At 67.2% G+C, this 112702-nt stretch carries 102 protein-coding genes, 5 tRNA genes and 5 pseudogenes (2 of these 112 only partly in view); 48 read left to right on the forward strand and 64 right to left on the reverse strand.

The features are described from left to right. The 3 genes from ACAD63_RS15150 to ACAD63_RS15160 all read left to right on the forward strand — a co-directional run. Nucleotides 1–1747 carry the 3' portion of a M3 family metallopeptidase gene (locus tag ACAD63_RS15150; RefSeq protein ID WP_434032917.1) on the forward strand. 347 nt of this gene lie to the left of the window's left edge, so 1747 of the gene's 2094 nt are visible here — the last part of the coding sequence; its start codon lies off the left edge, out of view; it ends in the stop codon at nt 1745–1747. Continuing rightward, nucleotides 1744–2574 (forward strand): exodeoxyribonuclease III, encoded by an 831-nt coding sequence (gene xth, locus ACAD63_RS15155; protein ID WP_434032918.1) that lies wholly within the window; start codon nt 1744–1746, stop codon nt 2572–2574. Before ACAD63_RS15150 ends, xth begins: the two co-directional genes overlap by 4 nt. 174 nt (nt 2575–2748) lie before the next feature. Next, entirely contained in the window at nt 2749–4593 is a 1845-nt protein-coding gene (locus ACAD63_RS15160) for a SulP family inorganic anion transporter (protein ID WP_434032919.1), read from the forward strand. 207 nt (nt 4594–4800) lie between these two features. Here ACAD63_RS15160 and ACAD63_RS15165 read toward each other — a convergent pair whose 3' ends face one another. After that, the gene (locus ACAD63_RS15165) at nt 4801–5064 is read right to left on the reverse strand and encodes a DUF1488 domain-containing protein (RefSeq protein ID WP_029047712.1); all 264 of its coding nucleotides are present in this window, start codon (nt 5062–5064) and stop codon (nt 4801–4803) included. Between the two features lie 226 nt (nt 5065–5290). On the opposite strand from ACAD63_RS15165, the gene ACAD63_RS15170 reads away from it, so the two are divergent. Beyond that, nucleotides 5291–5366 (forward strand) — tRNA-Lys (locus ACAD63_RS15170). A 128-nt stretch (nt 5367–5494) separates the two neighbouring features. Here the strand turns inward: ACAD63_RS15170 and ACAD63_RS15175 are convergent. Together ACAD63_RS15175 and ACAD63_RS15180 are read right to left on the reverse strand one after the other, a co-directional pair. Next, on the reverse strand, nt 5495–6883 hold the full coding sequence (locus ACAD63_RS15175) for an 8-oxoguanine deaminase (protein ID WP_434032920.1): 1389 nt from the start codon (nt 6881–6883) through the stop codon (nt 5495–5497). A gap of 121 nt (nt 6884–7004) precedes the next feature. Further along, entirely contained in the window at nt 7005–7913 is a 909-nt protein-coding gene (locus ACAD63_RS15180; protein ID WP_133097430.1) for a LysR substrate-binding domain-containing protein, read from the reverse strand. A 138-nt stretch (nt 7914–8051) separates the two neighbouring features. On the opposite strand from ACAD63_RS15180, the gene ACAD63_RS15185 reads away from it, so the two are divergent. The 3 genes from ACAD63_RS15185 (at nt 8052) to ACAD63_RS15195 (ending at nt 10212) form a co-directional block, all read left to right on the forward strand. Next, a tRNA-Lys gene (locus ACAD63_RS15185) sits at nt 8052–8127 on the forward strand. A 385-nt stretch (nt 8128–8512) separates the two neighbouring features. Next, nucleotides 8513–9493 carry a tripartite tricarboxylate transporter substrate binding protein BugE gene (locus tag ACAD63_RS15190; protein ID WP_135704996.1) on the forward strand — a complete coding sequence of 327 codons (981 nt, stop codon included), beginning with the start codon at nt 8513–8515 and terminating at the stop codon, nt 9491–9493. 320 nt (nt 9494–9813) lie between these two features. Continuing rightward, entirely contained in the window at nt 9814–10212 is a 399-nt protein-coding gene (locus tag ACAD63_RS15195) for a hypothetical protein (protein ID WP_133097432.1), read from the forward strand. Nucleotides 10213–10275: 63 nt separating this feature from the next. Here the strand turns inward: ACAD63_RS15195 and ACAD63_RS15200 are convergent, their stop codons facing one another. Beyond that, nucleotides 10276–11793 carry an acetyl-CoA hydrolase/transferase family protein gene (locus ACAD63_RS15200; protein WP_135704995.1) on the reverse strand — a complete coding sequence of 506 codons (1518 nt, stop codon included), beginning with the start codon at nt 11791–11793 and terminating at the stop codon, nt 10276–10278. A gap of 410 nt (nt 11794–12203) precedes the next feature. Here ACAD63_RS15200 and ACAD63_RS15205 point away from each other — a divergent pair, with 410 nt between their 5' ends. Both ACAD63_RS15205 and ACAD63_RS15210 read left to right on the forward strand, forming a co-directional pair. After that, nucleotides 12204–12818 carry a MarR family transcriptional regulator gene (locus ACAD63_RS15205; protein ID WP_195429548.1) on the forward strand — a complete coding sequence of 205 codons (615 nt, stop codon included), beginning with the start codon at nt 12204–12206 and terminating at the stop codon, nt 12816–12818. Between the two features lie 206 nt (nt 12819–13024). Beyond that, a complete protein-coding gene (locus ACAD63_RS15210) occupies nt 13025–17893 on the forward strand; it encodes an NAD-glutamate dehydrogenase (protein ID WP_434032921.1) in 4869 nt (1622 codons plus the stop codon). A 30-nt stretch (nt 17894–17923) separates the two neighbouring features. On the opposite strand, the gene ACAD63_RS15215 is transcribed toward ACAD63_RS15210, so the two are convergent. From ACAD63_RS15215 to ACAD63_RS15225, 3 genes are all read right to left on the reverse strand, one after another. After that, nucleotides 17924–18295, reverse strand: a complete 372-nt coding sequence (locus ACAD63_RS15215) for a hypothetical protein (RefSeq protein ID WP_133097436.1) — start codon at nt 18293–18295, stop codon at nt 17924–17926. Between the two features lie 101 nt (nt 18296–18396). Then, nucleotides 18397–18585 (reverse strand): hypothetical protein, encoded by a 189-nt coding sequence (locus tag ACAD63_RS15220; RefSeq protein ID WP_133097437.1) that lies wholly within the window; start codon nt 18583–18585, stop codon nt 18397–18399. 45 nt (nt 18586–18630) lie between these two features. Further along, nucleotides 18631–19020, reverse strand: a complete 390-nt coding sequence (locus tag ACAD63_RS15225; protein WP_434032922.1) for a hypothetical protein — start codon at nt 19018–19020, stop codon at nt 18631–18633. A 229-nt stretch (nt 19021–19249) separates the two neighbouring features. Here ACAD63_RS15225 and ACAD63_RS15230 point away from each other — a divergent pair, with 229 nt between their 5' ends. The 4 genes from ACAD63_RS15230 to ACAD63_RS15245 all read left to right on the forward strand — a co-directional run bounded on the left by ACAD63_RS15230 (nt 19250) and on the right by ACAD63_RS15245 (nt 20792). Next, a complete protein-coding gene (locus ACAD63_RS15230) occupies nt 19250–19525 on the forward strand; it encodes a hypothetical protein (RefSeq protein WP_434032923.1) in 276 nt (91 codons plus the stop codon). Between the two features lie 38 nt (nt 19526–19563). Next, nucleotides 19564–20070, forward strand: coding sequence for a cupin domain-containing protein (locus ACAD63_RS15235; RefSeq protein WP_135704992.1), 507 nt, complete (start codon nt 19564–19566; stop codon nt 20068–20070). A gap of 185 nt (nt 20071–20255) precedes the next feature. Next, the gene (locus ACAD63_RS15240) at nt 20256–20504 is read left to right on the forward strand and encodes a hypothetical protein (protein ID WP_133097440.1); all 249 of its coding nucleotides are present in this window, start codon (nt 20256–20258) and stop codon (nt 20502–20504) included. 3 nt (nt 20505–20507) lie between these two features. Continuing rightward, the gene (locus ACAD63_RS15245) at nt 20508–20792 is read left to right on the forward strand and encodes a hypothetical protein (RefSeq protein ID WP_133097441.1); all 285 of its coding nucleotides are present in this window, start codon (nt 20508–20510) and stop codon (nt 20790–20792) included. 195 nt (nt 20793–20987) lie between these two features. On the opposite strand, the gene ACAD63_RS15250 is transcribed toward ACAD63_RS15245, so the two are convergent. From ACAD63_RS15250 to ACAD63_RS15315, 14 genes are all read right to left on the reverse strand, one after another. Then, nucleotides 20988–21269 (reverse strand): hypothetical protein, encoded by a 282-nt coding sequence (locus tag ACAD63_RS15250; protein WP_243737041.1) that lies wholly within the window; start codon nt 21267–21269, stop codon nt 20988–20990. Between the two features lie 206 nt (nt 21270–21475). Next, nucleotides 21476–21552: transfer RNA gene (locus ACAD63_RS15255), tRNA-Pro, on the reverse strand. A 56-nt stretch (nt 21553–21608) separates the two neighbouring features. Further along, a complete protein-coding gene (locus ACAD63_RS15260; RefSeq protein WP_133097442.1) occupies nt 21609–22031 on the reverse strand; it encodes a MerR family transcriptional regulator in 423 nt (140 codons plus the stop codon). Between the two features lie 132 nt (nt 22032–22163). Further along, complete coding sequence (locus ACAD63_RS15265; RefSeq protein WP_063238522.1) at nt 22164–22574, reverse strand: integration host factor subunit alpha; 411 nt, start codon at nt 22572–22574, stop codon at nt 22164–22166. Between the two features lie 89 nt (nt 22575–22663). Next, entirely contained in the window at nt 22664–25111 is a 2448-nt protein-coding gene (pheT, locus tag ACAD63_RS15270) for a phenylalanine--tRNA ligase subunit beta (RefSeq protein ID WP_434032924.1), read from the reverse strand. Between the two features lie 70 nt (nt 25112–25181). Next, on the reverse strand, nt 25182–26213 hold the full coding sequence (gene pheS / locus ACAD63_RS15275; RefSeq protein ID WP_029047729.1) for a phenylalanine--tRNA ligase subunit alpha: 1032 nt from the start codon (nt 26211–26213) through the stop codon (nt 25182–25184). 250 nt (nt 26214–26463) lie between these two features. Beyond that, nucleotides 26464–26820, reverse strand: a complete 357-nt coding sequence (gene rplT, locus ACAD63_RS15280) for a 50S ribosomal protein L20 (RefSeq protein ID WP_008650487.1) — start codon at nt 26818–26820, stop codon at nt 26464–26466. 28 nt (nt 26821–26848) lie between these two features. Next, on the reverse strand, nt 26849–27046 hold the full coding sequence (rpmI, locus tag ACAD63_RS15285; RefSeq protein WP_006575466.1) for a 50S ribosomal protein L35: 198 nt from the start codon (nt 27044–27046) through the stop codon (nt 26849–26851). A gap of 166 nt (nt 27047–27212) precedes the next feature. After that, the gene (gene infC, locus ACAD63_RS15290) at nt 27213–27734 is read right to left on the reverse strand and encodes a translation initiation factor IF-3 (protein WP_081479471.1); all 522 of its coding nucleotides are present in this window, start codon (nt 27732–27734) and stop codon (nt 27213–27215) included. Between the two features lie 47 nt (nt 27735–27781). Next, nucleotides 27782–29689: a threonine--tRNA ligase gene (gene thrS / locus ACAD63_RS15295; RefSeq protein WP_434032925.1), complete on the reverse strand. Its 1908-nt coding sequence runs from the start codon at nt 29687–29689 to the stop codon at nt 27782–27784. Nucleotides 29690–30056: 367 nt separating this feature from the next. Then, nucleotides 30057–30133: transfer RNA gene (locus ACAD63_RS15300), tRNA-Val, on the reverse strand. A 21-nt stretch (nt 30134–30154) separates the two neighbouring features. Then, the gene (locus ACAD63_RS15305; RefSeq protein ID WP_195429552.1) at nt 30155–32380 is read right to left on the reverse strand and encodes a RelA/SpoT family protein; all 2226 of its coding nucleotides are present in this window, start codon (nt 32378–32380) and stop codon (nt 30155–30157) included. Nucleotides 32381–32395: 15 nt separating this feature from the next. Continuing rightward, a complete protein-coding gene (locus ACAD63_RS15310) occupies nt 32396–32758 on the reverse strand; it encodes a RidA family protein (protein WP_135704988.1) in 363 nt (120 codons plus the stop codon). A gap of 52 nt (nt 32759–32810) precedes the next feature. Beyond that, nucleotides 32811–33689 carry an alpha/beta fold hydrolase gene (locus tag ACAD63_RS15315; RefSeq protein ID WP_133097447.1) on the reverse strand — a complete coding sequence of 293 codons (879 nt, stop codon included), beginning with the start codon at nt 33687–33689 and terminating at the stop codon, nt 32811–32813. A 229-nt stretch (nt 33690–33918) separates the two neighbouring features. On the opposite strand from ACAD63_RS15315, the gene ACAD63_RS15320 reads away from it, so the two are divergent. Both ACAD63_RS15320 and ACAD63_RS15325 read left to right on the forward strand, forming a co-directional pair. Then, entirely contained in the window at nt 33919–34695 is a 777-nt protein-coding gene (locus ACAD63_RS15320) for a 3-hydroxybutyrate dehydrogenase (RefSeq protein ID WP_133097448.1), read from the forward strand. A 9-nt stretch (nt 34696–34704) separates the two neighbouring features. After that, a complete protein-coding gene (locus ACAD63_RS15325; RefSeq protein ID WP_135704987.1) occupies nt 34705–35193 on the forward strand; it encodes a DUF411 domain-containing protein in 489 nt (162 codons plus the stop codon). Between the two features lie 51 nt (nt 35194–35244). Here the strand turns inward: ACAD63_RS15325 and ACAD63_RS15330 are convergent, their stop codons facing one another. From ACAD63_RS15330 to ACAD63_RS15340, 3 genes are all read right to left on the reverse strand, one after another. Then, nucleotides 35245–35625: a putative zinc-binding protein gene (locus ACAD63_RS15330; protein ID WP_133097450.1), complete on the reverse strand. Its 381-nt coding sequence runs from the start codon at nt 35623–35625 to the stop codon at nt 35245–35247. A 199-nt stretch (nt 35626–35824) separates the two neighbouring features. Further along, complete coding sequence (locus ACAD63_RS15335; RefSeq protein WP_133097451.1) at nt 35825–36463, reverse strand: CoA transferase subunit B; 639 nt, start codon at nt 36461–36463, stop codon at nt 35825–35827. An 11-nt stretch (nt 36464–36474) separates the two neighbouring features. Continuing rightward, a complete protein-coding gene (locus ACAD63_RS15340; protein ID WP_063238512.1) occupies nt 36475–37176 on the reverse strand; it encodes a CoA transferase subunit A in 702 nt (233 codons plus the stop codon). 189 nt (nt 37177–37365) lie between these two features. Between ACAD63_RS15340 and ACAD63_RS15345 the strand changes: the two genes are divergently transcribed. Then, nucleotides 37366–37911 (forward strand): PAS and helix-turn-helix domain-containing protein, encoded by a 546-nt coding sequence (locus tag ACAD63_RS15345; RefSeq protein ID WP_133097452.1) that lies wholly within the window; start codon nt 37366–37368, stop codon nt 37909–37911. Nucleotides 37912–37914: 3 nt separating this feature from the next. On the opposite strand, the gene ACAD63_RS15350 is transcribed toward ACAD63_RS15345, so the two are convergent. The 5 genes from ACAD63_RS15350 to ACAD63_RS15370 all read right to left on the reverse strand — a co-directional run bounded on the left by ACAD63_RS15350 (nt 37915) and on the right by ACAD63_RS15370 (nt 42416). Then, nucleotides 37915–38316: an acyl-CoA thioesterase gene (locus ACAD63_RS15350; RefSeq protein ID WP_133097453.1), complete on the reverse strand. Its 402-nt coding sequence runs from the start codon at nt 38314–38316 to the stop codon at nt 37915–37917. A 52-nt stretch (nt 38317–38368) separates the two neighbouring features. Beyond that, nucleotides 38369–39397: a DctP family TRAP transporter solute-binding subunit gene (locus tag ACAD63_RS15355; protein ID WP_434032926.1), complete on the reverse strand. Its 1029-nt coding sequence runs from the start codon at nt 39395–39397 to the stop codon at nt 38369–38371. Between the two features lie 61 nt (nt 39398–39458). Next, nucleotides 39459–40763 carry a TRAP transporter large permease gene (locus ACAD63_RS15360; protein WP_434032927.1) on the reverse strand — a complete coding sequence of 435 codons (1305 nt, stop codon included), beginning with the start codon at nt 40761–40763 and terminating at the stop codon, nt 39459–39461. Beyond that, nucleotides 40760–41362 carry a TRAP transporter small permease gene (locus tag ACAD63_RS15365; RefSeq protein ID WP_434032928.1) on the reverse strand — a complete coding sequence of 201 codons (603 nt, stop codon included), beginning with the start codon at nt 41360–41362 and terminating at the stop codon, nt 40760–40762. Before ACAD63_RS15365 ends, ACAD63_RS15360 begins: the two co-directional genes overlap by 4 nt. A gap of 268 nt (nt 41363–41630) precedes the next feature. After that, complete coding sequence (locus ACAD63_RS15370; protein WP_133097456.1) at nt 41631–42416, reverse strand: SDR family oxidoreductase; 786 nt, start codon at nt 42414–42416, stop codon at nt 41631–41633. A gap of 302 nt (nt 42417–42718) precedes the next feature. Between ACAD63_RS15370 and ACAD63_RS15375 the strand changes: the two genes are divergently transcribed. Further along, nucleotides 42719–44407 (forward strand): electron transfer flavoprotein-ubiquinone oxidoreductase, encoded by a 1689-nt coding sequence (locus ACAD63_RS15375; protein WP_434032929.1) that lies wholly within the window; start codon nt 42719–42721, stop codon nt 44405–44407. 82 nt (nt 44408–44489) lie between these two features. On the opposite strand, the gene ACAD63_RS15380 is transcribed toward ACAD63_RS15375, so the two are convergent. Further along, nucleotides 44490–45401: a flagellar brake protein gene (locus ACAD63_RS15380; protein WP_135704984.1), complete on the reverse strand. Its 912-nt coding sequence runs from the start codon at nt 45399–45401 to the stop codon at nt 44490–44492. A gap of 244 nt (nt 45402–45645) precedes the next feature. Here ACAD63_RS15380 and ACAD63_RS15385 point away from each other — a divergent pair, with 244 nt between their 5' ends. Continuing rightward, the gene (locus ACAD63_RS15385) at nt 45646–46356 is read left to right on the forward strand and encodes a FadR/GntR family transcriptional regulator (protein WP_135704983.1); all 711 of its coding nucleotides are present in this window, start codon (nt 45646–45648) and stop codon (nt 46354–46356) included. Between the two features lie 55 nt (nt 46357–46411). Then, nucleotides 46412–47518 (forward strand): NAD(P)/FAD-dependent oxidoreductase, encoded by a 1107-nt coding sequence (locus ACAD63_RS15390; protein ID WP_195429560.1) that lies wholly within the window; start codon nt 46412–46414, stop codon nt 47516–47518. On the opposite strand, the gene ACAD63_RS15395 is transcribed toward ACAD63_RS15390, so the two are convergent. The 5 genes from ACAD63_RS15395 to ACAD63_RS15415 form a co-directional block, all read right to left on the reverse strand. Beyond that, nucleotides 47440–48723: an MFS transporter gene (locus tag ACAD63_RS15395; protein ID WP_434032930.1), complete on the reverse strand. Its 1284-nt coding sequence runs from the start codon at nt 48721–48723 to the stop codon at nt 47440–47442. The two genes, ACAD63_RS15390 and ACAD63_RS15395, sit on opposite strands and share 79 nt — an antisense overlap. 10 nt (nt 48724–48733) lie before the next feature. Beyond that, nucleotides 48734–49843 carry a chorismate synthase gene (gene aroC, locus ACAD63_RS15400; RefSeq protein WP_135704980.1) on the reverse strand — a complete coding sequence of 370 codons (1110 nt, stop codon included), beginning with the start codon at nt 49841–49843 and terminating at the stop codon, nt 48734–48736. A gap of 74 nt (nt 49844–49917) precedes the next feature. Next, nucleotides 49918–50640: a glutathione S-transferase C-terminal domain-containing protein gene (locus ACAD63_RS15405; protein ID WP_135704979.1), complete on the reverse strand. Its 723-nt coding sequence runs from the start codon at nt 50638–50640 to the stop codon at nt 49918–49920. A 33-nt stretch (nt 50641–50673) separates the two neighbouring features. Further along, complete coding sequence (locus tag ACAD63_RS15410; protein WP_135704978.1) at nt 50674–52572, reverse strand: MFS transporter; 1899 nt, start codon at nt 52570–52572, stop codon at nt 50674–50676. 184 nt (nt 52573–52756) lie between these two features. Then, a complete protein-coding gene (locus tag ACAD63_RS15415) occupies nt 52757–53200 on the reverse strand; it encodes a CBS domain-containing protein (protein ID WP_133097465.1) in 444 nt (147 codons plus the stop codon). 236 nt (nt 53201–53436) lie between these two features. On the opposite strand from ACAD63_RS15415, the gene ACAD63_RS15420 reads away from it, so the two are divergent. The 3 genes from ACAD63_RS15420 (at nt 53437) to ACAD63_RS15430 (ending at nt 55990) form a co-directional block, all read left to right on the forward strand. Continuing rightward, nucleotides 53437–54744: an O-acetylhomoserine aminocarboxypropyltransferase gene (locus ACAD63_RS15420; RefSeq protein WP_133097466.1), complete on the forward strand. Its 1308-nt coding sequence runs from the start codon at nt 53437–53439 to the stop codon at nt 54742–54744. Next, nucleotides 54744–55568, forward strand: coding sequence for an alpha/beta fold hydrolase (locus ACAD63_RS15425; protein ID WP_133097467.1), 825 nt, complete (start codon nt 54744–54746; stop codon nt 55566–55568). The genes ACAD63_RS15420 and ACAD63_RS15425 overlap by 1 nt, the downstream gene beginning before the upstream one ends. A gap of 104 nt (nt 55569–55672) precedes the next feature. Next, entirely contained in the window at nt 55673–55990 is a 318-nt protein-coding gene (locus tag ACAD63_RS15430) for an Mpo1-like protein (protein ID WP_133097468.1), read from the forward strand. A gap of 19 nt (nt 55991–56009) precedes the next feature. Here the strand turns inward: ACAD63_RS15430 and ACAD63_RS15435 are convergent, their stop codons facing one another. Next, entirely contained in the window at nt 56010–57350 is a 1341-nt protein-coding gene (locus ACAD63_RS15435) for a YihY family inner membrane protein (RefSeq protein ID WP_135704976.1), read from the reverse strand. Between the two features lie 187 nt (nt 57351–57537). Between ACAD63_RS15435 and wrbA the strand changes: the two genes are divergently transcribed. From wrbA to ACAD63_RS15450, 3 genes are read left to right on the forward strand one after another with little or no spacing between them, the layout of a single operon-like run. Further along, a complete protein-coding gene (gene wrbA, locus ACAD63_RS15440; protein WP_135704975.1) occupies nt 57538–58140 on the forward strand; it encodes an NAD(P)H:quinone oxidoreductase in 603 nt (200 codons plus the stop codon). Beyond that, a complete protein-coding gene (locus ACAD63_RS15445) occupies nt 58137–58544 on the forward strand; it encodes a DUF2069 domain-containing protein (RefSeq protein WP_135704974.1) in 408 nt (135 codons plus the stop codon). The genes wrbA and ACAD63_RS15445 overlap by 4 nt, the downstream gene beginning before the upstream one ends. Before the next feature lie 32 nt (nt 58545–58576). Continuing rightward, nucleotides 58577–59995 (forward strand): FAD-binding oxidoreductase, encoded by a 1419-nt coding sequence (locus ACAD63_RS15450; protein ID WP_135704973.1) that lies wholly within the window; start codon nt 58577–58579, stop codon nt 59993–59995. 18 nt (nt 59996–60013) lie between these two features. Here the strand turns inward: ACAD63_RS15450 and ACAD63_RS15455 are convergent, their stop codons facing one another. From ACAD63_RS15455 to ACAD63_RS15490, 8 genes are all read right to left on the reverse strand, one after another. After that, entirely contained in the window at nt 60014–60880 is an 867-nt protein-coding gene (locus ACAD63_RS15455; RefSeq protein ID WP_135704972.1) for an N-formylglutamate amidohydrolase, read from the reverse strand. 2 nt (nt 60881–60882) lie between these two features. Continuing rightward, complete coding sequence (locus tag ACAD63_RS15460) at nt 60883–61923, reverse strand: porin (RefSeq protein ID WP_434032931.1); 1041 nt, start codon at nt 61921–61923, stop codon at nt 60883–60885. Between the two features lie 167 nt (nt 61924–62090). Beyond that, complete coding sequence (locus ACAD63_RS15465) at nt 62091–63050, reverse strand: ABC transporter ATP-binding protein (protein ID WP_135704971.1); 960 nt, start codon at nt 63048–63050, stop codon at nt 62091–62093. Further along, nucleotides 63047–64015 carry an ABC transporter ATP-binding protein gene (locus ACAD63_RS15470; RefSeq protein ID WP_434032932.1) on the reverse strand — a complete coding sequence of 323 codons (969 nt, stop codon included), beginning with the start codon at nt 64013–64015 and terminating at the stop codon, nt 63047–63049. The genes ACAD63_RS15465 and ACAD63_RS15470 overlap by 4 nt, the downstream gene beginning before the upstream one ends. A gap of 16 nt (nt 64016–64031) precedes the next feature. After that, on the reverse strand, nt 64032–64979 hold the full coding sequence (locus ACAD63_RS15475) for an ABC transporter permease (protein WP_434032933.1): 948 nt from the start codon (nt 64977–64979) through the stop codon (nt 64032–64034). Nucleotides 64980–65034: 55 nt separating this feature from the next. Beyond that, complete coding sequence (locus ACAD63_RS15480; RefSeq protein WP_434032934.1) at nt 65035–66006, reverse strand: ABC transporter permease; 972 nt, start codon at nt 66004–66006, stop codon at nt 65035–65037. 29 nt (nt 66007–66035) lie between these two features. Further along, nucleotides 66036–67670: an ABC transporter substrate-binding protein gene (locus ACAD63_RS15485; RefSeq protein ID WP_434032935.1), complete on the reverse strand. Its 1635-nt coding sequence runs from the start codon at nt 67668–67670 to the stop codon at nt 66036–66038. A 150-nt stretch (nt 67671–67820) separates the two neighbouring features. After that, the gene (locus tag ACAD63_RS15490) at nt 67821–68579 is read right to left on the reverse strand and encodes an IclR family transcriptional regulator (protein WP_133097480.1); all 759 of its coding nucleotides are present in this window, start codon (nt 68577–68579) and stop codon (nt 67821–67823) included. Nucleotides 68580–68782: 203 nt separating this feature from the next. On the opposite strand from ACAD63_RS15490, the gene ACAD63_RS15495 reads away from it, so the two are divergent. The 8 genes and pseudogenes from ACAD63_RS15495 to ACAD63_RS15530 all read left to right on the forward strand — a co-directional run bounded on the left by ACAD63_RS15495 (nt 68783) and on the right by ACAD63_RS15530 (nt 78988). Then, nucleotides 68783–70342, forward strand: a complete 1560-nt coding sequence (locus tag ACAD63_RS15495) for a long-chain-fatty-acid--CoA ligase (protein WP_434032936.1) — start codon at nt 68783–68785, stop codon at nt 70340–70342. 327 nt (nt 70343–70669) lie between these two features. Next, nucleotides 70670–71403: pseudogene (locus tag ACAD63_RS15500) on the forward strand (CoA transferase); the annotation flags it as partial. A 308-nt stretch (nt 71404–71711) separates the two neighbouring features. After that, nucleotides 71712–74592, forward strand: a pseudogene (locus ACAD63_RS15505) (LuxR C-terminal-related transcriptional regulator). Between the two features lie 257 nt (nt 74593–74849). Beyond that, nucleotides 74850–75988 (forward strand): annotated as a pseudogene (locus tag ACAD63_RS15510) (acyl-CoA dehydrogenase family protein). A 39-nt stretch (nt 75989–76027) separates the two neighbouring features. Then, the gene (locus tag ACAD63_RS15515; protein ID WP_434032937.1) at nt 76028–77215 is read left to right on the forward strand and encodes a lipid-transfer protein; all 1188 of its coding nucleotides are present in this window, start codon (nt 76028–76030) and stop codon (nt 77213–77215) included. A gap of 26 nt (nt 77216–77241) precedes the next feature. Further along, complete coding sequence (locus ACAD63_RS15520; RefSeq protein WP_135704964.1) at nt 77242–77682, forward strand: MaoC family dehydratase N-terminal domain-containing protein; 441 nt, start codon at nt 77242–77244, stop codon at nt 77680–77682. A gap of 13 nt (nt 77683–77695) precedes the next feature. After that, entirely contained in the window at nt 77696–78124 is a 429-nt protein-coding gene (locus ACAD63_RS15525) for a MaoC family dehydratase (protein WP_133097484.1), read from the forward strand. 39 nt (nt 78125–78163) lie between these two features. Then, nucleotides 78164–78988: an SDR family NAD(P)-dependent oxidoreductase gene (locus ACAD63_RS15530; protein WP_135704963.1), complete on the forward strand. Its 825-nt coding sequence runs from the start codon at nt 78164–78166 to the stop codon at nt 78986–78988. Nucleotides 78989–79027: 39 nt separating this feature from the next. On the opposite strand, the pseudogene ACAD63_RS15535 reads toward ACAD63_RS15530, so the two are convergent. Both ACAD63_RS15535 and ACAD63_RS15540 read right to left on the reverse strand, forming a co-directional pair. Then, nucleotides 79028–79285 (reverse strand): annotated as a pseudogene (locus ACAD63_RS15535) (pirin family protein); the annotation flags it as partial. A gap of 198 nt (nt 79286–79483) precedes the next feature. Further along, nucleotides 79484–79918, reverse strand: a complete 435-nt coding sequence (locus ACAD63_RS15540; protein ID WP_133097486.1) for a VOC family protein — start codon at nt 79916–79918, stop codon at nt 79484–79486. A 178-nt stretch (nt 79919–80096) separates the two neighbouring features. Between ACAD63_RS15540 and ACAD63_RS15545 the strand changes: the two genes are divergently transcribed. After that, a complete protein-coding gene (locus tag ACAD63_RS15545; RefSeq protein WP_434032938.1) occupies nt 80097–80978 on the forward strand; it encodes a LysR family transcriptional regulator in 882 nt (293 codons plus the stop codon). 27 nt (nt 80979–81005) lie between these two features. Here ACAD63_RS15545 and ACAD63_RS15550 read toward each other — a convergent pair. Next, nucleotides 81006–84514: pseudogene (locus ACAD63_RS15550) on the reverse strand (pyruvate carboxylase). Nucleotides 84515–84617: 103 nt separating this feature from the next. Beyond that, complete coding sequence (locus ACAD63_RS15555) at nt 84618–85040, reverse strand: hypothetical protein (protein WP_243737042.1); 423 nt, start codon at nt 85038–85040, stop codon at nt 84618–84620. 199 nt (nt 85041–85239) lie between these two features. On the opposite strand from ACAD63_RS15555, the gene ACAD63_RS15560 reads away from it, so the two are divergent. Next, nucleotides 85240–86010, forward strand: a complete 771-nt coding sequence (locus tag ACAD63_RS15560; protein WP_029049770.1) for a ferredoxin--NADP reductase — start codon at nt 85240–85242, stop codon at nt 86008–86010. Nucleotides 86011–86075: 65 nt separating this feature from the next. Here the strand turns inward: ACAD63_RS15560 and ACAD63_RS15565 are convergent, their stop codons facing one another. Further along, nucleotides 86076–86330: an RNA-binding protein gene (locus tag ACAD63_RS15565; RefSeq protein ID WP_135704961.1), complete on the reverse strand. Its 255-nt coding sequence runs from the start codon at nt 86328–86330 to the stop codon at nt 86076–86078. 234 nt (nt 86331–86564) lie between these two features. Between ACAD63_RS15565 and ACAD63_RS15570 the strand changes: the two genes are divergently transcribed. After that, nucleotides 86565–86918, forward strand: coding sequence for a hypothetical protein (locus tag ACAD63_RS15570; protein WP_434032939.1), 354 nt, complete (start codon nt 86565–86567; stop codon nt 86916–86918). Between the two features lie 159 nt (nt 86919–87077). On the opposite strand, the gene ACAD63_RS15575 is transcribed toward ACAD63_RS15570, so the two are convergent. The 6 genes from ACAD63_RS15575 to cysS all read right to left on the reverse strand — a co-directional run bounded on the left by ACAD63_RS15575 (nt 87078) and on the right by cysS (nt 93405). After that, nucleotides 87078–87171: transfer RNA gene (locus tag ACAD63_RS15575), tRNA-Ser, on the reverse strand. Nucleotides 87172–87301: 130 nt separating this feature from the next. After that, the gene (locus tag ACAD63_RS15580) at nt 87302–88552 is read right to left on the reverse strand and encodes an aspartate kinase (RefSeq protein ID WP_063238703.1); all 1251 of its coding nucleotides are present in this window, start codon (nt 88550–88552) and stop codon (nt 87302–87304) included. Between the two features lie 133 nt (nt 88553–88685). Next, nucleotides 88686–90125 (reverse strand): tRNA lysidine(34) synthetase TilS, encoded by a 1440-nt coding sequence (gene tilS, locus ACAD63_RS15585; RefSeq protein WP_434032940.1) that lies wholly within the window; start codon nt 90123–90125, stop codon nt 88686–88688. Beyond that, nucleotides 90091–91062, reverse strand: a complete 972-nt coding sequence (locus ACAD63_RS15590) for an acetyl-CoA carboxylase carboxyltransferase subunit alpha (protein ID WP_029046926.1) — start codon at nt 91060–91062, stop codon at nt 90091–90093. The genes tilS and ACAD63_RS15590 overlap by 35 nt, the downstream gene beginning before the upstream one ends. A gap of 115 nt (nt 91063–91177) precedes the next feature. Next, nucleotides 91178–92032: a DNA-3-methyladenine glycosylase family protein gene (locus ACAD63_RS15595; protein ID WP_371704857.1), complete on the reverse strand. Its 855-nt coding sequence runs from the start codon at nt 92030–92032 to the stop codon at nt 91178–91180. Next, nucleotides 92017–93405, reverse strand: a complete 1389-nt coding sequence (gene cysS / locus ACAD63_RS15600) for a cysteine--tRNA ligase (RefSeq protein WP_133097493.1) — start codon at nt 93403–93405, stop codon at nt 92017–92019. The genes ACAD63_RS15595 and cysS overlap by 16 nt, the downstream gene beginning before the upstream one ends. A 213-nt stretch (nt 93406–93618) precedes the next feature. Between cysS and ACAD63_RS15605 the strand changes: the two genes are divergently transcribed. From ACAD63_RS15605 to ACAD63_RS15620, 4 genes are all read left to right on the forward strand, one after another. Further along, nucleotides 93619–94350 carry a tetratricopeptide repeat protein gene (locus ACAD63_RS15605; protein WP_135704959.1) on the forward strand — a complete coding sequence of 244 codons (732 nt, stop codon included), beginning with the start codon at nt 93619–93621 and terminating at the stop codon, nt 94348–94350. Nucleotides 94351–94422: 72 nt separating this feature from the next. Beyond that, a complete protein-coding gene (locus ACAD63_RS15610) occupies nt 94423–95007 on the forward strand; it encodes a peptidylprolyl isomerase (protein WP_133097495.1) in 585 nt (194 codons plus the stop codon). Between the two features lie 20 nt (nt 95008–95027). After that, a complete protein-coding gene (locus ACAD63_RS15615; protein ID WP_133097496.1) occupies nt 95028–95528 on the forward strand; it encodes a peptidylprolyl isomerase in 501 nt (166 codons plus the stop codon). 99 nt (nt 95529–95627) lie between these two features. After that, a complete protein-coding gene (locus ACAD63_RS15620; protein ID WP_133097497.1) occupies nt 95628–96425 on the forward strand; it encodes a UDP-2,3-diacylglucosamine diphosphatase in 798 nt (265 codons plus the stop codon). Nucleotides 96426–96479: 54 nt separating this feature from the next. On the opposite strand, the gene cysE is transcribed toward ACAD63_RS15620, so the two are convergent. Continuing rightward, the gene (gene cysE, locus ACAD63_RS15625) at nt 96480–97223 is read right to left on the reverse strand and encodes a serine O-acetyltransferase (RefSeq protein WP_133097498.1); all 744 of its coding nucleotides are present in this window, start codon (nt 97221–97223) and stop codon (nt 96480–96482) included. Nucleotides 97224–97532: 309 nt separating this feature from the next. After that, complete coding sequence (locus tag ACAD63_RS15630) at nt 97533–98381, reverse strand: RNA methyltransferase (RefSeq protein ID WP_133097499.1); 849 nt, start codon at nt 98379–98381, stop codon at nt 97533–97535. Nucleotides 98382–98573: 192 nt separating this feature from the next. Here ACAD63_RS15630 and ACAD63_RS15635 point away from each other — a divergent pair, with 192 nt between their 5' ends. The 6 genes from ACAD63_RS15635 to ACAD63_RS15660 all read left to right on the forward strand — a co-directional run bounded on the left by ACAD63_RS15635 (nt 98574) and on the right by ACAD63_RS15660 (nt 105442). Continuing rightward, nucleotides 98574–99395: an inositol monophosphatase family protein gene (locus ACAD63_RS15635; RefSeq protein WP_133097500.1), complete on the forward strand. Its 822-nt coding sequence runs from the start codon at nt 98574–98576 to the stop codon at nt 99393–99395. A 228-nt stretch (nt 99396–99623) separates the two neighbouring features. Then, on the forward strand, nt 99624–99839 hold the full coding sequence (locus tag ACAD63_RS15640) for a YdcH family protein (protein WP_133097501.1): 216 nt from the start codon (nt 99624–99626) through the stop codon (nt 99837–99839). A 14-nt stretch (nt 99840–99853) separates the two neighbouring features. Continuing rightward, nucleotides 99854–100993, forward strand: a complete 1140-nt coding sequence (gene ppk2, locus ACAD63_RS15645) for a polyphosphate kinase 2 (RefSeq protein ID WP_434032941.1) — start codon at nt 99854–99856, stop codon at nt 100991–100993. 64 nt (nt 100994–101057) lie between these two features. Beyond that, on the forward strand, nt 101058–101492 hold the full coding sequence (locus tag ACAD63_RS15650) for a universal stress protein (protein WP_133097503.1): 435 nt from the start codon (nt 101058–101060) through the stop codon (nt 101490–101492). 216 nt (nt 101493–101708) lie between these two features. Next, entirely contained in the window at nt 101709–104411 is a 2703-nt protein-coding gene (gene mutS, locus ACAD63_RS15655) for a DNA mismatch repair protein MutS (protein WP_434034000.1), read from the forward strand. After that, a complete protein-coding gene (locus tag ACAD63_RS15660; protein WP_135704956.1) occupies nt 104408–105442 on the forward strand; it encodes a metallophosphoesterase family protein in 1035 nt (344 codons plus the stop codon). The genes mutS and ACAD63_RS15660 overlap by 4 nt, the downstream gene beginning before the upstream one ends. 83 nt (nt 105443–105525) lie before the next feature. On the opposite strand, the gene ACAD63_RS15665 is transcribed toward ACAD63_RS15660, so the two are convergent. Beyond that, on the reverse strand, nt 105526–106053 hold the full coding sequence (locus tag ACAD63_RS15665; RefSeq protein ID WP_029046911.1) for an FKBP-type peptidyl-prolyl cis-trans isomerase: 528 nt from the start codon (nt 106051–106053) through the stop codon (nt 105526–105528). Nucleotides 106054–106064: 11 nt separating this feature from the next. On the opposite strand from ACAD63_RS15665, the gene ACAD63_RS15670 reads away from it, so the two are divergent. Next, nucleotides 106065–107270, forward strand: a complete 1206-nt coding sequence (locus ACAD63_RS15670) for a cupin domain-containing protein (protein ID WP_195429607.1) — start codon at nt 106065–106067, stop codon at nt 107268–107270. 199 nt (nt 107271–107469) lie between these two features. Next, nucleotides 107470–107712, forward strand: coding sequence for a hypothetical protein (locus ACAD63_RS15675; protein ID WP_084402413.1), 243 nt, complete (start codon nt 107470–107472; stop codon nt 107710–107712). A gap of 77 nt (nt 107713–107789) precedes the next feature. On the opposite strand, the gene ACAD63_RS15680 is transcribed toward ACAD63_RS15675, so the two are convergent. The 6 genes from ACAD63_RS15680 to ACAD63_RS15705 form a co-directional block, all read right to left on the reverse strand. Continuing rightward, nucleotides 107790–108578 carry an MBL fold metallo-hydrolase gene (locus ACAD63_RS15680; RefSeq protein WP_133097505.1) on the reverse strand — a complete coding sequence of 263 codons (789 nt, stop codon included), beginning with the start codon at nt 108576–108578 and terminating at the stop codon, nt 107790–107792. Between the two features lie 72 nt (nt 108579–108650). After that, on the reverse strand, nt 108651–109883 hold the full coding sequence (gene bamC / locus ACAD63_RS15685) for an outer membrane protein assembly factor BamC (protein WP_133097506.1): 1233 nt from the start codon (nt 109881–109883) through the stop codon (nt 108651–108653). Nucleotides 109884–109931: 48 nt separating this feature from the next. Further along, complete coding sequence (gene dapA, locus ACAD63_RS15690; RefSeq protein ID WP_133097507.1) at nt 109932–110816, reverse strand: 4-hydroxy-tetrahydrodipicolinate synthase; 885 nt, start codon at nt 110814–110816, stop codon at nt 109932–109934. A gap of 148 nt (nt 110817–110964) precedes the next feature. Beyond that, the gene (locus ACAD63_RS15695) at nt 110965–111552 is read right to left on the reverse strand and encodes a class I SAM-dependent methyltransferase (protein WP_434032942.1); all 588 of its coding nucleotides are present in this window, start codon (nt 111550–111552) and stop codon (nt 110965–110967) included. A gap of 10 nt (nt 111553–111562) precedes the next feature. Further along, nucleotides 111563–112228, reverse strand: coding sequence for a site-2 protease family protein (locus ACAD63_RS15700; RefSeq protein WP_133097509.1), 666 nt, complete (start codon nt 112226–112228; stop codon nt 111563–111565). A gap of 113 nt (nt 112229–112341) precedes the next feature. Beyond that, nucleotides 112342–112702: the 3' portion of an L-threonylcarbamoyladenylate synthase gene (locus tag ACAD63_RS15705; RefSeq protein WP_133097510.1), read on the reverse strand. Its footprint extends 263 nt past the window's final position; only the last 361 of its 624 coding nucleotides appear in the window; the start codon falls outside the window, past its right edge; it ends in the stop codon at nt 112342–112344.

Consider the following 112702-nt stretch of genomic DNA (forward strand, 5'->3'; position numbering starts at 1 on the left):
TGAAAAGTACAAGGCGCTGGCCGCCAGCCCCGAGTTCGCCGGCATGAGCGCGGCCCGCCACCAGCTGATCGAGAACGAGCTGCGCGGCTTCCGCCTGGGCGGCGCCGAGCTGCCCGAAGACCGGAAACCGCGCTTCGCCGAGATCCAGGAGCAGCAGGCGCAGCTGTCCAAGGCCTTCTCCGACCATGTGCTGGACGCCACCAACACCTACGCGCTGATCGTCGAGGACGAGGCACGCCTGGCCGGCCTGCCCGACGATGCGCGGGAAGCCGCCCGCCACGCCGCTGAGAAAGACGGCAAGGCCGGCTGGAAATTCACGCTGCACTTCCCCTCGTACTTCCCGGTGCTGCAGTACGCCGACGACCGCGCGCTGCGCCAGACGTTGTACGAGGCCAATGTCACGCGCGCCTCGGAACTGGGCGCGCAATACGGCCAGGGCCAGGGCGAGTGGGACAACACCGCCAACATGCGCGACCAGCTGGCGCTGCGCCGCGAAGAAGCGCAGATGCTCGGCTACCAGTGCTACGGTGAAGTCTCGCTGGTACCTAAGATGGCCGAGTCGCCGGCCGAAGTGCTGAAGTTCCTCGACGAGCTGGCCATCAAGGCAAGGCCCTACGCCGAGAAGGACTGGGCCGAGCTGAAGGCCTTCGCCGCCGCCGAACTCGGCCTGTCCGACCTGCAGCCGTGGGACGTGGCCTATGCCTCGGAAAAGCTGCGCCAGCAGCGCTATGCGTTCTCCGAGCACGAGGTCAAGCAGTACTTCCCGGAACCCAAGGTGCTGGAAGGCCTGTTCGGCGTGGTGCAGAAGCTGTTCTCGGTGCGCATCGAGGCCGAGCCGGCGCAGACCTGGCACAAGGACGTGCGCTTCTTCCGCGTGACCACTGCGGACGGCACGCTGCTGGCCCAGTTCTACATCGACCTGTACGCGCGCGAAGGCAAGCGCGGCGGCGCCTGGATGGACGACGCGCGCGGCCGCAAGGTGCTGGAGCAAGGCGGCGTGCAGACGCCGGTTGCGTACCTGACCTGCAACTTTTCCGCGCCGGTGGGCAACAAGCCCGCGCTGTTCACGCACGACGAAGTGATCACGCTGTTCCATGAGTTCGGCCATGGCCTGCACCACATGCTGACGCAGGTGGGCGAGCTGGGCGTGTCCGGCATCAACGGCGTGGAATGGGATGCGGTGGAACTGCCGTCGCAGTTCATGGAAAACTTTTGCTGGGAATACGAAGTGCTGACCGGCATGACGCAGCACGTCGACACCGGCGCGCCGCTGCCGCGCGCATTGTTCGACCGCATGCTGGCCGCCAAGAACTTCCAGAACGGCATGATGACGCTGCGCCAGATCGTGTTCTCGTCGTTCGACATGCACCTGCATACGGACTTCGACCCGGCCGGCGCCGCCTCGGTGCTGGAGCTCTCGCGCCAGATCAATGACCGCGTGCACGTGGTGCCGCAGCATCCGCTGTCGCGCTGGCCGAACACCTTCAGCCATATCTTTGCCGGCGGCTACGCGGCGGGCTACTACAGCTACAAGTGGGCGGAGGTGCTGTCGGCCGACGTCTATGCGGCGTTCGAGGAAGCGGCACAGCTGTCGGGCACCGTGCTCGACAGCGAGACCGGCGCGCGCTACCAGCGCGAGATCCTGTCGGTGGGCGGCAGCCGCCCGGCGATGGAATCCTTCGTCGCCTTCCGCGGCCGCGCGCCGCAGATCGATGCGCTGCTGCGCCACGGCGGGATGGCGGCATGAGCGCGGTTGCACTGCCCACCAGCGGTCCGCTGCGGATCGCGAGCTGGAACGTCAATTCGCTGAAGGTGCGCCTGCCGCAGGTGCTGCAATGGCTGGCCGAGCAGGACCAGGCCGGCGCGCCGATCGACGCGCTGTGCCTGCAGGAACTGAAGCTGCCGGACGACAAGTACCCGCTGGCCGAACTGGAGAATGCGGGCTTCCACAGCATCTACACCGGCCAGAAAACGTACAACGGCGTGGCCATTCTCGCGCGCGACGCCAGCATGCCCGGGCCGGTCGACGTAGTGCGCAATATTCCCGGCTTCGAGGATGCGCAGCAGCGCGTGATCGCCGCCACCTACGGCGACCTGCGCCTGGTCTGCGCCTACTTCCCCAACGGCCAGTCGCCCGAGTCGGAGAAGTTCACGTACAAGCTCAAGTGGCTGGAAGCGATGACGGCGTGGCTGCGCGACGAAATGCAGCGCCATCCGCGCCTGGCGCTGCTGGGCGACTTCAATATCGCGCCCGAAGACCGTGACGTGCACGATCCGGCCAAGTGGGTCGGCCAGAACCTCGTGTCGCCGCCGGAGCGCGCCGCCTTTGCCGCACTGGTGGAACTGGGCCTGGCCGATGCCTTCCGCAGGTTCGAGCAGCCGGAGAAAAGCTTCTCCTGGTGGGACTACCGCATGCTGGCGTTCCGCCGCAATGCCGGGCTGCGCATCGACCATATCCTGCTGTCGCCGGAGCTGGTCGAGCAATGCTCCGCCTGCGTGATCGACCGCGTGCCGCGCACCTGGGAACAGCCCTCGGATCACACTCCGGTGGTCGCCACGCTGCACTGCGGCTGAGGCCCGCCACGGGCTGCGGCCGCCACGGCATGCGCCGCCAGTCCACGCATTCACGCAAGCCCGGGCATGCCCGGCTCGCCCCGCGGCGGCCTGCCCGCTACACTGCCGGCATGAACCCCGCATGAACCCCTGAACGCGGCAAGACCGCGGACAGGGGCGCCGAGGCCTGTTCCCATGTCCGTATCCACGCAAGGCTCATTCCTGCATCGCATGTTCCCGTGGCGCCAGCGCGTCGACCGCGCCACGCTGCGCGCCGACCTGGTCGCCGGCCTGCTCGGCGCGGTGCTGGTGCTGCCGCAGGGCGTGGCCTTCGCCACGCTGGCCGGACTGCCGCCGCAGTACGGCATCTACAGCGCGGTGGTGCCCTGCATCGTCGCGGCGCTGTTCGGTTCGAGCTGGCATGTGATGTCGGGGCCGACCAATGCCAATTCGCTGGCGTTGTTCGCCATGCTGAGCCCGCTCGCGTTCGCCGGCAGCCCCGCGTATATCGGGCTGGCGCTGGCGGTGACCATCGTGGTCGGCGTGATGCAGCTCGCGGTCGGCACGCTGCGGCTCGGTTCTCTCGCCAACTTTATCTCGCCGTCGGTGCTGCTCGGCTTTACCTGCGGCGCGGCGACGCTGATCGGGTTGTACGCGCTGAAGGATGTGTTCGGACTGCAGGTGCCGACCGGCACCAGTGCCTTCGGCGTGCTGCGCCACCTGGCCGAGCATGCCGAGACCATCAACTGGTCCGCAGCGGCAGTCGCCGCCGTGACGCTGGCGGTGACGCTGCTGTGCAAGCGGCTGTGGCGCAAGCTGCCGTTCATGCTGCTGGGGCTGCTCGCCGGCTATGGCGTGGCGCTGCTGCTGAACCAGGCCGGCGCCTTCGCCCAGCATGTGAACGTGGTCGGGCCGATCCCTTTGGCGCTGCCGCATTTCCATGTGCCCGACGTCGACTGGCGCAAGCTGCCCGACCTGCTCGGCATCGCCTCGGCGCTGACCATCGTCGCGCTGGGCCAGTCGATCTCGATCGCCAAGGCGGTGGCGCTGCGCTCCGGGCAGCATATCGACGCCAACCGCGAATTCATCGGCCAGGGCCTGTCCAATATCGCCGGCGGCTTTTTCTCCGGCTATATCTCGTGCGGCTCGCTCAACCGCTCGATGCCCAACTTTGAAGCCGGGGCGCGCACACCGCTGGCCAGCGTGTTCTCGGCGTTGTGGCTGGTGGCGCTGGTTGCGCTCAGCGCGCCGCTGCTGGCGCAGATCCCGATGGCGGCGATCGGCGCCATGCTGCTGCTGGTGGCGTGGGGACTGCTCGATCTCGCCCGGCTGCGGCGCATCTTCACGCTCAGCCGTACCGAGTTCGCGATTGCCATCGGCACCTTCGCCGCGACGCTGGTGATCCGGCTCGAAATGGCGGTGCTGCTCGGCACCGTGCTGTCGCTGGTGGCCTACCTGTACCGCACCTCGAGGCCTGCAGTGCGCAGCCTGGTGCCGGATGCCGACGACCCGGGCCGGCGCTTCACGCCGCTGGACGAACTGCACCGCCCGCAGCCGGAATGCCCGCAACTCAAATTGCTGCGCATGGAAGGCGCGATCTACTTCGGCGCCGTCCAGTACGTGACCGACCGCCTGCACTGGCTGCGTGAGGTCAATGCCGGCCAGACGCACTTGCTGGCGATGACCAAGAGCATGAATTTCATCGACCTGGCCGGCGCGGAAATGTGGGAAAACGAGCTGGCCGAGCGCCGCGCGATGGGCGGCGATCTCTACTTCCACCGCCCGCGCACGCAGGTGCTGCAGACGTGGGAGCAGACCGGCTTCAGCAACAAGCTGGGGCCGGACCATATTTTCCCGACCAAGCGGCAGGCGCTGCACACGATCATCGGCAAGCTGTCGCCCGAGATCTGCGCGCAGTGCCGCGCCAGGATCTTTGAAGAATGCGCGTCGCGGCCGGGGGCATCAGGGCACGACGCCGTCGATGCCGATGCGGCCAGCGCACCGCGGCCGCAGGCATGCGCCACCGCGGCGGCACGCTGACGCGTCGCGCACAAGATGCCGTCAGCAAGAAAAAGCCTGCCGAGGACAGCGTTAGACGACCGGAAATTGAAACAGCGGGGAAGACGTTGGTGCCTGCGCCGGCGTTGCGGGGCCGGGTACGCAAGGCCGGACGGCCCTACGCGGTGATGCCTGATGGTGGATGGGCGCCCGCGGCATGCCGACGGCTGGCCGGGGCATCCATCCTCATCAGATCGGCGCCACGTGGGCGCGCTTGACGACGATTGGCTGGGGCGCGCCCTGCTCGATCAGCACCACGGCGGCGCGTTCGATGGTTTCGCGTCCGGCACGGAATGCCTCTTCCAGCGACAGCACCTGGTCGGCGCTGAAGCCTTCCCACAGTGCTTCGCGTGTCACTACGCAAGTCACTTTCTCGCCATTGACGATCGCCTGGAAGAGCAAGCCTTCATTATTGATGTCGTAGCGTTCTTGCTCTTGGAATTTGATATCCATCGGTGCAGCCCTCCATATGCAAGTGGAGAAGAATCCTAACATGGCTCCGACCATATCGTGCGGATCCGCCTTGTGCGATTGCGCTCAATCCGATGACCGGCAAGGCTGGCGTTCGGTTCCGTTCACCTGATCGTCACTGGCATCGGCATGCGCGAAAGGCGTTGCACACGGTTGTTTGCAAACTGTTGACAGCGCCGGAAATCATGCTAGAATCTCGTTCTTCGTTGGGGCGTTAGCTCAGTTGGTAGAGCAGCGGACTCTTAATCCGTAGGTCGAGTGTTCGAGTCACTCACGCCCCACCAGCGAATACAGAAGGGCCGGAAGCAGCGATGCTTCCGGCCTTTTGCTTTTTCCGCTGCTGCTTTCCGTTCCGGGTTTTCTCGAAAATGCCGCAGGCAGTGCACGCCTGCGGCAGTTCACCTCCCCGCGCTCACGCGCCGACGCTGGCGCGCTCGAACAGCGTGTGCGCCAGTGCGCGATGCCGCGTCAGCACGTTGGCCAGGTCCGCCGTCAGCAGCACGCCGTCGCGCACCACTTCGCGCCCGTTGATCACGCTCGCCGCGACATTGGCCGGCGTGCAGAACACCAGCGACGCAACCAGGTCGTGGCCGCCGCCGGCGAAGCCCACCCCCGACATATCGAAGGCAACAAAGTCCGCCGACATGCCCGGCGCGAGCGCGCCGATATCGTCGCGGTTGAGCACGCGTGCGCCGCCCAGCGTGGCGATCTCCAGCGCCTCGCGCGCGCTCATCGCGGCCGGGCCGTAGCCGACACGCTGCAGCAGCATGGCCTGGCGCGCTTCACCCAGCATGTGCGCGCCGTCGTTCGACGCGCTGCCGTCGACACCCAGCCCGACCGGCACGCCCGCATCGCGCATCGCCCGCACCGGCGCGATGCCGGATGCCAGCCGCATGTTCGAGCACGGGCAATGCGCCACGCCGGTGCCGGTACGCGCGAACAGCGCAATGCCTTCGTCGTCGAGCTTCACGCAGTGCGCATGCCAGACATCGTGACCGATCCAGCCCAGGTCTTCGGCATACTGCGCCGGCGTCAGGCCGAATTTCTCGCGCGAGTATGCGATGTCGTTGTCATTCTCGGCCAGGTGGGTGTGCAGCGACACGCCATAGTGGCGCGCCATCACGGCCGACTCGCGCATCAGGTCGCGCGACACCGAGAACGGCGAGCAAGGCGCCAGCACCACGCGCAGCATCGCGTGGCGCGCGCTGTCGTGGTACTGCTCGACCAGCCGCTGGCTGTCGCGCAGGATCGCGGCTTCATCTTCGACCACCACGTCGGGCGGCAGGCCGCCCTTGCTGCGGCCCACGCTCATCGAGCCGCGCGCGGCGTGGAAGCGCATGCCCATCTCCTGCGCGGCGGCGATCGAATCGTCCAGGCGCGAGCCGTTGGGAAACAGGTAGAGGTGATCGCTGGTGGTGGTGCAGCCGGACTGCATCAGCTCGGCCATCGCGGTCCTGGTCGACACGGCAATCATTTCCGGCGTCAGGTGCGACCACAGCATGTACAGGTTGGTCAGCCACGAGAACAGCTCGGCATCCTGCGCGGCGGGCACGGCGCGCGTCAGGCTCTGGTACATGTGGTGGTGCGTGTTGACCAGGCCCGGTGTCACCACGCGGCCGCGCATATCGAGCACCTGCGCGCTGCCATCGTCGACCATGCGGCGGTATTGCGGCGGCAGCCCGGCGGTCGGACCGACCCATTGCACCGCCGGGCCTTCGGCGACCAGCGCGCCGTCGCGGATCTCGCGGCGCTGCGCGTCCATGGTGACGAGTACGTCGGCGTTCAGGGCAATCAGGGTCATGGCGGCATTCCTTAGGTTCTCGGGGACGGATGCCGCCAGTCTAAGGCGAAGGCGTGCTCGCGCCTAAGCATTGAATTCCGAGCACTGTGTCCACAAAAAGTGGACATCCACCCTACCCCGCCTAGCGGGCCTGGGCGAACAACGTGGCCAGTGCATCGCCGATGCGTTCGGCCATCAGCTCCGCGGCCGCGCTGAGGGTGCCGCGGGCACGCGCCACCAGCGTTAGCGTCTGCCCCTGCAGGTGGCGGTCGCGCAGCGGCACGTACACCAGCGCCTGCCGCGCGCGCTCTTCCATCACGTCGAGCGGGTTCAGCAGCGCCACGCCAGTGCCCAGCATGACCAGCTGGCGGATCAGCACGGTCGAGGTCGATTCCGCCACCGGCGAAACTTCGATGGCATTGCGCGAGAAGGCCGCGTCCAGCAGGGCGCGGATCGATAGCGACGGCGCCGGCAGGATCAGCGGATAGCCGACGCATTCGCTCAGCAGCACGGACGGCTGCGCCGCCAGCGCATGGCCCGGCGGCACCACCGCGCCGATCTGCCAGTCGCTGCTGGCCAGCGTGCGAAAGGCGGGCAGCTCCGGCAGATCGTAGCCAAGCCCGAGATCGGCATCGCCTTGCTCGACCGCCGCGACGATATCGGCAACCGGCAGGTCATTCACCCGCACCACGATGCCCGGATAGCGCTGGCGGAAGTCATGCACCAGCGACGGCATCAGCGAGCCGGCCAGTCCCGCGGTGACCGCCACGGTGACCTCGCCGCGGCGAGCGCCCTTGAATTCCTCGATACGTTCGCGCAGCGCGTCATGCTCGCGCAGCGTCTGGCGGACGTGGGCCAGCACCATCTCGCCCAGCGGCGTCAGGCGCAGCCGCTTGTTGATGCGCTCGAACAGCGGCGCGCCCAGCTCGGCTTCCAGGTCAAGGATCTGCCGGTTCACGGCCGTCGGCGCCACGTGCAGGTGCTCGGCCGCCTTGCGGATCGAACCGCGGCGGACAACCTCGTCGAGATAGCGCAGGACTCTGGCGTGCATGGGCTGGCCGTGTCAGGGTGTATCGGGGGGTGCCGAATTGTAGCGGCGGGCGCGAGCCCCGCGGCCGTCCCCTTCGCGGAAAATGGCGAAAGGGTATTGCGCAGTATCCGATACCTTGCTACAATCTTCTTCTTCGTTGGGGCGTTAGCTCAGTTGGTAGAGCAGCGGACTCTTAATCCGTAGGTCGAGTGTTCGAGTCACTCACGCCCCACCAGCGAATTCAGGAAAAGCCGGAAGCTTGCTTCCGGCTTTTTTCATTTCCGCCTTCGTTTCCGTTCTCATTCCCGCTCGCCCTTCCCTCGCTCCCCTCTCCTGCGCAAGCCGCTGCCAGGCAGCACGGCACGACCGCCGTTTTCTTGATACGCGGGTTGTCACCAATTCCTTTCCACGCGCTTTCCCGGTTGAATCGCTTCCGCGCACAGTGTGGAACTTGGTTCCGTATCGCGGAACCGCAACGCGCAGGCCGCTGCCGCACCCCGGCGCGGCCGGGTCAGCCGGCGCGGGAAGACTGACGGCGCGGGGCGCACGATGGTGGCGCCCGATAGAAACGCCTGCAGCCCGCCTGGCAAGCAATCAGTGAAAGAAGAACGGAGGCATCCTTGAAAGCAGTCAACAATGCAGGCGCAGCCGCCTGCCTCGCAGCCATCGGCCTGGCCTGTGCCGGCTTTGCCCAGGCGCAGTCCTACCCCACCAAGCCGATCCGCCTGATCGTCCCGTTCGCGGCCGGCGGCACCACCGATATCGTCGCGCGCGCGGTCTCCGACGGCCTGGGCCGCGAGCTGGGCCAGCCGGTGGTGGTGGAAAACCGCGGCGGCGGCGGTGGCGCGATCGGCGCCGACGCGCTGGCCAAGTCCGCGCCGGATGGCTACACCCTGGGCATCGCCACGGTCAGTACCATGGCGACCAACCCAGCCACCAATCCCAAGAATCCGTACGACCCGCTCAAGGATTTCGCGCCGATTACCAACCTGGTCAACGTGCCCAACGTGCTGACGGTGAACCCGAAGGTGCCGGCCAAGACGCTGAAGGAATTCGTCGCACTGCTGAAGGCCAACCCGGGCAAGTACAGCTACGCGTCCGCCGGCAAGGGCAGCATCTCGCATCTGGATGGCGAGCTGTTCAAGGACATCACCAAGACCGACATGGTCCATATCCCCTACCGCGGATCGGGCCCGGCGCTGAACGACACGCTGGCCGGCCAGGTCAACGCGCAGTTTGACAACCTGCCGTCGTCGATGCCGCATATCCAGGCCGGCAAGCTGCGTGCGCTGGCAGTGGCGGCACCCAAGCGCGTCGAGGGCCTGCCCGATGTGCCGACCTTTGCCGAAGCCGGCATGAAGGACATGAACAACATGGCCTGGTATGGCCTGGTCGCCCCGACCGGCACGCCCGCTGCCATCATCACGCGCGTGCACGATGCCGCGGTCAAGGCACTGCAGGACCCGAACGTCAAGCGCCGCCTGGCTGAAAGCGGCGCCTACACCGACGGCAACACCTCGGCCCAGTACGCCGCGCAGATCAAGCGCGAACTGGACCTGCGCAAGAAGATTGCGCATGACCAGAACATCACGCTGGAATAACCGGCCTTAGTGTCAAAGAGGACATCGAACGGCTGCCACATGGCAGCCGTTTTTTCGTCTGGACGCCACAAAACGTGCCGATTACATCACTCTCCCATGGGAAATTTCTGTTCTCGGAGCCGAATCTTGATCCTGGACAGGACGCAACCTCCGCCCAAGCGTTTCAATATCCATAGAAGAAACTTTCACTTTGCGGACACGCGCCAACTCGGTACATTAGCTGGGTGATCCGCCACACGGCCGGCCGCATGCCGGACCACGCTCGGCCCCAACCCGTCATCGCGCAGGCGCTGCGATGCCGATATCGCGAGGATAAAGAGATGCTGAAGAAGACCGTTTCGACCCTGATCGTTGCAGCATTCGCCGCTGTGGGTGCGACGCAGGTTTATGCGCAGAAGAACTACACCGAGGGCGGCGACCTCTACGGCGGCAGCCACACCAAGAAGCAGGCCAGCCCGAACCAGAACCCGGCGAAGTCGGGCAAGTTCGATCCCTACACCGATGGCGCCAAGCAGTCGACGCGCTCCGACCTGACCAACTCGGGCAAGAAGTTCGACCCGAACACCGACGGCGCCAAGGCCGGCAAGTACGATCCGTACACCGACGGTGCCAAGGCTGGCAAGCCCGATCCGTACACCGACGGTGCCAAGACCGGCAAGTACGATCCGTACACCGATGGCGCCAAGGCGCCCGCCAGCCAGGGCGACAAGGCCCAATAAGCCCGCACCGCCCAGGCAAGACAGCCCGCTTCGGCGGGCTGTTTGCATTGTTGCGTACGCGTTTCAGGCAGCCAGCGCCTGCGCCGGCTGTGGGGGCTGCATCGTGCCGCGATCGCGGAAGCCGACGTGCCAGGACAGCGCCTCTTCCAGCAAGTGAGGCGTGTGGCCACCGTGGGCGCCGGCGCGGCGGAAATAATCGCCCAGCAATTCGCGGTATTGCGGGTCGGCGCAATTGGCGATGACGGTGTGCGCGCGCTCGCGCGGCGCCAGGCCGCGCAGGTCGGCCAGGCCATGCTCGGTGACGATGATGTCGACGTCGTGCTCGGTGTGGTCCACGTGCGCCACCATCGGCACGATGCTGGAGACATCGCCGCCCTTGGCCACCGACTTGGTCACGAACACCGACAGGTGCGCATTGCGCGCAAAGTCGCCGGAGCCACCGATGCCGTTCATCATGTGCGTGCCGCCCACGTGCGTGGAATTGACGTTGCCGTAGATGTCGCACTCCAGCGCGGTGTTGATGGTGATCAGCCCCAGCCGGCGCAGGATCTCTGGATGGTTGCTGATCTCCTGCGGGCGCAGCAGCAGCCGCGAGCGGTAGCGGTCCAGGTTCGACAGAAAGCGCTGGTAGACCTCGCGCGTCAGCGTCACCGACGATGCCGAGGCGAACGACAGCCGGCCCGCATCGAGCAACTCGATGGTGCTGTCCTGCAGCACCTCGGAATACATCTTCAGGTCGCGGAACGGCGAGTCGACCAGCCCGTGCAGCACGGCGTTGGCAATGGTGCCGATGCCGGCCTGCAGCGGCTGCAGCGACGGCGACAGCTTGCCCGCGCGCACTTCGCGCAGCAGGAAGTCATTGAGGTGGCCGGCGATGCTGCGCGTCTCGTCGTCCGGAGGCAGCGCATTGGAGGGGCTGTCGTCCTTGGCGGTGATGACGATGGCGGCAATCTTTGCCGGATCGATCGGGATATACGGCAGTCCGATGCGCTGTTCCGGCGCGATCAGCGGGATCGGCTGCCGGTACGGGCGGTGGACCGGGAAATAGATGTCGTGCAGCCCCTCCAGCTCCAGCGGCATGTTCATGTTGATTTCGACAATCACCTTGCGCGCCAGCATGGCAAAGCTGGCCGAATTGCCCACCGAGGTGCTGGGGATGATGCCGCCCTGCTCGGTGATCGCGACAGCCTCGACCACCGCCACGTCCACCGGCGCGATCTGGCCGGAACGCAGCTGCTCGACGGTTTCGGACAGGTGCTGGTCGATGAACATCACTTCGCCGGCGTTGATCTTGCGGCGCAGCGTGGCATCGGACTGGAACGGCAGCCGGCGCGCGATCACGTCGGCCTCGGCCAGCACGCGGTCGATGTCGTTGCCGAGCGAGGCGCCGGTCATCAGGGTAATGCGCAGTGGCTCGGTCGCCGCACGCCGCGCCAGCGCGAACGGGACTTCCTTGCAGTCGCCCGCGCGGGTGAAACCGCTCATGCCTACGGTCATGCCGTCGCGGATCAGCGCGGCGGCTTCGTCGGCCGAGACTACCTTGTCATGCAGCCTGGCCAGGCGAATGCGTTCCTTGTACATCCATATCTCCGGTCTGGCGGCGCAGGCCCTTGCCCATGCCGCTCGCCCCGCGCCTTGTTTGCCGAAGGCTGGCGTTGTGGGGTCTCCGGCTCGCAGTGTAGCCAGCCGCCCCCATTCCGGCTGTGATTTAAAGTCATGGGCAGCAGTCGCTTTCCTCATAGGCGGCGGCAGTGCCAGCGACCTTCGCTCCACTAACGGCAGCCAGAGTCTCAGGGCATACCCGCAATGTCACAAAAATGGCAAAAGTTTCTGGTACTGTCTCGCCCTATCGGTTGAAGGGGCCCGCCAGAGAGGTCCAGCAACCGTGCCGCCCGGGCCGGCCATGCTCGGCCCATCAACCCGTTGCACCAGCGTGACGGGTGCCTGCAGCATCGTAGTGGCGGCAAATTTAAAATCAGGAGACGCCATTCATGCAGCCCAGACCTCTCGAACCCAACGAGCCGGTCGTCCTTGCACTGGTCGACGCCGTCACCGCCTGGCAAGACGCCCTGGAACAGACCCTCTCCGCCTCTGGCCTGACTTACGCCAAATGGCTGTTGCTGCGCGCGATCAAGCGCGGCGACTTCGTGCGCGGCGCCCCGTTGCCGGGCGCCATGCCGATCGACGTTCCGCAGTCCGAACTGCTGCTGCATGAACTGCGTCGCGACGGCTGGATCGAGCATGCCGAAGCCACCACGCCGTCCATCGCCGACACCGCCGCGAGCCGCCTCGAACGCGTTTCGCAGGCGCTCAGCGCGCTGCACAGCGTGTCGGTGGCACCGTTCAACCCCCAGGAGCGCGTGGCGCTGGGCAGCCTGCTGGAACGGATGAAGCTCCGGCTGAACGACCACACCATGCGCCAGATCCGGGTGGGCGGCGAAGCCGCTCGCCAGGACAGGCTGGCGAGTGCAGGCGGTACCGGCGCTACTGCCGGCGGGATTGCCCCGCAGGGCGGCGCGCCGGCGCCCTGCGCCTCCTGCACGGGACTGCCCCCGGTCGCGCATCGCCCGGCCTCTTGTCCCACCCTCGCCAGCGCGCGCTTCTGAGGCGCGTAGCCAGGCCGGTTGCCGCCCCTTCTGCAGGCGGGCCGGCCGCACTGTCCGGATCGTTCGCTTTCTTCGCGACTTTATCCCGCCAGGTGCGCTGATTTTTCCTAAAGTATGAGCATGCCCCGGCACATGCCCGACCGGGCGGCGAATTGCCGCGCGGGCCGCGCGAGCCGCGTCGTCTATCGATACCGCGAGGAGAGATCATGCCGCAGGAGAACGAAGACAAAGTCGCGCACCTGCTGGACGAACTGCTTGCCTTTGCGCGGGAGCGGCTGCCGGCGGCCACCTTCAGCGCCGCCGAGCCCTTCCTGCGGCACTACTACGACCAGGCTGACCTCGACGACCTGCTGCACTGCGAAGTCGCCGACCTGTATGGCGCCGTGATGGCGCACTGGCAGACCGCGCAGAAGTTCGTCCCCGGCAGCGCGCGCATCCGCATCTACAACCCCACGCTGGAAGAGCATGGCTGGCACTCCGACCATACCGTGGTCGAGATCGTCAACGACGACATGCCCTTCCTGGTCGACTCAGTGACCATGGAGATCAACCGGCAAGGATTGGCGTTGCATTCGGCCATCCACCCGGTGTTCCGCGTCTGGCGCAGCGCCGCCGGCGGGATCGAGCGCATCGCACTGGGCGGCGCCGGCGAGCCCGGCGACAATTCGCGCCTGGAATCCTTCATCCACTTCGAGGTCGACCGCAGCGGCGAGGCCGCGCGGCTGGAAGCGCTGCGCAGCGGCATCGCGCGCGTGCTGGGCGACGTGCGCGCCGCGGTCGAAGACTGGCCGGCGATGTGCGACATCACCCAGGCCACCATCGCCGCACTGGCGCAGGCGCCTGACGCCGCCTCCCCTGACAGCACCGAGGCCCGCGCCTTCCTGGAATGGATGATGGACGACCATTTCACCTTCCTCGGCCAGCGCGACTACCAGCTGGTGGCGCAGGAAGGGCGCTATTTCCTGCGCGGCGTACCGGGCTCGGGCGCGGGCATCCTGCGCGAGAGCCTGCGCGAGCCGGACGCCGATGACCTGACGCCACTGCCCGCCGCGGCCACCGCCATCATCGAAGGCCCCTCGCCGATCTTCGTCACCAAGGCCAACTCGCGCGCCAGCGTGCACCGGCCGGGCTATCTCGACTATATCGGTGTCAAGCTGCTGGATGCACAGGGCCAGCTATTTGGCGAGCGCCGCTTCGTGGGCCTGTACACCTCGACCGCGTACACGGCGCCGATCGCCGAGATCCCGCTGGTGCGGCGCAAGTGCGCCAATATCCTGGCGCGCGCCGGCTTCCTCACCAAGGGTCACCTGTACAAGTCGCTGGTCACGATCCTCGAGCAATATCCGCGCGACGAACTGTTCCAGGCGAGCGAAGACGAACTGTTCAGCATTACCACCGGCATCCTGCGGCTGCAGGAGCACCAGCGCACGCGGCTGTTCGTGCGGCGCGACCGTTTCGACCGCTTTGTCTCGTGCCTGGTGTTCGTGCCGCGCGACAAGTACAACACCGACCTGCGCCAGAAGATCCAGAAGCTTCTGACCGCGGCCTTCCACGGCACCAGTTGCGAATTCACGCCGCTGCTGTCGGAATCGCCGCTGGCACGCATCCAGCTGACCGTGCGCGGCGAGCCGGGCACGATGCCGCATGTCGATACCGCCGAACTGGAACAGCGCATCGTCCATGCCAGCCGCCGCTGGCAGGACGACCTTGCCGAAGCGCTGCACGAGAGCCACGGCGAAGAACAAGGCAACCGGCTGCTGCAGCGCTACGGCGGCTCGTTCCCCGCGGGCTACCGCGAAGACTACCCCGCCCGGACCGCGGTGCGCGACATCGAGCTGATGGAGCACGCGCTGCGCGCCCACCACAGCGCGCGCGGCATGGCCATGAACCTGTACCGGCCGATCGAGGCCGCGCCGGGCGCGTTCCGCTTCAAGGTCTACCGCGCCGGCGAGCCGATCGCGCTGTCGCACAGCCTGCCCATGCTCGAACACCTGGGCGTGCGGGTGGACGAAGAGCGCCCCTACCTGATCGAGCCCGACAGCGGCGCGCCGGTGTGGGTGCATGATTTCGGGCTGGAGATCGCCGACAGCGGCGGCGCGGCGGACTTCGATATCGCGCGCGTCAAGGCGCTGTTCGAAGACGCCTTTGCGCGCGCCTGGCATGGCGAGATCGAGAACGACGACCTCAACCGGCTGGTGCTGCGCGCCGAGATGGCCGCGCGCGACGTCACCATCCTGCGGGCCTATGCACGCTATTTGCGCCAGGTGGGCTCGACCTTCAGCGATGCCTATATCGAACGCGCGCTGACCGGCAATGCGGGCATCGCGGCGATGCTGGTCGCGCTGTTCATCGCGCGCTTCGACACCGTGAGCCAGGTGGCTGCCGATACCGCGCGCCAGGCACGCTGCGACAAGCTGCTGGCCGAGATCGAGGCCGCGCTCGACAAGGTGCCCAACCTCGACGAGGACCGCATCCTGCGGCTCTTCCTGGGCGTGATCCAGGCCACGGTGCGCACCAACTACTTCCACCGCAGCGACGACGGCCAGCCGCGTCCCTACGTGTCGTTCAAGTTCAACCCGGCGCTGGTGCCGGGGCTGCCCGAGCCGCGGCCGATGTTCGAGATCTGGGTCTATTCGCCGCGGGTCGAGGGTGTGCACCTGCGCGGCGGCCGCGTGGCGCGCGGCGGGCTGCGCTGGTCCGACCGCCGCGAAGACTTCCGCACCGAGGTGCTGGGGCTGATGAAGGCGCAGATGGTGAAGAACACGGTGATCGTGCCGGTAGGCTCCAAGGGCGGCTTCGTGGTCAAGCGCCCGCCGCCGCCGACCGACCGCGATGCCTTCCTGCAGGAAGGCATCGCCTGCTACCAGACTTTCCTGCGCGGGCTGCTGGACCTGACCGACAACCTTGTCGGCGGGCAGCTGGTGCCGCCGCCCGACGTGGTGCGGCACGACGACAACGATCCCTACCTGGTGGTGGCGGCCGACAAGGGCACCGCCACGTTCTCCGACTTCGCCAATGCGATTTCCGCCGAGTATGGCTTCTGGCTCGACGATGCCTTTGCCTCCGGCGGCTCGGTCGGTTACGACCACAAGAAGATGGGCATCACCGCGCGCGGAGCGTGGGAATCGGTCAAGCGGCATTTCCGCGAGATGGGCGTCGATATCCAGACCACCGACTTCACCGTCGCCGGCGTCGGCGACATGTCGGGCGACGTGTTCGGCAACGGCATGCTGCTGTCGCCGCATATCAAGCTGGTAGCCGCCTTCGACCACCGTCACATCTTCCTTGACCCCGACCCGGATCCCGCGCGCACGCTGGAGGAACGCACGCGGCTGTTCAGTCTGCCGCGCTCGAGCTGGGCCGACTACGACGCCACGCTGATCTCCGCCGGCGGCGGCATCTTCCCGCGCACCGCCAAGACCATCGCGCTGACGCCGCAGGTGCAGGCGGTGCTCGGCGTCACGGCCAGCGCGCTGTCGCCGGCCGAGCTGATCCACGCCATCCTGATGGCGCCGGTCGACCTGCTCTACAACGGCGGCATTGGCACTTACGTCAAGTCGAGCCAGGAAACGCATCTGCAGGCCGGCGACCGTACCAACGACGCGGTGCGCGTCAATGGCAATGAACTGCGCTGCAAGGTGGTCGGCGAAGGCGGCAACCTGGGTTTCACCCAGCTGGGCCGCATCGAGTTCGCGCGCAAGGGCGGCCGCATCAACACCGATGCCATCGACAACTCCGCCGGCGTGGACTGCTCCGACCATGAGGTCAATATCAAGATCCTGCTGGGCCTGGTGATGGCCGACGGCGAGATGACCGAGAAGCAGCGCAACAAGCTGCTCGCCGAGATGACCGACGAGGTCGGCCTGCTGGTGCTGCAGGACAACTACTACCAGACCCAGGCGCTGTCGGTGGCCGGGCGCCACGCCACGGCGCTGCTCGACGGCGAGGCGCGGCTGGTGCGCTGGCTGGAGCGCGCCGGCCGGCTGAACCGGGCGCTGGAATTCCTGCCTTCGGACGAAGAGATCGCCGAGCGCAAGCTGGCGGGCGAAGGGCTCACGTCGCCCGAGCGCGCGGTGCTGCTGGCCTACAGCAAGATGTGGCTGTACGACGCGCTGCTCGATTCCGACGTGCCCGAAGACCCGCTGGTCGGCGGCCTGCTGGCCGATTACTTCCCGGTGCCGCTGCGCCAGCGCCATGGCGATACCATGCATCGCCACCCGCTGCGGCGCGAGATCCTGTCGACGCACCTGACCAACATGCTGGTCAACCGCATCGGCGCTACCTTCGTGCACCGGATCATGGAAGAAACCGACGCGCGCCCCGCCGACATCGTGCGCGCCTGCCTGATTGCGCGCGACGTGTTCGGGCTGACCGCGCTGTGGCAGGAGATCGATGCGCTGGACAACCGCGTGCCCGATGCCGAGCAGGCACGCATGTTCGGCCAGGTGGCGGTGCTGCTGGAGCGGGCCTGCCTGTGGTTTATCCGCTATCTACGCAGCGGCGGCCAGGCCAGCGCCGAGCTGGCGCGCTTTACGCAGGCGGCGCAGTGGCTGGTGCCGCAGTTGCCCCAGCTGCTGCCGCCCGCCGATGCGGCGGCGCTGGCGGAGCATGCCAGGACCTTTTCCGATGCAGGTGTCGACGAGGCGCTCGCCTTGCGCGTTGCCGGCAGCGAGATCTCGGCGGCGGCGTTGGATATCGCCGAAGTGGCCAACGCGTGCGAGCGCAGCCTCGACCTGGTTGCGGGCGTGTATTTCGCGCTGGACAGCCACCTGAGCTTCAGCTGGCTGCGCGAGCGTGCGCTGGCGCTGCCTTCTGACACGCACTGGGACCTGCTGGCGCGCACCTCCACGCTCGAAGACCTGGGCCGGCTCAAGCGTGCGCTGACGGTCAGCGTGCTGTCGCAGCAGGGAGAACTGGAATCGCCGGAAGCGATGATCGATGCCTGGCGTGCCAGCCGCCATGGCGCGCTGGAACGCTTTACGCGCATGCTGGCCGACCAGCGCGCATCGGGTGCGGCGGGACTGTCGATGCTGTCGGTCGCGGTGCGCGAGATCGGGATGCTCGAGCGCGGCTAGCGCGCCATGCGTGGCGCGGGCGAGGCGCGCTTATTCGTCCGCGCTGCCTTCGTCGCCGCTGTCGTCATCGCCGTCGAGGTCGGTGTCGAGACCGTCATCGTCCCGGCGGGCGCGCAGCTCCAGCCCGAGCAGCACCAGCAGCTCGAAGGCATCTGACAACAGGTGCTTCTGCCGGGGCAGCAGGCTGGCGTAAGGCATGTCGTAGATCGACTGGTGCGCGGCGCGCTGCCCCTTCAGGCCGCGGTCGCGCGCAATATCCGACAGCAGCGCGGCAAACCCGGACAGGTCCTGCGCCGCCAGCGCCGAATTCAATACCTTGGCGATGACTTCCGGGGAAGCGTTCGCCCAGCCCATGCGTTCAGCATTGGAAGCGGAATCTTGAGGGAAGTCGGCAAAGTCCATTTTGTGTTTAACGGTCTCGCCCAATGGAGCTTAAGTCGGCAGCCATGTGAATTTGACCCCACATGCGTGGGGTTCTGCACAGGCTCGCCGCGCCGATACGGCTAGCGCGCTGCCGGCTTCGCGGCTACCTGCCGATAGACCGTGGTGCCGTCACGCGCGGTGCGGGCTTCGACATAGTTGCGGGCGCCGCATTGCGGGCAGCGGAATACCGGCCCCTGCCCTTCGTTGCGGATCTGCACCTCGTCCGGCTCCCAGCGCGCGCCGCAAGCCTGGTTCCCACAAACAAACATGAACTCTCCTGAAAATTGAAAATTAAGGGCCCAATAGCGGCCCGCTCAACCATTGCGTTGCACCCACTGCCGCGCCCATGAAATCGCCGCGGCGCGGGCATCCTCCGGCGTGGCGTGCGTGGTCGGCGGCGCGCCGCCTTCCAGCACGACGGCGCCGGACTCCCAAATATCGCACAACGCCTTGAAACGTCCCGGCCCCAGCGCGTGGCAGAACACGTGGATGACAAAGCCGCGATACTCGACCACGTCGGTCGCGTCATCGGTCAGCGCGCGCTCGGCGGTGGCATTGGATGGCACCACCGGCGCGTCCACACGCGGCTCCGGCCTGCCTCGCGCCGGACTTGCCCGCAGCAACGCCGCGCAGGCACCGCCCAGCGCCGCACCGATGGCCACGCCCAGGCCAAACCAGCAAGCCCTGCTTTTACACTGCGCCATCGGCATTCCCTGTCAGCGGCCTCCTGCCGGTCATCCTGTCACCCGCGCAAGACCGCCGGCAGCGTGCGCGGTATTGCTTTCAGAAGGTTATACCAATCCGGAAGAAGGCCAGTGGCGGCGCGCGGCGCGCTGAAATAAGAATTCGGAACGTGACCAGACCGCGGGCGGCGACTATACTGTATATTCATACAGTAATCAGCAGGCGTCCTGCATCTGGCCGCGCTGCCGCATGGTCCTTGCCATAATGCCCCTGTACCAGTCCGATTCCATCCTGCTCGAGGCCTTTTATTTCGGCGACGATGCCGAATCCCTGCGCCTGCCCTGCGGCAGCGTCAGCATTGACGCCGGCGCCATCATCGTCCACGGCATCGAGCCCAACCTGCTGCGGTCGCTGCGCTGGACGCCCGATTTTCTCTCGTTCGAAGCGCACGGCACGCATCACCGCTATCCGGTCAGCCGCCCTGCGCTGGTCGGCCCCGCGCAGGCACGCTTCGCCCTGCTTTAAGCTATCGCTTCCGCCCGCCATGCCCTGCCGACACCGACATGCCAGACCGCAGCCTTGCCGCCAACGAACTGATCCGCACGCTTGAACTAAAGCCGCACCCGGAAGGCGGCTTCTACCGCGAAACCTACCGCAGCGAAAAACGCGTCGTGTGCGCCGACCAGCGTACGCGCGAAGCCAGCACCGCGATCTACTACATGCTGTGCGGCAACGACTTTTCCGCATGGCACCGCATCTGTTCCGACGAGTTGTGGCATTTCCACGCCGGGTCGCCGGTAGACGTGCACAGCATCGCCGACGGCGGCATCGTCACGCAGCGTCTCGGCGATCCGTTGCGCCACGACGGTGCGTCATTCCAGGCGATGGTGCCCGCGGGCCGATGGTTCGCCGCGGAACGCGTGGACCTTGGCGACGGCGTCGACTTTGCGCTGGTCGGTTGCACCGTGGCGCCGGCCTTCCAGTTCAGCGAGTTCGAACTGGCCGATGCAGCCGCGCTTGCGGGCCTGGCAAGCGGGCACGACGCCCTGCTGCGCCGGCTCTCGCGATAGCGCGCGGCAAAAAAACAGCCCACCGCGGCGGGGTGCGGGCGGGCCGTCAGCACTGCGGCGCCAGTCTACGCCGTCACCGCGCGCGCCCATCGGCAAAGAACCCGGGTAGCCCACCGCTTTTTCCTCCGACAGTCCGCACAGAGCGCTATACTGTATATCCATACAGTACTTCTTCTGTGCGCCCTATGTCACCCGAACCCGCCAACTGCCCCGTCTGCGGCGCCGCTGCCGAGCGCCTGCGTGCCGCGCCGCGCAGCTACCGCTACACCTGCCCCAGCTGCGGCATTTTCCAGATCAGCTCACGCGCGCTGACCTGCCGCCCCGGCCTGCCGGCCTCGGCGCGCGAGGATATCCGCCGGCTGCGCGCCTACGGCCACCTGCCGCTGCTGGACCTGACCCGGGACGGCGTCAGCATCAGTCCTGGCAGGCCCTGACCGATGGGCAACAACAAGCGCGCGTCCCGCTGCCACGTGCCGGCAGCGGCACCCGACAGCTACCCCGTCCCCGGGGCCAACGGCATCCTGGGCCGCATCCCCGGCCACTACATTGCCGCCGCGCTGGGTACGCTTGGCCCCGCCACGCGCGACGGTCCCGCCCACCGCGAAGTGCTGCTCGAAGCCGGCCATGCCGGCACCGTGCGGCTGTTTATCGAAAGGAAGCAGGCACGCCATGGCCGGTACACGCATTACTACTGGTCCGCATACCGCGCCGAGCCCGAGTGAGCAAGCGAATCGGAAGGCGGCACCGGCGGGCGCCAGCGGTTTGCGTCGCAAGAAGACGCGATCCGTCCTCCGTCGTAATCAGGACTAAAAACGGGACTAAAAACAGGAAGGACGCCATCGTCCGGTCATGCCATGGCCGCAGCCAGAACATTCACTACACGCGTAATGCGGAAACGGTTGCGGCGAAGGTCGCGTTCATGAACGCTTGCATTCAACCTTCTCTTCATACTCTCCGTCCTCATCCCATTTACGCTCGATCAGGCACGGACCGTCGCGATACTTTTCCTTGTGCTCATAGCCGCGCGGACCGCCCTTGCACTTGCGCTCTTCCTTGTATTCGCCATCCCGCTTGACCTCGCGCTCGATCTTGCAGGGGCCGCTGCGGAATTTCTCCTTGTACTCGCCGCCGGCATGGGAAACCGGTGAGCCAATCAGGCAGGAGAAGATGACGATAGGGGTAAGGTGTTTGCGTACCATGGGAACGACCTGCGCAGGGGATGACCGAGCATAACAACAGCCGCTGCCAGCGGCTGTGTCAAAGCGTTACGCCTCGTCACATCCGTGTGCCCCGATGCGGACGCACGGCGATGCGATGCAAGCCATGGCAAACGAAATCGCCCATTGCGGGCAATGGCGCGCCAAGAAAAAACCCGCTTGGCTTTCACCAAGCGGGTTTCTTGTTCTGGTCGGGGCGAGAGGATTTGAACCTCCGACCACCTGCACCCCATGCAGGTACGCTACCAGGCTGCGCTACGCCCCGAAAGAAGAAGATTATATCAGAAGCATTTCCCGTATGACTAGCTCCGGAAGCACAAATTATCCGGGCTTCGCGATCTCGCGCAGCTGCGCGAGCAGGTGCTGCACCTCGACCAGTTCGTTGCGCAGACCGGCTACATCGATCGACAAGGCTGCCGGGCTTTCCTCGCGGCGTTCGTCAGCGGGTTCCGCCGCGGCGGCAGTGTGATGACGGCCTTCGTCGAGCCGGTTGCGCGCGCCGTTGATGGTGAAGCCTTGCTCGTACAGCAGCTCGCGGATGCGCCGGATCAGCAGCACCTCATGGTGCTGGTAGTAGCGGCGGTTGCCGCGGCGCTTGACCGGCTTGAGCTGCGTGAACTCCTGCTCCCAGTAGCGCAGGACATGCGGCTTGACGGCGCAAAGCTCGCTCACCTCACCGATGGTGAAGTAGCGCTTGGCCGGGATCGGCGGCAACGCGATGCGTTCGCTGGATTTGTCCGACATGCAGTGTGTAGACGAGCGTCAGGCCATGCCGGCCATGAGGTTGGCGCGCAGGGTTTTGCGCGCCCAGAAGGATACCGATGCAGGCCTGCGGAGGCAATCCGCCTTTCGGGTGATGCGTGACGTGGCGAAGCGTCAGCCGGCGATGTCCGCGCGCTCTTCCACCAGGCCCTTGAGCTTCTGGCTGGCGTGGAACGTCACGACCCGGCGCGCGGTGATCGGAATCACTTCACCGGTCTTGGGATTGCGGCCGGGACGCTGCGGCTTGTCACGCAACTGGAAATTGCCGAAGCCGGACAGCTTGACGCTGTCGCCCTGCTCCAGCGCTTCGCGGATGACGTCGAAGAAAGCTTCGACCATGTCCTTCGATTCGCGCTTGTTCAGGCCGACCTGGTCGAACAGCATCTCGGCAAGTTCGGCCTTGGTCAGCGTGGGAACTTCGGGCGCGCGGGTATCCGGCGTCGCGTCGTCAAGGGTGGAAGCCTGCCGGTCGCTCATGTCACCCAGTGCTGCAGCGGTCATGGAATTCGCGTCTCGATCATTCATGTCGATCGCTCTAGTGTCTGTCTGGCGATCCGCCCGGGGCAAGGCCCGGGCGCCCTTGTTTATCGTAAGCCGTCGCTAGTAGCGTCAGTCTAGCCACGCAGCCGGGCCTGGAAGGCCTCTGTCAGCGCGTCGACCATGGAGCGCACTGCGCTGTCGACGGTTTCGTCCTGGAGGGTCGACCCAGTATCTTGCAAGGTCACCCGGAACGCAAGGCTTTTCTCGTCCGCGCCGATGGCGGCCGAAGCGGCCTTGGGACGGAACTCGTCGAACAGCGCGAGGCTCTGGCAGAAGCGGCCATAGCCCTGCTTTTCCAGCGCCGCGCGCATGGTGTCGAGCATGTCCTGCACGCGTACCGATTGCTTCACCACCACGGCCAGGTCGCGCACGGCGGCCGGGAACTTGGAGATTTCGGTGTACGTGGGCAGGCCGGTCTCGCGCAGTGCGTCGAGCTCCAGTTCGAACAGCACCGGCGCGTGCTGCAGCTCGTATTCCTGCAACCAGCGCGGATGCAGTTCACCGACCACGCCAACCGGCTTGCCATCGACCAGCACGCGCGCGGCGCGGCCGGGATGCAGCGCCGGGTACGACACCGGCTCGAAGCGCGGCACGCGCGGATGGAACAGTGCCTCGACATCGCCCTTGACGTCGAAGAAGTCGACGTTGCGCGTGGCGATGCCCCACTGCTCTTCAAACGCCGGGCCGTAGGCGATGCCCGCGGCCATCATCGGCTGGTGGTAGCCGGCCACCGTCAGGCCGCCGTCCTGCACGTTCTCGTCGCGATGGAACACACGGCCCACCTCGAACATGCGCACGCGCGCGGCCTTGCGGTTCAGGTTGTAGCGCACCTTGTCGACCAGGCCGCCGACCAGCGACGAACGCATCACGGCCAGCTGGCTGGCGATCGGGTTGAGCAGGCGGATCGGCTTGTCGTTGGCGGCGAAGTCGCGTTCCCATTTCTCTTCGACGAAGGCGAAGTTGATGACTTCCTGGTAGTCGCGCGCAGCCAGCGCGTGGCGCACCACATGCGTCGAGCGGCGGGCTTCGTTGGTCGGGCGCATTTCGCTTTCGGCGATCGGCGGACGCGCCGGGATGCGCTCGAAGCCGTAGATACGCGCGACTTCCTCGATCAGGTCCTCCTCGATCTCGACGTCGAAGCGGTAGCTCGGCGGCGTGACCTCGAACACGTCGCCTTCGGCGCCTTGCACGCGCGTGAACGGCAGCTGCAGGCGCTGGAACACGTCGGCGATGGCGGCCGGCGACAGCTCGATGCCGAGCACGCGCTCGGCGCGCGCCACGCGCAGGCTGACCGGCTTGCGCACGGGCAGTTTGACCACGTGGTCGTCCACCGGGCCGGCCTGGCCGCCGCAGATCTCGAGGATCAGCGCGGTGATGCGCTCGATATGCTCGACCGTGGTGGCGTAGTCCACGCCGCGCTCGAAGCGATGGCCGGCGTCGGTCGAGAAGTTGTAGCGGCGGCTGCGGCCCTGGATCGCGGCCGGCCACCAGAATGCGGCTTCGAGGTAGATGTCGGTGGTGTCCAGCGTGACGGCGGTGCTGTCGCCGCCCATGATGCCGGCCAGGCTCTCGATCTCCTTCTCGTCGGCGATCACGCCGACCTGTTCGTCGACCTCGATGGTGTTGCCGTTCAGCAGCTTGATCTGCTCGCCCTTGCGGCCCCAGCGCACGTCCAGGCCACCGTGGATCTTGTGCAGGTCGAACACGTGCGACGGACGGCCCAGCTCCAGCATCACGTAGTTCGAGATATCGACCAGCGCGGACACGCTGCGCTGGCCCGAGCGCTCCAGGCGCTGCACCATCCACAGCGGCGTGACGGCACGCGCATTGACGCCGCGGATGACGCGGCCGGAGAAACGGCCGCACAGGTCGGGCGCCGACACCTTTACCGGCAGCTTGTCCTGGATCGTCACCGGCACCGGCTTCATGTCGGGCAGGTTCAGCGCGGCACCGGTCAGCGCCGACACTTCGCGCGCGACGCCGTGGATCGACAGGCAGTCCGCCTTGTTGGGCGTCAGCTTGATGACGAAGACCTGGTCATCCAGGTCCAGGTACTCGCGGATGTTCTGGCCGACTGGCGCGTCTTCCGGCAGCACCAGCAGGCCGCCGTGCTCCTCGGACAGCTTCAGTTCGCGCGCCGAGCACAGCATGCCGTAGCTCTCCACGCCACGCAGCTTGCCGACCTTGATCTCGAACGGCTGGCCGCCGTCCTCTGCCGGCGGCAGCACCGCGCCGACCAGTGCGCACGGCACCTTGATGCCGGGCTTGACGTTGGGCGCACCGCAGACGATCTGCAGGGTCTCGCCGGTGCCGGCATCGACCTGGCACACGTTGAGGCGGTCGGCATTGGGATGGCGCTCGGTCGACAGCACGTGCGCGACCACCACCTTGTCGAACGGCGGCGCGACCGGGCCCACCTCTTCCACTTCCAGCCCGGCCATAGTCAGGCTGTGCGACAGCGCGTCGGTGGAGATCTTTTCAGGGTTGGCGAAGGTGCGAAGCCAGGATTCCGAGAATTGCATGGCGCTTCTGATCCGGTAAGTATTCTGTGTAGTCGGTGACGAGTGATGCGGCGGCTGAATCAGTCCCGCGTCAAGCGAACTGGCGCAGGAAGCGCACGTCGCCCTCGAAGAACAGGCGCAGGTCGTTGATGCCGTAGCGCAGCATGGTCAGGCGCTCGAGGCCGGAGCCGAACGCGAAACCGATATAGCGCTCGGGATCGAGGCCCATGTTGCGCAGCACGTTCGGGTGCACCTGGCCCGAACCGGATATTTCCAGCCATTTCCCATTGCCAAAGGCCATGTCGATTTCCGCCGACGGCTCGGTGAACGGGAAGTACGACGGGCGGAAGCGCACCTGGATGTCATCGCGCTCGAAGAACTTGCGCAGGAAATCGGTGTACACGCCCTTCAGGTCGGCAAAGCTGACGTCCTCGCCGATCCACAGGCCTTCGACCTGGTTGAACATCGGCGAGTGCGTGGCATCGCTGTCGACGCGGTAGGTACGGCCCGGGCAGATCACCTTGATCGGCGGCATCGCCTTGCCCGCGTACTTCTCCACGTGCATCTTGGCGTAGCGCACCTGCATCGGGCTGGTGTGCGTGCGCAGCAGCAGGAGCTTGTCGTCGCTGTCGCGGCCATCGACGTAGAAGGTGTCCTGCATCGAACGCGCCGGATGGTTGTCCGGGTTGTTCAGCGCGGTGAAGTTCATCCAGTCGGTTTCGATCTCGGGGCCGTCGGCCACGTCGAAGCCGATCGAGCCGAAGATCTGCTCGACACGCTCCCACGTGCGCATCACCGGATGCAGGCTGCCGCGGGCGACCGCGCGGCCCGGCAGCGTGACGTCGATGGCTTCGGCGGCCAGGCGCGCGTTCATCAGCGCGTCGGCCAGCGCCTGGCGTCGCGCCTGCAGCGCGGCTTCCACCTGCTGCTTGACCTGGTTGATGCGCGCGCCCTCGCTCTTGCGGGTCTCCGGGTCGAGCTTGCCGAGGCCCTTGAGCAGTTCGGTCAGCGCGCCGGTCTTGCCCAGGAAGCGGGCCTTTTCGTTTTCCAGCGTGGCGTTGTCATTGGCGGCGGCGAAAGCGGCCTGGGCGTCAGCGACGATTTGGTCCAGATCCTGAGACATGGCGGCGGTCGTGGAGTGTTCTGACGTCGGCGGAACAATGTCAAAAAACAAAGCCGGCGCGACGTGGGTTGGCACTGCGTGCGGTATGCGTTTCCGGATGCCGTCTCGATAACAAACGCAAGACGGCATCCGGAACTGCAAATAAAAACGGGGCTCGGTGAGGAGCCCCGTTTCAGCGGACCTTGCGGTCGGCGGTCGACCTTGCGGTCGGTGCTTGCCCGGCGGCGCTTACGCGCCGCCGCAGCCGGCATCAGGCAACGGTGGCTTTCACCTGGTTGACGATGGCGGCAAAGGCAGGCTTGTCGTGAATAGCCATGTCCGACAGCACCTTGCGGTCCAGTTCAATCGAGGCCTTCTTCAGACCGTTCATGAACACGCTGTAGGTCATGCCATGCTCACGCGTCGCGGCATTGATACGCGCAATCCACAGGGCGCGGAACACGCGCTTCTTGTTGCGGCGATCGCGGTACGCGTACTGGCCAGCACGCATGACCGCCTGCTTGGCGATGCGATAGACATTATTGCGACGGCCGCGGTAACCCTTGGCAGCGTCGATGACTTTCTTGTGACGGGCCCGTGCAGTGACCCCACGCTTTACTCGAGGCATGTAATTCTCCTTTCGTTATCGTCAGGGGTTATGCGTAAGGCATCATCGCGCGCACCGACTTCAGGTTCGTCTCATGGACGTCCTGAGTACCGCGCAGTTGACGCTTGTTCTTGGTGGTCTTCTTGGTCAGGATGTGACGCTTGAAGGCCTGGCCACGCTTGAACGAACCGTTCGGACGGGCAGTAAAGCGCTTGGAAGCGCTTTTCTTCGTCTTCATCTTCGGCATGAAAAACTCCAGCTCATATGACATGCATGCAGGTGGCCGGCTCACGCCGACGCTTGCAAGACCCGCATCCACTTGTTGTTGCACGACGCCCTTGCGGGCGCGCGCGACTTCCGCACGAAGCAACGCCGGAATGCGCTGGCATCCCGGCCGCTGCACCGCGCAAGAATTACTTCTTCTTCTTGGGGGCGAGCACCATCACCATCTGGCGCCCTTCCATCTTCGGCATCTGCTCGACCTGGCCGATCTCTTCCAGATCCGCCTTCAGGCGTTCGAGCATGCGCGCGCCGATTTCCTGGTGGGCCATCTCGCGACCACGGAACCGCAGCGTGATCTTGGTCTTGTCGCCATCTTCCAGGAAGCGCTTCAGGTTGCGCAGCTTGACGTTGTAGTCGCCATCATCCGTACCCGGCCGGAACTTGACTTCCTTGACCTGGATGATTTTCTGCTTCAGCTTGGCCTCGTGGGCGCGCTTGGCTTCCTCGTACTTGAACTTCCCGTAATCCATGATCCGGGCGACGGGCGGAGTCGCGTTGGGCGCGATCTCCACCAGGTCCAAGTCCTTGTCCTCAGCCAGCCGCAGAGCGTCCATGAACTTGACGATGCCGAGCTGCTCGTTATCAACCCCTACCAGGCGCAATTCAGGCGCGCTGATTTCCCGGTTGATGCGATGACCTTTGTCCGTAGCGATGTTGCGTTACCTCAAGAAGACAAAAAAACAAGCCGTGCTCACCACCCTCAGGCTTTGCTGGCGACGTCGTGTTGCAGACGCTCAACAAACGCGGAGACGGGCATCACACCCAGATCCACGTTGCCACGGGCACGCACGGCCACTTGATTGGCATCCCGTTCCTTGTCGCCCACCACTAGCAGGTAGGGAACCTTCTGAAGGGAATGCTCGCGGATTTTATACGTAATTTTCTCGTTGCGCAAATCGGCCTTGGCCCTAAACCCTTGTTTTTGCAGCAATTGCACGACGTTTTCGGCGTATTCTGCCTGCGAATCCGCAATATTCATGACCACGACCTGGTCCGGGGCCAGCCAGGCGGGCAGCGCGCCGGCATGGTTTTCCAGCAGGATGCCCAGGAAGCGCTCGAAGGAGCCCAGGATCGCACGATGCAGCATGACCGGGCGCTTGCGCGAGTTGTCCTCGGAGACGTACTCGGCACCCAGGCGCTCCGGCAGCACCAGGTCGAGCTGCAACGTGCCGCATTGCCACGAGCGGCCGATTGCGTCCTTGATGTGGTACTCGACCTTCGGGCCATAGAATGCGCCCTCGCCCGGCAGCTCCTCCCATTCCACGCCGCAGGCGCGCAGCGCCAGGCGCAGGCCTTCCTCGGCGTGGTCCCAGACCTCGTCCGAGCCGGCGCGCTGGTCGGGGCGCAGCGACAGCTTCACCGAAACGTTCTTGAAGCCGAAGTCGTCGTAGACCGAGAACGCCAGTTCATTGAAGGCCTTCGCTTCCGCGACGATCTGCTCTTCCGTGCAGAAGATGTGGGCATCGTCCTGCACAAAGCCGCGCACGCGCATCAGGCCATGCAGCGCGCCCGAAGGCTCGTTGCGATGGCAGGCGCCGAACTCGGCCAGGCGCAGCGGCAGGTCGCGGTACGAACGCAGGCCGTGATTGAAGATCTGCACGTGGCCCGGGCAGTTCATCGGCTTGATCGCGTAGTCGTGTTTTTCCGACTCCGTGACAAACATGTTCTCTTTGTAGTTCTGCCAGTGGCCGGACTTTTCCCAGAGCGAACGGTCCATCACCTGCGGCGTGCGTACTTCGTCATAGCCGGCGTCGCCCAGGCGGCCGCGCATGTATTGCTCGACGGCCTGCCACACCTGCCAGCCCTTCGGGTGCCAGAACACCATGCCGGGCGCCTCTTCCTGCAGGTGGAACAGGTCGAGCGTCTTGCCCAGCTTGCGGTGGTCGCGCTTCTCGGCCTCTTCCAGCATGTGCAGGTAGGCTTCCTGGTCTTCCTTCTTGGCCCAGGCCGTACCGTAGACACGCTGCAGCATCTCGTTGCTGGAGTCGCCGCGCCAGTAGGCGCCGGCCACCTTCATCAGCTTGAAGACCTTGAGCTTGCCCGTCGACGGCACGTGCGGGCCGCGGCACAGGTCGACGAAATTGCCTTCGCGGTACAGGCCGATTTCCTGGTCGGCCGGGATCGAGGCGATGATCTCTGCCTTGTACTTCTCGCCCATCGACTCGAACAGCGCCACTGCCTCATCGCGGTTCCACACCTCGCGCGTGACCTTCTCGTCCTTGCGGGAGAGTTCCGTCATCTTCTTCTCGATGGCCGCGAGGTCTTCCGGCGTGAAGGGACGCTTGTAGGCGAAGTCGTAGTAGAAGCCGTTCTCGATCACCGGCCCGATCGTAACCTGCGCTTCCGGATACAGTTCCTTGACGGCATAGGCCAGCAAGTGCGCCGTGGAGTGGCGGATGACGTCGACGCCGTCGGCGTCCTTGTCCGTGACGATGGCCAGCTGGGCGTCGTCTTCGATCTTGTAGCTCGTGTCGACCAGCTTGCCGTCCACCTTGCCGGCCAGCGCGGCCTTGGCCAGGCCGGAGCCGATGCTCTGCGCCACTTCGGCAACCGTCACCGGGCCCGGAAACTCGCGGCGGGACCCATCCGGCAGCGTGATTACGATCATTTGGACTCTCCAGGATTCCGCCGGCGGCGCGCTGCGCATGGGCCGGGCGGATCAAACTGCATCTTGCGGGCACCGGTCCGCGGCTGCGCGACCCGGCGATTGTTCGATTGCTTTTTGCCGCACACATCGCTCCGCCGAAGCGCGCGAGAGCGGCAGCTTATCAGGCTGCTGGCAGGCGACAGGCGAAAAAAAACGCGGCCAAGGCCGCGTTTCTCTTTGTCAAACCCGTTTCAACCGGGTCGGAAGGCGCACCTCGACTACTGTCGCTTGCCAGCGGTAGTAGTTCGCGGTGTCATGAACATGATGCCTTTCCGTTCCATTTCAGGTTGAATCGGACTTGCCGCACTTCGTTGTTACTGCAATTCGTTGGTAGGCTCGATTGGACTCGAACCAACGACCCCCACCATGTCAAGGTGGTGCTCTAACCAGCTGAGCTACGAGCCTAGCGAAGACGCAAGTATAGCATCACTTTCTTTTTGCCTGCAATACCCCCTGCACCTCTTCGATCAGCGACAGCGCGCGCTGCAACTGCGTGGCCTCCGATACCTCCGCGGTGAACTGCATGCGTGCCACGCCCTTGCTCGACAACGTCTTTACGCCGGTGACGTTGATCTTCTCGCGCGACAGCACTTCCGAGATATCGCGCAGCAGCCCTTGCCGGTCGATGGCTTCGACATGGATGTCGACCGGATAGACCGCGGCATGGCTCTTCTTGCCCCACTCGGTCTGGATGACCCGCTCCGGCGCGCGCGCCGACAGCTGCTGGAAGGTATGGCAGTTGCGCCGATGGATCGACACCCCGCGTCCGCGCGTGACAAAGCCGACGATATCGTCCGGCGGCGCCGGCTTGCAGCAGCGCGACATCTGCGTCATCAGCGAATCCACGCCCACCACCAGCACGCCGCTCTTGGCGCCGCGCGCCACGCTGGTGGCGCGGCTCTTCTTGGTGACGGCGTCTTCCTCGCTGAGCGGTGCCTGGATTTCGCCTTCCGGGTGGCGCAGCGCATGCTCGACATGGCGCAGGCTGAACTCGTCCTTGGCCACCGCGGCGAACAGGTCGTCGGGCGTCTTGAAGTTCAGCCGCGCGGCCAGATCTTCCAGCTTGACCGCGGTCTTGCCCTCGCGCTGCAGGGTCTTGTCGATCAGCGCGCGGCCCTGCGCGATGGTCTCCTGCGAATCGAGCGCGTTGAACCACGCCCGCACCTTGGCGCGCGCACGGCTGCTGGCCAGGTAGCCAAGCTCCGCATTGAGCCAGTCGCGCGACGGCCCGCCCTGCTTGACCGCGATGATCTCGACGGTCTGGCCGTTCTTCAGCGTGGTATTCAGCGGCACCATGGTGCCGTCCACGCGCGCGCCGCGGCAGCGGTGGCCGAGGTCGCTGTGCAGGTAATAGGCAAAGTCCAGCGGCGTGGCGCCCTGCGGCAGCGCCACCACGCGCGCCTGCGGCGTCAGCACATAGATGTGGTCGTCGATCGCCGCGTGCTTGATCTGCTCCCACTCGTCATGCGCCACGCTGTGGTCGGCATCGTCCTTCCATGCCAGCAGCTGGCGCAGCCAGGCGATCTTCTCGTCGTAGCGTTCGCTGGCGGAGAACTGCCCACCGTAGCCCTTGCTGCCCGCTTCCTTGTAGCGCCAGTGGGCCGCGACGCCGTATTCGGCGAAGTGGTGCATCTCGTGCGTGCGGATCTGCACCTCGAAGGCGCGGCCGTCATCGCCGATCACCACCGTGTGCAGCGACTTGTAGCCGTTGGCCTTGGGCCGCGAGATGTAGTCGTCGAACTCGCGCGGGATCGGCTGCCAGATATGGTGGACGATACCCAGCACCGTATAGCAGTCCTTGATATCGTCGACGATCACGCGGAAGGCGCGCACATCGTACAGGTCGGCAAAATCCAGCTCCTTGCCGCGCATCTTCTTCCAGATGCTGTAGATGTGCTTGGGCCGGCCGCTCACTTCGGCACGGATGCCCGCGGCCGTCAGCTCGGACTGCAGCCGCGCGATGGCGCCGGCGATATAGCCTTCGCGCTCGATGCGCTTTTCGTCCAGCAGCCTGGCGATGCGCTTGTAGGTGTCGGGCTGCTCGAAGCGGAACGCCAGGTCTTCCAGCTCCCACTTCATCTGCCAGATACCGAGGCGGTTGGCCAGCGGCGCGTAGATGTCGAGCGTTTCGCGCGCCACGCCGGCGGTCGGCGTGTGCTTGGTCTCGGCCAGCCAGCGCAGCGTCTGCAGACGCGAGGCCAGCCGCACCAGCACCACGCGGATGTCCTGCGCGAATGCGAGCAGCATTTTGCGCAGCGCCTCGACCTGCTCGTGGCGCGCCTGCGCCTCGTTCTTCGACGGCGTGGCCGCTTCCACATCGGGGCGATTGCCGGCGATGGCACCGATGCGCAGCAGCTGCCGCACACCGTTGACCAGCCGCGCCACTTCTTCGCCGAAGCGCGGCTCGATCTCGGCTTCGGTGTCGGGCACGAATGCCGCCAGCCCGAACAGGCAGGCGGCCGCGCGCGCGGCATCGTCCACGCGCAGGCCATCGAGGATGCGCAGCATCCCCTCAGCGTGCGACTGCACCGTCTCGCCCGTAGGCAGCGCCACGCCGGCGCCGTGCTCGCGCACGTACGCCAGCGCACGGCCCACCAGTTCAGCATCCGGAATGCCTGCGATCCGGCCAGCCAGGTCGGTCGACGTCACCATGTCCCTACGCCTGCATCAGTTGAGCGCAGCGGTCACCACCACTTCGATCAGGTAATCGGGATTGGCCAGGCGGGCTTCCACCGTGGCGCGCGGGGGCGTGTTGCCTTGCGGCACCCAGGCGTCCCAGACCTCGTTCATCTCGCCGATCAGGTCGACGTTGGCGAGGAAGATCTGGCACGACAGGATGCGGGTCTTGTCGCTGCCGGCCTCGGCCAGCAGGCGGTCGATATGGCCGAGCACCTCGCGCGTCTGGCCGCGGATATCGGCCTTAGGGTCGACCTCGGGCACCTGCCCGGCCAGGTAGACCACGCCGTTGTAGACCGCATATTCGGACAAACGCTTGCCCACGTGGGCGCGCTTCAGTTCAAGGTTACTCATGACAATGCGTTGATCGATAAAAATACAGGTCCGCCGCGCGATGCGCGCCAACTCACCCGACAAAAAACTGCCGGGCGATCGCGATCTGCGCCGGATCGACAAAGGTTGGTGCATGCCCCACTTCAGGGACTTCCACCGAGCTCACATGCTTGCCGCGTGCCACCATCTCGGCGACGGTCTCGCGCAGCAGCAGGTCGGACTGCGCGCCGCGCACCACCAGCACCGAGGCTTCGATGGCCTCGAAGCTGCGCCACAGCGAGGCCTCGCCCGCCGCCACCGCTTCCGGCGTGGACTTGCGGAAGGGCACGGCCAGTTGCGGGTCGTAATGCAAGCCCCATTCCAGGCCGTCGCCGCCCTGCACCGGCTTCAGGATGGCGGCGTTCAGCTCGCGCCACTGCTCCGGCGTGTGGCGGCCGAACGACGCGCTGATGGTCTGCAGGTATGCCAGCCCTTCCTCAAAGGTCTTGAAGCGTACCGGCAGGCCCAGGTAGGCACCGATGCGCTCGACCGCCGACGGCGCGATCCTGGGGCCGACGTCGTTCAGCAGCAGCTTGCGCACCGGCGACTTGGGCAGCCCCGCCAGTCCCATGCCGATCAGCCCGCCCATCGAGGTGCCGAACCAGTCCACCTGCTCGACATTGAGCCGGGCGATCAGCGTGACCATGTCGGACACGTACTGCGGCACGATGTAGCTGTCCGGATTGGCCAGCCATTCCGAGCGGCCGCGCCCGACCACGTCGGGGCATACCACGCGATAGTCGCCGCACAGCGCGCTGGCGACGGCATCGAAGTCGCGGCCGGTGCGCGTCAGCCCGTGCGCGCATACCAGCACGCGCGGATTCGCGGGATCCCCCCATTCGTGGTAGGCCATGCGGTGCAGGCCCGCCGGACTGATGCACTGGACAAAACCGAGGCGCGGACTGGCAGACATCTGGACTCCCTGACGGACCCGGCCGGGACCGCGAAAAAGCGGCGCTGCCGGTGGTTGAGCAAAACTGGATTGTACGCCGCACCGGGTACAATGCCACAGCACACTGTCTGCGCCACCGCACGCGCCCGCGCGCCGATGCATGCCGGTGCGTGGCGGTGCCAGACCAGGCGGACCGGGCCACCCGGGCCGCCCTTTCCTTCCTGTGGAATCTCTCTCGACGGAGGCTTACATGCTCAAAGGCAAGACTGCTCTGGTGACTGGCTCGACCAGCGGCATCGGGCTCGGCATCGCAAAGGCACTGGCGGCCCAGGGCGCCAACATCATCGTCAATGGCTTTGGTGACGCGGACGCCGCAAAGAACGAGATCGCGCAGGCCGGCCAGGGCATCCAGGTCGGCTACCACGGCGCGGACATGAGCAAGGCGTCAGAGATCGAGGACATGATGCGCTATGCGCAGGCCGACTTCGGCGGCGCCGACATCCTGGTCAACAACGCCGGCATCCAGCACGTCGCCCCCATCGAGGACTTTCCCACCGAGCGCTGGGACGCCATCATCGCCATCAACCTGACCTCGGCCTTCCACACCACGCGCCTGGCGCTGCCCGGCATGCGCCAGAAGAACTGGGGCCGCATCATCAACGTGGCGTCGACGCACGGGCTGGTCGCGTCGGCACAGAAATCGGCCTACGTGGCTGCCAAGCACGGCATCGTTGGCTTCACCAAGGTGACCGCGCTGGAAACCGCGCAGACCGGCGTGACCGCCAACGCGATCTGCCCGGGCTGGGTGCTGACCCCGCTGGTGCAGAAGCAGGTCGAAGCCCGCGCGCAGAAGGAAGGCATCCCGGTCGAGCAGGCCAAGCGCGAGCTGGTGCTGGAGAAGCAGCCCTCGGGCGAGTTCGTGACGCCCGACGAGCTGGGCGCGCTGGCAGTGTTCCTGTCGTCCGACGCGGCACGCCAGGTTCGCGGCGCGATCTGGAACATGGATGGCGGCTGGGTGGCGCAGTAAGGATCTACGATGCAACGACGACGTTTTCTCGGCACCCTGGGCGCGCTGGCGCTCGGCACGATCGCGGTGGGCGCGCTGGGGCCTGCGGCCGATGCCTTCGCGCAGGCCAGGCCTCTTGCCATCGACGTCTACAAGAGCCCGCTGTGCGGCTGCTGCGAGGAATGGGTCAAGCACCTGCGCACCAATGGCTTCACGGTGACGGTGCATGATGTCGAGGATACCGGCGATTACCGCAAGCGCTTCGGCATGCCGGAGCGCTTCGGCTCCTGCCATACCGGCTACATCGGCGGCTACGCGATCGAGGGGCATGTGCCGGCCGCCGATATCCGCAAGCTGCTGGCCGCCAAACCCAAGGCAGTCGGGCTGGCGGTGCCGGGCATGCCGGTCGGCTCGCCGGGCATGGAACAGGGGCCGCGCAAGGATCCGTTCGACGTGCTGCTGGTCAAGGCCGACGGCGCGGCCTCGGTGTTCACCCGCTACAACAAGCCGGCGGCCTAAGGCGTCCGCCCCGCCGCCCTGCCGGATGCGCCGCCGCGCGTCCGGCCTTCCCTAAACCCCCGCAAGGCTTTCCAAAGCCGCTTCGACTTCCCGCCACACCGCCTCGGTCTCGCCCTCGGTGCATTCACCGTGCTGCCGCTTGACCGCCCCCAGCCGGTTCAGCACCAGGTGCTGGTCCGGCACCACGCCCACGTTTGCCAGGCAAGCCTGCACGCAAGCCAGCGGGCAGCCATCCAGCGCCAGGATCGGCCGGCCCGATTGCGCCACGCGCGTCAGCGCCGGCACGCCGCCGCCCACGCCGCTGATGCACGACATTTCGGCGCGGCCGCTGCGGTCCAGCCGCACCGCGCACGCATTGGCCAGTTGCGCCACGCTGGAGCAGCCAGAGCAGGCATACACCAGTGGCAGGGATCGGGTGGGAGAAGCCGGCATCGCGTACCTTCCGTCAGGACTTTGGTTGGCAGGACCACGCCTGCCGGGAAGCGGCCAGCATAGTGACTTGTGCGGCGGCGGGCCATTCGCCGATAGAGCTAGCCCGCACGGCCGATCGGCGTGGTCGGCAACACCAAATGAAAAAAGCCCTGTGGCGCAGTGCGCCACAGGGCCCGTCAGGCAATGGCCGAAGGCTTGCTTACAGCAACGGCGCCCCGGTCTTCGCCTGGATTTCCTCGCGGCTGACGCCCGGTGCGGTTTCGACCAGCTTCAGGCCTTCCGCAGTCACGTCCATCACGCCCAGGTCGGTGATGATGCGATTGACCACGCCCACGCCGGTCAGCGGCAGGTTGCACTGCTTCAGGATCTTGATGTCCTCGGTGCCGTCCTTCTTCTTGGCGGTGTGTTCCATCAGCACCACCACGCGGCCGACGCCGGCGACCAGGTCCATCGCGCCGCCCATGCCCTTGACCATCTTGCCCGGGATCATCCAGTTGGCCAGGTCGCCCTTCTCGCTGACCTGCATCGCGCCCAGGATGGCCAGGTCGATGTGGCCGCCGCGGATCATCGCGAAGGAATCGGCCGAGGAGAAGATCGACGAGCCCGGCAGCGTCGTCACGGTCTGCTTGCCGGCATTGATCATGTCGGCGTCGACTTCTTCCTCGGTCGGGAACGGGCCGATGCCGAGCAGGCCATTTTCCGACTGCAGCCACACTTCCATGCCCTCCGGCACCCAGTTGGCCACAAGCGTCGGCAGGCCGATGCCCAGGTTGACGTAGAAACCGTCCTGCAGCTCAGCCGCGGCGCGCGCGGCCATTTCGTCACGTGTCCATGCCATGATGCGTCTCCTTAGCTGGCCGCGCGCACGGTGCGCTGCTCGATGCGTTTTTCGGGATTGGTGTTCAGCACCAGGCGCTTCACGAAGATGCCGGCCAGGTGGATCTCGTCCGGGTCCAGCTCACCGGTCTCGACGATATGCTCGACCTCGGCGATGGTGACCTTGCCCGCCATCGCGCACATCGGGTTGAAGTTGCGCGCGGTGCGGCGGAACACCAGGTTGCCGGCCTTGTCGGCCTTGTATGCCTTGACCAGCGCCACGTCAGCCGTCAGCGAACGCTCCATCACGTACGTCTCGCCATCGAATTCGCGGACTTCCTTGCCTTCGGCGACGATGGTGCCGACACCGGTCTTGGTGAAGAAGGCCGGGATACCCGAGCCGCCGGCGCGCAGCTTCTCGGCGAGCGTGCCCTGCGGGGTGAATTCGAGTTCGAGTTCGCCCGCCAAGTACTGGCGCTCGAACTCCTTGTTCTCGCCCACATAGGACGAGATCATCTTCTTGATCTGGCGCGTGGCCAGCAACTGGCCCAGGCCGAAGCCGTCGACGCCGGCATTGTTGGAGATGCAGGTGAGCTGCTTGACGCCGCTGTCGCGCAGCGCGGCGATCAGCGCCTCGGGGATGCCGCACAGGCCGAAACCGCCAACGGCGATCGTCTGGCCGTCGCGGACGACGCCTGCAAGCGCTTCTGCGGCGCTGGCGTAGACCTTGTTCATGTTCGCTCCTTCCTCGGTAGTTCCTCGGGGTTCCGCTGTTGTGCTTCCGCCGCCCGCTTGTGCGGTGGGCGACGCAGGGAAATTGTAACGGTACAATCGGCGCAGTCGATGACGGGCGCCGTTTATCGTCCGACCGACAGCATACGCAAGCCCCGCCGGCTACGCCATTACGTAAAAATACATAAGTAGATGCCCGCCATCGACTACCAGACCGCTTTCCAGCTCGCCCCCGTGGGCCTGGTGCTGTCACGCGAGCGCGTGATCGAGGACTGCAACGAGGAAGTCTGCCGGATTTTCGGCACCACGCGCGAGGCGCTGCTGGGCCAGTCGTTCCAGGTACTCTACCCTACCGCCGACGAGTTCGAGCGCACCGGCGCCCGCATCGCGCCGATCATGAACAAGCGCGGGATGTATTCGGACGAGCGCATCATGAAGCGCGCCGGCGGCGAACTGTTCTGGTGCCACGTCACCGGACGCGCGCTGGACCGCGCGCAGCCGCTGGGCGCGGGGATCTGGACCTTTGAAGACCTGTCGCAGAAGCGGCAGGTGACGGCCGAGCTGACCGCGCGCGAACGCGACATCGCGGCACAACTGGTGGAAGGCAAGACCAGCAAGCAAATCGGCAAGCTGCTGGCGATCAGCCCGCGCACCGTGGATATCTACCGGGCGCGGCTGATGAAGAAGTATGGGGCGAGTACGTCGGTGGACCTGGTGCAGCGGCTGGTGAACCACTGAGGGTTAGCCTTCGATAATCGCCCGGATCTCCGGCGGCACCGGCACCGATTTCTCCACCGCATAATCGCACCACACGACCTTCGCCCCGCCCTCCGCCCACACCACGTCAGGCAGATCGGTACGCCGGATCTCCATGCGCGTTTCGAAACTGGTGCGCCCCAGTTGCCCCGCATAAACGCGGCATTCGATATTGCCCGGATAGCGCAGCTGCTTCAGGAAGGTCATATGCGCATTGATGATGACCGGCCCCTGCCCTTGCGCATCCTTGCCGCCGCGCCCCAGCGACGCGAACCACTCGATGCGCGCCTGCTCCAGGTACTGGAAGTAGACGGTGTTGTTGACATGGCCCATCGCATCCATGTCGCCCCACCGGATCGGCATGACCACCGTATAAACGTGCTTCATCTCAGCCTCCAAAGCAGCAGGCCCGCCAACGCTGGCGGGCCTGCTGCATGACTTAGCGCTTGGCGATCGCGCCTTCGGCCTTGGTCACCAGGTCGGTGCCGATCTGCTTCTTCCACTTGTCGTAGACCTTGGCGGTCGCCTTGCGGAAGGCGTCATGCTCGGCCGGCGTCAGGTGCGTGACCTTGACGCCATGGGCTTCCATTTCCTTCCAGGCGGGCGCACCGGCCTCGGCCAGGCCCTTGCGGGCCAGCGCGATTTCCTGCTTGCCGGCGTCGATGGCGGCCTGCTTGACGATCTCGCGGTCGGCCGGGGTCCAGCTTTCCCAGATCTGCTTGTTGACCACGAAGATCAGCGGGTCAGCCACGTAGCCCCAGGTGGTCACGAACTTCTGGCCGACCGTGTACAGCTTGGCGGCGGCGAACACCGATTGCGGGTTCTCCTGGCCATCGACCGCGCCCGAGGCCATCGCCGGCTGCGCGTCGGCCCAGCTCATCTGCGTCGGGTTCGCGCCCAGCGCGTTGAAGGTCTCGATGTACAGCGGCGAGCCCACCACGCGCAGCTTCAGGCCCTTGAGGTCGTCCGGCTTGCGCAGCTCGCGCTTGGAGTTCGACACCTCGCGGAAGCCGTTCTCGCCCCAGGCCAGCGGCACCACGCCGGCCTTCTCCAGCGTGGAGAAGATCGACTTGCCGACTTCGCCCTGCGTCAGCGCGTCCAGCGCCTTGTAGTCGGGCATCAGGAACGGCAGCGAGAACAGGTTCAGCTCCTTGACCTGCGGCGACCAGTTGATGGTCGAGCCGACCGCCATGTCGATCACGCCCTGGCGGATCGCCGAGAACTCGCGGGTCTGGTCGCCGGCCACCAGCGAAGTGCCGGGGTACAGCTTGATATTGATGCGGCCGTTGGTGCGCTGCCTGACCAGGTCGGCCCAGATCTCGCCGCCCTTGCCCCACGGGAAGGCCGGGCCGAGCACCAGCGACATCTTGTACTCGGACTTGTAGGTCTGGGCCATCGCGCCGGCGGGGGCGAAGGCGGAAGCGGCAATGGCGGCGGCCGTTGCAAGCATCAGGGCACGACGTTTCATTTCATCTCCTCTCGGGAATCGTCAGTTCTTGTTTGTGAATGCAAAATGAAGTCAACAGCGATCAATAGCCGAGGTACTCCGGCAGCCAGGTCGCCAGCGGCGGATAGGCCAGCACCATCAGCATGGCGATGAACATCGCCAGCAGCATCCATATCACCCAGGGCACGGTTTCTTCCATGCGCACGCGGGCGATCCGGCACGACACCATCAGGTTCACGGCCAGCGGCGGCGTGAACTGTCCGAGCGCCACCTTCAGCGTCAGCACCACGCCGAACCACACCGGGTTCCAGTGGAAGGCATTGGCGATCGGCAGCAGCAGCGGCACGAAGATCAGGAAGATCGAGATGCCGTCGAGGAACATGCCAACCGTCATCAGCAGCAGCACGATCAGCGCCAGCACGCCGTATTCGCCCAGCCCGGAGGTGGCGATCGCCTGCGCCAGCGGATCGATCACGCCGAGCGTCGACAGCGCATAGGCGAAGATGCCGGCCAGCGCGACCACCAGCAGGATCACCGCCGAGGTCTCGGCCGCTTCCTGGAAGATCGTGAACAAGTCGCGCATGCCGATGCTGCGGTACACCACCATGCCGACGAACAGGCCATAGACCACCGCCACCACCGCGGCTTCGGTCGGCGTGAACCAGCCCGCGCGCATGCCGCCGAGGATCAGGAACGGCGCCACCAGGCCCCACGCCGCTTCGCGCAGGCTCTTCCAGAACGGGGGGCGCGGCAGCGCGGCTTCGGCGGCGCCCATGTTGTGCTTGCGCGCCAGCCACACCGCCGGCACGATCAGCGCCACGCCGGCCAGCACGCCCGGGATCATGCCCGCGGCGAACAGCGCCGGCGCTGAAGCGCCCGGCACCAGCACGCTGTAGATGATGAAGGCCACCGACGGCGGGATCAGGATGTCGGTCGCGGCCGCCGCGCCGACCACCGCGGCGCTGTACGAGCCGGGATAGCCCGCGCGCGACATCGCCGCGATCATCACGCCGCCGACCGCGGCCGCGTTGGCCGGGCCCGAACCGGAAATGCCGCCGAGGAACATCGCCACCAGGATCGCCACCAGCGGCAGCATGCCCGGTCCACGCCCGACCACGGCAATGGCGAAGGTCACCAGCCGCTGCGCCACGCCGGAACGGTCGAAGATCGACCCCACCAGCACGAACATCGGAATCGCCAGCAGCGGATACTTGGCCAGCCCCGCGTAGAAGTTCTGCGGCACGGCCAGCAGGCCGAACATCTGGGTGTCCAGGTTGGACAGGCCGATCGCGACCAGGCCACCCAGCCCCAGCGACACGCCGATGGGCACGCCCAGCAGCATCAGGCCGATAAAGACCACGAACAGGATGATGGCAACCAGCGTCATTGCAAACGCTCCTTCGCCACCCGGTTCTGTTCATGCAACGCCTTGAGAGCACGCACGTTGCGCAACGCCAGGCCCAGCGCGCGCAGTGCGATGCCGGCCGACAGCACCGGCAGCCAGATCGAGTACCACCAGCTCGGCACGCCGATGCCGGGCGAGGTTTCGCCGAAGGTGTACTCATCCCACGTAATGCGCGCGCCCAGCGCCGCCAGCGCGACGAACATTACAGCCACCGCCAGTGCCGACAGGATTTCCAGCCGGCGCTGGCGCGCCGCGCTGCCGCGCTCAAAGAAGAACTCGATGCGGATATTGCGATCGCGCGCCACCGCGGCGCTGCCGGCAACGAGCGCCAGCACGATCATCAGGAAGACCGAGAATTCCTCGGTCCAGGCAAACGACTCGTCGGTGAAATAACGGACGACCACGTTGGCGAAGGTGATGCCGACCAGCAGCAGCATCACGATCACGCCAATCCAGTCCTCGAGGCGGGGTGAAACCCGGAATTCAGCGTCCTGCGCTTCGTCTGCCGCCCGCGGGATCACCGCGGAATCGACGACGTGTTGCGGCACGGCATTGCGCCGTGCCTCTTCTTGTTGCTCCATCTCCCCGGCCTCCGGTCCAGGGCCGCTTGGGCCAGGCGGCCACTGCGGCATTTTTTGCTTGTATGTAAAGACTTAGTCTAAAGACATGGCGGATTATGCCAAGACTGGCACACCGCGCATCAACTTTCTTTGATTGGAAACTGGAAGCCGCGCTCGAAAGCCCGCCCCAAGGGGACCGGATAAAGCCCTGGGGTGGCCAATGGTGGTGCTCCGCCGCACGCTTGTGGCGCGCGGGGGCAAGCGGGCGGCGCGGCGCCGGCGGCCGGGCTCAGACCATGCCGTCGTCCGCGGTGATCACCGCGCCATTGATGAATTGCGACTGGTCGGAAGCCAGCAGCAACAGCAGGCCGTCGAGATCGTCGGGCTTGCCCAGGCGCTTGCGCGGCAGCATCTGGATCAGCTTCTGGCCGGCGTCCGAGTCCCAGTGGTGGTGGTTGATCTCGGTATCGATATAGCCGGGACAGATCGCGTTGGTATTGATGCCGTGGCGCGCCCATTCCAGCGCCATGGCCTTGGTCATGTGCACCACCGACGCCTTGCTCATGCAATAGATGCCGATCTGCGACAGCACCTTCAGGCCCGCCACCGATGCGACATTGACGATGCGCGCCTGCGGCAGCGGGGTGCCGTTCTTTTCGGCGCCCTTGGCCCGCGCGATCATGCGCTTGGCGACTTCCTGCGCGACGAAGAAGGCGCCGCGCGTATTGGTGTCGAAGACGAAATCAAAATCGTCGGGCGTGACGTCGGTCAGCTTCTGCGTGGTCGACACGCCCGAATTGTTGACCAGGATGTCGATCGAGCCGGCTTCGGTTTCCGCATGCGCCACGGCGGCGCGGATGCTGTCCGGATCGGTGACGTCGAGTCGCACCACGTGCGCGCTGCCGCCCTCGGCCTCGATCGCCGCACGCAGTTCCTTGAGGCGCTCGGTGCGGCGCGAGGCCAGCACGACCTTGGCCCCGGCGGCGGCCAGCACCGTGGCAAAACGCGAGCCGAGCCCGCTCGATGCGCCGGTCACCAGCGCTACCTTGCCTTCCAGATTGATCGACAAACCCATGATGACCTCTTGTGCGGGCGCCCCTCCAGCCTCTTCGGGTGCGGAAGGCGGCATACCAGAAAAAAGAACGACCGTTCCAAAAAAATCCTTGCCTGTGGGTGGCGAGTCCCGGACAATGCCGGAGATTCTAAGAACTTGGCCTGCAAAGGGAAAGAGGGAAAACGAGCGATCCGGCCGGCTATCGGCCGCAAACAGCCGTCAAAATCCCTTCCGGTGCCCCGCCGGCTCAAGTTCGAGCAGAACGATCACCGCACTTCCCACAATTGCATAGCTAGCAGCAAAGAAATAGAGGGTTAGAGACAATGGATCAGCAACAGCTCCTGGAGCAGTTCGGCCCGCGTGAAGCCATGGAATACGACGTGGTCGTGGTCGGCGGCGGCCCCGCCGGCCTGGCCACGGCCATCCGCCTGAAGCAACTCGCGCAGGAGAAAGGCAGCGACGTCAACGTATGCGTGCTGGAAAAGGGTTCCGAGCCCGGCGCGCATATCCTGTCGGGCGCCATCATGGATCCGCGCGCCCTCAACGAGCTGATCCCGAACTGGCAGGAGCTGGGCGCGCCGCTGAACCAGCCGGTCAGTGAAGACAAGTTCCTGTTCCTGAACGAGTCGGGCTCCAAGGGCACGCCGCCGGCGCTGCTGCCGGAGTGCTTCCACAACCACGGCAACTACATCATCAGCCTGTCGAACTTCGTGCGCTGGCTGGGCCAGCAGGCCGAGGCGCTGGGCGTCGAGATCTTCCCGGGCTTCCCGGCCGCCGAGGTGCTGTACAACGAAGACGGCTCGGTCAAGGGCGTGGCTACCGGCAACATGGGCATCAACAAGGAAGGCGAGCCCACCGACAACTTCCAGCTCGGCATGGAGCTGCATGCCAAGTACACCATCTTCGCCGAAGGCTCGCGCGGCCACCTGGGCAAGCAGCTGATCGCCAAGTTTGGCCTGGACGCCGGCAAGGATCCGCAGAGCTACGGCATCGGCCTGAAGGAGCTGTGGGAGATCGACCCGGCCAAGCACAAGCCCGGCCTGGTGGTGCACACCGCCGGCTGGCCGCTGGACCCGGCCACCTACGGCGGCTCGTTCCTGTACCACATGGAAGACAACAAGGTCGCGGTCGGCTTTGTGGTCGGCCTGGACTACACCAACCCGTGGCTGTCGCCGTTCGAGGAATTCCAGCGCTTCAAGACGCACCCGGAAATCCGCCAGTACTTCGAAGGCGGCAAGCGCCTGTCGTACGGCGCGCGCGCCATCACCGCCGGCGGCCTGCTGTCGCTGCCCAAGACCGTGTTCCCGGGCGGCGCGCTGGTCGGCTGCGATGCCGGTTACCTGAACGCCTCGCGCATCAAGGGCAGCCATGCCGCGATCAAGACCGGCATGCTGGCCGCCGAGGCCGCCTATGACGCGCTGCAGGGCGGCCGCCAGCACGACGAGCTGACCGCCTACCCCGCCGCGTTCGAGCAGAGCTGGCTGTACAAGGAACTGCTGCAGGCCAAGAACTTCAAGCAGTGGTTCAAGAAGGGCCGCACCACCGCCACGCTGATGACCGGCATCGAGCAATGGCTGCTGCCCAAGCTGGGCATCCGCAACCCGCCCTGGACCATCCACCGCGTCAAGCCGGACCATGTGTACCTGAAGCCGGCGGCCGAGTGCGAGAAGATCGCCTACCCGAAGCCGGACGGCAAGCTGACCTTCGACCGCCTCAGCTCGGTGTTCATCAGCAACACCAACCACGAGGAAAACCAGCCGGCGCACCTGACGCTGAAGGACGCCAGCGTGCCGGTCAGCATCAACTGGGACAAATTCGCCGGCCCCGAGTCGCGCTACTGCCCGGCGGGTGTGTACGAGTTCGTGCAGGACGAGTCCTCGGGCAAGGAACGGCTGCAGATCAACGCGCAGAACTGCGTGCACTGCAAGACCTGCGACATCAAGGACCCCACGCAGAATATCGTGTGGGTCACGCCGGAAGGCGGCGGCGGTCCGAACTACGTCGGCATGTAAGGCCCCCGGCGCGCAAGCGCCCGGCGCATGGAACGGCACCGGTTTCCCGGTGCCGTTTTTTTATTGGCGGGCTGCGCGCAGGCTACAGTGGCAGGCGCGTCGTGGATAGCAGCTGTTCGTAGATGTAGCACTGCAGCAGCGTCATCTCGCGCTCCGCCAGCAGGTCGAAAGCCACGCCGAAGGCAGGGAAATCGCCGTCGTCCTGTCCGGCCGCGCCTGGTGCCACCCTGACCCAGCCGTCGACGATGACTTCGCTGTCGAACGACGCGGCCCGGAGCTGGAAGCGCAGCCGCACGCGGCTGCCCGGCGCGGGCGACGGCGCGGTGGTCTGCACCAGCGCACCGCCGGTGCTGAGGTCGGACAGCAGCGCCAGCCGCGCCGTGCCCGCCCGCACCGCGACGGCCACGCCATGAACGCCGTCGTCGTCTTCCGGAGGCTCGGTCAGGTATGCCGCCAGCCGCGTCGGCACGCGCGCCGCCTTGCGGACCGGGGTCGCGTGCAGGTTGGTCGGCGCCGACAGCACCAGGTAGCGGAACGGGCTGCGGCAGACCGCGGTGATGGTCGAGGTAAAGCTGTGGATCGCCTGTCCGGAGAAGCCGCGCAGCAGCACGGTGTCGCCCGCCTGCAGCGCCAGGTCGCGCCCGCCCAGTTGCGGCCAGGTCACGAACAGCCCCTGCTCGATAAAGCCGATCAGGCGGCTGGCGGCGGCGCGTGCGGACTCGCCTTCATGCTTGATGTGGAGCAGCGTGCCGACCTGCAGGCCAACCGGCCCTGGCGCGGTGCGCATGCCGGTGTCGGCATCAGTATCGCCGCTGTCGTCGCTTTCGCTGCCATTACCCGCGCGGCAGAGCACGCCGTGCCGGAACACCAGGGCGAGGTCGCGCGCATCGGGAATGACGCTGCCGCTGCCGAGCACCAGGTTGCCGTCGCCGTCGAGCAGCGACCAGGGCAGCGGGTGTCCGACCGGAAGATCGTTGGGAGTGAGCTGGATCATGGCTGTTTGCAAAGGGCCCCGCGTTTGTCGCCGCGCGCGGAGCATGGCAAACCCACGGCGGAGGTGCCGGGCAGCATCCGCCACCTGTATCCGGATTCTATCGGCCGCGGGCCGCAGAAGTTAAGCAAATACCGGTGGGTCTAGGCCGCCATGTGTAGCACCGCCCATTGCGGAAAGCTTGACTCGCGACAACTTCGGTACCACAATCGCACAAAAGCTGTCTTACAGCCTGACATATCTGCCCATGACCCTGCACCGCCCGCCCTCGCTGGCCAGCCGTATCGCCCAGTCCTTGCACGACGACATCCTCGCCGGCCGCTACGCCGCGGGCGGACGCCTGCCCGCCGAAGCCACTCTGGCCGACACCTTCGGCGTAAGCCGGCCGATCGTGCGCGAAGCCATCGCCCAGCTCAAGGCCGACGGCGTGCTGGTCACGCGCAAGGGCTCTGGCGCCTTTGTTTCGGAAACCCCGGGCGGCCAGGCCTGGCGCGTGGCGAGCGCGCCGGACGGCGGGCCCACGCTGGCGCAGCTGTTCGAGTTGCGCCGCGTGGTCGAGACCGCCTGCGCCGAGATGGCGGCCGAGCGCCGCACCACGGCCGATGTCGGCGCGATCCGCGCCGCGCTCGCAGCCATGCAGGCGCAGGCCGACGGCCATGGCGACATGGCCAGCGCGGCCGCCGCCGACATGGCTTTCCACCACGCCATCGCCGAGGCCGCACACAACCCCTGCTTCACCGGCCTGACCGATTTCGTCAGCCAGCAGATGCTGGCGGCACGCCAGCGCGCGTGGGAGAACACCGCGCGGCTCGGCGCCGCCACCGGCGCCCCGCGCGCCGCCGACACCGAGCACGCGGCGCTGGCCGACGCGATCGCCGCCGGCAATGCCCCGGCGGCGCGCGAGGCCGCGCAACGGCACCTGTCCGCGGCGGCCGCGCGGCTGGGCCTGGCGGGCTGAATCCCGCCACACGGCAACCAGCACTGCAACAAACCACAGCAACAAGGAAACGAGCATGGAAAAGGTGGACTGCGTCGTCATCGGCGCCGGTGTCGTAGGACTGGCAGCCGCGCGCGCCCTCGCGCTGCAGGGCCGCGAGGTGATCATCCTGGAAGCGGAAAACGCCTTCGGCACCATCACCAGCGCGCGCAACAGCGAAGTCATCCACGCCGGCATCTACTATCCCGCCGGTTCGCTGAAGGCAGACCTGTGCGTGCGCGGCAAGGCCATGCTGTACGACTACTGCGCCACGCACCACGTGGCGCACCAGCGCTGCGGCAAGCTGATCGTCGCCACCAGCGCGGCGCAGGTGGCGACGCTCGACGGCATCCGCACCAAGGCGGCGGCCAACGGCGTCGACGACCTGCGGCTGCTCTCGCGCGACGAAGCGCAGGCGCTGGAGCCGCAGCTGCAATGCCATGCCGCGCTGCTGTCGCCCTCCACCGGCATCGTCGACAGTCACGGCCTGATGACCGCGCTGCTGGGCGATGCCGAGAACGCCGGTGCGGTGCTGGCGGTGCAGTCGCCGGTGCTGGCCGGCGCGATCACGGCGGACGGGATTCGGCTGGAAGTGGGCAGCGAAGATGGGGGCGCCACCACGCTGCTGGCGCGCACGGTGGTGAACTCGGCCGGCCTGACCGCGCCGGAACTGGCGCGCCGCCTCGACGGCATGCCCGAAGCCCATATCCCGCCGCAGTACTACGCCAAGGGCTGCTATTTCACGCTGGCCGGACGCGCGCCGTTCTCACGGCTGATCTATCCGGTGCCCGAGGCCGCCGGCCTGGGCGTGCACCTGACGCTGGATCTCGGCGGCCAGGCGCGCTTCGGCCCCAACGTGCGCTGGATCGACGATATCGAGTACAGCGTAGACCCGGCCGATGCCGACAGTTTCTATGACGAGGTGCGCCGCTACTGGCCGGGACTGGCCGACGGCGCGCTGCAGCCGGGCTATGCCGGCATCCGCCCCAAGATCAGCGGCCCGCACGAGCTGGCGGCGGACTTCCGCATCGACGGCCCCGCCGTGCACGGCGTGCCGGGGCTGGTTCACCTGTTCGGCATCGAGTCGCCGGGGCTGACCTCGTCGCTGGCGATCGCCGAGCGCGTCTGCGCCGCGCTGGCCTGAGCCGCATCGCCGCCTGCCGCACCCTCCGCGCGGAAGCTCATCGCCGCGCAGAAGGCGCCGGCCGCCGCGGCCACGGCGGCCAGCCCGAAGGTGTGTTCGGGCGCCAGCGCATTCCAGGTCCAGCCCATCACCAGCCCGCCGAGCGTGCCGCCGACGCCGTAGGAAATGCCCGTGTACAGGGCCTGCCCGCGCCCCTGCAACGGCCCGGCAAACCATGCCTGCAGCCGCTTCAGGCTGGCGCTGTGGTGCGCGGCGAAGGTGGCCGCGTGCAACACCTGCACCAGCGCCATCAGCCAGGCAAACTGCGCGAAGTAGCCAGTAAGGCCGAAGCGGACCGCCGCCAGCACAAAGGTGCCAGCCAGGATGGTGCGCAGCGCGAAGCGCGCGAACAACAGGCCCTGGTAGTAAAAGAAGACGATCTCCGCGACCACGCCGATGGTCCACATCACGCCGATGGCGAACTTGCTGTAGCCAAGCTTCTCCAGCCACAGCGAATAGAACACGTACAGCGCGGCATGCGCGAACATCATCAGGAAGGCCGAGGCCAGGAACCACGCCACGTCCGGCCGGCGCAGCAGCGGCAGCGCGCGCGGCGCGGGCATGCGCGGCCCGTCGTCGGCGGCATCGCGCATGGTCAGCACCACGCCCGCCAGGATCGCCAGCAGGCCGCTGGCCACCCACGGGAACGCACGCATGCCAACCGCCTCGAACAGCGCCCCGCCGGCCAGCACCGCGCCGATAAAGCCGACCGAGCCGAACATGCGGATGCGGCCGTAGCTATGATCGAAGGCGCCATGGCGGCGCAGCGTGGAGATGGTGAGGGCATCGCCCAGCGGCGACATCGCGCTGGTGAGCAGGCTCAGCGTCAGCATCATCGCCATCATGCCGCCGTAGCTGCCCACGCCGGGCAGCATCAGGAACGCCAGCAGCGAGGTGAACGCACTCACGCGCAGGATGCGCACGCGCGTGTGCATCACGTCGGACAGCCAGCCCCACACGTAGGGCCCGACAATGCGGCTGACCTGGAAGCTGGCCATCAGCACGCCGATCTGCACCGGGTTGAAGCCGCGATCGGCGAAATACAGGCTCACATACGGCGAGATGACGCCGACGTAGCCGTAGTAGCCGAGGTAGAAGAGCCCGAAGCGGGCATAGTCCGGGCGAGCGGCGCCCGTCGCGCCGCCAGCCCCACGGAGGGTGGCCAACTCAGCGCGATCAGCGCGTCTGGCCGGCCTGCGCCGGAATATGCGGCGTGTCGGTCCTGACGTCGCCGCACTGCGCGCGGTGGCGCAGGGCGTGGTCCATCAGCACCAGCGCCAGCATGGCCTCGGCGATCGGCGTGGCGCGGATGCCGACGCACGGGTCGTGGCGCCCGAAGGTCTCTACCGTGGCGGCGTTGCCGGCCTTGTCGATCGACTCGCGCGGCGTGCGGATCGAGGACGTCGGCTTGATCGCCAGCGACACGGTGACGTCCTGGCCGGTGGAAATGCCGCCGAGCACGCCGCCGGCATTGTTGGTGCGGAAGCCCTCGGCGGTCAGCTCGTCGCCATGCACGCTGCCGCGCTGCGACACGCTGTCGAAGCCGGCGCCGATCTCAACGCCCTTGACCGCGTTGATGCCCATCATCGCATGCGCGATGTCGGCGTCGAGGCGGTCGAACAGCGGCTCGCCCAGCCCGACCGGCACGTTGCTGGCCACCACCTCGATGCGCGCGCCGACCGAATCGCCGTCGCGGCGCAGCGCGTCCATATAGGTTTCCAGCTCAGGGATGATGTCGGCGTTGGGCGCGAAGAACGGGTTCTCGGGCACATGCGACCAGTCGGCGAACGGCACCGCGATCTCGCCCAGTTGCGACATATAGCCCCGGATCTCGGTGCCGTACTGCTCGCGCAGCCACTTCTTGGCCACCGCCGCCGCAGCCACCACCGGCGCGGTCAGGCGCGCCGACGACCGGCCGCCGCCGCGATAGTCGCGGATGCCATACTTCTGCCAGTAGGTGTAGTCGGCGTGGCCCGGGCGGAAGGTTTCGACGATATTGCCATAGTCCTTGCTGCGCTGGTCGGTGTTGCGGATCAGCAGGCAGATCGGCGTGCCGGTGGTCTTGCCCTCGAACACGCCGGACAGGATCTCGACCTGGTCGGGTTCCTTGCGCTGGGTGACGTGGCGCGAGGTGCCGGGCTTGCGGCGGTCCAGGTCGCCCTGGATATCGGCCTCGCTCAGCGCCATGCCCGGCGGGCAGCCATCCACCACCGCGCCGATGGCGGGGCCGTGCGATTCGCCGAAGGTCGTAACAGTGAAGAGCAGGCCAAGGGTATTGCCGGACATGATGGAAACCGCACAGGAATTGGGGACGGCCTCCATTGTAAGGCCATTGCCCGCCCGCTGGCGGCCCGGCGGGCTCAGGCCGCCGCGGTTTCCGGTGCAAAGTCCGGGTAGAACTCCGCCCGCATCCGGTCCATGTAGGCGACCAGGTTGGCATGCCCTTCCGCCGCGGTGCGGATCGGCGTGTCGAACGTGGGGCACAGCAGGCTGCCGGCAAAGGCGAACAGCGTGGCGTCGGCGCCGCATGGCTTGTCGCCCATCAGGTAGCGCTTGTCGCCCAGGATATCGGCGATCGAGGTCACGCCCTTGCTGGCGAGCGCCACCAGTTCTTCCTCGCTGTGCCGGCCCAGCCCCTGCCCCCACAGCGTCTTCCTGACCTTGTAGCGCACCAGCCGCTCGGCCAGCCCGCGCACCGGTGCCGGCACGCCGCGGAAGAACTGCGCCGGGCCGCGCTCGAAATTGGCCTGGTCGAGCCAGCGCACCCGTGCCACCGCCCAGTACAGGTGGTCTTCCATCAGCTTCTCGGCGGCCCAGGCGATGCCGCGCTCGGCGGGGCTCAGGCCGGCGTCGAAATCGATGTGGTAAGTCTTCTCGATATGCCAGCGGATCAAGGTCGAATCCGCCACGATCCGGCCCATGTCATCGAGATACGGCAGCTTGCCCTTGGGCGCGCGCCGCAGGCTGCCGGGGCGGGCGTGGTATGGCAGGCCGGCAAGCTTGAGCAGCATTTCGGCCTTGGTGACAAACGGGCTGGCGTCAGGCAGCCCGAAGGCCGGGCCGAAGGTATAGAGCGTGATCATCGTGGGTCCGGGTCCGCGTGGGAGAACCTGCGTTCAGCGCCAGTCGCCGCGCAGGGCCTGCACCATCTGCTGCAGCCCCTCGGGCGTGGCCGCTTCCGGCGGCACCGGCTCGCCCACCACCAGTTCCAGCCGGTTCAGGATGCCGCGGCGGAACGGCCGCGACATCGCCGGCGCATCCTTGCGCGAGAAAAAGCTGCCCCACAGCCCGCGCAGCGCCATCGGCACCACCGGCACCGGCGTGCGGCGGATGATCTGCTGCACGCCCTGGCGGAACGGATTGATCTCGCCGTTGGCGGTGATCTTGCCCTCCGGGAAGATGCAGACCAGGTCGCCCTCCTCCAGCGCCTGCGCCACGCTGTCATACGCGCGCCTGAGCATGTCCGGGTGTTCGTGCGCGGGCGCGATCGGGATCGCGCGGGCCTGGCGGAAGAACCACGACAGCAGCGGCACGCTGAAGATGCGGTAGTCCATCACGAAGCGCACGGGACGCGGGCTGCATGCCATCAGCACCACCGCATCGGCGAAGCTGACATGGTTGCAGACCAGCACTGCGGGCCCATCGGCGGGAATGCGCTCGGCGTTCACGCGGCGCAGCCGGTACAGCGTATGCACCAGGATCCAGGCGATAAAGCGCAGCAGGAATTCCGGCACCAGCGAATAGATGTAGACCGCCACCACCGCGTTGAGCAGCCCTACCACCAGGTACAGCTGCGGGATGCTGTAGCCGGCGTTCGCCATCGCCACGCCCAGCAGCGAGGCCGCGATCATGAAGAAGCTGTTCAGGATGTTATTGGCGGCAATGATGCGCGCGCGGTGCGTGGGCGCGCTGCGGCTCTGGATCAGCGCGTACAGCGGCACGCTGTAGAAGCCGCCGAACATCGCCAGCAGGAACAGGTCGGCCAGCACGCGCCAGTGGCGCGCCTCGGCCAGGAAGCCGCCGATGCCGGTCAGCGCGGCCGGCGGCTGCCCCTGGCTGGCAAAGTACAGGTCGACGGCAAACACCGTCATGCCGATCGAGCCGAACGGCACCAGCCCGACCTCGACATGGCGCCCGGACAGCCGCTCGCACAGCAGCGAACCGGTGCCGATGCCCAGCGAGAACACCGCCAGCAGCAGCGTGACCACGTTCTGGTCGCCGCCCAGCACATCCTTGGCATAGCTGAAGAAGGAGGTCAGGAAGGTCGCGCCGAGGAACCACAGCCACGAAATCCCGAGCAGGCTCTGGAATACCGTGCGATTGCCGTGCGCCAGCACCAGGTTGCGCCAGGTCTCGGAAAACGGGTTCCAGTTGATGCGCAGTTCAGGCTGGGGCGCCGGCGACACCGGGATCCGGCCCGACACCACGCGCCCGGCCACGGCGATCGCCACGCACACGGCGCCGACATACAGCGGCCCCACCACCGTGCCGCCCTGCTGCAACCCCGCCAGCTCGCCGCCGACCAGCGTGCCGATCAGGATCGCGACGAAGGTGCCCATCTCGACCAGCCCATTGCCGCCGACCAGCTCGCTTTCATCCAGGTGCTGCGGCAGGTAGGCAAACTTGACCGGCCCGAACAGCGTCGAATGCAGCCCCATCAGGAACGTGCCGGCGTAGAGCAGCGGCGCGCTATGCCAGGCAAAGCCGGCCAGCCCCAGCACCATGATGGCGATTTCCAGCGACTTGACCAGCCGGATCAGGCGCGACTTCTCGATCTTGTCGGCGACCTGCCCGCTGGTGGCGGAGAACAACAGGAACGGCGCGATAAAGATGGCCGAGATCAGGAAGGCGGCACTGCGCGCGTCCACGCCCTCGAACAGCGCCGTGTGATAGGTCACCAGCGACGTGAAGGCGACCTTGAAGACGTTGTCGTTCATCGCCCCCAGGAACTGGGTCCAGAAGAACGGGGCGAAGCGGCGCGCGCCGAGCAGTCGGAACTGGCTGTGTTGGCTCATGGATGACCGGTCGGCCTGCTGGGGCCGCCGCGGAAATGGATACGCCGGCAAGTTTGCCGGAGCCGGAAACCGGCCGCCATCATGCCACCGCCACGCGGCCGCGCGGCGCCAGTCGCAACAATTTTCCGAAGGGGACTACGGGACAGGCTGCCCCGCCGCCGGCAGGGCGGGCGCAGCCGGGCGTTCAGGCCCGCTCTTCAGGCCAGTCGCGGATATAGGCCTTGAGCATCTTGTTCTCGAAGCTCTGGTCCTCGACCACCGCCTTGGCGACGTCATAGAAGGAAATCACGCCCATCAGCGTGCGGTTGTCGAGCACCGGCAGGTAGCGGGTGTGACGCTCAAGCATCATCCGGCGGACTTCGTTCACATCGGTTTCCATGGTGCAGGTCAGCGGCGCATCGTCCATCACCTTGCGGATGCTGCTGGTGCCAAGGGTGCCGCCGTTGCGGGCCAGAGTCTCGATGATTTCGCGGAAGGTCAGCATGCCGACCAGGTCGCCGTATTCCATCACCACCAGGGAGCCGATGTCGCGCTCGGCCATGGTGTTGACTGCGAGCAGCAAGGAGGTGTCAGGCGTCACGGTGTAGAGCGTATTGCCCTTGATCTGCAGGATGTCGCTGACTTTCATGTTGGTCTCCGCTGCCTTGTACTGAGCTGTGCTGATTTGCGCCGGCCACATCGCGGGGGCGATGCCGGTCACTTCGTTATCTGTCCGGGATGTGCGGGCAGAGATGCCCGTGCGTCCGATCCTAGCCCAAACCAGCCGGCAAAGTAAAGCAGGAGGCCGGTTTGCGGGTGATCTGCCAGCGTGGGCGTGCGCACGATGCTACGATGCTGGCCGGAGATAACTACACCCGACCGACCATGTCCGGAACCCGCTTCGATACGCTGGCGCTGCACGCCGGCGCCGCGCCAGACCCCGCCACCGGGGCGCGCGCCACCCCCATCCACCTGACCACCTCGTTCGTGTTCCGCGACAGCGAGCACGCGGCGTCGCTGTTCAACATGGAGCGGGCGGGCCACGTCTATTCGCGCATCTCCAACCCGACCGTGGCCGTGCTCGAAGAGCGCATCGCGGCGCTGGAGAACGGCGCCGGCGCGATCGCCACCGCCTCCGGCCAGGCCGCGCTGCACCTGGCCGTGGCCACGCTGATGGGGGCCGGCTCGCACGTGGTGGCGTCGTCGGCGCTGTACGGCGGCTCGCACAACCTGCTGCACTACACGCTGCGCCGCTTCGGCATCGAGACCACCTTCGTCAAGGCGCGCGACATCGACGCCTGGCGCGCCGCGATCCGCCCCAATACCAAGCTGCTGTTCGGCGAGACGCTGGGCAACCCGGGCTTGGACGTGCTCGACATCACCACGCTGGCGCAGCTCGGCCAGGACCACGGCATCCCGCTGCTGGTCGATTCGACCTTCACCACGCCCTACCTGTTGCGCCCGTTCGATCTCGGCGCGGGCCTGCTCTACCACTCGGCGACCAAGTTCCTGGGCGGCCATGGCACCACCATCGGCGGCGTGCTGGTCGAGGGCGGCACCTTCGACTTCGAAAAATCGGGCCGCTTCCCCGAGCTGTCCGAGCCCTATGAAGGCTTCCACAACATGGTGTTCACCGAGGAAAGCACGGTGGCGCCCTTCCTGCTGCGCGCGCGCCGCGAAGGCCTGCGCGACTTCGGCGCCTGCATGAACCCGATGGCCGCGTGGCAGCTGCTGCAGGGCGTGGAGACGCTGCCGCTGCGCATGAGCCGCCATGTCGACAACACCCGTAAGGTGGTGCAGTTCCTGGCCTCGAACCCGATGGTGGAGTCGGTGTCCTACCCCGAGCTGGAATCGCACCCCGACTACGAACTGGCCAAGCGCCTGCTGCCGCGCGGCTGCGGCGCGGTGTTCAGCTTCAACCTGAAGGGCAACCGCCTGGCGGGCCAGCGCTTTATCGAAAGCCTGTCGCTGTTCTCGCACCTGGCCAACGTGGGCGATGCGCGCTCGCTGGTGATCCACCCGGCGTCGACCACGCACTTCCGCATGGACGCGGCGGCGCTGCAGTCGGCCGGCATCGCCGAGGGCACGATCCGCCTGTCGATCGGCCTGGAAGACCCGGACGACCTGATCGACGACCTCAAGCGCGGCCTGAAGGCCGCCGAGAAGACCATGAGCAAGGGAGGGCAGGCCTGATGGAACTGAACGTTGCAGGCCAGCCGGCCTACGCCTATACCGGCGGCAAACCCTTCGATCCCGCCCTGCCCTGCGCGGTGTTTGTCCACGGCGCGCAGAACGACCACAGCGTGTGGGCGCTGCAGACGCGCTGGTTCGCCAACCACGGCTTCTCGGTGCTGGCGGTGGACCTGCCCGGCCACAACCGCAGCCAGGGCACGCCCCTGGCCACCGTCGAGGCCATGGCCGACTGGGTGATGGCGCTGGTGGCCGCCGCCGGCGTCAAGGCGCCGGCCTTCGTGTTCGGCCACAGCATGGGTTCGCTGATCGCGCTCGAATGCGCGGCGCGGCATCCGCAGGCGGTGCGCGGCATCGCCTTGCTCGCCACGGCCTATCCGATGAAGGTTTCCGATGCGCTGCTCGATGCCTCGCTGAACCGTGAGAGCGAGGCCATCGCCATGGTCAACGCGTGGTCGCATTCGAGCCTGGCCAACAAGCCCTCATCGCCGGGTCCCGGCGCCTGGATGCACGGCGGCAGCCAGCGGCTGATGGAGCGCGTATCGCGCAACAACCCGCAGGCGCATGTGTTCCACAACGACTTCTCCGCGTGCAATGCCTATGCGCACGGCGAGGAAGCCGCCGCCGCGGTAGCCTGCCCGGCGCTGTTCATCACCGGCAGCAAGGACATGATGACCTCGCCCAAGGCGGCCCAGGCGCTGGCCGGCAAGATGGCGAAGGCCAGCCTGGTATCGGTGCCGTGCGGCCATGCGCTGATGGGCGAGCGCCCGGACGAAGTGCTGGACGCGCTGGCGGCCTTTGCGCGCAAGGTGGTCGCGGCGGGCTGACAGCTGCGCCGGATGGCCGGCCATGCCGGCGGCCATCCTCCCTTCAGGGGCATGGGGGCGTGGAAGGTCTACACTGCACAACATAAGACCTGCCGGAGACAGCCATGGCCCACGCCCACAGGCGCGAGTTCGAGAACTTCGCGGCCTTCTACCCCTACTACCTGAGCGAGCACCAGGACCGTACCTGCCGGCGCCTGCATTTTGTCGGCTCGACCGTGGCGCTGCTGTGCCTCGTGGCGCTGGTAGTGACCGGCAATGCGTGGTGGCTGCTGGGCGCCGTGGTCGCCGGCTACGCCTTCGCCTGGGCCGGTCATTTCGGCTTCGAGAAAAACCGGCCCGCAACCTTCCGCCATCCGCTCTACAGCCTGATGGGCGACTGGGTCATGTACGCCGAAATCTGGCGTGGCAAGATTCCTTTCTGACGCGGCCGCCGCCCAGGGCTCACACTTGCCCGTGCCAGCCCGGCGGCACCACCTCCAGCGTGCGCCGTTGCGGCGCCCCATCTTCCGCCGCAGGCGGCAAGTCGGCCGGCTGCTGGCGGAAAACCGCCTCCAGCGTCTGGTCCAGCTGCGGATTGTCCAGCAGCGACCGCAGCGACTCGGCGCCACGCAGCTGCTGCGCCAGCGCGGTGCGCGGCAACCGCGGCAGGTTCAGCACCAGCCGGTCGTGCAGCATGCGCAGCGTCACCTGCGACGGATCGCACAGCAAGGCCCAGTGCGCCTGCCCGCCCTCCTGCTGCAGACGCCCGACCAGGTGCATGGCCTTGAGCTTGCCGAGCAGCCCCGCCAGGTAATCCGCTTCAACGCGCAGCTTGCGCCCCAGGTCCAGTTCGCCCACGCTGCGCGGCACCTCGTCGCGGGCGCGGTAGAGCAGCAGCAGCACGCCCAGTGCATCGAAGAACTCGCTGCCGGCAAAGGTGCGGCGGCGCCAGTAGCCCTGCCGGATCACCGGCATGTTGGCAGCGATGGTGGCGCCCAGCAGCGTCACCAGCCAGCTCAGGTAGATCCACAGCAGGAAGATCGGCAGCGCCGCGAAGGTGCCGTAGACCGCCGTATAGGCCGGGATATGCGTGACGAAATAGCCGAAGCCGCGCTTGGCGAACTCGAACGCGATCGCCGCCACTACGCCGGCGACGATGGCATCGCGCCACTCCACATAGGCATTGGGCACCGCGGTGTACAGGAAGGCAAAGGCCAGCGCCGACAGCACCACCGGCGTCGCGCTGACCAGCAGGCCGATCCCCACCGGCATGGTGCCGACGTAGCCAGCCGAGATCGAGATCAGGTAGGAACTGATCGACAGGCTCGCGCCGATCAGTACCGGCCCGAAGGTCAGCACCGCCCAGAACACCAGCACCCGCTGCGCCAGCGGGCGGCGCTGCTTGACGCGCCAGATCGCGTTGAGCGCGTCCTCCACCGTCAGCATGGTGAGCACCGACGTCACCATCAGCCCGCCCAGGCCCAGCGCCGTCAACCCGCGTGCGCTCTTGGCGAACTGGCCGATGTAGCGCGAGATCGATTCGCTGACGTTGCCGGGAATCAGGTTCTGGAACAGGAACGCCTCGATGGCATTGCGGAAGTCGCGGAATACCGGGAACGCGGCCAGCAGCGCGAACGCCACCGTCAGCACCGGCACCACGGCCAGCACGGTGGTAAAGGTCAGGCTCGCGGACACCTGCGGCAGCCGGTCTTCGCCGGCGCGGCGCACGACATAGCGCGCCAGTGCGCGGACCTTCTGCAGGTTCCATTCCCTGCGCAGACGGGCAACGCGGGTACCAAGCATGCGGCAGCAATCTCCTCGTGGATGGATGGATCGATTTGAACGTTGGCAGCGCCGGCGGGCGGACGGGCATCTGCCGGGATGCGGAAGCGGCGCTTCGCGGGGGAGCGCGCGCGGGGGCACATCTATAATACGCGCATTGCCTGCGGCACCCGCCGCCTCCTTCCGGCAGCGCCGGCCATCCCGCTCCATGACCGACATCCTCGTCCTGTATTACAGCCGCCACGGCAGCACCCGCAAACTCGCCGAACTGATCGCCAACGGCATCGACAGCGTCCCCGGCGCCCAGGCGCGCCTGCGCACGGTGCCGCCGGTCTCGACCGTGTGCGAGGCCACCGCCCCCGACATCCCCGCCGACGGCCCACCCTATGCCGAGCTGCGCGACCTGGAAGAGTGCGCGGGCCTCGCGCTGGGCAGCCCCACGCGCTTTGGCAACATGGCCGCGCCGGTCAAATACTTCCTGGACGGCACCGTGGCCCAGTGGCTGTCGGGCGCGCTGACCGGCAAGCCCGCCTGCGTGTTCACCGCCACCGGCAGCCTGCACGGCGGCCAGGAGACCACCCTGCTGTCGATGATGCTGCCGCTGCTGCACCACGGCATGCTGATCATGGGCCTGCCCTATTCCGAGAAGGGCCTGATGACGACCGCCTCGGGCGGCACGCCGTACGGCCCGAGCCACCATGCCTATGTCGACAATCGCGGCCCCATCACCGAGGACGAATCGGCGCTGGCGATGGCCATGGGCCGACGCCTGGCGCAAGCCGCGCTGCGCCTGTCCGGAGCGCAGGCATGAACGCGCCCGCCGACAGCGACAGCGCGCTGCACAGCCCCTGGCTGCATCGGATCAGCGCGGGCAGCCTGGTGGCGCTGATGGTGCTGTGCATCGCCTGGGAATGGTTCCTGGCGCCGCTGCGTCCGGGCGGCTCGTGGCTGATCATCAAGTTCTTGCCGCTGCTACTGCCGCTGCGCGGCGTGCTGACGCGCAACCGCTACACCATGCAGTGGTCGTCGATGCTGATCCTGCTGTTCTTCACCGAGGGCATCGTGCGCGCCACCAGCGACCGCGGCTTCTCCGCGACGCTGGCCTGGGTGGAGGTGGCACTGACGCTGGTGTTCTTCACCAGCACCATCCTGTACCTGCGGCCGTACAAGCGCCGCGCCCGAGCGGCCGCCAAGGCAGCGCCGCAAAAGCGCTGAGCCGGCGCTCCCCACGAATCGATTTCCCGCCCATGACCTCGTCCCAAGATTCCTTACTCGCCCTGTGTCGCGCCGCGCTGGGCCCGCAGCACGTGCTGACCCAGGCCGCCGACAAGGCCCCCTACCTGACCGACTGGCGCAAGCGCTACAGCGGCGAGGCGCTGGCCGTGCTGCGCCCCGGCACCACCGAGGAAGTCGCGGCCGCGGTCCATGCCTGCCATGCGCACAAGGTCGCGGTGGTGCCGCAGGGCGGCAATACCGGCCTGTGCGGCGGCGCCACGCCGGCGGCCGGGCGCGATGCGGTGGTGCTGTCGCTGCAACGGCTCAACCGCATCCGCCAGGTCGATCCGCTCAACAACACCATCACCGTCGAAGCCGGCGTGGTGCTGCAGCACCTGCAGGACGTGGCGCGCGAGCACGGCCGGCTGTTTCCGCTGAGCCTGGCGGCCGAGGGCAGCTGCACCATTGGCGGCAACCTGTCAACCAATGCCGGCGGCACCGCAGTGCTGCGCTATGGCAATACGCGCGAGCTGTGCCTGGGGCTGGAGGTGGTGACGCCGACGGGCGACACCTGGCATGGCCTGCGCGGCCTGCGCAAGGACAACACCGGCTATGACCTGCGCGACCTGTATATCGGCGCCGAAGGCACGCTCGGCATCATCACCGCCGCCGTGATGAAGCTGTTCCCGCTGCCGCGCGCCTCGGTCACCGCGCTGGCCGCGGTGCAGAGCCCGCGCGCCGCGCTGGCGCTGCTGGCGATCGCGCAGTCGCATGCGGGTGCAATGCTGACCGGCTTCGAGCTGATGTCGGCGCGCTGCATGGCGCTGGTGACGCAGCACTACCCCCAGCTGCGCTACCCGTTCGCCGACATCCACCCGCAGCTGGTGCTGATGGAGCTGTCCGACAGCGAGGGCGAAGCCCACGCGCGCGGCATCTTCGAAACGCTGATGAACGCCGCCTTCGACGCCGGCGTGGTGCTTGACGCCGTGGTGGCCGAGTCGGTGCAGCAGTCGCGCGATTTCTGGAACCTGCGCGAGCATATCCCGCTGGCGCAGGTCGAGGACGGCAAGAACATCAAGCACGATATCGCCGTGCCGGTCTCGCGCGTGGCGGACTTCATCGAGACCACCGACGCGCTGCTGCAGAACGCCTTCCCCGGCGCGCGCATGGTGACCTTCGGCCACCTTGGCGATGGCAACCTGCACTACAACGTATCGCCGCCGGAAGGCGTCGACCATGACGCCTTCCTGGCCAACCAGGACCAGGTCAACCGCATCGTGCACGACAGCGTGCGCTCGCACTGCGGCTCGATCTCCGCCGAGCATGGCGTGGGCCAGCTCAAGCGCGAAGAACTGCAGCACTACAAGAGCGAGGTCGAGCTGGCGCTGATGCGCGCGATCAAGGGCGCGCTCGACCCGCTGGGGCTGATGAACCCGGGCAAGGTACTCTGAGCACGCTCACGCGCTCACTTACGCGCCGCGCGCCAGCTCCGCGCGGATATGGTCCGCAACGCGCTCGAGCAGCTGGTCGAGATGGCCGCGCAGCCGGGCAAACCCGTCATGCGGCACGAAGCGCGCCTCGTCCAGGTACAGCGCGCGGTTGATTTCGATCTGCAGGCTGTAGCGCCCGCGCGCCGGGTCCGAGTACGCCGTCACCAGTTCCGCGCCCTTGTACGGCCAGTTGATGCCGACCTGGTAGCCAAAGCCGCGCAGGCATTGACCCACCAGTTCGACAAACCCCTCAGGGCAAGTCGTGCCGTCGCGGTTGCTGAGGACGAAGTCCGGCCGCTCGGAGCCGTGGTCCACGTTCATGGCATTGCCGCGCGACTTCATCGAATGGCAGTCGAGATGCCACACCGCGCCGAAGCGCGCATGGTGCCCCGCCATCGCGCGGGCAAGCGCGGCATGGTAGGGATCGTAGTAGGCCTTCAGCAGTTGCTCGGCCATGGCAGGCGTCAGCGGCGCGCCGTAGACCGGTACGCCCGGCAGCGCCAGCCGGCGCAGCACGCCCATGCCGCGGCAGGCCTTGTCGCTGGGCCGCAGCGCGAACGGCATGGCACCGTCGACCAGCGCCGGGTCGATATCGTCGCGGGCGCGGTTCACGTCCACCAGCCAGCGCGGAAAATCCGCGCACAGCAGCGTGCCGCCCACCGCCGGCGCATGCGCGAACAACTCGTCGACATAGGCATCCCAGCCCGTCAGCAGGGCTTCGGGCGGAGCGGCCAGCGGCAGCGAGGACGGCAAGCCGCCGGCTCGGGCCTGCCCGCTGTGCGGGGAATCGACCACCAGCGGCAACGCCGCGCCAGCCGGTTCGATCAGCGTATAAGGAAGCGTCATACTCAAAATTTGTGCTGGATGCCGATGCCGGCCGTGGTCACGGTATCACCGGCCCTGTGCAAGTTCGGGTCCTCGCGGTCGAAGAAGACATAAGGCATGGTGCGCTTGCTCAGGCGGTAGCCATAGGCGGCCTGCACCTTTATCAGCCGGCCCTGGGGGTCGCGCTGCACCGCGCGCTCCATGTAGTTGACGGTCACGCTGTGCGCGCCGTACGGCACGGTGAAGCCGACCAGCCAGTACGGCACGTCGGTGCGCGTGGTGGCGGTGCCGACGTAGCGGTCGCGCCCGTAGAGCCCATACACGTTGACCACGGTGAAGTCATAAGACGCCACCGCCTGCACCTTGTCGCGGAAGTCGTTGGCGACCAGCCCGCCGGTCTTGGCATCGCGCGAATAGCCCAGGCCCGCGGCAAAGTTGCCGGCCGCATAGTTCAGGCCAATGTCATACTGGCGGAAATCGTCTTCCGCCTTCACCGGCGAGCTGGCGTTGGGCGTGGCCGGATCGGGGCCTGCCAGGTTCACGCGCGCCCGCACGGAAAAACCGCCAAAGGTGGGGGTCATGTAGCCCAGGGCATTGGACACGCGGTTGCGCGCATTCAGCACCCTGGTGCCGATCGCGGTGGCGCCGGCATCGTGGATCGCAAAGTCTACGTTCTGCGTCACCTGCGAATAGATCGGCGAGCCGACGATGGTCGCCGAATCCAGCCGTCCCAGCGCAAACGCGCCAAAGCCGCCCTGCAGCCCGACAAAGGCATTGCGGAACTGCGGGTTGGTGACCATGCCGCTGTCGGCGGAAAAGCCCTGCTCCAGGCCGAAGGCGGCGCTCATGCCGCCGCCAAGCTCTTCGCTGCCGCGCATGCCCCAGCGCGAGGCGTTGTCGACCATCTGCGTGGCCGGGCCGTCCGGTCCCTTCTGGTATTCGATGTCGGTATCGATGCGGCCGTACAGCGTCACCGATGCGTCGGCCGCAGCCGACAGCAGCGCCAGCGCGCTGCCAATGCAGACATGGCGGACTTGCCGCCGATATGGTCTGGCTTGGTTCATGGCTCTTCTCCCTTTCCTTGGTTGGCGATGCATGACTTCCCCCGTTGGATCTCCCGTCTGCCGTCGTCTTTGATCCTTCGCGCGGCGCGAACGCTCCCCCGCCGCCCCGCCATGGCGGGGCGGCTGTGAGAAATCCGGGAGGCTGGCGTGCCGCGCGCGGCGGCTAGCTAGTCATTCAGGTGGCAGGCGGACAGGCGACCGCCGATATCGCGCAGCAGCGGCACTTCGGCGGCGCAGCGTGCGCTGGCATGCGGGCAGCGCGGATGGAAGGCGCAACCGGTCGGCGGCGCCAGCGGGCTGGGCAACTCGCCGCGGATCGGCTGGTGGCTGGCGGTGCCGCCGCCCAGCCGCGGCGCATCGGCCAGCAGCGCGCGGGTATAGGGATGGTTGGGCGCGGCGAACACCGAGCGGGCATCGCCGCTCTCGACCACACGGCCCAGGTACATGATCGCGACCCGGTCGGACATGTGCTCCACCACCGCCAGGTTGTGGCTGATAAAGACGTAGGTCAGCCCATGCTCGCGCCGCAGCTGCATGAACAGGTTGATGATCTGCGCCTGCACCGAGACATCGAGCGCGGACACGGCTTCATCGCAGATCAGCAGCCGCGGGCGCAGTGCCAGCGCGCGGGCAATCGCCACGCGCTGGCGCTGGCCGCCGGAGAACTCGTGCGGATAGCGCTCGGCGTAGCTGGGGTCGAGGCCGACCTGCTGCAGCAGCTCGCCAGCCAGCTCGGCAGCCCGCGCGCGGCTGACCATGCGGTGGTAGACCGCGCCCTCGGTAATGGCCCGGCCGATGCGCAGCCTGGGATTGAGCGAGGCATAGGGATTCTGGAACACCATCTGCACCGCGCGGTGATAGCCGGCCGATGCGACATCCGCGGGCCGCCCTTCCCACGCGATTTCGCCGCCGCTCTGCGGCAGCAGCCCGGCGAGCATGCGGCCCAGCGTGGACTTGCCGCACCCGGACTCGCCGACCACGCCCAGCACCTCGCCCTTGCGCACCTGCAACGAGACCTCGTTGACGGCATGCACCGCCTGCACCGGTTTGCCGGCCATGCGGCCCAGCAGGCCGGGCCTCATTGAAAAGCGTTTCTGCAGCTGACGGGTTTCAAGCAGCACGGTCATGCCGACTCCAATGGATAGAAACAGCGAAGCGTGCGGCCGCGCACCGGGGTTGCCGCGGGCGGCTGGCTGCAGGCCTCGCGCACGCGCGGGCAGCGCGGCGCGAAGGCGCATCCCGGCGGCAGCGCCGCCAATGCAGGGGCGGCCCCGGGAATCGCGCGCAGCGTGGCGCCGCGCGTTTCAGGCGTTGGCAAAGAGTCGAGCAGCCCGCGCGTGTACGGGTGCAGCGGCCGCGCGATCAGCTCGGCCACCGGCCCCTGCTCCACCACCCTGCCGGCGTACATCACGCAGACACGATCGACAAGGTCCTTGACCACGGCCAGGTCATGGCTGATCCAGATCGCGGCGGCGCCGGTCTCGCGCACCAGCTGCTTCATCTCGTACAGGATCTGCGCCTGGATGGTGACGTCCAGCGCCGTGGTGGGCTCGTCGGCAATGATCAGGTCGGGCCGGTTGATCAGCGCACTGGCGATCGCCACGCGCTGCCGCATGCCGCCGGAGAGCTCGTGCGGATAGGCACGCATGCGCTCCTGCGGCGCCGGGATGCCCACGCGCGCCAGCGCATCGACTGCCTGCGCATGCGCCTGCGCGCGGGTGCGGCGGTGGTGCACCCGCACGGTCTCGACCAGCTGGTCGCCCACGCGCATCACCGGGTTCAGCGACATCATCGGATCCTGGAACACCATCGCGATGCGATCGCCGCGCAGGGCCTGCCACTGGCGCGGCGAGCACGACAGCAACTCCTGCCCCTTGAAGCGGACCGAACCGCCACTGACGCGCCCGGGCGGGTCCAGCAGGTTCATCAGCGAGAACGCCGTCACCGACTTGCCCGAACCGGACTCGCCGACGATGCCGAGGATCTCGCCCGGCTCCAGCGTGAACGAGACATCGTCGACGGCCTTCAATGCCTTGCGGCCGCTGCCCAATGCAAAGCTGGTGCTCAGCCCGGAGACTTCCAGTAGTGCCATGTGTGTCTCCGTGGCCTCAGCCGTTCAGCCGCGGGTTCAGCACGCGGCGCAGGCGGTCGCCCACCAGGTTGATCGAGCCGATCAGCAGCACCAGGGCCACGCCCGGGAAGATGCTGATCCAGTACTTGTTCGACAGCATGTACTCGAAGCCGTTGGCGATCAGCATGCCGAGCGACGGTTGCGTGCGCGGCAGGCCGATGCCGAGGAAACTCATGGTCGCCTCCAGCGTGATCGCGTGCGCGATCTGCAGCGTGCCGGTCACCACCAGCGGCGCCATGCAGTTGGGAAGGATGTGCCGGAACATCACGCGCAGCGCCGGCAGCCCCTGGCCCAGCGCCGCCTCGACATACTCCTTGCGCCGCTCCACCTGCGCCGCGCCGCGCACCGTGCGCGCAAAGTAGGCCCACTGCACGATCACCAGCGCCAGCAGCGTCTTGTCCACGCCCTGCCCCAGCACGGCCAGCAGGATCAGCGCCACCAGCACCGCCGGCAGGCTCAGCTGCAGGTCGACGATGCGCATGATCGCGGCATCGACCACGCCGCCGAAGTAAGCCGCCGCAAGACCAACGGCACTGCCGACCATCAGCGCCACCACCGCGCTGATCACGCCGACGCCCACGCTGATGCGGATGCCATAGAAGATCGCGCTGACCAGGTCGCGGCCGGCGCCGTCGGTGCCGAGCCAGTAGTGCACGTTGCCTTCGTAGCCGGCGCTGCCGGGCGGCAGCTCGGAGTCGATGACGGACACCGTGGCCAGGTCGTACGGGTTCTGCGGGCTGATGACATGGGCCAGCGCGGCGATCAGCAGCAGTACTGCAAGCAGCGCCAGTGCCGCCGCCGCGACGCGGTTGGCGACGAAGCGCCGCAGCAGCGAGGGCCGCGCGGTTGGCAGCGGCGCGGCAGGCGCGGCGCTTGCCGCGAGCGCCGGCATGGCGGCGTCAGGTTGGGATGCAGGCAGGGACATCGATAGGTTCTCGTTCGTTTTCTATGGCTTCTGTTGGGCGTGGATGCAGCCGGGCTCAGGCCGCCTTGTGGCGCAGTCGCGGATCGAGCACCACGTAGAGCAGGTCGACCACCAGGTTCAGCACCACGAACAGCACCAGCGTGACCAGCAGGTAAGCCACCACCACCGGGCGGTCCAGCGCCAGCACCGAATCGATGATCAGCTTGCCCATGCCCGGCCACGAGAACACCGACTCGGTCACCACCGAGAAGGCGATCAGGTGGCCGAATTCCAGCCCGACCACGGTGACGATCGGGATCAGCACATTGGGCACCACGTGGCGCAGCACCAGCCGCGCGCCGCCCACGCCCTTGGCGCGGGCAAACTTGATGTACTCCTGCCCCGCCACTTCGCGCGTGCCGGCTTCGGCTAGCCGCGCCACCAGCGAGATCTTGAACAGCGACAGCGTCAGCGCCGGCAGCAGCAGGAAGCGGATCCCCTCCCAGCTGGTCACCGACAGCGGCATGCCGAGCACGCTGGTGACCGGACCGCGCCCGCCCGAGGGCAGCCAGCCAAGGTTCACCGAGAACACCAGGATGCCGATCATCCCGACCCAGAACGTCGGCATGATCACGCCGCCCAGCGAGCCTGCCATCAGCGCGCGCGCCAGCCGGCTGTCCGGTTTGAGCCCGGCGAACACGCCGATCGGGATGCCGATGCCCAGCGACAGCAGCAGCGCGGTCACGGCCAGTTCCAGCGTGGCCGGCACGCGGCTGACGATCAGCTCGATCGCGGGACGGTTGTAGATGAAGGATTCGCCGAGGTCGCCGCGTAGCGCGCCCTGCATGAAGCGCAGGTATTGCTGCGGCACCGGCAGGTCCAGCCCGAGCGCGTGCCGCGCGTCGGCGGTTTCCTGCTCGGTAGCGGTGGGGCTGACCAGCAAGTGCACCGGGTCGCCGATCAGGTTGACGGCGCAGAAGGTCAGCACCGACATCAGCCACAGCACGACGAGGCTTTGCAGCAGCCGCTTCAGGAGGGTTTCAAGCATAGCGATCAGGACAGGAAGCGGTGGATCGGTCAGGGTTGCGCCGCAGGCGTCGCTGCAGGCGCAGCGGGGCGGATGTTGCCGGCGTAGGTAAAGCCGTCGGCGCGCGGCTGCACTTCCAGCCCGGCGCGATACGCCCAGGCGGCGCGCAGGTGGTGCAGCGGCACGATGCCGGCGTCGGCAGCCAGCAGTTCAGCGGCCCGGCGCTGCAACTGCTCGCGCGGCGCCGGCGCCATGGTGCGCATGGAGTTTTCCACCAGCGCGTCCAGTTCGCGATTGGCATAAGCGCTGCGGTTGTTCGCACCCAGGCCGGCGGCCTTGTCCTGCGCATGCGCCACCGCCACCAGCGGTTCCAGCGAATCGCCGCTGACCGCGCCGATGCCGAGCAGGAAGGCGCTGAATTCCGGCTTGCCACCCTCGCCGCCGGAGGTGGCGCGGGTGATGTAGACCGAGTACGGCAACGTGCGCACCTCGGTGCGGATGCCCGCGCGGGTCAGCATCTGGCCCACCGCCTCGCAGGTCTTGGCGTCGTTCAGGTAGCGGTCGCTCGGGCAATGCAGCGTCAGGCGGAAGCCGTCGGGATAGCCGGCCGCGATGAGCAGCCGGCGCACCTCCGCGGTATCGGCACGCGGCGCGGCAACGGCCGGGGCAAAGCCGAAGAAGCCTGCCGGCACCATCTGCCCGGCGGGCACCGAATCCCCTTTGGTCACGCGCGCCGCGATCAGGTCGCGGTCGATCGCGACGCTGATGGCCTGCCGCACGCGCACGTCGCGCAACGGGTTGGCGGGCAGCGGCCGGCCGGCGGCATCCTGCACATAGGGCGAGACTGCCCGCCCCTGGTCGAGCTGCAGGTAGTTCAGCATGTACGAGGTTGCCGCCACCGTGCGGATGCGGCCGTTGGTGCGCGCGAAGGCTTCGGCAATGCTGGCCGACGAGGCATCGATCACGTCCACCAGCCCCGACAGCAACGCCGACGCGCGCGCCGGCTCCTTGGGGATGAACTGGAACACCACCCGGTCCCACGGCTGCGCGCCGCCCCAGTAGCCGGGATTGCGCGCCAGCGTCAGCTGCTGGCCGTGTTCCCACGCCACCAACCGGTACGGGCCGGTGCCGATGCTCGCCTGGCCATGGGCGAAGTCCGCCTCGCGCACGCCCTGCCCCAGGCCGTGCGGCAGCATCGCCACCATGCCGATGTTCTGCGGCAACACCGGGTTGGGCGTGCGGGTGCGTACGCGCAGCGTCAGCGGGCCCGTGGCCTCGACCGCCTCGACCGACTTCAGGTAGGTGCGGAAGGTGCGCGCGCCGGACAGCTTGCGCGCGCGCTCGATCGAATAGCGCGCATCCTTCGCGGTGAACGGCGCGCCATTGCTGAACTTCACCCCCGGGCGCAGCTGGAATTCCCAGTTGTGGTCGTCCAGCTGGCGCCAGCTGGTGGCCAGCAGCGACACCGGGCGCAAGGCGTTGTCGAGGCCTACCAGGGTCTCGTACACGTGGCCCCACAGGTTGCGGCCGGCGGCGTCCAGCACATGCGGATCGGCAGCGCTGACCTCGGCCTTGTAGCCGATGCGCAGGTCGGCGGCATGCGCGGGACGGATCCCGCCCGCCAGTGCGGACAGGGCAAAAGCAGCGGCCAGCGCGGCGCCGGGAAATTTCGTTGATCGAAACATTGTTTCATTGACCGATACGGTGTGTCGGAGAATAAAACATTCGGGCGCCGTCAGTAACAAGGGTTTACCCGGCGAGACAAAGATAAGCACGCAAAAAAAACGGCGCCGAAGCGCCGCTCATGACCGGACAACCGCTACGCGATCGCGGCGTCAGCCGCCGGCATATCCCAACGCGCGGGACAGCGCCGCGGCCTCTTCCACCACCATCGCGACATGCCTGGCCAGCGCCTCGGGCGTGGTGCGGCTGGCCGGACTGGCAATGCTCAGCGATGCCACCACCGCACCGCCGTGATCGCGCAACGGCGCCGCCGCCGACACCGCATCGGCATCGCGCTCGCCCAGCGACACGGCGTGCCCTGCGGCACGGATCGCCGCAAGCTCCTCGCGCAGCTGCTCCGCGGTGACGATCGTGCGCTCGGTAAAGCGCTGCAGGCTGTGCGCCGCCACGGCGTCGACCACCTCGGGCGCGGCGAACGCCAGCAGCAGCTTGCCCGAGGCCCCCACATGCAGCGGCCTCCGGTTGCCGACCTCGGTATGCACACGCACCGATTGCGACGATTCGTGCCGCGCCACGCAGACCGATTCCAGCCCGTCGCGCACGCGCACGATCACGTTCTCGCCGCACGCCGCGCCGATCGCCGCCAGCCGCGGCGCCACCACCTTGACCAGGTCGAACTGGTCGCGCGCGGCATTGCCCACCAGCAAGGCGTTGTAGCTGAGCTTGTAGACCGCGGCCGCGGGCTCGCGCGCGATCATGCCGCGATGCTCCAGCGTGGCCAGCAGGCGAAAGGCGCGGGCCTTGGTCAGCCCCGCGCGGCGGGCCAGCTCAGTCACCCCCAGCGAAGGATGCTCGGCCACCAGCATCAGCAGGCCCAGTGCCTCGTCCACCGCGTCAACGATGTATGTCATCAAGTCTTCTTACATGTATTCAGAAATGTCCCATCGCGGATTGTAGCGGCCGGCGCCATCAGCGGGGCGTCGCACGCTTCCGCCCGGCAAACACTGCCTTCGGCAGATCCGAATTCCATAATCGCCGGGCGTCGCACAATACAGCCAGCCCGGCCCTGACCACGCGCCGGCCCAAGGACAAGGAAGCAAGAACGGAGACAACGGTGTACCTGACCCGAGCCCTGCACCGCTCGCTGCAACAGCAGGCGGACGAAATCGTCACCATCTTCCGCGGCCGGCGCCGCAGCTACCGCGAGTTCTGCGCGCGTGTCGCGCGCCTGGCCAGCGCGCTGCAGGCGCTTGGCATGCGGCCGAACGACCGCGTCGGCATCCTGGCGCAGAACTCGGACCGCTACCTTGAGTTCGCCATGGCTGCGTGGTGGGGCGGCGGCGTGCTCAACCCGGTCAACGTGCGCTGGAGCGTGCCGGAGGTGGTCTACTCGCTCGATGACTGCGACACCGGCATCCTGGTGGTCGACGACCAGTTCCTGCCGATGGCCGAGGGCATTCGCACCGCGGTGCGGCGCGAACCGGTGCTGATCCATGCCGGCGACGGCGACGGCGACGCGCCCGCCGGCATGCTGTCCTACGAGCGGCTGATCGACGAGGCCTCGCCGGTTCCGGACGCGCAGCGCGGCGGCGACGACCTCGCCATCGTCATGTACACCGGCGGCACCACGGGCTTCCCCAAGGGCGTCATGCAGACCCACAGCTCGCTGTGGTGCGGCACCCTGCAGCGCATGGCCGACACCCCGCCGCTGAAGGGCGGCCGCGTGCTGCATACCAACCCGTTCTTCCATATCGCGGCGATCGCGCGCGTGCTGATGCAGTTCATCGCGGGCGAGACCCACGTGATCCTGCCGTCGTTCGAAGCGCGCGAGGTACTGGAAACCATCGAGCGCGAACGCATCACCGAGCTGGGCATGGTGCCGACCACCATCCAGATGCTGATCCACCACCCCGACTTCGCCAGGTTCGACCTTGGCAGCGTCCGGCGGCTGGGCTATGGCGCATCGCCTATCAGCGCCGCGGTGCTGGAACAGGCCATGGAAAAGCTGCCCGGCGTCGAGTTCGCGCACTCGTACGGCATGACCGAATCGATGATCGTCACCACCAACCCGCCCGGCAACCATGGCAGCGCGGCGCGCGCGCAGGGGCTGCACCTGTCGGCCGGGTGCGCCGGCATCGGCATCGAGGTGAAGATCGCCGACGCCGAAGGCAACGAAGTGCCGCGCGGTACCGTCGGCGAGATCCTGGTGCGCAGCGGCGGCGTCATGCCCGGCTACTGGAACCGCCCCGAAGACACCGCCCGCGCGCTGCGCGACGGCTGGCTGCATACCGGCGACGGCGCGTACATGAACGAGCAGGGCTATATCTTTATCGTCGACCGCATCAAGGACATGATCGTCAGCGGTGGCGAGAACGTCTATTCGGCCGAGGTTGAAAACGTCATCGGCCGCCATCCCGCAGTGGCGATGAGCGCGGTGATCGGCGTGCCGCACGAGAAATGGGGCGAGGCCGTGCATGCCGTAGTGGTGCTGAAGGCTTGCGCGCAGGCGACGGAAGACGAGATCCGCGAGCATTGCCGGGCGCATATCGCCGGCTACAAATGCCCGAAGAGCGTCGAGTTCCGCCAGGCGCTGCCGCTGTCCGGCGCCGGCAAGATCCTCAAGCGCGACCTGCGCGCGCCGCACTGGGAAGGCAAGGCGCGCGCGGTGAACTGAGCGTCGATGGCCGTGGGGGGAATATGCCGGACCGGCGCCGTCCGCCTGCGGCCGTCTCAGGCCATCTTCAGAAGCGCGCGCGCTCAGCCGCCGTGCGCACAAGCTCGCGCTAACGCAGGCCGGTGGCGACGCGAATGAGTGTGAAGGGTGCCTGCCTTGCGTGCCTGGACATATAGGCGTGCGTTTGTGCGCTGCAAAAGCGCATCTCGCCCTCCTACCTGATACGGGTGGGTCCGCCGGCAACGGTCCTTTGCTCTACTTGCCGGCAGGCGGCAACGCGCCGGCGTGGGCCGCGCTCGCGCCGCCACACCACAGGAGAGAGCCGACATGGGCGTACTGAGCGGAATCCGCGTACTCGAATTCGAAGCCATCGGGCCGGGGGCGCCCGCCGCATCGACATCACCGGCCGCGGCTGGCGCTCGGTCACGCTGGACCTGAAGCAGCCCGAGGCGCAGCGCGCCGCGCTGGCGCTGGTCGAGCGCGCCGACGTCGTGCTCGAAGGGTTCCGCCCCGGCACCATGGAACGCCTGGGCCTGGGGCCGGAGGTCGCGCTCGCGCGCAACCCGAAGCTGGTCTACGGGCGCATGACCGGCTGGGGCCAGACCGGCCCGCTGGCGGACCGCGCCGGGCACGACCTCAACTACGTGGCGCTGTCCGGCGTGCTGTCGGGCATCGGACGCGCTGGCGCAGCGCCGATGCCCCCGCTGAACCTGGTCGGCGACTACGGCGGCGGCGGCATGCTGCTGGCGCTGGGCGTGGTCGCGGCGCTGCTCAACGTGCAGCGCGGCGGCAAGGGCCAGGTGGTCGACGCGGCCATGACCGAAGGCGCGGCGCAGCTGGGCGCGGTGTTCTGGGGCATGCTGGCCTCGGGCACATGGAAGAAGGCACGCAAGTCGAACGTGCTGGACGGCGGCGCGCCGTGGTACGACAGCTACCGGACCCGCGACGGCAAGTACTTTTCGATCGGCCCGGTGGAGCAGCGCTTCTATGCCGAGCTGCTGCAACGTCTCGGGCTCGCCTGGACGCACTGGCCATGGAGGCGGTCGGCAACAGCCCGGCCGAGTTCCGGCGCGAGTTCGACGCCACCGAGCCGGTGATCGCGCGCATGATCAAGACCAGCGGCGCCACCGCCGAATAGGCAGCGGAATAGGCAGAGCGGAATAGGCAGCGGAATAGGCCTGGGGCGCTGCGCGCCACCAGGCTGGCATCTTGGCGGCGCGAGACCTCTATCGCCGGGCTGCGGCTTCTGCCATACAATCGCAGCAACAGCCGCCCCTTGCCCCGCCAGCGCTGGACACCCTGGCGCCTGCGAGCCGCCAGCGCCGCCACTTGCATCGGCTTGCCCAGGCTGCCCTATCCCGCCGCTCCGATGCCCAACTCGCCAGCCAACCCTCCGTCGCCACCCGGCAGCCAGCCCACCACGCTGCCCTCGCCGCCATCCCGCCCGCCATCGCTGCGCAGCGCCGCGCGCGTGGTCGCGCGCGAACGGTTGCTGGCGCAGCTGACCGAGGCGCGCCGGCGGCGCTGCATCGTGCTGCAGGGGCCGGCCGGCTATGGCAAGACCGCGCTGCTGAGCACCTGGCGCCTGGACCTGCTGGCGCTGGGCTTCGACAGGGCCGCGCTGGCGCTGGAACCCGCCGACAACGAGCGCCAGCGCTGGCTCGACCGCGTGCTCGCGTGCCTGGCCGAAATCAGTTCCGACATCACCCGCGAGGCCGTGCTGCTGGCCGAGCGCGCCACCGACGACGAAGCCGTGGAGCGCGCCATCGTGGCGCTGGTGCGCGGCATCGGCGCGCATTCGCGCGAAGTGACGCTGGTGCTGGACGACGTGCAGCACCTGGCCTCGGCGCGCGTGCTGCAGCCGCTGCAATGGCTGCTCGAATACGCCCCGCCCAACTTCCACTTGGTGCTCGCCACGCGCGCGGCGCTGCCGCTGTCGCTCGGCGCCTGCGCGACCAGGGCCAGCTGCTGGAGCTGGACCAGCGCGACCTGCGCTTCACGCTGGCCGAATCGCAGCACTTCCTGCGGGCCCAGCTGGGCGAGATCAGCGCGCGCGATGCGCGCCTGCTGCACGAGCTGGCCGACGGCTGGGTCGCCGGCCTGCAGCTTTTCGCCGCGCACTGGAAGCGCAAGAAGGCCAGCGCCAGCGGCGTGACCTTCGCCAGCGGCCTGGTGCAGGCCAACGTGCAGGACGCCGGTGCCTTTGCCGAATATTTCGAGCGCGAAGTCCTGTCGCGGCTGGCACCCGACGAAGCCGAGCTGCTGATACGCGCGGCCGCATGCGAGCGCTTTACCGCATCGCTGTGCCAGGCGCTGGGCGAACAGGCGATGGGCGAGCACGAGGTGCTGGCCCTGCTGACACGGCTGGAGCAGGAAAACCTTTTCATCACCCCCACGCCCGGCCCCGAACGCGAAGCCTGGTACCGCCTGCACCCGCTGCTGCGCGAGACCCTGGCCGAACGCTTCCGCGCGCGCAGCGAGGCGCAGCAGCGCGCCATCCACGGCGCTGCCTGGCGCTGGTTCCGCGACCACCGCATGCTGGCCGAGGCCGTCCGCCACGCCGTGCTCGCCGGCGATGCCGGCACCGCAGCCGAACTGGTGGAACGCTATACCGACACGCTGATGGCGCGCGGCGAAGTGCGCAAGGCGCTTGGACTGCTGCGCCTGCTGCCCGCCAATGAGATCCAGGCGCGCCCGGAGCTGCGGCTGCTGGCGCTGCGCATGCAGATGCTCACGCGCGACCTCGATGGCTGTGCCGCCGGGGCCGACCGGCTCGAAGCCGATATCGGCCCCGCGCCTGGCAACGCCTCGCTGCGCTACCGGCTGGCGCTGCTGCGCTTCAGCCTGGTGCTGCTGCGCGACGACACCGCCGGCGCGCTGGCACTGCTGCCCGAAATCGAAGCCGCCCCGGCGGACATCGCGCCCTTCTACCTGGGCTCGCGCAATAACCTGCTGTCGCTGCTGTACATGCACCTTGGCGACTACGAGCGCGCGCGCGCCATCCACGCCGAAACGCCGCCGCTGCTGGTCGACGGCGTGCCGCTGCTGGGCACCGCCAGCGGCATGCTCAATGGCCGCTGCCTGATCGGCTTCAGCCATGCGATGGAAGGCAACGTGACGCAGGTCGTGCGCATCAGCCGCGACGTGCTGCGCGAAGTCGAACTGGTGGGGCACGGCGGCGCGGGCGCCGAGCCGGAGTACTTTGCCGCCGCGCTGCTGGGCGAAGTGCTGTACGAGCACAACGACCTGGACGCCGCGCGCAAGCTGCTCGAAGACCGCGTCGACGTGATGGAGCGCGTATCGATCCCGGATTCCGTGCTGCGCGTGCATACCGTGCTGGCCGCGGCGCACTGGATCATCGGCCACCGGCTCGATGCCTTCGCCCAGCTGGAGCGGCTGGAGGACTACGGCACGCAGCAGGGCCTGGACCGGCTGGTGGCCCAGAGCCTGTCCAACCAGGTCCGCCTGCACCTGGCCGGCGGTGACCTTGCCACGGCCGAAGCGGTGCTGGCGCGGCTCGACGCCATTGCCGTGCGCCACCGCGCCGCGCCGCGCGGCTTCCTCGACGCGATCCACATGATGACCGAGCGCGCCCACGTGATGGCCAGCCTGGCGCATGACGATCTGCGCGCCGCCTGGATGCGGCTGGCACCGCTGATCGCCTATTGCGAGGGGCGCGGCTGGCAGCGCCACGTGGCGCAGCTGCACATGCTGGCCGCGGTGGTCGCCACGCGCCGCGGCGATCCGGCCGCCGCGCACGAACATGCCCTCGAAGGCCTGCGCCGCGGGCACCGGCTCGGGCTGATGCGCAGCCTGATCGACGCCTCCCCCGGCTCGGGCTGATGCGCAGCCTGATCGACGCCTCCCCCGGCTCGATGCGGCAGGTTGACGACATCGCCGGCACCCCCGGGCTCGACCCGGTGCTGGCGTTCTACATCGAGCGGCTGCAGCAGGCCGTGCCGGAGCCGGCGCCGGCCGGCGCGGCGGCAGCCGGCGCAACCTCCGCGGGACTGGCAGAAGGCCGCACAGAAGAACTGAGCGAGCGCGAGGCCGACGTGGTGCGCCTGCTCGGCCAGGCGCTGCCCAACAAGAAGATCGCACGCACGCTGGGGCTGTCGCCGGAGACGGTGAAATGGCACCTGCGCAACATCTTCCGCAAGCTCGGCGTGAGCAGCCGCGACGAGGCCGTGGCGCGCGTGCGCGACCGCGAACTCGGCCAGGGCGGCCAGCCGCCCGACGGGGCGCGCTGACACCGCTCAGGCGCGTCCGAGGGCACTCTCCCGCCCCTCGGCACGGGCCTGATACCGCTCCTCCTCCCCACCCTCCGGGGCGGCAACCCCCGCCCACCCACCACCTGAAGCGGGTGGTGTTCGCGTCCCCCCTCCCCCCAGTACCTTAGCGACATGCCAGTGGCCCGGCCCGCAACCAGCCGGCGACCTGTGCCCGAACCGCATTCCCAGAAAACCTGTCAGGCCGCGGACCGCACGGCTGACATCCGGAGACCTCCATGGAAATCCAACGCACGATCTTCCGCGACGACCACGAGATGTTCCGCACCACGGTGCGCCGCTTCCTTGAGCGCGAATGCCTGCCCCGGCAGGCCGAGTGGGACAAGGCCGGCAAGGTCGACCGCGAAACCTGGCTCAAGGCCGGCCGCGAGGGCCTGCTGTGCGTGACGCTGCCGACTGAATACGGCGGCGGCGGCGGCGACTTCGGGCACTCCGCCATCTTCAACGAAGAGCAGGCGCGCGCCGGCATCAGCGGCCCCGGCTTCGGCGTGCACTCCGACATCATTGCGCCGTACATTGCCCGCATCGGCAACGAGGAACAGAAGCAGCGCTGGCTGCCCAAGGTCTGCTCGGGCGAATACATCCTGGCCATCGGCATGACCGAACCGGGCACTGGCAGCGACCTCAAGGCGATCCGCACCACCGCGATCCGCGAGGGCGACGAATACGTCATCAACGGCAGCAAGACCTTCATCTCCAACGGCCTGAACGCCGACCTGATCATCATGGTCTGCAAGACCGACCCGGGCGCCGGCTCGCGCGGCGTCAGCCTGATCGTGGTCGAAGCCGACCGCGAAGGCTTCCGCCGCGGCCGCAAGCTCGACAAGGTCGGCCAGCACGCGCAGGACACCGCCGAGCTGTTCTTCGACAACGTGCGCGTCCCGGTGACCAACCTGCTCGGCGAGGAAGGCAAGGGCTTCGGCTACCTGATGGCCGAACTGCCGCAGGAACGCCTCTCGATCGCCATCAGCGCCGCGGCCAAGCTCGAAGTCTCGCTGGAGCAGACGCTGGCTACGTCAAGGACCGCAAGGCCTTCAACCAGACCGTGTGGGACTTCCAGAACACCAAGTTAAAGCTGGCCGACATCAAGGCGCAGGCGATTGCCGTGCGGCTGATGATCGACCACTACCTGGGCGAGCACATCCGCCGCCGCCTGACGCTGGAAGAAGCCGCGGTGGCCAAGCTGTACGCGACCGAGGCGCTGGGCCAGGCGCTGGACCAGATGGTGCAACTGCACGGCGGCTACGGCTACATGCTCGAGTACCCGGTGGCGCGCGCCTTTGCCGATTCGCGCGTCACGCGCATCTACGGCGGCACCAGCGAAGTGATGCGCGAACTGATCTCGCGCAAGCTGTAATTCCGCACCTATCCAGCACATCCATCGGAGGACACACACATGACTCGCAAGGTTTTCGTCGCCGGCGCCGGCATGATCCCGTTCAAGAAGCCGGGCAGCAGCGACACCTATGACGTGATGGGCGCCACGGCCGTGCGCCAGGCGCTGGACGACGCCGGCCTGAGCTACGACGACGTGCAGCAGGCTTATGCCGGCTACGTCTACGGCGACTCCACCTGCGGCCAGAAGGCGCTGTACCAGGTCGGCATGACCGGCATCCCCGTGGTCAACGTCAACAACAACTGCGCCACCGGCTCGACCGCGCTGTTCCTGGCGCGCCAGGCGGTGCAGAGCGGCGCGGTCGATTGCGCGCTGGCAGTGGGCTTCGAGTACATGCAGCCCGGTGCGCTCAAGTCGCGCTGGGACGACCGTGCCCCGGCGCTGGAGCGCGCACTCGACCTGGTCGACGAGTTGGTCGACCGCAAGGACCTGCCCAACGCCATCCGCCAGTTCTCCGGCGCAGGCAAGGCCCACATGGACAAGTACGGCACCAGGCTCGAGACCTTCGCGAAGATCCGCGCCAAGGCCAGCCGCCATGCCGCCAACAACCCGCTGGCCGTGTTCCGCAACGTCATGACCACCGAGGAAGTGCTGGCCGCGCCGGCGCTGTGGGAAGGCGTGCTGACGCGCCTGATGGCGTGCCCGCCGACCTGCGGCGCGGCGGCCGCCATCGTGGTGTCGGAGGAATTCGCGCGCAGGAAGGGACTGAAGACCGATGTGCTGATCGCCGGCCAGTCCCTGACCACCGACCGCCCCAGCACCTACGACGCGCGCGACATGATCCGCGTGGCCGGCTTTGACATGACCCGCGAGGGTTCGCAGCAGGTGTACGAGCAGGCCGGCGTCGGCCCGCAGGACATCGACGTGATCGAGCTGCACGACTGCTTCGCGCAGAACGAACTGCTGACCTACGAAGGCCTGGGCCTGTGCGAGGCAGGCGGCGCCGAGCAGCTGGTCAACGACGGCGACAACACCTACGGCGGCAAGTGGGTGGTCAACCCGTCGGGCGGATTGCTGTCCAAGGGACACCCGCTGGGCGCCACCGGGCTGGCGCAGTGTTTCGAGATGGTCAAGCAGCTGCGCGGCACCGCCGACAAGCGCCAGGTGGAAGGCGCCCGGCTGGCGCTGACGCACAACCTGGGGCTGGGCGGCGCCTGCGTGGTGACCCTGTACCAGAAGCACGCCTGAGTGCGCGCAATCACAGGAGACTATCCATGATCGACAAGAAACACATCGGCAAGGTGATTGCGGACTTCCGCACCTCCGCGCCGGCGAGCCAGCTGCGCTTCTTCGCCAAGGCCACCGGGCAGGCCGATCCGGTCTATATCGATGAAGCGGCGGCGCGCGACGCCGGCCATCCCGGCCTGCCGCTGCCGCCTACCTTCCTGTTCTCGCTCGAGCTGTCGCAGCCGTCCAATGCGTGGCGGGACGAGGTCGGCATCGTGCCGTCGCGCATCCTGCATGGCGAGCAGTCCTTTGCTTACCACCGCATGGCGTACGCGGGCGACACGCTGCATTTCAAGACCACTATCGCCGACATCTACGACAAGAAAAACGGCGCGCTGGAGTTCGTGGTGCGCGAAACACGCGTAAGCAACCAGGACGGCGAGCACGTAGCCGACCTGCGCAGCGTGCTGGTGCAACGCAACGGCTGAACGGAGACCCCACATGAGCAAACTGAGCTTCGACCAGGTCAAGGTGGGCGACACGCTGCCACCGCTGACGCTGGAACCGGTCAACCGCACCACGCTGGCACTGTTCGCCGGCGCGTCGAACGACCACAACGCCATCCACATCGACATCGACTACGCGCGCAAGGCCGGCATGCCCGACGTGTTCGCGCACGGCATGCTGTCGATGGCCTACCTCGGCCGCCTGCTGACGCAGTGGGTCGACCAGCGCCAGCTGCGCCAGTTCGGCGTGCGCTTCGTCGGCATCACGCACCTGGGCCATCGCATCACCTGCAGCGGCCGCGTGGTGGAAAAGCTGGAAGTGGATGGTCCGGATGGCAAAGAGCGGCGCATCAAGCTGGAAATCCAGACCGCCAACCAGTACGGCGAAACCAAGATCCTCGGCGACGCCGTCGTCGCCCTGTAAATCCAATCGAGCACGAGATCGAGCACTAAGGAGTCAGCAATGGGAGCACTTGAAGGCAAGGTGGCACTGGTCACCGGTTCGGGCCGCGGCATCGGCAATGCGATCGCCAGGCGCCTGGCACGCGAGGGCGCGCGCCTGGTCATCAACGACCTCGACGCCGAACCGGCGCAGCAGACGGTGGAGGAGCTGAAGGCGATGGGCGTTGAGGCGGTGGCGTGCGTGGGCAACGTGACCGCGCCGGATTTTGCCGACCGCTTCATCAACACGGCGATGAGCAGCTTCCAGAGCATCGACATCATCGTCAACAACGCCGGCTTCACCTGGGACGACGTGGTGCAGAAGATGAGCGACGAGCAGTGGTACGCCATCCTGGATTGCCACATGACCGCGCCGTTCCGCATCCTGCGCGCCGCCTACCCGCATATCAAGGCGCTTGCCGCAGCCGACAAGGAAGCCGGCCGCGAGGTGTACCGCAAGATTGTCAATATCTCGTCGACATCCGGCCTGAACGGCAACGCCGGCCAGATCAACTACTCCGGCGCCAAGGCTGGCGTGATCGGCATGACCCGTGCGATGGCGCGCGAATGGGGCCGCTTCAACGTCAACGTGAATGCGGTGGCCTTCGGCCTGATCCACACCCGCATGACCTCGGCCGACGCGCATGCCGGTGCCACGGTCAACATCGAAGGCCGCGAGATCCGCGTCGGCCTGAACCCTGAAATGCTCAAGTCGCATGCCCAGCGCAACCCGCTCGGCCGCGGCGGCACGCCGGAGGAGGCGGCAGGCGGCGTGTACCTGTTCTGCTCGCCGGATTCGAACTACATCACCGGCCAGGTGATCGCGGTCGCGGGCAACGTGCAGTAAGTTGCCCGACATCGCAGTTCCCGCCAGGGCCCCGCGGGGCCCTTTTCTCTTCTTACCCGCGCGGGCTACTTCGCCCTTGTAGACGATCGTCACCGTCTCGAAGCCCCGGTGCGGATGCTGGCCCACGCCGCGTGGCGCCTGCGTCGGCGTAAAGTCCGCCGGGCCGGCGTAGTCCAGCAGCAGGAACGGGCTGAGCTGCCTGCCATGGCTCTGGTAAGAGAACATCGAACGCACCGGAAAGCCGTCTCCGGTCCAGTGCGAACGCGGTGCGCTGTAGACACCCAGGATGCGCTTCATGTCGATCTCCGGAAGTGCCGGCCGGGACAGCCCGCGATGCGCGGGATCCTGCCGAGGCGGCCGGCGCCAGTTGATGGATCGATCATAGGTGTCGCGTGCCAGCTGCGGTAGACAGCGCCGGCGCATCGCAGTGTCCTGCCGCTGGAACGATGCGCTTGTGCAAGCAGGGCGCACATTCAGCGGCTGATGGTCTCCGCCCTACTTGGCGAACAACGACGACAGGTCAGCGAAGGCCTTGATCTCCAGCGCATTACCCGACGGGTCCAGGAAGAACATGGTGGCCTGTTCGCCAGGCTCGCCCTTGAAGCGGATGTGGGGTTCGATGATGAACTCGACGCCTGCCGCCCGCAGCCTTTCTGCCATCGCCTCCCATTCGGGAATCGACAGCACCGCGCCGAAGTGCCGCACCGGCACCTGGTCGCCATCGACCGCGCTGGTCTTGCTGTGGCCGACTTCCTCCGGCGCCAGGTGCGCCACGATCTGGTGGCCGAAGAAGTTGAAATCGATCCAGTCCGGCGAGCTGCGCCCTTCCGGGCAGCCGAGCAGCCCGCCATAGAATGCGCGCGCCTCGGCAAGGTCGCGCACGGGAAAGGCGAGATGGAAGGGAGGAATGCGGGGGGCGGTAGTAGTCATGGGCTCGGGCTGAGTGAAGCCTAGTGGGGAATAAATCTGGCGGCGGCTCTTGAGGCCTGTAACCAGGGCCTGCAACCAGGGCCTGCAACCGCCATCGTCCGCTTAGTCTAAGCATCGCCATTCACCATGAAAAGCGATATATTTTTTCCCTGAGCAACAATTATTTCGATCTATCGCGATGCTGCGCGAACTTCAGACTTTCCTCGCGGTGGTCCGCTACGGCACCTTTGCCAACGCGGCCGCCCATATCGGGCTGACGCAATCGGCGGTCAGCGCACAGATCCAGCGGCTGGAACAGGAACTGGGCTTTGCACTGTTCGATCGCACCGGCCGCGCGGCCGTGCTCAATGCCGATGGCCGCGAAACGCTGGCGGTTGCCGAAGAACTGATGGCCGTGTACGCCAGGCTCGGCCGCCATGCGGGCAGCCCGCGCACCGGGCTGGTCCGCATCGGCGCCATCGCATCGGTCCATGTCTCGTTCCTTGCCGATGCGCTGGCCAGCTTCCGGCATGAGATGCCGGGATACCGAATCAAGCTGGTGCCGGGCGTGTCGCTGAACCTGCTGGGCCAGGTCGATTCGGGCGAAATCGATATCGCGGTGATGATCAGGCCGCCGTTCGCGTTGCCTTCCGACCTGCAGTGGCGCACGCTGCTGGCCGAACCGTTCGTGCTGCTGGTCCCTCGCGCCCAAGGCAAGCGGCCATGGCGCGAGTTGCTGGAGAGCGAGTCGTTTATCCGCTATGACCGCGGCTCGTTTGGCGGGCGCGTGGTCGACCAGTTCCTGCGCCGTGCGCGTATCCCGGTCAGGGACGCGATCGAACTGGACGACTTGCAGGGCATCGCGCAGCTGGTGCAGCGCGGCCTTGGCGTCGCGCTGGTGCCGATCACCGGCACGACGGCATGGCCGAAAGGCGTGGCGGCGCTCAGCCTCGGCGATGACACCTTCCATCGCGAGATCGGGCTGGTGGAGCGTCCGCACCATAGCCGCCAGGCGGCGGCCACGCTGCTGGCGCAACGCATCGCGCAGGCTGCGCAGAGCATGGCGCGGGCGCTGCCCTGACGCCGCGCTGCCGCGGCGCCAGCCACGTCACTGCGCCGGCTTCAGCTCGATCAGCAGGTCCTTCGCCGCCACCCGGTCGCCCTGCTTCACATGCACCACGGCGATCTCGCAGTCGCGGTCGGCGGCGATATGGGTTTCCATCTTCATCGCCTCCAGCGCCAGCAGCGTCGTGCCCGCGGCCACGCGCTGCCCCGGTTGCACGGCCACGGTCACGATCGAACCCGGCATCGGCGCGCGATATGCAGCGGATTGTCGGGCTCGGCCACCGGACGGCTCTGGCGCGCGGATGCCGCCTGCGTGGTGATGCGCTGCTCGACCAGCGCCGTGCGCGATTGCCCGTTCAGCTCGAACTGGACCTTGATGCGGCCTTCCTCCGCATCGGGATGCGTGCCCTGCAGCGAGACCAGCAGCGTCTTGCCCGCGGCGATGTCGATGGCCACTTCTTCCTGCGGCTGCAGGCCGTACAGGAATGCCGGCGTCGGCACCACCGAGGTGTCGCTGTAGTTGCGCACATGCGCGTGGTAGTCCACCGCCTGCTTCGGGTACATCAGATAAGACGCCAGCTGGCGGTCGTCGAGCGGCTCCTCGCAGGCCGCTTCCGCGGCGGCACGCGCGGCATCGAGGTTGACCGGCGGAATCTGGTCGCCGGGCCGGTACGGAGCGGGCGGTTCGCCGCGCAGCACCTTGCGCGACAGTCCCGCGGGAAAGCCGTCGGGCGGGAAGCCCAGCTCGCCCTTGAACAGCGACACCACCGACTCGGGGAAAGCGATTTCCTTGCCCGGGTCGCACACGTCCGCGGCGCTCATGTCATTGGCCACCATCATCAGGGCCAGGTCGCCGACCACCTTGGAGGTCGGCGTCACCTTGACGATGTCGCCGAACATCTGGTTGACCTCGGCGTAGGCCTGCGACACCTCGGTCCAGCGATGCTCGATGCCGAGCGAGCGCGCCTGCTCGCGCAGGTTCGTGTACTGGCCGCCGGGCATCTCGTGGCGGTACACGTCGGCGGTGCCGGCGCGGATCTCGGATTCGAACGGCGCGTAGTAACGACGCACCCCTTCCCAGTACATCGAGGCTTCGTGCAGCCGGTCCAGGCTCAGGCCCGGGTCGCGCTCGCTGCCGGCCAGCGCCGCGGCGATGCTCGACAGGTTGGGCTGCGAGGTCAGCCCGCTCATGGCGTCGAGCGCGCCGTCCACCGCATCGCAGCCGGCCTCGATCGCCGCCAGCGCCGACGCTGCCGAGATGCCGCTGGTGTCGTGCGTATGGAAATGCACCGGCAGCCCGGTCTCTTCCTTGAGCGCCTTGACCAGCGCGGCCGCCGCCTGCGGACGGCAGATGCCCGCCATGTCCTTGATGCCCAGCACATGCACGCCGGCCTGCTGCAGCTCGCGCGCGATACCGACGTAGTACTTCAGGTCGTACTTGGCGCGCGACTTGTCGAACAGGTCGCCGGTATAGCAGATCGCGCCTTCGCACAGCGCGCCGCTTTCGCCCACCGCATCGATCGCCACGCGCATGTTGCGCACCCAGTTGAGCGAGTCGAACACGCGGAACACGTCCACGCCGGCGCTGGCGGCCTGGCGCACGAAGAAGCGCACCACGTTGTCCGCATAGTTGGTATAGCCGACGGCATTGGAGCCGCGCAGCAGCATCTGGAACAGCACGTTGGGCACGCGCTCGCGCAATTGCTCCAGGCGCTGCCACGGGTCTTCCTTGAGGAAGCGCAGCGCCACGTCGAAGGTCGCGCCGCCCCAGCACTCCAGCGAGAACAGCTGCGACAGCTCGCGTGCATAGAACGGCGCGATCGGCAGCATGTCGGCGGTGCGCATGCGCGTGGCAAAGAGCGACTGGTGCGCGTCGCGCATAGTGGTGTCGGTCAGCAGCACCTGCTTCTGCTCGAGCATCCAGCGCGAGAACTTCTCGGCGCCAAGCTCGCGCAGGCGGTCGCGCGTGCCGTACGGCAGCGGCTTGCTGTTGTCGACCGCGGGCAGCACCGCTGCCGGCAGCGGCAACGGCGGCAGCGTGCGGCCGGCCATTTCCGGGTGCCCGTTGACGCAGATCTCGCCGAGATAGCGCAGCAGCTTGGTGGCACGGTCCAGGCGCTTGGTGAATTCAAGCAGCTCCGGCGTCTTGTCGATAAAGCGCGTGGTGACGTCGCCGGCGCGGAACGCCGGATGGTTGATGACGTTCTCCAGGAACTGTAGGTTGGAGGCCACGCCGCGGATGCGGAACTCGCGCAGCGCGCGGTCCATGCGGCGGATCGACTCGGGCGCGGTCGGCGCCCAGGTAGTGACCTTGACCAGCAGCGAGTCGTAGTACGGCGTAATTACCGCGCCACCATAGGCGGTGCCGGCATCCAGCCGCACGCCGAAGCCGGCGGCGCTGCGATACGCGGTGAGACGGCCGTAGTCTGGCAGGAAGCCGTTCTCCGGATCCTCGGTCGTGATCCGGCACTGCAGCGCGTGGCCGTTCAGATGGATATCCTGCTGGACCGGCACGCCCGCGGCGCGCACCACGATGTCGCCGTTCTCGTTGCGCGTGTTCTCGGTCATGCCGAGATAGCCGCCTTCCGTGATCCGGATCTGCGCCTTGACGATATCGACGCCGGTGACCATCTCGGTGACCGTGTGCTCGACCTGGATGCGCGGGTTGACTTCGATGAAATAGAACTGGCCGGAATCGGCGTCCATCAGGAATTCGACCGTGCCGGCATGCGAGTACCCGACCGCGCGCATCAGCCGCATCGCCGCCTCGCACAGTTCGGCCCGGCCGGCATCGTCAAGGTACGGCGCGGGCGCGCGCTCCACCACCTTCTGGTTGCGGCGCTGCACGGTGCAGTCGCGCTCGTACAGGTGCACCAGGTTGCCATGCGTGTCGCCGAGCGCCTGCACTTCGACGTGGCGCGCGTTGCGCACCAGCTTCTCGACATAGACCTCGTCGTTGCCGAACGCCGCCAGCGCCTCGCGCCGCGCCGCGGCCAGCGAGCCTTCCAGGTCCTGCTCGCTCTCCAGGATGCGCATGCCGCGCCCGCCGCCGCCCCAGCTGGCCTTGAGCATCAGCGGATAGCCGATGCCCGCGGCCAGGCGCTTGCAGGCCTCCAGGTCGTGCGGCAGCGGATCAGTGGCCGGCATCACCGGCACGCCCGCCTCGATCGCCGCATTGCGTGCTGCCACCTTGTTTCCGAGGCGGCGCATGACCTCGGGCGACGGGCCGATCCAGCGGATGCCGGCATCGATCACGGCCTGCGCGAAGTCCGGATTCTCCGACAGGAAGCCATAGCCCGGATGGATCGCATCGACCTTCGCATGGCGCGCGATGCGCAGGATGTCTTCGATATCGAGATAGGCCGCCAGCGGCTTCTTGCCCTCGCCGACCAGGTAGCTCTCGTCGGCCTTGAAGCGATGGAGGGCGAGGCGGTCTTCCTTGGAGTAGATCGCCACGGTCCGGATATTCATCTCGGCGGCGGCCCGCATGACGCGGATCGCGATCTCGGAACGGTTGGCAATCAGCAGCGATTTGATGGGAGCGTAGTTCATGGCACGCACAAGGAAACTGAGGGCAACCGAGACGCCGCGCAGGCAGCACGGCGGCTCGGGTCATTCGAAGGGACCGCGCCACGGCAGGTGCCGTGGGCGGCGGCTAGTCGAAATGCGCAAACTGCGCAAACGGGCTGTGTGAATCCATCCAGTCGTCATGCCTGGCCACGGCCGCCCAGGCCCAGTTGGTACGCTGTGGCGCCGGCTTGCCGCCGCAACGATCGTCGTGGTGGCGGCCGGCACGTGGCTGGCTGTCATCTGCGGCAAGCGCGCGGCTTTCTGCGCCAGCTGCGCCGGCTGCATTCGTTCCGTAGTACATCGCGGTGCATTCCTGTTCAAGACCAAGGGCGCCTGCCCTGCAACGCAATGCGATCGTCGGGTCACGGCAGCTTTGCCGGCACGACGGCTGGACGTGCGGCGGGTCTGGGAGCGCAAAAAGCGGGCCATACCGGATTTGGTTGATTTGCCAGGATTTCGCGCCGCAAACCCGGCATACGGGTTTCAGAATTGAAACCCCGGATTTCATCACTGCGCATAACCCTATCCCGGGCGGGGTTCCGTCGACGTGGCCCGGGCACGCCGGCCGCTGCCGTTTTACAATACGCGTCGAAGTGGATCATTGCGTTCCCGTGATCCGCCGCCTTTGCCGGTAACTGCCGACAGGCGCACATGTCCGGTCACCATCCTCCCCGGCGGCTTGCCCGCGGGCCTTGGCGTTTCCTCCGATGAGCAACCTCTACCAGCAATCCATCCTCTCCGTTCACCACTGGACCGACACGCTGTTCAGCTTCACCTGCACGCGCGACCCGGGTTTCCGCTTCGAAAACGGCCAGTTCGCCATGGTCGGCCTGGAAGTCAATGGCCGCCCGCTGCTGCGTGCCTACAGCATCGCCAGCGCCAACTATGAAGAAACCCTGGAATTCTTCAGCATCAAGGTGCCGGATGGCCCCCTGACGTCGCGCCTGCAACACCTGCGCGAAGGCGACCAGATTTTTGTCGGCAAGAAGCCCACCGGCACGCTGCTGGTCGAAAACCTGCTGCCCGGCAAGACCCTGTGGCTGCTGGCCACCGGCACCGGCCTGGCCCCGTTCCTGTCGATCATCCGCGATCCCGAGGTGTATGCCCGCTACGACAAGATCGTGCTGACCCACACCTGCCGCTATGTCGATGAACTGGCCTACCAGCAACTGCTGAACGAGCACCTGCCCGAGCACGAGTACCTGGGCGAGATGGTGCGCGAAAAGCTGGTTTATTTCCCCACCGTCACGCGCGAAGACTTCCACACGCGCGGCCGCATCACCGAGCTGATCGAGTCGGGCGAACTGTTCGAGCGCCTGGGCGTGCCCCCGTTCTCGACCGAGAACGACCGCCTGATGCTGTGCGGCAGCCCCGACATGCTCAAGGAAATCCGCGTCATGCTGGAAGAGCGCGGTTTCGAGGAAGGCAATATGAGCGAGCCCGGCCACTTCGTGCTCGAGAAGGCCTTCGTCGGCTAAGCGCCGGCACTTCGCAGGCGCAGGCCTGCTGCCTGCGGGTCGTCGCGCCCGCAGGTCCTTCCCGCCTATTCGAAGCGCTCCGTGAGCACCATTGCCTCAACCTGGCGCTTCTTCCAGAACAGATGGTTGATGCGCGGCTGCAGCATCCGCAGCGCGGCGTCCTCTACCGCGTTGAAATGCACCGCCACCGCCGGGCGCGAGCCATCCCCCGGCAGTCGCTCGAGCTCGTCGAACGCCGGGAAGCCGTAGCGGATGAGGAAGTCGCGGATCTCGTCGTCGGTGGTTTCCATATCGACGTTCGAAAGCATCAGCACACTCATTGGCTTCTCCTGAAGTCCTGGAAGCCCTTGCGGGCATGTCCCTGAACTAGGTTTATGGCAGGCAAGGCCAGAACGCAAATCGTGGCCCGGGCGGCGTGCCATCGCCCTTCCCAGCCCCGACAGGCGGCTCCGCCCTGCCGGCACCGGCGCCATCGGATTCTGGCAATTCCGGGCGCGGCACATATGATGGTTCTAGGAAGCCGGCCGGCTGCCCGGCAATCGAGGAGGGACAACATGCCGATATCGACAAGATGGCTGCTGACCGGCTTGCTGGCACTGGGCAGCGTCGCGACAGCCCTGGCACAGCAATCCCCGCCGAAGGGGGGCGCCGCAGGTGCCATTTCGGAAGCCGTGCAGGAAGGCGCCAATCCCTACCGCCCGCCGTCGGCTCCCACACTCGACCCCGACCAGGTCACGCGCGACAAATGCGAATCGCTGAAAGAGCAGTTCAACGCCACGCCGAAGAAGCGCACGTACCAGTCGACCACCTCGGCGACGCAGAACGCGCAGGGCCGGCCGATTCCGAAGGTCGAGCGCGACAAGTCGCGCAAGGAGCTGCAGCAGGCGTATCGGGATAATTGCACGTAGCGGTGCATGACGGCGCCGGCAGGTCGATGCAGCGGGCCACAGGGAACGGCGCGGCGAATATCGGATCGGCAAATATCGGCGCCACAAAAAACGCGCCACAAAAAACAAAACCCCGGAAGACCGCGATCTTCCGGGGTTCCGCCGCCAATACAGATGTAGTGGCGGAGACGGAGGGATTCGAACCCTCGATCCAGGTTTTGGCCCGGATGCTCCCTTAGCAGGGGAGTGCCTTCGACCTCTCGGCCACGTCTCCCAAACTTGCGTTGTGTGAGGGAGCCACACAACGAAGCGCGTATTCTAGCGACGCCACGCGGGTTGGTCAATGAAAAATCGATGACTCAACACAAAATCTGCAGCGCCGCCAGAAAATGCTTACGAACGGATCACGCCTGTTCCAGTTCGAAGGCCTTGTGCAGGGCGCGCACGGCCAGTTCCATGTACTTCTCGTCGATCAGCACCGAGATCTTGATTTCCGAGGTGGAGATCATCTGGATGTTGATGCCCTCTTCCGACAGCGTGCGGAACATCTTGCTGGCGATGCCCACGTGCGAACGCATGCCAACGCCCACCACCGACACCTTCGACACCTTCGGGTCGCCCGACACGCTGCCGGCGCCGATATGCGTCTTCACGCCGTCGTCCAGGATCGCCAGCGCGCGCTGGTAGTCGGCGCGCGGCACGGTGAAGGTGAAATCGGTCTTGCCGTCGACGGACTGGTTCTGGATGATCATGTCGACGTCGATGTTGGCGTCGGCGATCGGGCCCAGGATCTGGTAGGCGATGCCCGGCTTGTCCGGCACGCCCAGAACGGTGATCTTGGCCTCGTCACGGGCAAAGGCGATGCCGGAGATGACGGCTGCTTCCATTTCAGACTCTTCCTCAAAAGTGATCAGCGTGCCCGAGTGCATTTCCTGCTCGAGCGGCATAAGCGGGTCGGTCAGCGACGACAGCACGCGGGTCTTCACGCGGTACTTGCCGGCGAATTCCACCGAGCGGATCTGCAGCACCTTGGAGCCGAGGCTGGCCATTTCCAGCATTTCCTCGAAGGTGATCTGGTCCAGGCGGCGGGCGTCCTCGACCACGCGCGGGTCGGTGGTGTACACGCCGTCGACATCGGTGTAGATCAGGCACTCGTCGGCTTCGATCGCGGCGGCGATGGCCACGGCCGAGGTGTCCGAGCCGCCGCGGCCCAGCGTGGTGATGTTGCCGTCGTCGTCGATGCCCTGGAATCCGGTGATCACGACCACGCGGCCGGCGTCGAGGTCGCCGAGGATGCGCTCGTCGTCGATCGATTCGATACGCGCCTTGGTGTACGACGAGTCGGTCTTCACCGGCACTTGCCAGCCGGTGTAGCTGACCGCGTCGATGTTCTCGCCGTGCAGGGCGATAGCCAGCAGTGCCACGCTGGCCTGCTCGCCGGTGGAGGCGAGCATGTCCAGTTCACGCGGATTGGGCTGCGGCGAAATTTCCTTGGCGAGTCCCAGCAGGCGATTGGTCTCGCCCGACATGGCCGAAGGCACCACGACTACGCGGTGACCGGCGCGGTGCCACTTGGCAACGCGCTTGGCGACATTCTTGATGCGTTCCGTGGAACCCATCGAAGTGCCGCCGTATTTGTGAACGATGAGAGCCATCTTCTTGTCGACGCCAGCGATTGTGCAAAGCCCTTGAAAATACACGAACAAGGCTTGTCAGGCAAGGCGAAGCCGAGGTTTGCGGGCTTTCCCGATGTGATCGACGCGCTTCGTCATTGCCGCGGCGAGGCGTTCAGCGCGCCGCGCCCGGCACTTGCGGCGGCTGCGCATGCCATTCGACGCGCCAGCGCGGTGCCGCCGCCTCGGCCGGCCAGCGGCGGTGCATGCCGAGTCCGGCGGCAAGCACGAGGGTGTCGCCTGCCCACAGCAGCGGCAGCCACGCCCGGCGCCAGGCGGGGATGCCAGCCTCCTGGCAGGCTTGCTTGAGCGCGCGTGCCGGGCCTCCGGGCCGCAGCACCAGCCGTTCGCCGCCGGCACGCGGCGCCAGCCGCAGCGGCTGGCGCAGCACGGCTTCGGGCACGCCGAAGCTGTCGTCGCGGAAGAAGCGCAGCTCGCCGCGCCATGCGGGCACGACGATGCGGTCCTCGCCGCGCCAGTCGAGCGACACGGTTTCGGGAGGCTGCGCGGGCGGCGGCGTGCACGCCAGCACGCGGCCGCGGAAGCGGCGCAGGACCAGGCCGTCATGGGCGATGGCTGGCTCGCCGCCCTCGTGCGCGACCAGTTGCGCGCGCATCGCCGCAAGGCGCGCGGTCGATGGCGCGCGCGTGCCGAGGTCGCGCAGCCACAGCCGCAGCACCGCATCGGCCTGCGCCGCCGGTAGTGCGCGCAAACCGGCTAGATCGAGTTCGGCGAGCGTATCGGCATCGCGGCCCGGATGCGCCAGCTGCGCCATCGCGGCGGCGGCCAGCTGGTCGATCAGCTCGTTGGCCTGCGCGAAATGCGCCGCGGCCTGGGCCACGTTGGCGCGCAATGCAGGGAAAGCCGTCACCAGCGCCGGCAGGTGCGCTCGCAGGGCGTTGCGGGCATAGCGCGCGTCGGCATTGGAGGGATCGTCGATCCAGCGCAGCGCATTGGCGGCGCAGTAGGCATCGATCTCATCGCGGCTCAGGTCCAGCCACGGCCGCAGCAGCATCACGCCGCTGTGCGCATCGAGCGGGCGCAGCGCGGGCATGCCGGCCATGCCGGCCACCCCGGCGCCGCGAAACAGCCGCAGCAGCACGGTCTCGACCTGGTCGTCCTGGTGATGCGCGAACAGCAGCAGGCGCGCCCCGCTGCCGGCGCACATCGCCGCCAGCGCTGCATAGCGCGCGCGGCGCGCGGCAGCTTCCACGCCCTCGCCCGCCGCCTGCCGAACCGCGACCCGGCGCACGAAATAGCCGATCTGCCACTGCCCGCACAACTCCTCGCAGAAGCGGTCCCATTCGTCGGCGGCATCCTGCAGGCCGTGATGCACGTGCAGCGCGACCACGCGCGCCGCCGTGCCCTGCGTGGCGGCGCGCGCGGCATGCAGCAGCGCGACCGAATCGCGTCCGCCCGACAGCGCCACCGCGATCACCGGCGCGCCGCTCCCAGAAACAACAAAGGCCGCACCGCCCTGCAGGGCCTGTGCGACCTTGTCGGTCAGCCGGGCGGACGGATCATTCCGGGGCGCCGGTTTCCTTGAACTTGCCATAGGCCAGCAGGCGTTCGTAGCGGCGCGCCTGCAGTTCCTTCACGCTGATGCCCTGGAACTGGCGCAGCGACTCGGCCAGGGTGCGCTTTAGCAGCGCCGCCATGGCCTTGTGATCGCGGTGCGCGCCGCCGAGCGGCTCGTTGACGATCTTGTCGATCAGGCCCAGCGCCTTCAGGCGGTGCGCGGTCAGGCCCAGCGCCTCGGCGGCTTCCGGCGCCTTCTCGGCGGTCTTCCACAGGATCGAGGCGCAGCCTTCCGGCGAGATCACGGCATAGGTGGCGAACTGCAGCATCTGCACCACGTCGCCGACGGCGATCGCCAGCGCGCCGCCCGAACCGCCTTCACCGATGATGGTGGCGATCAGAGGCACCTTCAGGCCGGCCATCACGTACAGGTTGTGGCCAATGGCCTCGGACTGGCCGCGCTCTTCCGCGTCGATGCCGGGGAATGCACCCGGGGTGTCGACGAAGGTGAAGATCGGCAGGCCGAACTTGTCCGCCAGTTCCATCAGGCGCTTGGCCTTGCGGTAGCCCTCGGGCTTGGGCATGCCGAAATTGCGCAGGGCGCGCTCTTTCGTGTCACGGCCCTTCTGGTGGCCGATCACCATGCACGCCTGGCCGTTGAAGCGCGCCAGGCCGCCGACGATCGACAGGTCGTCGGCAAAGGTGCGGTCGCCGTGCAGTTCGTGGAAATCGGTAAAGATCTCGCGCACGTAGTCCAGCGTGTAGGGACGCTGGGGGTGGCGGGCGATTTGCGCAACCTGCCACGGGGTCAGGTTGGCATAGATGTCTTTGGTCAGCTGCTGGCTCTTGCCGGCCAGCCGCGAAATCTCTTCGGAAATATCGACAGCCGAATCGTCCTGCACGAAGCGCAGTTCTTCGATTTTTGCCTCGAGTTCGGCAATGGGCTGCTCAAAATCCAGGAAGGTGGTTTTCATAAAATCACACGTACCTGTCTGTGAAGGGGCGCATTCTACCGGAAATTGGCCGCTATCTTAGCGCCTGCCAGATAGCGTGCAACGCACCTGCTTCTGATTTTTGTTGTTCCGATGCCTAGTACGTCACAGGCAACGGGTCCAGACTACGCCACATATACCAGGTTGCCACCGTCCGCCACGGTTCCCAGTTGGCCGCCACCTCGCGCGCCTCGCTGCGCGTGACCGGTTCTCCGCTGAAATAGTTGGCGGAAATCGCATTGATCAGGCCGATATCGTCGAGCGGCAGCACGTTGGGCCGCATCAGATTGAACATCAGGAACATCTCGGCCGTCCAGCGGCCGATGCCGCGGATCTGCGTCAGCTCCGCGATCACCGCTTCGTCGTCCATCTGCGCCCATTCGGCCACGTGCACCCGGCCCGCCTTGAAGTGGTCGGCCAGGTCGATCATGTACTCGGCCTTGCGCTTGGACAATCCGCAGCCGGCCAGCTTCTCGGTGCCCGCGCGCAGGAACTGTGCCGGCGTCAGCTTGGGACAGGCCGTGTGCAGGCGCTCCCACACCGACTGCGCCGCCTTGACCGAGATCTGCTGGCCCACCACGGCGCGCGCCAGCGTGACGAAGGGATCGCCGCGCGACACCAGGTGCGCCGGGCCGTAGCTCGGGATCATCTTGCGCAGGATGCGGTCGCGCTTCATCAGGTCGGCGCAGGCTTCGTCCCAGTAAGCGGGACGGACCGCGTCAATGACGGTCTCGACCGGCAGCGGCAGCGCGTCGGCCTCGGGCAATACCGCCTTGGCGTTGCGCGTGGACTTGGCCACCGCCTTGCCCGCCGCCTTGCCGTCGGACAGCGGTGCCTCGCTGGCGCTCGCCTTGGCCGGACGCGGGCCGGCCGCCTTCGACCGGCCGGCGGCTGCCGGCACGGCGGTGGCGTTGGCGGGCTTGCGCGCGGCAGCGTTCAAGCACGCCTCCACTCGGTCGCGCCACCCGGCTTGTCTTCCAGCACGATGCCGGCGGCAAGCAGTTCGGCGCGGATGCGGTCGGCTTCGGCGAAGTTGCGCTCGGCCTTGGCCGCCTTGCGCGCGGCGATGCTGGCTTCGATTTCCTCGGCGCTGGGGCCGTCCGCGGACTTGCCGCCCTGCAGGAAGGTATGCGGATCGCGCTCGAGCAGCCCCAGCGTGCCGGCCAGCGCCTTGAGCTGGCGCGCGGCGCTGGTGGAGCCGGTGCGGTTGATCTCGCTGGCCAGGTCGAACAGCACCGACATCGCGATCGGCGTGTTGAAGTCGTCGCCCATGGCTTCGGCGAAGCGCTTCGCGTGCGGCTCTTCCCAGTCGACCGCGCAGCCGCCGGGCTGCGTGTCCTTCAGCGCGGTGTACAGGCGCGTCAGCGCATGGCGCGCGTCGTCCAGGTGCGCGTCGCTGTAGTTGAGCGGGCTGCGGTAGTGCGCGCGCAGGATGAAGAAACGCACGACTTCGGCGTCGTACGCCTTCAGCACTTCGCGGATCGTGAAGAAATTGCCAAGCGACTTGGACATTTTTTCGTCGTTGATGCGCACGAAACCGTTGTGCATCCACATGTTGACGAACGGCTTGCCGCTGGCCCCTTCCGATTGCGCGATCTCGTTCTCATGGTGCGGGAACTGCAAATCCGCCCCGCCGCCATGGATGTCGAAATGCTCGCCCAGCAGCGCGCAGCTCATGGCAGAGCATTCAATGTGCCAGCCCGGCCGGCCGCTGCCCCACTTCGACTCCCACTTGGTCTCGGGCGGCTCGCTGGCCTTGGCGGATTTCCACAATACGAAGTCGAGCGGGTCCTGCTTGGCGTCGTTGGCACTGACGCGCTCGCCCGCGCGCAGGTCTTCCAGCGACTTGCCGGACAACTTGCCATAGCCGTCGAACTTGCGCACCGAGTAGTTCACGTCGCCATCGCTGGCCTGGTAGGCCAGGCCCTTCGCTTCCAGCTTGCCGATCATGTCGAGCATCTGCGGCACGTAGTCGGTCGCGCGCGGCTCGTGGTCGGGACGGATCACGCCCAGCGCGGCGGCGTCTTCGTGCATGTACTGGATGAAGCGCGTGGTCAGCGCGCCGATGGTCTCGCCATTCTCGGCGGCGCGGCGGATGATCTTGTCGTCGATATCCGTGATGTTCTGCACATATGTCACCTCGTAGCCGGCGGCACGCAGCCAGCGATGCACCATGTCGAACACCACCATCACGCGCGCGTGGCCGACGTGGCAGTAGTCGTACACCGTCATGCCGCAGACATACATGCGGACCTTGCCGGGTTCGATGGGCACGAATGGCTGCTTCTCACGCGCGAGCGTGTTGTAGATGTTCAGAGGCTGCATGAAACGAAGTGAATGGTCGGGGGAGGCGGCACTGGCGCCACTGGCGCAATTCCGCCGCGCCCCATATCTTACCGGAAGGCGATGTGCCGGTAGACCGCGCGCCGGGGATTTGCCGCGGCCGCCCGCGCTTGCCGACGCTTGCCCGGACCATGGCTTTAGTGCCGGCCGTGCCGCTTTGCTAGAATGCCGCGGAGTATAACGGACCTGTCTTCAATGAGCCTGCTGCTGCCCTCCTCGCCTACCGCCGCGCTCGCCGCCGCGCTTCGCCCGCGTCCCGCATTGGCCGCCACGGCTGCCCTGGCCCTGGCCGCAGCGCTGGCCGGGCCCGCGCAGGCCCAGCAGGGACCGCTGTCGCTACCCGCGCCCACGTCGCCGCTGGACGGCATCCGCTCGACCGACCCCGGCATGACCCAGGCCCAGCAGGCCGCCAACGCGCGCCGCTATGACGACGCCATCAAGGGCTTCGACCGCGTGATCGCGGCCAATCCGCGCAACGCGCAGGCACGGTTCCAGCGCGCCTGGGCGCTGGCGCAGTCCGGGCGCGAGGACGCCGCCATCCAGGCCTTCACGGAAATGGCGGCGGACTTCCCCGAATTGCCCGAGCCGCACAACAACCTGGCGCTGCTCTATGCCAAGCGCGGCGACCTGAAGCGCGCCGAGGCCGAACTGCTGCTGGCCACCGAGGTCAAGCCGGCCTTTGCCATCGCCTACACCAATCTGGGCGACGTCTACCGCCGCCTGGCCGAGCAGGCCTATGCGGAGGCGCTGCGCCGCAATCCGGCCGATACCCGTGCCAGCGCCGGGCTGCGCCAGTTGCGCCCGGAGGCAGCCACCGGCACGCCCGCGGCGACGGGCACGACCGGGACCGCGGGCGTGCCGTCCGGCAACCGCAAGCCGGCTCCGGCACAGCGCGCGGCCCCGGCCAGCGCCCCGGCAGCCAACTGACGCCCCTGCCAAGAATGTCCGGGCGCAATGGCGTCCGGGCCGTTTGCATCCCGACTCACCGGAGTTCCACCCATGATCCGTTCCCGTCGCATCGCCCTGGCCGCACTGACCGCAGGCGCGCTCGCGTTGTCGTCGTTCAGCGCGCTGGCGCAGCAGAAGGCCGCCGAGCGCGTCCAGTTCGTCACCAGCGCCGGCAAGTTCACGGTCGAACTGTACCCGGACGTCGCGCCCAAGACCGTGGCCAACTTCCTGGAATATGTAAAGAGCGGCTTCTATAGCGGCACCATCTTCCATCGCGTGATCAACGGCTTCATGGTGCAGGGCGGCGGCTTCGACCGCGACATGAAGGAAAAGCCCACGCGCGCGCCGATCCCGCTGGAAGCCCGCGGCGGCCTGAAGAACAAGGCCGGCACGCTGGCCATGGCGCGTACCAGCAACCCCGACTCGGCCACCGCGCAGTTCTTCGTCAATGTGGTGGATAATCCGAATCTCGACTACCCGCAGCCGGACGGCAACGGCTACGCAGTCTTCGGCAAGGTGGTGGAAGGCATGGACACGATCGACAAGATCAAGAGCGTGCCGACCACGGCCTACGGCCCCATGCGCAATGTGCCGGCCTCGCCGATCGTGATCGAGTCGGCCACTGTCGTCAAATAACACACCGAACAGAGGAAACCATGTCCAAGGTCCAGCTTCAAACCAACCAGGGTGTCATCACCATCGAACTCGACGCCGAGAAGGCGCCGAAATCGGTCGAAAACTTCCTGTCGTATGTCCGCAAGGGCCACTATGACAACACCATCTTCCACCGCGTGATCAAGAACTTCATGATCCAGGGTGGCGGTTTCGAGCCCGGCATGAAGCAAAAGGGCACCGACGCGCCGATCGAGAACGAAGCCGGCAATGGCCTGAAGAACGACCGCTACACCGTGGCCATGGCACGCACCAACGCGCCCCACTCGGCCACCGCTCAGTTCTTCATCAACGTGGTCGACAACGACTTCCTGAACTTCACCTCGCCGACGCCGCAGGGCTTCGGCTACGCCGTGTTCGGCAAGGTAGTGGAAGGCACCGACGTGGTCGACCAGATCAAGGGCGTGCGCACCGGCAGCTCGGGCTTCCACCAGGACGTGCCGCTGGAAGACGTGGTGATCGAGAAGGCCACCGTCGTCGAGTAATTGTCGACTAAATCGTCGACCAAGCGTCGAGCAAGCCATGCACCCTGATTGCGGTTACGTGCACCCGGCCCGGCCGGCACTTCCCTCCCGGCCCCGCGCATGACCGCAATCCCCCGCACGCCGGTGGCCGGTCCCCTCGAGGTACAGGCGCCGGCGTGGTTCATTTCAGACCTGCATCTCACGCCCGGCATGCCACGTACGCTGGCAGCCTTCGAGCGCACGCTCGAGCGCGCCGCGCACGACGCGCGCACGCTGTTTATCCTGGGCGATTTCTTTGAATTCTGGATTGGCGACGAGGAAACCGACTCGCCGTTCGCACAACGCGTGGCCGGTGCCCTGCGCGCGCTGGCCGCGCGCGGCGTTGCCGTGTACCTGATGCATGGCAACCGCGACTTCCTGCTGGGCACGCGCTTTGCCGCCGCCGCAGGCGCGCAGTTGCTGCCCGATCCCACGGTGATCGATTGCGCCGGCCAGCGCGTGGTGCTCAGCCACGGCGACATGCTGTGCATCGACGACGAGCGCTACAACCGCTTCCGCCGCTGGACCCGCAAGGGCTGGGTGCAGCGGCTGTTCCTGGCGCTGCCGCTGCGTACGCGCCTGGGGATCGCGCGCAAGCTGCGTGCGGACAGCGAAGGCAACCGCGCGCGGCAGGCCGCCGAGGGCAACGGCGTACCGATGGTCTACGGCGACGTGACGCCCACTGCCGCGGCCGAACTCTTCGGCATGGCCGGGACCAGGCTGATGGTGCATGGCCACACCCATCGCCCGGCGCGCCACGAACACGCCGCGGGCGTGCGCTGGGTGCTGACCGACTGGGACCTGGACGGGCGCCATCCGCGCGCCGCCGTGCTGCAGCTCGACGGCGGCGGTTTCCGATTGCTGCCGCAGACCGACTGAGATCGCGCAAGATCGCGCGAAAAAAAAGCGGCCGTTGCCGGCCGCCCTCTTTCCCTACTTCATCAGCTTGCGCAACTCGCTCGCATCGAAGCGGTCGTTCGGCGTGTTCTCCAGGTGCTCGCCCAGCCGGTCCAGCGCGGCCAGCACGGCCTCGATGCGCTCGTGCTGGCGCGCGGCATTGTCGATCAGGCTCTTGAGCGCCAGCGACACCGGGTCGTCGGCGTTCGGCGTGATGCCATAGGCCGAGAACTCCTGCTTGGCGCCCTGCTGCGCCGCCGGCGCATCGGGCAGGATGATGCGCGCCGGCACGCCCACCGCGGTTGCGCCCGGCGGCACCGGCTTGAGCACCACGGCGTTGGAGCCCACGCGCGCGCCGTCGCCCACCACGAAGCCGCCCAGCACCTTGGCGCCCGCGCTCACCACCACGTTGGCGCCCAGCGTCGGATGCCGCTTCTGGCCCTTGTACAGCGAGGTGCCGCCCAGCGTCACGCCCTGGTAGATGGTGCAGTCGTCGCCGATCTCGGCGGTCTCGCCGATCACCACGCCCATGCCGTGGTCGATGAACACCCGGCGCCCCAGCCTCACCGCCGGATGGATCTCGATGCCGGTCAGGAAGCGCGACCAGTGCGAGATCCAGCGTCCCAGCCAATGGAAGCCCCCGTTCCAGCACGCGTGCGCAAAGCGGTGGAAGACCACGGCGTGCAGGCCGGGGTAGCAGGTCAGGATTTCCAGGCGGCTGCGCGCGGCGGGATCGCGCAGCATGATCGTGTCGATATCTTCCTTAAGGCGAGAGAACATCTTGGTCGTGTCGTGTTGCCGCGCCGTGCGCCGCGCCACGCGAGGCTTGCGCCTGGGGCAGGGTCGCCGGCGAGGTCGGTGGCCGGTGGGGACGGGATCAGGGAGTGTAAGTGATTTGCGGCCGGCGTTCTGGCGCCGGCCATTGGCCCCGGATCCGTCAGGGATTTTGCAGCGGCAGTGCGGCGATCAACATCGCCCCGGCGCGCGCCAACCCGCCGCGACGGGCCGACAGCGTGCGCGCTTGCCACGTACGCCTGCGTCGTCCGTTCTCGGAATGCTGCGGGTTGCTGCCACTGTGCGTCTCTCCAGTTACGACTTGCGGTCCGGCTGGCCCTGCGCCATCAGCATATGCTTGGCGATGCCGCGCAGGATGTTGACTTCCTCGCGCTCCAGCCCGCTGCGGGCAAGCAGCCGGCGCAGCCGCGGCATCAGCTTGCGCGGATTGGCGGGGTCGAGAAAGCCGATCGCTTCCAGGCCCGCCTGCAGGTGCCCGAACATGGCCTCGACCTGCTCCGCCGTGGCCGGCTCACCAGCATAGCCGATATTGGCGCCCGCGTCCGCCGCCGCAACGGCAGGCGGGGCTGCATCGAGCAGCGCCAGCCGCATCTCGTAGGCGATCAGCTGCACGGCCTGCGCCAGGTTGAGCGAGGCATAGGCGGGATTGGCGGGGATATGCGTGACCGCCGCGCAGCGCTCGACCACGTCGTTGGGCAGGCCATAGCGCTCGTTGCCAAAGACAAAGGCGATGTCGCCGCTGCCGGCCAGCGTCTGGCATGCGCGCGCCGCAGCGGCGCGCGGCAGCAGCCGCGGCGGCCCGAACTCGCGCTGGCGCGCGGTCATGGCCACGGTCAGCGCCGCGCCGGCCAGGGCCGCGTCGATCTGGTCGACGATCACGGCGCCAGCCAGCACATCGTCGGCGCCGCTGGCCATGGCGATGGCGTCGGCATGGCCCAGCACGCCGGGTTCGCGCGGCGAGACCAGCACCAGGCTGCCGAAGCCCATGGTCTTGATCGCGCGCGCGACCGAGCCGACGTTGCCCGGGTGGCTGGTCTCGACCAGCACGAAGCGCACACGGCCGAAGGCATCGGGTTCTGCGCCGGCTGCGTGCGGCGCATCAGGCTCGCCTGTTGGGCGGCTCGTATCATTTGCCGGGTTCATATACAATTCGGGGTTCTTCTCTGGCGCGGCGCCAGGTCATGACGTGCCTGCGAGACTCTCGCGGCACATCCAGTAACCAGACCGGCGACGCCCTGCGTTCTTCTACAATCCGTTGTGTTGTCAGCTGCCCATGAGCGGGCGCGCGGTGCCGTGGTGCCCCGCCGCATCTTCATGGCCGGCCTGGAGAGATTCATGCATCCGATGCTCAATATCGCCGTCAAGGCGGCCCGCAAGGCGGGATCCATCATCAACCGCGCGTCGCTCGACGTCGATCTGGTGCGCGTCTCGCGCAAGCAACACAACGATTTCGTTACCGAGGTCGACCGCGCCGCCGAAGCCGCGATCATCGAGATCATCCGCACCGCCTACCCGGAACACGCCATTCTAGCGGAAGAGTCCGGCCAGTCCTGGGCCGAAGGCGAAGACGCCCACGAATACACCTGGGTCATCGACCCCCTCGACGGCACCACCAACTTCATCCACGGCTTCCCGCAGTACGCGGTCTCGATCGCCCAGCTGCACCGCGGCACGCCGGTGCAGGCCGTGGTCTACGATCCGACCCGCGACGAGCTGTTCACCGCCAGCAAGGGCGCCGGCGCCTTCCTGAACAACCGCCGCATCCGCGTGACCCGCCGCGACAAGCTGGCCGACTGCCTGATCGGCACCGGCTTCCCGTTCCGCGACCTGGAAGGCGTGGATGAATACCTCGAGGTCTTCTCGCTGATGACGCGCAGCTGCGCCGGCCTGCGCCGCCCGGGCGCCGCCGCGCTGGACCTGGCCTATGTCGCCTGCGGCCGCCTGGACGGCTTCTTCGAGCGCGGCCTGAAGCCGTGGGACATGGCCGCCGGCATGCTGCTGATCACCGAGTCGGGCGGCCTGGTCGGCAACTACAACGGCGAGCCGCGCCAGATGGAGCAAGGCGAAGTGCTGGCGGGCAACCCCAAGGCCTTTGCCCAGATGGTGCGCCTGCTGTCGCCGTACTCGCTCGACAACGCCAAGCCGGCCACTGCCTGAGTCGGTGGCATGGCCTGATGGCCATCGCCCGCAACACAAACGCCCGCCGCGCCCCGGCGGGCGTTTTGCTTTGCGGCCGCAGCGCTTGCCGGCGCGCAGAGACTATTCGCATATTTCCCGCCGCCCCGGCCGACCATGATCCCCGTCAAGGTCGCGCCGCCCTGCCCTCCCCAGAATGAATCCAAGCGCCACGCCCCGTGCGCGCGGATCAAGCCGAGGAGAGCCCGCATGTTTCCTGAATACCGCGACAAGATCTCGCTCCTGAAGACGCAGGACGCCCACTTCGCCCGCCTGTTCCATCGCCACAATGCGCTGGACCAGGAGATCCACAACATGGAGTCCGGCCTGGTGCCGGCCTCGGGCTTCGAAATCGAGCGGCTGAAAAAGGAGAAGCTGCAGATCAAGGACCAGCTCTACCAGATCCTGCGCCAGCGTGTGGCCTGAACGAAGGACTGCACATGACCGATCGCAATACGCCTGCCGCCCATGCCCACGCCCATGCGCACGCTCATACCCACGTCACTTCGCAGCCCCATGTCCGCCCTGCTGCGCGCGGCGATGTGCTGCCGACCAACACGGCCCTGTCGGCCGAACGCAATGAAATCAGCGATGCTGTCGATGCCGCCGTGCAAGTGGCCGCCAGCAGCATGCAGGACGTTCTCGCCAGCCGCGCCGGCCAGGGCGCCAGCATGCTCGACGCCATGCGCACGCTGCTCGACGGCCTGGCGCCCGATGAGGCCGCGCAGCTGCGCAGCCTGATCCTGGAAGGCGATCCCGGCGCCTGGCAGGCGGGCCGCCGGCGCCAGCCCGACGATGAACTCGCGGCCGGCTGGCGCGACGGGGCGTACCCTTACCAGAACCTGATGTCGCGCCGCAATTACGAAAAGCAGAAATACCGGCTGCAGGTAGAACTGCTCAAGTTCCAGGCCTGGGTGCGCGAGACCGGGCAGCGCGTGGTAATCCTGTTCGAAGGCCGCGATGCCGCCGGCAAGGGCGGCACCATCAAACGCTTCATGGAACACATGAACCCGCGCGGCGCCCGCGTGGTGGCGCTCGAAAAGCCGACGGAATCCGAACGCGGCCAGTGGTATTTCCAGCGCTACGTGCAGCACCTGCCGGCCGCCGGTGAAATCGTGCTGTTCGACCGCTCCTGGTACAACCGCGCCGGCGTCGAACACGTGATGGGCTTCTGCTCCTCGCGTGAGTACCAGGACTTCCTGCAGCAGGCCCCGGAGTTCGAGCGCCACCTGGTACGCAGCGGCATCCACCTGTTCAAGTTCTGGTTCTCGGTCAGCCAGAAAGAGCAGCGGCGCCGCTTCCGCGAACGCGAGATCCATCCGCTCAAGCAGTGGAAGCTCAGCCCGGTCGACATTGCGTCGCTCGACAAATGGGGCGAGTACACGCGCGCCAAGGAGGCGATGTTCGCGCATACCGACACCGCCGACGCGCCGTGGACGGTGATCCGCTCGGATTGCAAGAAGCGCGCGCGGCTCAATGCGCTGCGCTACATCCTGGCGCGCTTCCCCTATGCCAACCGGGACACCACCGCCATCGGCCAGGCCGATCCACTGATCGTCGGGCGCGCGCTGGCCAACTGATTCCCGGGCGGCAACGCAGGACGCCGCCTGCCCTCTTTCGCCTTACTCACCAGAAAAGGACCCCATGTTCAAGCACATCCTGCTCCCCGTCGACGGCTCGGAGCTTTCGCACAAGGCCGTTTCCGCCGCCATCCAGTTTGCCCGCACCACGGCGGCCAGGCTCACGCCATACATGTGCGTGGAGAGCTATCCGTATGTGCTGTCCAGCGACAGCTCGCACGAAAAGCGCGAGGTGTACCAGCAGCGCGTGGAAGCCGAGGCGCGCCAGGAACTCGCCAAGGTCGAGGCCGCGGCAGCGCTGGCGGGGGTGCCGTGCACCAGCCACGTCTCCAGCGCCTCGGTGCCGTACCAGGGCATCATCCATGCCGCCAGGGAACTGGGCTGCGACGTCATCTTCATGGCCTCCCACGGCCGCAAGGGACTCAGCGGGCTGCTGCTGGGCAGCGAAACGCAGAAAGTGCTGACCCATAGCGACATCCCTGTGCTGGTATTCCGCTGATCCAGGGCCGTACACCCCGTCTGCGGCGAGTCGGCGGCGGCACCGTGCTGTACCATATCGCCCATATTCGAAAACGCCCCTTCGTGCCGCGGCCACAGGCCGCCGGACCAGTGCCCGGCCGCCCCCGCGGGGGCGCTTTTCCGCGACACGCAAGGCGGCGCTCCGAGCGGATCGGGCGGCACAACGCAGGCCCACCGCCAGACAGGCTAAATGGCAATGGGATTGCAGAAGAAAACCGACCCTGAACAGGCACAGGCAGACGCCGCAGGCAGCCGCCACACGCCAATGATGCAGCAATACCTTCGCATCAAGGCAGACCACCCCGACACCCTGCTGTTCTATCGCATGGGTGACTTCTACGAGCTGTTCCACGACGACGCCGAAAAGGCCGCGCGCCTGCTCGACATCACGCTGACCGCGCGCGGCGCCTCGAATGGCGTGCCGATCCGGATGGCCGGCATTCCCTTCCATTCGGCGGACCAATACCTGGCACGGCTGGTAAAGCTCGGCGAGTCGGTGGCCATCTGCGAGCAGATCGGCGATCCCGCCACCAGCAAGGGACCGGTAGAGCGCAAGGTGGTGCGCATCGTCACGCCGGGCACGCTGACCGACGCGGCGCTGCTGCCGGACAAGGTCGACACTTTCCTGATGGCGGTGCACCAGCAGACCACGCGCCGCGGCATCAGCAAGACCGGGCTGGCGTGGCTGAACCTGGCCAGCGGCGAACTGCGCCTGATGGAGTGCGAGGTGGCGCAACTGGGCCGCGAGCTTGAGCGCATCCGCCCGGCCGAACTGCTCTATGCCGACGGCATCGACCTGCCGGCGCTGGCCTGCGCGCGCACGCGCCTGCCCGAATGGCATTTCGACCAGGATGCGGGCTCGCGCCGGCTGCGCGAGCAGCTGGGCGTGGCGAGCCTCGATCCGTTTGGCTGTGCCGGTCTGGGCGCGGCGATCGGCGCCGCCGGCGCGCTGCTGAACTACGCAGCCACCACGCAGGGCCAGTCGCTGCGCCACGTGCAGGGCCTGAAGGTAGAGCGCGAGTCGGAATACATCGGCCTGGATTCGGCCACGCGCCGCAACCTGGAACTGACCGAGACGCTGCGCGGCGGCGAGTCGCCGACGCTGTTCTCGCTGCTGGATACCTGCTGCACCACGATGGGCAGCCGCGCGCTGCGCCACTGGCTGCACCATCCGCTGCGCGACCCGGCCGTGCCGCAGGCGCGGCAACAGGCCATCGGCGCGCTGATCGACCAGGGTACCGATGCGCTGCGCGCCGCGCTGCGCCGGCTGGCCGACGTCGAGCGCATCACCTCGCGCCTGGCACTGCTGAGCGCGCGCCCGCGCGACCTGTCCTCGCTGCGCGACACGCTGCGCGCACTGCCCGACGTGCAGGCCTGCATCCGCGACGAACAGGACAGCGCGCTGCTGGCGCAGACTCTGCAGGACCTGGCCGTACCGCAGGCGTCGCTGGACCTGCTGGTGCGCGCGGTCGCCGAGGAACCCGCGACCGTGGTGCGCGACGGCGGCGTGATCGCACGCGGCTACGACACCGACCTGGACGAGCTGCGCGATATCTCCGAGAACTGCGGCCAGTTCCTGATCGACCTGGAAGCGCGCGAACGCACGCGCACCGGCATCGCCAACCTGCGCGTCGAGTTCAACCGCGTGCATGGGTTCTATATCGAGGTCACCAACGGCCAGGCCGACAAGGTGCCCGACGACTACCGCCGCCGCCAGACGCTGAAGAATGCCGAGCGCTATATCACGCCCGAGCTGAAGTCGTTCGAGGACAAGGCGCTGTCGGCGCAGGACCGCGCGCTCGCGCGCGAGAAGCAGCTTTACGATGGCCTGTTGCAGGCACTGCTGCCGCATATCGGCGAGCTGCAGCGCGTGGCCGGCGCGCTGGCGCGCCTCGATGTGCTGGCGGCGCTGGCCGAGCGCGCGCAGACGCTGGACTGGTCCGCGCCCGAGCGTGTGCGCGAGAACGTGGTCGACATCGTGCAGGGCCGCCACCCGGTCGTGGAAGGCCAGCTGGCAGCGGAATCGGTGGCGTTTATCGCCAACGACTGCCAGCTCAACGAAGCGCGCAAGCTGCTGCTGATCACCGGCCCCAACATGGGCGGCAAGTCGACCTTCATGCGCCAGACCGCGCTGATCGTGCTGCTGGCCTGCGTGGGCGCCTACGTGCCGGCGCGGCGGGCCGTGATCGGCCCGATCGACCGCATCTTTACCCGCATCGGCGCGGCTGACGACCTGGCCGGCGGGCGCTCCACCTTCATGGTGGAAATGACCGAAGCCGCCGGCATCCTGCACCACGCCACGCCGTCTTCGCTGGTGCTGATGGACGAGATCGGCCGCGGCACGTCCACCTTCGACGGGCTGGCGCTGGCGTGGGCGATCGCGCGCCACCTGCTGTCGCACAACCGCAGCCATACGCTGTTCGCGACGCACTATTTCGAGCTGACGCAGTTGCCGCAGGAATTCCCGCAGGCCGCCAACGTGCACCTGTCCGCGGTCGAGCACGGTGATGGCATCGTATTCCTGCATGCGGTGCAGGATGGCCCCGCCAGCCAGAGCTATGGCCTGCAGGTGGCGCAGCTGGCCGGCGTGCCGCAGCCGGTGATCCGCGCCGCGCGCAAGCACCTGGCATGGCTGGAGCAGCAATCGGCCGATGCCACGCCGACGCCGCAGCTCGACCTGTTCGCGGCGCCGACGCTGCCGGACACCGATGACGACGATGACGACAAGGGCGAAAGCCATGCCCCGGCCACGCCGCAGCGGGCCGCACTGGCTCCGGAGCATGCCGCGCTGATCGACACGCTGGCCGACCTGGACCCGGACAGCCTGACGCCGCGTGCCGCGCTCGATGCGCTGTACCGGCTCAAGTCGCTTGCAGGCGAGGCGGTCGGTACGGCATGAACGCCAGGCGCCGGCACGCCGGCCGCATCCTAGCCGCGGCATTGCTGCTGTGCGCGGCCAGTACCGCATGGCCGGCACCCGCCGGCCGCGGGGGCAAGGCCGCGCCCAAGCCGAAGGTGATGCGCGTCGCGCTGATCGCCGACCTGCCGCAATGGCCTGCCGCCGAGGCCAACGCCACCGCACTGCTCGACAGCTTTGCCGAACGCAGGCTCGACCTGGTGATCCACGCCGGCGGCATCAAGGGCGATACCGAATCCTGCAGCGACGCCATCCTGACGAGCCGCCAGCAGCTGCTGGCGCAGTCGCCGTTGCCGCTGCTCTACGTGCCGGGCGAAACCGACTGGGCCGAATGCCGGCTCCCGGTCAACGGCAAGTTCGACTCGGTCGAGCGGCTGAACCGCCTGCGCGAGCTGTTCTTCCCCGAGGACGCCACGCTGGGACAGCATCCGCGCCCGGTGGTGCGGCAGTCCGACCAGGCCCTGTTCCGCACCTTCCGCGAGAACGCGCGTTTCGTGCTCGGCGACATCCTGATCGTCGGCCTGAACGTGCCTGGCGACAACAACCACTACCGCAACGAGGGCGGGCGCAACAGCGAGTTCGAAGACCGGCGCGAGGCTAACCGCCAGTGGCTGGCACGCGCGTTCTCGCTGGCGCGGCAGCGCGACATGAATGGCATCGTCGTGGTGGCCCATGCCGACCCGCACTTCGCCAACGGCTGGGAGAAGAAAGGCCGCCCGACGCTGCTGGACGGGTTCATGCGCCACCGCACGCGCGACGGCTACCTGGAATTCAAGCGCCAGCTGCGCGACCTGAGCGCGCGCTTTCCCGGCCAGGTGCTGCTGGTGCATGCCGGCGAGAGTGGCTTCGGCATCGACAAGCCGCTGCGCGACAACGCCGGCAAGGTGCTGCAGAATTTCACGCGGGTTTCGCTGCCGGACAATACGGTGGCGCAATGGACCGAGCTGGTGATCACGCCGAACGCGGCGGCGCCGTTCTCGGTTTCGCTCCGGGACGCGCCGGCCACGCCCTGAGCCGCGGTGCCACGCCCATGCAAAACGCCCATGAAAAAAGCCGGCTAGGCCGGCTTCCTTCATGGGCCACGGAGGGCGCGGGATCAGTGCAGCGTGCGCGGGGTATCGTCGTCCTCGTCCTCGTCCACCACCTCGATACCCGAGGCGCCGTGGGCGTGGCCGTGCTCGATTTCCTCGGCGGTGGCCTCGCGCACTTCCGAGACCTTCAGCCAGAAGCGCAGCGCCATGCCGGCCAGCGGATGGTTGCCATCCAGCACCACCTTGTCTTCGGCCACGTCGGTCACGGTGTAGATGACGGAGTCTTCTTCATCGCCGTCCTCGGGCATGCCTTCGAACTGCATGCCGACTTCCAGAGGCTCGGGGAAGCGATCGCGCGGCTCGACCTTGACGAGTTCGGCATCGTAGTCGCCGAAGGCATCTTCGGGCTCGAGCTGCAGCTGGGTCTCGAAGCCGGTGTCATGGCCGTCGAGCGCTTCCTCGATCTTGGGGAACGTGCCATCATACCCGCCGTGCAAATAGACCATGGCTTCATCTGACTCTTCGATCAGATTGCCTTGCGCGTCCGACAGCTTGTACATCACGGACACTACCGTGTTCTTAGCGATTTTCAATTCTTGACTCCATGAACGATTCCGCATTATACGCACAGGCCCTGCCCCCTGGCCCCGTCGATCCAGACACTCCGCTCGACCTGCTTGGTGGCATGACGCCGGCTGCATTCATGCGGGATGTCTGGCACCGCAAGCCACTGCTGATTCGACAGGCGGTACCCGGAATCGTGCCGCCTGTGTCGCGCGATGCGCTTTTCGACCTTGCCGATCGCGACGAAGTCGAATCGCGCCTGGTGACGCACTTCCGCAATCGCTGGAAGCTCGAACATGGTCCATTTGCGCGCGAAAACCTCCCCGCCGTCAAGACCCGCCAGTGGACTTTACTGGTGCAGGGCGTGAACCTGCACGATGCCGCAGCGGCCGAGCTGATGGGCCGCTTCCGCTTCGTGCCCGACGCGCGCCTGGACGACCTGATGATCAGCTACGCGTCCGATGGCGGCGGCGTCGGTCCGCACTTCGATTCCTACGACGTATTCCTGCTGCAAGTCTCGGGCCGGCGCCGCTGGCGCATCTCGTCGCAGACCAGCCTGGAGCTGGTCCCGGACATGCCGCTGAAGATCCTTGCCGATTTCAGCGCCGAGGAGGAATGGGTGCTGGAGCCGGGCGACATGCTGTACCTGCCGCCGCAATACGCCCACGACGGCGTCGCCGAAGGCGAATGCATGACCTGCTCGATCGGCTTCCGCGCGCCGGCCTACCGCGAACTGGCGGGTCACTTCCTGGCGTGGCTGTCCGAGACGGTGGAGGACAACGAAGACCTGGGCGGGCGCTACGCCGATGCCGGCGAACGTGCGGCGACGAAGCCCGCGCAACTGCCCGCCGGTATGGCCAAGGCCGTGGCCGAGCGGCTCAAGGCGCTGCAATGGAATTCGCAGATGGTGTCGGAATTTCTTGGCTCCCATCTGTCAGAACCGAAACCCGGGGTCGAATTCGCGGAGATATCCGACCTGCCGCAGCGCCGTTATGAGAAACTTGCGGCCCAGCATGGCGTCGTTCTTGCACCCGCCTCGATTGCACTTTACGACCGGAACAATTTCTTCCTCAATGGGGAAGCCTACGAGCCGCCGGCCGAATTGATGCCCTGGCTGAAGAAGCTGGCCGATAATCGCCACCTTAGTGGCGATGATGTTGCCGCATGTGCCGTTCTTCCTGACCTGATGGAGACTTTTCATCACTGGACACAGGAGGGATGGCTACAATTGGGACCCCGGCTGTAATAATGCGTAACATTGCAATTCAGTAAATTTCGGCGCTACACAAGCCGGGAAAACGCGGATATAATCGTTGGCTGGCTAGTACTGTGGACCACTGCATATGTCGGCACCCGGGAGGGCCTCTATTTTGCAGTTCAAGAGCGATAATTACCGGTAATTATTCATCGCCTGTTTTCCGTTATTACAAGTTAAAGGACGAACAATGAAGAAGTCTCTCCTGATCGCATCGCTGCTGGCCGCTGTTGCTCTCGCCGCTTGCGGCAAGAAGGAAGAACCGGCTGCTCCGGCCGCTGACACGGCTGCTCCGGCTGCCGCCGCTCCGGCTGCTGAAGCTTCGGCTCCCGCTGCTGAAGCCCCGGCTGCTGCCGCTGCTGACGCCTCGGCCCCGGCTGCTGAAGCCTCGGCTCCGGCTGCTGACGCTTCGGCTCCGGCTGCCAAGCAGTAATCGGTTTCGACCGACAAAAAAACCGGCCTTCGGGCCGGTTTTTTTTATTGGGCGCCGCAAGGCGCGTCGTGCTCGGTTCAGGCACGCACCGCTTGCCAGTCCAGCCCCATTTCCTGATCGGCTACCAACACTTCCGAAGGCAACGCGCCCAGCGCCGCAGCCAGCGCGCCCGTTGCCAGCTCACGCGTGTTGTTCTGCTTGCTCAGGTGTGCCGCCACGACGCGGTTCAGGCCGGCATGCGCGACCTGCCCCAGGATGCTCGCCGCCACCTCATTGGCCAGATGGCCGAAGTCACCGCCAATCCGCCGCTTCAGCGACGCCGGGTAGACCGAATTGCGCAGCATCTCGCGGTCGTGATTGCACTCCAGCACCAGCGCATCGACACCTGAGAGGCGCGCCGTCACATAGGGCGTTTCCATGCCCGCGTCGGTCAGCACGCCCAGGCGCGACTGCCCATCGGACAGCACGAACTGCAGCGGCTCGCGCGCGTCGTGCGGGACCGTGTATGGCATTACCTGGATGCCGCCAATGGCAAAGGCGTGGTCTGCGCCGCAGACGCGCACATCGGCAAGGTCGGCGCCACGCATATGCGAGGTCGCCAGCCAGGTGCCGTGGCTGGTGTGGACCGCCAGCCGGTGCCGTGCCGCAAAGGCGTAGGCCGAGCCGACATGGTCGCCATGCTCGTGCGTGACCAGCACGGCGTCGAGTTGGTCCGGCGTGACGCCAAGCCGCTCCAGGCGCCGCGCGGTCTCGCGGATGCCGAAGCCGCAATCAAGCAGCACGCGCGTGGTGGTGGTGTCTTCGCGGGATTCGATCAGCAGCGAGTTGCCCTCGCTGCCGCTGCCGAGGAAGGCGAAGCGCATCATGGCCACGCCCTCCCCGCCGTGCAGTTGGCAGGCCGGCCAGAACGGCCGGTGGTTGAGCCGGTCACCGCCGGCTCAGTGCAGTTGCTCGTCGAGCAGCGACAGGATGCGCTTGCCGATTTCGCCGTTCTCAGGCTGGCCGGCATCGTTGAGCACCGTCACCAGCGTGCCGCTGCCGGTACCCTTGAGCGCCACGCGGTATTTCTTGGCGGTCTTGGGATCATCCGGCTTGGTGAACAGCTTGGAGAAGAAGCCACGGTTGTCGACGTTGGTGCGCGGATCCACGTAGCGCACGTAGTACAGGCCCTGGGCACGGTCGCGGTCTTCGATGGTGAAGTTGACGCGATCCAGCGACAGGCCGACCGAGCGCCAGGCGCGATCGAATGGCTCCGGCAATTGCAGCGCCGGGGCGCCATTGACCTGGGCCAGGTAAGACTTCTGTGCAGCGCCGCCGGCTGCGGCAGCCGTAGCACCGGCTGCGCCAGCCGCGGCCGCATCGGCCGTCGCGGCGCTGCTGCCGGCCGCCGCCGGATTCTTGGCCATGCGGTCGGCCTGTTCCTTCTGCACGCCCAGGCGTTGCGCCAGGCGCGACAGGAACTCGGCTTCCAGCTCGGGATCGGCCGGCCGCGGGGTCCAGACGGTGCTGGACTTGTCGATGCCGGTCAGTTGCTCCTGCGCGCCGCGGTGGCTGATGAACACTTCCAGCGTGCCGTTCTGCGCACGCTCGACGCGGGTGCGGAACTTGTCGCGCTCGGAGGTCGAGTACAGGCCGTCGAACACCTTGCCGATGGTATTGCGGATGATGTCCTGCGGGATCTTGGCGCGGTTTTCGGCCCAGTCGGTCTCCATGATGCCGGTCTCGGGCGAGTCCTGCACCAGCAGGAAACCGCTTTCCTGCCAGAAACCACGCAGTTGCTGCCACAGCTGGTCGCCGCGCATGCCGTTGCTGATCACCAGCCAGCGCGTGTTGCCGTCGCGCTCCATGCGGATGCCCTGCGCCGAGGGCAGTACGTTCTCGGTCGGGGATTGCTCGCGCACCTTGGTCGCCTGGCTATAGGTCGACAGCGTCGAAGTGCCGTTGGCATCGGGCACCGAGTAGCGGCGGTCGCCTTCCAGCTTGGTCAGGTCGGGCGGGATGTCCAGCGTAGGGGTGCGCTTCGACGCCGACGACTTGTAGTCGATCTTGTCGGGCTGCATCGCTTCGTTGAGGCTGCTGCAGCCGGTGATCACGCCCGCGGCCAGCACGGGCACAACCAGGGCGGCGCGGCGGACTTGCGTCGCGCCGCGGCGGTTAAGCTTCGATTTCATTGACACGCAATCCTAGTTGAGGGAGCGACAGCAAGACGCCGCGGTAAATCAGGCCAGCAGGCCGGCGGCGGCCAGTGCCTTGCGTACGGTTTCGTGGTTGGATTCCGACAGCGGGGTCAGCGGCAGGCGGATGCCGCCTTCCATCTTGCCCATCTGCTGCAGGGCCCACTTCACCGGGATCGGATTGGCTTCGACGAACATGGCCTTGTTCAGTCCGATCAGTTCCATGTGCAGGCGGCGCGCGGTGACGACGTCGCCCTTCAGTGCCGCCGCGCACATCTCGTGCATCTTGCGCGGGGCCACGTTCGCAGTGACCGAGATATTGCCCTTGCCGCCCAGCAGGATCAGCGCGACCGCGGTGGGATCGTCGCCGCTGTAGATGGCAAAGCTTTCCGGCGCGTCGTTGATCAGCTGCGCGGCCCGGTCGATATTGCCCGTGGCTTCCTTGACGCCGACGATGCCCGGCACCTGCGCCAGGCGCAGGATGGTGTCGTTGCTCATGTCGGCAACGGTGCGGCCCGGCACGTTGTACAGCAGCACCGGCAGCTCCACCGCTTCCGCGATGGTGCGGAAATGGCGGTACATGCCTTCCTGGGTCGGCTTGTTGTAGTACGGCACGACCTGCAGCGATGCGTCGGCACCCACCTTCTTGGCGAAGGCGGTCAGCTCGATGGCCTCCTTGGTGGAGTTGCCGCCGGTGCCCGCGATGATCGGGATGCGCTTGCCGGCCTGTTCCACGGCCACGCGGATCAGCTCGCAGTGCTCCTCGACGGAAACCGTCGGGGATTCACCGGTCGTGCCGACGATCACGATGGCGTCGGTACCCTCGGCGACGTGCCAGTCGACCAGTGCGCGCAGGGCCGGGAAGTCCAGGCTTCCGTCCTCATGCATCGGAGTGACGATGGCGACGATGCTGCCGGTAATCTGTGTCATAACGTTAAGGAATTCGGGATGCGAATAACGGGATTGTACCGGAACCGCAGGCGGCTTCGACCGCCGGCGGCAGGCAGGATGACTCGGGGTTGATACCAACTGTTTCAACGTGTGCAGCGGCATTCTCGCCGACAGCGCACACGCGCTTTCAGGGGTCCAGGCGGTAGCGTGCCGGGGTGGCCGCATCCGGCACGGCGGCGGCCTCGCGCACCGCACACAGGCGCTGCACGAAGGCCGTTTTCGGCACTTCCTGCACGCCGTCTTCATAGGCGATGACGCGCAGTCCATGCGTGCGCGCCACATCGAGCAACTCTCCGGGACGGAGCAGAAAGTCGGGCCGCGACGGCTTGCCGACGGTCTCGTTGCCCGCCGCGAAGGTCTCGTAGAGCCACACCCCGCCCGGCGCCAGCGCCGCGGCCAGGTGCGGCCACAGCGGCCGGTGCAGGTAGTTGGTGACGACGATGGCGTCGAACGGCGCCTCGTCGGCCAGCGGCCAGGCCCCCTGCTCCAGGTCGGCCACGCGCCCGGTCACGCCGGACGGCAGCGCGGCAACGGCGGCGGCATCGCGGTCAACTGCCAGCACCGCATGCCCGCGCGCGGCCAGCCAGGCGGCATGGCGGCCGCTGCCACAGGCCAGATCAAGCACGCGGGCACCGGGACGCAGCAGGTGCGCCCAGCGGGTGACCCAGGCGGAAGGTGCGGACAGGCCGGCATGCGGCGCTGGAACGTCGCTCATGGCGCCCCCGTCAGTGCAGCAGCATCACGACCGGGCGCAGCATCAGCTCGATCAGCGACATCAGCACGTTGACTACCGGCGTCATCCAGATAGTGGTGATCACGCCCGCGGCGACCAGCGCCAGCACCACGAAAATCCCGTAGGGCTCGATGCGCGACACCGCGCGCGCCACGCCCTGCGGCAGCAGTGCGGTCAGCACGCGGCCGCCGTCCAGCGGCGGCACCGGGAACAGGTTGAAGGCGGCCACCACCAGGTTGACGCGCACGCCGGCCAGCGCCATTTCGCCAAAGAAGGGTTCGCGCACGCCGGCCCACGTCAGGCCGATCGCCAGCAGCACCCAGACGAAGGCCTGCACCACGTTGCTGGCGGGGCCTGCCAGCGCCACCCACATGCCATGCCAGCGCGGATTGCGCAGGCGCTCGAACACCACCGGCACCGGCTTGGCATAGCCAAACACGAACTGGCCGCTGGTCATGATGTAGAGCAGCAGCGGCACCGCGATGGTGCCGATCGGGTCGATATGGCGGATCGGGTTCACGCTGACGCGCCCGAGCGAATAGGCCGTGTTATCGCCGAATACTTTGGCCACATAACCGTGCGACGCCTCGTGCAGCGTGATGGCGAACAGCACCGGCAGGGCATAGACCGCGAAGGTCTGGATAAGGGAGGAATCCATGTCGGCTATTGTAACGGGCCGCCGGCTTGCCAGGCGCACGGCGGCGCACCTGTGGCGGCGGCGCACCGCGGGCCTGGCGCCCGAAGTCCAGAGCCCGGGTTCAGAGCCCGGGTTCAGAGCCCGAAGCGCGAGATGTCGCCGCGGCCGGCGCGCACCAGCTCGGGCTCGCCGCTGGTCAGGTCGATCACCGTGGTCGGCTGCGCCGGCGCCGGGCCGCCGCAGACCACCAGGTCGAGCTGCTTCTCCAGCCGGGCGCGGATTTCCGCCGGATCGTTGAGCGGCTCGTCGTCGCCGGGCACCTGCAGCGTGGCCGAGATCAGCGGCTCGCCCGCTTCGCCCAGCAGCGCCAGCGGGATGGCGTGGTCGGGCACGCGTACGCCGATGGTCTTGCGCGCCGGGTGCGACAGGCGCCGCGGCACTTCCTTGGTGGCTTCCAGGATAAAGACGTACGGCCCGGGCGTGGCGCCCTTGATC

Source organism: Cupriavidus sp. a3, from assembly GCF_051015765.1.
GTDB classification, from domain to species: Bacteria; Pseudomonadota; Gammaproteobacteria; order Burkholderiales; family Burkholderiaceae; genus Cupriavidus; species Cupriavidus oxalaticus_A.

Coding starts and splice junctions, on each gene's coding strand:
- ACAD63_RS15245 (WP_133097441.1), top strand. CDS start 20,508: ATGGGCAACAACAAGCGCGCGTCCCGCTGCCACGTGCCGGCAGCGGCA.
- ACAD63_RS15310 (WP_135704988.1), bottom strand. CDS start 32,758: ATGAGTAACCTTGAACTGAAGCGCGCCCACGTGGGCAAGCGTTTGTCC.
- ACAD63_RS15355 (WP_434032926.1), bottom strand. CDS start 39,397: ATGAAACGTCGTGCCCTGATGCTTGCAACGGCCGCCGCCATTGCCGCT.
- ppk2 (WP_434032941.1), top strand. CDS start 99,854: ATGACCGATCGCAATACGCCTGCCGCCCATGCCCACGCCCATGCGCAC.
- ACAD63_RS15450 (WP_135704973.1), top strand. CDS start 58,577: ATGACCTCGTCCCAAGATTCCTTACTCGCCCTGTGTCGCGCCGCGCTG.
- ACAD63_RS15265 (WP_063238522.1), bottom strand. CDS start 22,574: ATGAATGATCGAGACGCGAATTCCATGACCGCTGCAGCACTGGGTGAC.
- ACAD63_RS15385 (WP_135704983.1), top strand. CDS start 45,646: ATGACCCTGCACCGCCCGCCCTCGCTGGCCAGCCGTATCGCCCAGTCC.
- ACAD63_RS15530 (WP_135704963.1), top strand. CDS start 78,164: ATGGGAGCACTTGAAGGCAAGGTGGCACTGGTCACCGGTTCGGGCCGC.
- ACAD63_RS15670 (WP_195429607.1), top strand. CDS start 106,065: ATGAACGATTCCGCATTATACGCACAGGCCCTGCCCCCTGGCCCCGTC.
- ACAD63_RS15555 (WP_243737042.1), bottom strand. CDS start 85,040: ATGAAATCCGGGGTTTCAATTCTGAAACCCGTATGCCGGGTTTGCGGC.
- ACAD63_RS15475 (WP_434032933.1), bottom strand. CDS start 64,979: ATGTCCCTGCCTGCATCCCAACCTGACGCCGCCATGCCGGCGCTCGCG.
- ACAD63_RS15165 (WP_029047712.1), bottom strand. CDS start 5,064: ATGGATATCAAATTCCAAGAGCAAGAACGCTACGACATCAATAATGAA.
- ACAD63_RS15320 (WP_133097448.1), top strand. CDS start 33,919: ATGCTCAAAGGCAAGACTGCTCTGGTGACTGGCTCGACCAGCGGCATC.
- ACAD63_RS15460 (WP_434032931.1), bottom strand. CDS start 61,923: ATGAACCAAGCCAGACCATATCGGCGGCAAGTCCGCCATGTCTGCATT.
- ACAD63_RS15200 (WP_135704995.1), bottom strand. CDS start 11,793: ATGTACAAGGAACGCATTCGCCTGGCCAGGCTGCATGACAAGGTAGTC.
- ACAD63_RS15425 (WP_133097467.1), top strand. CDS start 54,744: ATGGAACTGAACGTTGCAGGCCAGCCGGCCTACGCCTATACCGGCGGC.
- mutS (WP_434034000.1), top strand. CDS start 101,709: ATGGGATTGCAGAAGAAAACCGACCCTGAACAGGCACAGGCAGACGCC.
- ACAD63_RS15470 (WP_434032932.1), bottom strand. CDS start 64,015: ATGGCACTACTGGAAGTCTCCGGGCTGAGCACCAGCTTTGCATTGGGC.
- ACAD63_RS15580 (WP_063238703.1), bottom strand. CDS start 88,552: ATGGCTCTCATCGTTCACAAATACGGCGGCACTTCGATGGGTTCCACG.
- xth (WP_434032918.1), top strand. CDS start 1,744: ATGAGCGCGGTTGCACTGCCCACCAGCGGTCCGCTGCGGATCGCGAGC.
- thrS (WP_434032925.1), bottom strand. CDS start 29,689: ATGATCGTAATCACGCTGCCGGATGGGTCCCGCCGCGAGTTTCCGGGC.
- ACAD63_RS15455 (WP_135704972.1), bottom strand. CDS start 60,880: ATGACGCTTCCTTATACGCTGATCGAACCGGCTGGCGCGGCGTTGCCG.
- ACAD63_RS15230 (WP_434032923.1), top strand. CDS start 19,250: ATGGTCCTTGCCATAATGCCCCTGTACCAGTCCGATTCCATCCTGCTC.
- ACAD63_RS15445 (WP_135704974.1), top strand. CDS start 58,137: ATGAACGCGCCCGCCGACAGCGACAGCGCGCTGCACAGCCCCTGGCTG.
- ACAD63_RS15695 (WP_434032942.1), bottom strand. CDS start 111,552: ATGAGCGACGTTCCAGCGCCGCATGCCGGCCTGTCCGCACCTTCCGCC.
- ACAD63_RS15490 (WP_133097480.1), bottom strand. CDS start 68,579: ATGACATACATCGTTGACGCGGTGGACGAGGCACTGGGCCTGCTGATG.
- pheT (WP_434032924.1), bottom strand. CDS start 25,111: ATGCAATTCTCGGAATCCTGGCTTCGCACCTTCGCCAACCCTGAAAAG.
- ACAD63_RS15615 (WP_133097496.1), top strand. CDS start 95,028: ATGTCCAAGGTCCAGCTTCAAACCAACCAGGGTGTCATCACCATCGAA.
- ACAD63_RS15430 (WP_133097468.1), top strand. CDS start 55,673: ATGGCCCACGCCCACAGGCGCGAGTTCGAGAACTTCGCGGCCTTCTAC.
- ACAD63_RS15640 (WP_133097501.1), top strand. CDS start 99,624: ATGTTTCCTGAATACCGCGACAAGATCTCGCTCCTGAAGACGCAGGAC.
- ACAD63_RS15405 (WP_135704979.1), bottom strand. CDS start 50,640: ATGATCACGCTCTATACCTTCGGCCCGGCCTTCGGGCTGCCTGACGCC.
- rplT (WP_008650487.1), bottom strand. CDS start 26,820: ATGCCTCGAGTAAAGCGTGGGGTCACTGCACGGGCCCGTCACAAGAAA.
- ACAD63_RS15620 (WP_133097497.1), top strand. CDS start 95,628: ATGACCGCAATCCCCCGCACGCCGGTGGCCGGTCCCCTCGAGGTACAG.
- ACAD63_RS15370 (WP_133097456.1), bottom strand. CDS start 42,416: ATGGGTTTGTCGATCAATCTGGAAGGCAAGGTAGCGCTGGTGACCGGC.
- ACAD63_RS15540 (WP_133097486.1), bottom strand. CDS start 79,918: ATGACTACTACCGCCCCCCGCATTCCTCCCTTCCATCTCGCCTTTCCC.
- ACAD63_RS15250 (WP_243737041.1), bottom strand. CDS start 21,269: ATGGTACGCAAACACCTTACCCCTATCGTCATCTTCTCCTGCCTGATT.
- ACAD63_RS15220 (WP_133097437.1), bottom strand. CDS start 18,585: ATGTTTGTTTGTGGGAACCAGGCTTGCGGCGCGCGCTGGGAGCCGGAC.
- ACAD63_RS15485 (WP_434032935.1), bottom strand. CDS start 67,670: ATGTTTCGATCAACGAAATTTCCCGGCGCCGCGCTGGCCGCTGCTTTT.
- ACAD63_RS15420 (WP_133097466.1), top strand. CDS start 53,437: ATGTCCGGAACCCGCTTCGATACGCTGGCGCTGCACGCCGGCGCCGCG.
- ACAD63_RS15675 (WP_084402413.1), top strand. CDS start 107,470: ATGAAGAAGTCTCTCCTGATCGCATCGCTGCTGGCCGCTGTTGCTCTC.
- ACAD63_RS15465 (WP_135704971.1), bottom strand. CDS start 63,050: ATGACCGTGCTGCTTGAAACCCGTCAGCTGCAGAAACGCTTTTCAATG.
- ACAD63_RS15590 (WP_029046926.1), bottom strand. CDS start 91,062: ATGAAAACCACCTTCCTGGATTTTGAGCAGCCCATTGCCGAACTCGAG.
- ACAD63_RS15225 (WP_434032922.1), bottom strand. CDS start 19,020: ATGGCGCAGTGTAAAAGCAGGGCTTGCTGGTTTGGCCTGGGCGTGGCC.
- ACAD63_RS15415 (WP_133097465.1), bottom strand. CDS start 53,200: ATGAAAGTCAGCGACATCCTGCAGATCAAGGGCAATACGCTCTACACC.
- ACAD63_RS15570 (WP_434032939.1), top strand. CDS start 86,565: ATGCCGATATCGACAAGATGGCTGCTGACCGGCTTGCTGGCACTGGGC.
- ACAD63_RS15215 (WP_133097436.1), bottom strand. CDS start 18,295: ATGGACTTTGCCGACTTCCCTCAAGATTCCGCTTCCAATGCTGAACGC.
- ACAD63_RS15380 (WP_135704984.1), bottom strand. CDS start 45,401: ATGATCCAGCTCACTCCCAACGATCTTCCGGTCGGACACCCGCTGCCC.
- ACAD63_RS15515 (WP_434032937.1), top strand. CDS start 76,028: ATGACTCGCAAGGTTTTCGTCGCCGGCGCCGGCATGATCCCGTTCAAG.
- ACAD63_RS15330 (WP_133097450.1), bottom strand. CDS start 35,625: ATGCCGGCTTCTCCCACCCGATCCCTGCCACTGGTGTATGCCTGCTCT.
- ACAD63_RS15305 (WP_195429552.1), bottom strand. CDS start 32,380: ATGGTGACGTCGACCGACCTGGCTGGCCGGATCGCAGGCATTCCGGAT.
- ACAD63_RS15435 (WP_135704976.1), bottom strand. CDS start 57,350: ATGCTTGGTACCCGCGTTGCCCGTCTGCGCAGGGAATGGAACCTGCAG.
- ACAD63_RS15235 (WP_135704992.1), top strand. CDS start 19,564: ATGCCAGACCGCAGCCTTGCCGCCAACGAACTGATCCGCACGCTTGAA.
- ACAD63_RS15520 (WP_135704964.1), top strand. CDS start 77,242: ATGATCGACAAGAAACACATCGGCAAGGTGATTGCGGACTTCCGCACC.
- aroC (WP_135704980.1), bottom strand. CDS start 49,843: ATGTCCGGCAATACCCTTGGCCTGCTCTTCACTGTTACGACCTTCGGC.
- ACAD63_RS15160 (WP_434032919.1), top strand. CDS start 2,749: ATGTCCGTATCCACGCAAGGCTCATTCCTGCATCGCATGTTCCCGTGG.
- ACAD63_RS15180 (WP_133097430.1), bottom strand. CDS start 7,913: ATGCACGCCAGAGTCCTGCGCTATCTCGACGAGGTTGTCCGCCGCGGT.
- ACAD63_RS15560 (WP_029049770.1), top strand. CDS start 85,240: ATGAGCAACCTCTACCAGCAATCCATCCTCTCCGTTCACCACTGGACC.
- ACAD63_RS15480 (WP_434032934.1), bottom strand. CDS start 66,006: ATGCTTGAAACCCTCCTGAAGCGGCTGCTGCAAAGCCTCGTCGTGCTG.
- ACAD63_RS15325 (WP_135704987.1), top strand. CDS start 34,705: ATGCAACGACGACGTTTTCTCGGCACCCTGGGCGCGCTGGCGCTCGGC.
- ACAD63_RS15545 (WP_434032938.1), top strand. CDS start 80,097: ATGCTGCGCGAACTTCAGACTTTCCTCGCGGTGGTCCGCTACGGCACC.
- rpmI (WP_006575466.1), bottom strand. CDS start 27,046: ATGCCGAAGATGAAGACGAAGAAAAGCGCTTCCAAGCGCTTTACTGCC.
- ACAD63_RS15610 (WP_133097495.1), top strand. CDS start 94,423: ATGATCCGTTCCCGTCGCATCGCCCTGGCCGCACTGACCGCAGGCGCG.
- ACAD63_RS15205 (WP_195429548.1), top strand. CDS start 12,204: ATGCAGCCCAGACCTCTCGAACCCAACGAGCCGGTCGTCCTTGCACTG.
- ACAD63_RS15680 (WP_133097505.1), bottom strand. CDS start 108,578: ATGATGCGCTTCGCCTTCCTCGGCAGCGGCAGCGAGGGCAACTCGCTG.
- ACAD63_RS15390 (WP_195429560.1), top strand. CDS start 46,412: ATGGAAAAGGTGGACTGCGTCGTCATCGGCGCCGGTGTCGTAGGACTG.
- ACAD63_RS15240 (WP_133097440.1), top strand. CDS start 20,256: ATGTCACCCGAACCCGCCAACTGCCCCGTCTGCGGCGCCGCTGCCGAG.
- ACAD63_RS15335 (WP_133097451.1), bottom strand. CDS start 36,463: ATGGCATGGACACGTGACGAAATGGCCGCGCGCGCCGCGGCTGAGCTG.
- cysE (WP_133097498.1), bottom strand. CDS start 97,223: ATGTTCTCTCGCCTTAAGGAAGATATCGACACGATCATGCTGCGCGAT.
- ACAD63_RS15210 (WP_434032921.1), top strand. CDS start 13,025: ATGCCGCAGGAGAACGAAGACAAAGTCGCGCACCTGCTGGACGAACTG.
- tilS (WP_434032940.1), bottom strand. CDS start 90,125: ATGGCAAGTTCAAGGAAACCGGCGCCCCGGAATGATCCGTCCGCCCGG.
- ACAD63_RS15650 (WP_133097503.1), top strand. CDS start 101,058: ATGTTCAAGCACATCCTGCTCCCCGTCGACGGCTCGGAGCTTTCGCAC.
- ACAD63_RS15635 (WP_133097500.1), top strand. CDS start 98,574: ATGCATCCGATGCTCAATATCGCCGTCAAGGCGGCCCGCAAGGCGGGA.
- ACAD63_RS15195 (WP_133097432.1), top strand. CDS start 9,814: ATGCTGAAGAAGACCGTTTCGACCCTGATCGTTGCAGCATTCGCCGCT.
- wrbA (WP_135704975.1), top strand. CDS start 57,538: ATGACCGACATCCTCGTCCTGTATTACAGCCGCCACGGCAGCACCCGC.
- ACAD63_RS15375 (WP_434032929.1), top strand. CDS start 42,719: ATGGATCAGCAACAGCTCCTGGAGCAGTTCGGCCCGCGTGAAGCCATG.
- ACAD63_RS15410 (WP_135704978.1), bottom strand. CDS start 52,572: ATGAGCCAACACAGCCAGTTCCGACTGCTCGGCGCGCGCCGCTTCGCC.
- ACAD63_RS15660 (WP_135704956.1), top strand. CDS start 104,408: ATGAACGCCAGGCGCCGGCACGCCGGCCGCATCCTAGCCGCGGCATTG.
- pheS (WP_029047729.1), bottom strand. CDS start 26,213: ATGTCTCAGGATCTGGACCAAATCGTCGCTGACGCCCAGGCCGCTTTC.
- ACAD63_RS15630 (WP_133097499.1), bottom strand. CDS start 98,381: ATGAACCCGGCAAATGATACGAGCCGCCCAACAGGCGAGCCTGATGCG.
- ACAD63_RS15260 (WP_133097442.1), bottom strand. CDS start 22,031: ATGTCGGACAAATCCAGCGAACGCATCGCGTTGCCGCCGATCCCGGCC.
- ACAD63_RS15345 (WP_133097452.1), top strand. CDS start 37,366: ATGCCCGCCATCGACTACCAGACCGCTTTCCAGCTCGCCCCCGTGGGC.
- ACAD63_RS15360 (WP_434032927.1), bottom strand. CDS start 40,763: ATGACGCTGGTTGCCATCATCCTGTTCGTGGTCTTTATCGGCCTGATG.
- ACAD63_RS15175 (WP_434032920.1), bottom strand. CDS start 6,883: ATGACCCTGATTGCCCTGAACGCCGACGTACTCGTCACCATGGACGCG.
- ACAD63_RS15525 (WP_133097484.1), top strand. CDS start 77,696: ATGAGCAAACTGAGCTTCGACCAGGTCAAGGTGGGCGACACGCTGCCA.
- ACAD63_RS15565 (WP_135704961.1), bottom strand. CDS start 86,330: ATGAGTGTGCTGATGCTTTCGAACGTCGATATGGAAACCACCGACGAC.
- bamC (WP_133097506.1), bottom strand. CDS start 109,883: ATGAAATCGAAGCTTAACCGCCGCGGCGCGACGCAAGTCCGCCGCGCC.
- ACAD63_RS15340 (WP_063238512.1), bottom strand. CDS start 37,176: ATGAACAAGGTCTACGCCAGCGCCGCAGAAGCGCTTGCAGGCGTCGTC.
- ACAD63_RS15365 (WP_434032928.1), bottom strand. CDS start 41,362: ATGGAGCAACAAGAAGAGGCACGGCGCAATGCCGTGCCGCAACACGTC.
- dapA (WP_133097507.1), bottom strand. CDS start 110,816: ATGACACAGATTACCGGCAGCATCGTCGCCATCGTCACTCCGATGCAT.
- ACAD63_RS15350 (WP_133097453.1), bottom strand. CDS start 38,316: ATGAAGCACGTTTATACGGTGGTCATGCCGATCCGGTGGGGCGACATG.
- cysS (WP_133097493.1), bottom strand. CDS start 93,405: ATGCAGCCTCTGAACATCTACAACACGCTCGCGCGTGAGAAGCAGCCA.
- ACAD63_RS15700 (WP_133097509.1), bottom strand. CDS start 112,228: ATGGATTCCTCCCTTATCCAGACCTTCGCGGTCTATGCCCTGCCGGTG.
- ACAD63_RS15315 (WP_133097447.1), bottom strand. CDS start 33,689: ATGTCTGCCAGTCCGCGCCTCGGTTTTGTCCAGTGCATCAGTCCGGCG.
- ACAD63_RS15605 (WP_135704959.1), top strand. CDS start 93,619: ATGAGCCTGCTGCTGCCCTCCTCGCCTACCGCCGCGCTCGCCGCCGCG.